General features: G+C 71.9%; 104 protein-coding genes, 4 pseudogenes and 1 riboswitch. Of the genes and pseudogenes, 47 read left to right on the top strand and 61 right to left on the bottom strand.

The features are described from left to right. The first annotated feature begins 914 nt into the window (after window positions 1–914). Together ACGFQ9_RS34190 and ACGFQ9_RS34185 are read left to right on the top strand one after the other, a co-directional pair. Complete coding sequence (locus tag ACGFQ9_RS34190; RefSeq protein ID WP_393579366.1) at window positions 915–1,415, top strand: hypothetical protein; 501 nt, start codon at window positions 915–917, stop codon at window positions 1,413–1,415. A 9-nt stretch (window positions 1,416–1,424) separates the two neighbouring features. Continuing rightward, window positions 1,425–1,781, top strand: coding sequence for a hypothetical protein (locus ACGFQ9_RS34185; RefSeq protein ID WP_393579364.1), 357 nt, complete (start codon window positions 1,425–1,427; stop codon window positions 1,779–1,781). Window positions 1,782–2,003: 222 nt separating this feature from the next. Here ACGFQ9_RS34185 and ACGFQ9_RS34180 read toward each other — a convergent pair whose 3' ends face one another. The 5 genes and pseudogenes from ACGFQ9_RS34180 to ACGFQ9_RS34160 all read right to left on the bottom strand — a co-directional run bounded on the left by ACGFQ9_RS34180 (window position 2,004) and on the right by ACGFQ9_RS34160 (window position 7,217). Continuing rightward, on the bottom strand, window positions 2,004–4,226 hold the full coding sequence (locus tag ACGFQ9_RS34180; protein WP_393579363.1) for a helix-turn-helix domain-containing protein: 2,223 nt from the start codon (window positions 4,224–4,226) through the stop codon (window positions 2,004–2,006). Window positions 4,227–4,337: 111 nt separating this feature from the next. Beyond that, a pseudogene (locus ACGFQ9_RS34175) lies at window positions 4,338–4,647 on the bottom strand (DUF6879 family protein). After that, window positions 4,604–4,834: a hypothetical protein gene (locus tag ACGFQ9_RS34170; protein WP_393579409.1), complete on the bottom strand. Its 231-nt coding sequence runs from the start codon at window positions 4,832–4,834 to the stop codon at window positions 4,604–4,606. Before ACGFQ9_RS34170 ends, ACGFQ9_RS34175 begins: the two are co-directional and overlap by 44 nt. A 525-nt stretch (window positions 4,835–5,359) precedes the next feature. Then, window positions 5,360–5,908: a hypothetical protein gene (locus ACGFQ9_RS34165; RefSeq protein WP_393579362.1), complete on the bottom strand. Its 549-nt coding sequence runs from the start codon at window positions 5,906–5,908 to the stop codon at window positions 5,360–5,362. Window positions 5,909–6,296: 388 nt separating this feature from the next. Beyond that, entirely contained in the window at window positions 6,297–7,217 is a 921-nt protein-coding gene (locus ACGFQ9_RS34160) for an MBL fold metallo-hydrolase (RefSeq protein ID WP_393579361.1), read from the bottom strand. A gap of 141 nt (window positions 7,218–7,358) precedes the next feature. On the opposite strand from ACGFQ9_RS34160, the gene ACGFQ9_RS34155 reads away from it, so the two are divergent. From ACGFQ9_RS34155 to ACGFQ9_RS34145, 3 genes are read left to right on the top strand one after another with little or no spacing between them, the layout of a single operon-like run. Beyond that, window positions 7,359–7,574: a hypothetical protein gene (locus tag ACGFQ9_RS34155; protein ID WP_393579360.1), complete on the top strand. Its 216-nt coding sequence runs from the start codon at window positions 7,359–7,361 to the stop codon at window positions 7,572–7,574. Beyond that, window positions 7,561–8,970: an amidase gene (locus tag ACGFQ9_RS34150; RefSeq protein ID WP_393579359.1), complete on the top strand. Its 1,410-nt coding sequence runs from the start codon at window positions 7,561–7,563 to the stop codon at window positions 8,968–8,970. Before ACGFQ9_RS34155 ends, ACGFQ9_RS34150 begins: the two co-directional genes overlap by 14 nt. A 42-nt stretch (window positions 8,971–9,012) precedes the next feature. Then, window positions 9,013–9,555: a TetR/AcrR family transcriptional regulator gene (locus ACGFQ9_RS34145; protein ID WP_393579407.1), complete on the top strand. Its 543-nt coding sequence runs from the start codon at window positions 9,013–9,015 to the stop codon at window positions 9,553–9,555. Window positions 9,556–9,768: 213 nt separating this feature from the next. On the opposite strand, the gene ACGFQ9_RS34140 is transcribed toward ACGFQ9_RS34145, so the two are convergent. Further along, on the bottom strand, window positions 9,769–10,779 hold the full coding sequence (locus ACGFQ9_RS34140) for a polysaccharide deacetylase family protein (protein ID WP_393579358.1): 1,011 nt from the start codon (window positions 10,777–10,779) through the stop codon (window positions 9,769–9,771). Between the two features lie 199 nt (window positions 10,780–10,978). Between ACGFQ9_RS34140 and ACGFQ9_RS34135 the strand changes: the two genes are divergently transcribed. Continuing rightward, the gene (locus ACGFQ9_RS34135; protein WP_393579357.1) at window positions 10,979–12,607 is read left to right on the top strand and encodes a putative glycoside hydrolase; all 1,629 of its coding nucleotides are present in this window, start codon (window positions 10,979–10,981) and stop codon (window positions 12,605–12,607) included. Between the two features lie 642 nt (window positions 12,608–13,249). On the opposite strand, the gene ACGFQ9_RS34130 is transcribed toward ACGFQ9_RS34135, so the two are convergent. After that, window positions 13,250–14,128 (bottom strand): MerR family transcriptional regulator, encoded by an 879-nt coding sequence (locus tag ACGFQ9_RS34130; protein WP_393579356.1) that lies wholly within the window; start codon window positions 14,126–14,128, stop codon window positions 13,250–13,252. Between the two features lie 596 nt (window positions 14,129–14,724). After that, window positions 14,725–15,273, bottom strand: a complete 549-nt coding sequence (locus ACGFQ9_RS34125) for a helix-turn-helix domain-containing protein (protein ID WP_393579355.1) — start codon at window positions 15,271–15,273, stop codon at window positions 14,725–14,727. Window positions 15,274–15,385: 112 nt separating this feature from the next. Here ACGFQ9_RS34125 and ACGFQ9_RS34120 point away from each other — a divergent pair, with 112 nt between their 5' ends. The 5 genes from ACGFQ9_RS34120 (at window position 15,386) to ACGFQ9_RS34100 (ending at window position 18,732) form a co-directional block, all read left to right on the top strand. Then, on the top strand, window positions 15,386–15,877 hold the full coding sequence (locus ACGFQ9_RS34120) for a YbaK/EbsC family protein (protein ID WP_393579354.1): 492 nt from the start codon (window positions 15,386–15,388) through the stop codon (window positions 15,875–15,877). Continuing rightward, the gene (locus ACGFQ9_RS34115) at window positions 15,874–16,653 is read left to right on the top strand and encodes an SDR family NAD(P)-dependent oxidoreductase (RefSeq protein WP_393579353.1); all 780 of its coding nucleotides are present in this window, start codon (window positions 15,874–15,876) and stop codon (window positions 16,651–16,653) included. The genes ACGFQ9_RS34120 and ACGFQ9_RS34115 overlap by 4 nt, the downstream gene beginning before the upstream one ends. 497 nt (window positions 16,654–17,150) lie before the next feature. After that, window positions 17,151–17,381 (top strand): GNAT family N-acetyltransferase, encoded by a 231-nt coding sequence (locus ACGFQ9_RS34110; protein ID WP_393579352.1) that lies wholly within the window; start codon window positions 17,151–17,153, stop codon window positions 17,379–17,381. A 169-nt stretch (window positions 17,382–17,550) separates the two neighbouring features. After that, on the top strand, window positions 17,551–18,234 hold the full coding sequence (locus tag ACGFQ9_RS34105; protein ID WP_393579350.1) for a maleylpyruvate isomerase N-terminal domain-containing protein: 684 nt from the start codon (window positions 17,551–17,553) through the stop codon (window positions 18,232–18,234). Window positions 18,235–18,327: 93 nt separating this feature from the next. Beyond that, complete coding sequence (locus tag ACGFQ9_RS34100; RefSeq protein WP_393579349.1) at window positions 18,328–18,732, top strand: type II toxin-antitoxin system PemK/MazF family toxin; 405 nt, start codon at window positions 18,328–18,330, stop codon at window positions 18,730–18,732. 712 nt (window positions 18,733–19,444) lie between these two features. Here ACGFQ9_RS34100 and ACGFQ9_RS34095 read toward each other — a convergent pair. Continuing rightward, window positions 19,445–20,017, bottom strand: coding sequence for a hypothetical protein (locus ACGFQ9_RS34095; protein WP_393579347.1), 573 nt, complete (start codon window positions 20,015–20,017; stop codon window positions 19,445–19,447). A gap of 468 nt (window positions 20,018–20,485) precedes the next feature. Between ACGFQ9_RS34095 and ACGFQ9_RS34090 the strand changes: the two genes are divergently transcribed. Next, a complete protein-coding gene (locus tag ACGFQ9_RS34090) occupies window positions 20,486–20,968 on the top strand; it encodes a hypothetical protein (protein WP_393579346.1) in 483 nt (160 codons plus the stop codon). 997 nt (window positions 20,969–21,965) lie between these two features. Here ACGFQ9_RS34090 and ACGFQ9_RS34085 read toward each other — a convergent pair. After that, on the bottom strand, window positions 21,966–22,901 hold the full coding sequence (locus ACGFQ9_RS34085) for an AraC family transcriptional regulator (protein WP_393579344.1): 936 nt from the start codon (window positions 22,899–22,901) through the stop codon (window positions 21,966–21,968). A gap of 89 nt (window positions 22,902–22,990) precedes the next feature. On the opposite strand from ACGFQ9_RS34085, the gene ACGFQ9_RS34080 reads away from it, so the two are divergent. Next, window positions 22,991–23,923 carry an NADP-dependent oxidoreductase gene (locus ACGFQ9_RS34080; RefSeq protein WP_393579342.1) on the top strand — a complete coding sequence of 311 codons (933 nt, stop codon included), beginning with the start codon at window positions 22,991–22,993 and terminating at the stop codon, window positions 23,921–23,923. A 202-nt stretch (window positions 23,924–24,125) separates the two neighbouring features. Here ACGFQ9_RS34080 and ACGFQ9_RS34075 read toward each other — a convergent pair whose 3' ends face one another. The 3 genes and pseudogenes from ACGFQ9_RS34075 to ACGFQ9_RS34065 all read right to left on the bottom strand — a co-directional run bounded on the left by ACGFQ9_RS34075 (window position 24,126) and on the right by ACGFQ9_RS34065 (window position 27,253). Next, complete coding sequence (locus ACGFQ9_RS34075) at window positions 24,126–24,641, bottom strand: GNAT family N-acetyltransferase (protein WP_393579340.1); 516 nt, start codon at window positions 24,639–24,641, stop codon at window positions 24,126–24,128. A gap of 340 nt (window positions 24,642–24,981) precedes the next feature. Continuing rightward, a pseudogene (locus ACGFQ9_RS34070) lies at window positions 24,982–25,080 on the bottom strand (sigma factor-like helix-turn-helix DNA-binding protein); the annotation flags it as partial. Between the two features lie 85 nt (window positions 25,081–25,165). After that, window positions 25,166–27,253, bottom strand: coding sequence for a prolyl oligopeptidase family protein (locus ACGFQ9_RS34065; protein WP_393579339.1), 2,088 nt, complete (start codon window positions 27,251–27,253; stop codon window positions 25,166–25,168). 240 nt (window positions 27,254–27,493) lie between these two features. Between ACGFQ9_RS34065 and ACGFQ9_RS34060 the strand changes: the two genes are divergently transcribed. Beyond that, entirely contained in the window at window positions 27,494–27,793 is a 300-nt protein-coding gene (locus ACGFQ9_RS34060; RefSeq protein WP_393579337.1) for a hypothetical protein, read from the top strand. Between the two features lie 273 nt (window positions 27,794–28,066). Here ACGFQ9_RS34060 and ACGFQ9_RS34055 read toward each other — a convergent pair whose 3' ends face one another. From ACGFQ9_RS34055 to ACGFQ9_RS34045, 3 genes are all read right to left on the bottom strand, one after another. Further along, window positions 28,067–29,215: an NAD(P)/FAD-dependent oxidoreductase gene (locus tag ACGFQ9_RS34055; protein ID WP_393579336.1), complete on the bottom strand. Its 1,149-nt coding sequence runs from the start codon at window positions 29,213–29,215 to the stop codon at window positions 28,067–28,069. 598 nt (window positions 29,216–29,813) lie between these two features. Continuing rightward, a complete protein-coding gene (locus ACGFQ9_RS34050; RefSeq protein WP_393579334.1) occupies window positions 29,814–30,140 on the bottom strand; it encodes a putative quinol monooxygenase in 327 nt (108 codons plus the stop codon). Window positions 30,141–30,215: 75 nt separating this feature from the next. Further along, window positions 30,216–30,962 (bottom strand): IclR family transcriptional regulator, encoded by a 747-nt coding sequence (locus ACGFQ9_RS34045; RefSeq protein ID WP_393579332.1) that lies wholly within the window; start codon window positions 30,960–30,962, stop codon window positions 30,216–30,218. Between the two features lie 289 nt (window positions 30,963–31,251). Here ACGFQ9_RS34045 and ACGFQ9_RS34040 point away from each other — a divergent pair, with 289 nt between their 5' ends. After that, entirely contained in the window at window positions 31,252–31,551 is a 300-nt protein-coding gene (locus ACGFQ9_RS34040) for a winged helix-turn-helix domain-containing protein (RefSeq protein ID WP_393579330.1), read from the top strand. A 229-nt stretch (window positions 31,552–31,780) separates the two neighbouring features. Here the strand turns inward: ACGFQ9_RS34040 and infA are convergent, their stop codons facing one another. The 4 genes from infA to ACGFQ9_RS34020 form a co-directional block, all read right to left on the bottom strand. Then, on the bottom strand, window positions 31,781–32,005 hold the full coding sequence (gene infA, locus ACGFQ9_RS34035; RefSeq protein ID WP_393579328.1) for a translation initiation factor IF-1: 225 nt from the start codon (window positions 32,003–32,005) through the stop codon (window positions 31,781–31,783). 61 nt (window positions 32,006–32,066) lie between these two features. Further along, entirely contained in the window at window positions 32,067–32,336 is a 270-nt protein-coding gene (locus ACGFQ9_RS34030; protein ID WP_393579326.1) for a GNAT family N-acetyltransferase, read from the bottom strand. Window positions 32,337–32,861: 525 nt separating this feature from the next. Next, window positions 32,862–33,230, bottom strand: coding sequence for a hypothetical protein (locus ACGFQ9_RS34025; protein WP_393579324.1), 369 nt, complete (start codon window positions 33,228–33,230; stop codon window positions 32,862–32,864). Window positions 33,231–33,444: 214 nt separating this feature from the next. Further along, on the bottom strand, window positions 33,445–34,725 hold the full coding sequence (locus ACGFQ9_RS34020; RefSeq protein WP_393579323.1) for a competence protein CoiA family protein: 1,281 nt from the start codon (window positions 34,723–34,725) through the stop codon (window positions 33,445–33,447). 461 nt (window positions 34,726–35,186) lie between these two features. On the opposite strand from ACGFQ9_RS34020, the gene ACGFQ9_RS34015 reads away from it, so the two are divergent. Further along, on the top strand, window positions 35,187–35,912 hold the full coding sequence (locus ACGFQ9_RS34015) for a dienelactone hydrolase family protein (RefSeq protein ID WP_393579321.1): 726 nt from the start codon (window positions 35,187–35,189) through the stop codon (window positions 35,910–35,912). A gap of 263 nt (window positions 35,913–36,175) precedes the next feature. On the opposite strand, the gene ACGFQ9_RS34010 is transcribed toward ACGFQ9_RS34015, so the two are convergent. Further along, a complete protein-coding gene (locus tag ACGFQ9_RS34010) occupies window positions 36,176–36,655 on the bottom strand; it encodes an NUDIX domain-containing protein (RefSeq protein WP_393579319.1) in 480 nt (159 codons plus the stop codon). A 497-nt stretch (window positions 36,656–37,152) separates the two neighbouring features. On the opposite strand from ACGFQ9_RS34010, the gene ACGFQ9_RS34005 reads away from it, so the two are divergent. Continuing rightward, on the top strand, window positions 37,153–39,348 hold the full coding sequence (locus ACGFQ9_RS34005) for a HEAT repeat domain-containing protein (protein WP_393579317.1): 2,196 nt from the start codon (window positions 37,153–37,155) through the stop codon (window positions 39,346–39,348). Between the two features lie 47 nt (window positions 39,349–39,395). On the opposite strand, the gene ACGFQ9_RS34000 is transcribed toward ACGFQ9_RS34005, so the two are convergent. From ACGFQ9_RS34000 to ACGFQ9_RS33990, 3 genes are all read right to left on the bottom strand, one after another. Then, entirely contained in the window at window positions 39,396–40,616 is a 1,221-nt protein-coding gene (locus tag ACGFQ9_RS34000; RefSeq protein WP_393579315.1) for an MFS transporter, read from the bottom strand. Window positions 40,617–40,621: 5 nt separating this feature from the next. Further along, window positions 40,622–41,983, bottom strand: coding sequence for an NAD(P)-binding domain-containing protein (locus ACGFQ9_RS33995; protein WP_393579313.1), 1,362 nt, complete (start codon window positions 41,981–41,983; stop codon window positions 40,622–40,624). A 69-nt stretch (window positions 41,984–42,052) separates the two neighbouring features. After that, on the bottom strand, window positions 42,053–42,262 hold the full coding sequence (locus tag ACGFQ9_RS33990) for a hypothetical protein (protein ID WP_393579311.1): 210 nt from the start codon (window positions 42,260–42,262) through the stop codon (window positions 42,053–42,055). A gap of 211 nt (window positions 42,263–42,473) precedes the next feature. Between ACGFQ9_RS33990 and ACGFQ9_RS33985 the strand changes: the two genes are divergently transcribed. From ACGFQ9_RS33985 to ACGFQ9_RS33975, 3 genes are all read left to right on the top strand, one after another. Further along, window positions 42,474–42,842 (top strand): ArsR/SmtB family transcription factor, encoded by a 369-nt coding sequence (locus tag ACGFQ9_RS33985; protein ID WP_393579309.1) that lies wholly within the window; start codon window positions 42,474–42,476, stop codon window positions 42,840–42,842. 81 nt (window positions 42,843–42,923) lie between these two features. Next, the gene (locus tag ACGFQ9_RS33980) at window positions 42,924–43,235 is read left to right on the top strand and encodes an ArsR/SmtB family transcription factor (protein ID WP_393579307.1); all 312 of its coding nucleotides are present in this window, start codon (window positions 42,924–42,926) and stop codon (window positions 43,233–43,235) included. Then, entirely contained in the window at window positions 43,225–43,725 is a 501-nt protein-coding gene (locus tag ACGFQ9_RS33975) for a GNAT family N-acetyltransferase (RefSeq protein WP_393579305.1), read from the top strand. The genes ACGFQ9_RS33980 and ACGFQ9_RS33975 overlap by 11 nt, the downstream gene beginning before the upstream one ends. Here the strand turns inward: ACGFQ9_RS33975 and ACGFQ9_RS33970 are convergent. The 4 genes from ACGFQ9_RS33970 to ACGFQ9_RS33955 are packed head-to-tail and all read right to left on the bottom strand — an operon-like array spanning window position 43,718 to window position 46,493. Next, a complete protein-coding gene (locus ACGFQ9_RS33970) occupies window positions 43,718–44,260 on the bottom strand; it encodes a DinB family protein (RefSeq protein WP_393579303.1) in 543 nt (180 codons plus the stop codon). The genes ACGFQ9_RS33975 and ACGFQ9_RS33970 overlap by 8 nt on opposite strands. 41 nt (window positions 44,261–44,301) lie before the next feature. Next, window positions 44,302–45,342: an ArsO family NAD(P)H-dependent flavin-containing monooxygenase gene (locus ACGFQ9_RS33965; protein WP_393579301.1), complete on the bottom strand. Its 1,041-nt coding sequence runs from the start codon at window positions 45,340–45,342 to the stop codon at window positions 44,302–44,304. Beyond that, window positions 45,339–46,124, bottom strand: coding sequence for an aquaporin (locus ACGFQ9_RS33960; protein ID WP_393579299.1), 786 nt, complete (start codon window positions 46,122–46,124; stop codon window positions 45,339–45,341). The genes ACGFQ9_RS33965 and ACGFQ9_RS33960 overlap by 4 nt, the downstream gene beginning before the upstream one ends. Window positions 46,125–46,178: 54 nt before the next feature. Beyond that, window positions 46,179–46,493: an ArsR/SmtB family transcription factor gene (locus tag ACGFQ9_RS33955; protein WP_393579297.1), complete on the bottom strand. Its 315-nt coding sequence runs from the start codon at window positions 46,491–46,493 to the stop codon at window positions 46,179–46,181. A 286-nt stretch (window positions 46,494–46,779) separates the two neighbouring features. Between ACGFQ9_RS33955 and ACGFQ9_RS33950 the strand changes: the two genes are divergently transcribed. After that, window positions 46,780–47,199: an arsenate reductase ArsC gene (locus tag ACGFQ9_RS33950; protein ID WP_393579296.1), complete on the top strand. Its 420-nt coding sequence runs from the start codon at window positions 46,780–46,782 to the stop codon at window positions 47,197–47,199. A gap of 106 nt (window positions 47,200–47,305) precedes the next feature. Here ACGFQ9_RS33950 and ACGFQ9_RS33945 read toward each other — a convergent pair whose 3' ends face one another. Beyond that, window positions 47,306–47,476, bottom strand: a complete 171-nt coding sequence (locus tag ACGFQ9_RS33945; protein WP_393579294.1) for a hypothetical protein — start codon at window positions 47,474–47,476, stop codon at window positions 47,306–47,308. A gap of 295 nt (window positions 47,477–47,771) precedes the next feature. On the opposite strand from ACGFQ9_RS33945, the gene ACGFQ9_RS33940 reads away from it, so the two are divergent. Continuing rightward, window positions 47,772–49,934: a hypothetical protein gene (locus ACGFQ9_RS33940; RefSeq protein WP_393579293.1), complete on the top strand. Its 2,163-nt coding sequence runs from the start codon at window positions 47,772–47,774 to the stop codon at window positions 49,932–49,934. Between the two features lie 100 nt (window positions 49,935–50,034). Here the strand turns inward: ACGFQ9_RS33940 and ACGFQ9_RS33935 are convergent, their stop codons facing one another. Next, window positions 50,035–50,850 (bottom strand): hypothetical protein, encoded by an 816-nt coding sequence (locus ACGFQ9_RS33935; protein WP_393579291.1) that lies wholly within the window; start codon window positions 50,848–50,850, stop codon window positions 50,035–50,037. Next, window positions 50,847–53,204, bottom strand: coding sequence for an AAA family ATPase (locus ACGFQ9_RS33930; RefSeq protein WP_393579289.1), 2,358 nt, complete (start codon window positions 53,202–53,204; stop codon window positions 50,847–50,849). Before ACGFQ9_RS33930 ends, ACGFQ9_RS33935 begins: the two co-directional genes overlap by 4 nt. A 750-nt stretch (window positions 53,205–53,954) precedes the next feature. On the opposite strand from ACGFQ9_RS33930, the gene ACGFQ9_RS33925 reads away from it, so the two are divergent. Further along, window positions 53,955–54,650 carry a hypothetical protein gene (locus ACGFQ9_RS33925; RefSeq protein WP_393579288.1) on the top strand — a complete coding sequence of 232 codons (696 nt, stop codon included), beginning with the start codon at window positions 53,955–53,957 and terminating at the stop codon, window positions 54,648–54,650. Between the two features lie 135 nt (window positions 54,651–54,785). Here ACGFQ9_RS33925 and ACGFQ9_RS33920 read toward each other — a convergent pair whose 3' ends face one another. Then, window positions 54,786–55,670: an NAD(P)-dependent oxidoreductase gene (locus ACGFQ9_RS33920; protein ID WP_393579287.1), complete on the bottom strand. Its 885-nt coding sequence runs from the start codon at window positions 55,668–55,670 to the stop codon at window positions 54,786–54,788. A gap of 123 nt (window positions 55,671–55,793) precedes the next feature. On the opposite strand from ACGFQ9_RS33920, the gene ACGFQ9_RS33915 reads away from it, so the two are divergent. Continuing rightward, window positions 55,794–56,174: a winged helix-turn-helix transcriptional regulator gene (locus ACGFQ9_RS33915; RefSeq protein WP_393579285.1), complete on the top strand. Its 381-nt coding sequence runs from the start codon at window positions 55,794–55,796 to the stop codon at window positions 56,172–56,174. A 372-nt stretch (window positions 56,175–56,546) separates the two neighbouring features. Here ACGFQ9_RS33915 and ACGFQ9_RS33910 read toward each other — a convergent pair whose 3' ends face one another. The 4 genes from ACGFQ9_RS33910 to ACGFQ9_RS33895 all read right to left on the bottom strand — a co-directional run bounded on the left by ACGFQ9_RS33910 (window position 56,547) and on the right by ACGFQ9_RS33895 (window position 60,512). Beyond that, the gene (locus tag ACGFQ9_RS33910) at window positions 56,547–57,482 is read right to left on the bottom strand and encodes a glycosyltransferase family 2 protein (RefSeq protein ID WP_393579283.1); all 936 of its coding nucleotides are present in this window, start codon (window positions 57,480–57,482) and stop codon (window positions 56,547–56,549) included. Next, window positions 57,479–58,219, bottom strand: coding sequence for a hypothetical protein (locus ACGFQ9_RS33905; RefSeq protein ID WP_393579282.1), 741 nt, complete (start codon window positions 58,217–58,219; stop codon window positions 57,479–57,481). The genes ACGFQ9_RS33910 and ACGFQ9_RS33905 overlap by 4 nt, the downstream gene beginning before the upstream one ends. Beyond that, window positions 58,216–58,815, bottom strand: a complete 600-nt coding sequence (locus tag ACGFQ9_RS33900; protein WP_393579280.1) for a 2OG-Fe(II) oxygenase — start codon at window positions 58,813–58,815, stop codon at window positions 58,216–58,218. Before ACGFQ9_RS33900 ends, ACGFQ9_RS33905 begins: the two co-directional genes overlap by 4 nt. A gap of 347 nt (window positions 58,816–59,162) precedes the next feature. Further along, window positions 59,163–60,512 carry a serine/threonine-protein kinase gene (locus ACGFQ9_RS33895; protein WP_393579406.1) on the bottom strand — a complete coding sequence of 450 codons (1,350 nt, stop codon included), beginning with the start codon at window positions 60,510–60,512 and terminating at the stop codon, window positions 59,163–59,165. A gap of 361 nt (window positions 60,513–60,873) precedes the next feature. Here ACGFQ9_RS33895 and ACGFQ9_RS33890 point away from each other — a divergent pair, with 361 nt between their 5' ends. Then, a complete protein-coding gene (locus ACGFQ9_RS33890) occupies window positions 60,874–62,889 on the top strand; it encodes an FHA domain-containing protein (RefSeq protein WP_393579278.1) in 2,016 nt (671 codons plus the stop codon). A gap of 59 nt (window positions 62,890–62,948) precedes the next feature. Here the strand turns inward: ACGFQ9_RS33890 and ACGFQ9_RS33885 are convergent, their stop codons facing one another. The 3 genes and pseudogenes from ACGFQ9_RS33885 to ACGFQ9_RS33875 all read right to left on the bottom strand — a co-directional run. After that, a complete protein-coding gene (locus ACGFQ9_RS33885; protein WP_393579277.1) occupies window positions 62,949–64,493 on the bottom strand; it encodes a fused MFS/spermidine synthase in 1,545 nt (514 codons plus the stop codon). Window positions 64,494–64,508: 15 nt separating this feature from the next. Further along, window positions 64,509–64,739, bottom strand: a complete 231-nt coding sequence (locus ACGFQ9_RS33880) for a hypothetical protein (protein ID WP_393579276.1) — start codon at window positions 64,737–64,739, stop codon at window positions 64,509–64,511. A gap of 60 nt (window positions 64,740–64,799) precedes the next feature. Continuing rightward, window positions 64,800–65,066 (bottom strand): annotated as a pseudogene (locus ACGFQ9_RS33875) (GNAT family N-acetyltransferase); the annotation flags it as partial. An 89-nt stretch (window positions 65,067–65,155) separates the two neighbouring features. Here ACGFQ9_RS33875 and ACGFQ9_RS33870 point away from each other — a divergent pair. Next, a complete protein-coding gene (locus ACGFQ9_RS33870; RefSeq protein ID WP_393579274.1) occupies window positions 65,156–66,043 on the top strand; it encodes a hypothetical protein in 888 nt (295 codons plus the stop codon). Between the two features lie 299 nt (window positions 66,044–66,342). Beyond that, window positions 66,343–66,801, top strand: a complete 459-nt coding sequence (locus tag ACGFQ9_RS33865; protein WP_393579272.1) for an SRPBCC family protein — start codon at window positions 66,343–66,345, stop codon at window positions 66,799–66,801. 166 nt (window positions 66,802–66,967) lie between these two features. Here the strand turns inward: ACGFQ9_RS33865 and fabG are convergent, their stop codons facing one another. Beyond that, window positions 66,968–67,765 carry a 3-oxoacyl-ACP reductase FabG gene (gene fabG, locus ACGFQ9_RS33860; protein WP_393579270.1) on the bottom strand — a complete coding sequence of 266 codons (798 nt, stop codon included), beginning with the start codon at window positions 67,763–67,765 and terminating at the stop codon, window positions 66,968–66,970. A gap of 456 nt (window positions 67,766–68,221) precedes the next feature. On the opposite strand from fabG, the gene ACGFQ9_RS33855 reads away from it, so the two are divergent. Beyond that, complete coding sequence (locus tag ACGFQ9_RS33855) at window positions 68,222–69,226, top strand: zinc-binding dehydrogenase (RefSeq protein ID WP_393579268.1); 1,005 nt, start codon at window positions 68,222–68,224, stop codon at window positions 69,224–69,226. 110 nt (window positions 69,227–69,336) lie between these two features. On the opposite strand, the gene ACGFQ9_RS33850 is transcribed toward ACGFQ9_RS33855, so the two are convergent. The 7 genes from ACGFQ9_RS33850 to ACGFQ9_RS33820 form a co-directional block, all read right to left on the bottom strand. Then, window positions 69,337–69,771, bottom strand: coding sequence for a PLAT/LH2 domain-containing protein (locus ACGFQ9_RS33850; RefSeq protein WP_393579266.1), 435 nt, complete (start codon window positions 69,769–69,771; stop codon window positions 69,337–69,339). A 528-nt stretch (window positions 69,772–70,299) separates the two neighbouring features. Continuing rightward, window positions 70,300–70,950, bottom strand: a complete 651-nt coding sequence (locus ACGFQ9_RS33845; protein WP_393579265.1) for an HAD family hydrolase — start codon at window positions 70,948–70,950, stop codon at window positions 70,300–70,302. A 167-nt stretch (window positions 70,951–71,117) separates the two neighbouring features. Further along, entirely contained in the window at window positions 71,118–72,158 is a 1,041-nt protein-coding gene (locus ACGFQ9_RS33840) for a hypothetical protein (RefSeq protein WP_393579263.1), read from the bottom strand. A 96-nt stretch (window positions 72,159–72,254) separates the two neighbouring features. Further along, window positions 72,255–72,716, bottom strand: coding sequence for a DoxX family protein (locus ACGFQ9_RS33835; RefSeq protein WP_393579261.1), 462 nt, complete (start codon window positions 72,714–72,716; stop codon window positions 72,255–72,257). An 81-nt stretch (window positions 72,717–72,797) separates the two neighbouring features. Next, entirely contained in the window at window positions 72,798–73,469 is a 672-nt protein-coding gene (locus ACGFQ9_RS33830) for a YdeI/OmpD-associated family protein (protein WP_393579260.1), read from the bottom strand. Between the two features lie 430 nt (window positions 73,470–73,899). Further along, window positions 73,900–74,175: a hypothetical protein gene (locus ACGFQ9_RS33825; RefSeq protein WP_393579259.1), complete on the bottom strand. Its 276-nt coding sequence runs from the start codon at window positions 74,173–74,175 to the stop codon at window positions 73,900–73,902. Between the two features lie 10 nt (window positions 74,176–74,185). Next, window positions 74,186–75,949 carry a S8 family peptidase gene (locus ACGFQ9_RS33820; RefSeq protein ID WP_393579257.1) on the bottom strand — a complete coding sequence of 588 codons (1,764 nt, stop codon included), beginning with the start codon at window positions 75,947–75,949 and terminating at the stop codon, window positions 74,186–74,188. Between the two features lie 451 nt (window positions 75,950–76,400). On the opposite strand from ACGFQ9_RS33820, the gene ACGFQ9_RS33815 reads away from it, so the two are divergent. The 4 genes from ACGFQ9_RS33815 (at window position 76,401) to ACGFQ9_RS33800 (ending at window position 79,683) form a co-directional block, all read left to right on the top strand. Continuing rightward, a complete protein-coding gene (locus ACGFQ9_RS33815; RefSeq protein WP_393579256.1) occupies window positions 76,401–76,769 on the top strand; it encodes a transglycosylase family protein in 369 nt (122 codons plus the stop codon). Window positions 76,770–77,152: 383 nt separating this feature from the next. Further along, the gene (locus tag ACGFQ9_RS33810) at window positions 77,153–78,529 is read left to right on the top strand and encodes a rhodanese-like domain-containing protein (protein ID WP_393579255.1); all 1,377 of its coding nucleotides are present in this window, start codon (window positions 77,153–77,155) and stop codon (window positions 78,527–78,529) included. Between the two features lie 42 nt (window positions 78,530–78,571). Then, a complete protein-coding gene (locus ACGFQ9_RS33805; RefSeq protein WP_393579254.1) occupies window positions 78,572–78,934 on the top strand; it encodes a rhodanese-like domain-containing protein in 363 nt (120 codons plus the stop codon). Then, window positions 78,931–79,683, top strand: coding sequence for a sulfite exporter TauE/SafE family protein (locus tag ACGFQ9_RS33800; protein ID WP_393579253.1), 753 nt, complete (start codon window positions 78,931–78,933; stop codon window positions 79,681–79,683). The genes ACGFQ9_RS33805 and ACGFQ9_RS33800 overlap by 4 nt, the downstream gene beginning before the upstream one ends. Window positions 79,684–79,740: 57 nt before the next feature. Here ACGFQ9_RS33800 and ACGFQ9_RS33795 read toward each other — a convergent pair whose 3' ends face one another. Then, window positions 79,741–80,022, bottom strand: coding sequence for a metal-sensitive transcriptional regulator (locus tag ACGFQ9_RS33795; RefSeq protein ID WP_018845516.1), 282 nt, complete (start codon window positions 80,020–80,022; stop codon window positions 79,741–79,743). Between the two features lie 80 nt (window positions 80,023–80,102). Here ACGFQ9_RS33795 and ACGFQ9_RS33790 point away from each other — a divergent pair, with 80 nt between their 5' ends. From ACGFQ9_RS33790 to ACGFQ9_RS33770, 5 genes are all read left to right on the top strand, one after another. Next, complete coding sequence (locus tag ACGFQ9_RS33790; RefSeq protein ID WP_393579252.1) at window positions 80,103–80,672, top strand: rhodanese-like domain-containing protein; 570 nt, start codon at window positions 80,103–80,105, stop codon at window positions 80,670–80,672. Between the two features lie 351 nt (window positions 80,673–81,023). Beyond that, entirely contained in the window at window positions 81,024–81,494 is a 471-nt protein-coding gene (locus tag ACGFQ9_RS33785; protein WP_393579250.1) for a hemerythrin domain-containing protein, read from the top strand. A gap of 378 nt (window positions 81,495–81,872) precedes the next feature. Next, complete coding sequence (locus tag ACGFQ9_RS33780) at window positions 81,873–83,291, top strand: DNRLRE domain-containing protein (protein ID WP_393579249.1); 1,419 nt, start codon at window positions 81,873–81,875, stop codon at window positions 83,289–83,291. 114 nt (window positions 83,292–83,405) lie between these two features. Further along, the gene (locus tag ACGFQ9_RS33775) at window positions 83,406–84,704 is read left to right on the top strand and encodes an MFS transporter (RefSeq protein ID WP_393579248.1); all 1,299 of its coding nucleotides are present in this window, start codon (window positions 83,406–83,408) and stop codon (window positions 84,702–84,704) included. Further along, complete coding sequence (locus ACGFQ9_RS33770; RefSeq protein ID WP_393579247.1) at window positions 84,701–85,714, top strand: TolB family protein; 1,014 nt, start codon at window positions 84,701–84,703, stop codon at window positions 85,712–85,714. Before ACGFQ9_RS33775 ends, ACGFQ9_RS33770 begins: the two co-directional genes overlap by 4 nt. A gap of 120 nt (window positions 85,715–85,834) precedes the next feature. On the opposite strand, the gene ACGFQ9_RS33765 is transcribed toward ACGFQ9_RS33770, so the two are convergent. Further along, complete coding sequence (locus ACGFQ9_RS33765; protein ID WP_393579245.1) at window positions 85,835–86,305, bottom strand: hypothetical protein; 471 nt, start codon at window positions 86,303–86,305, stop codon at window positions 85,835–85,837. Between the two features lie 576 nt (window positions 86,306–86,881). Here ACGFQ9_RS33765 and ACGFQ9_RS33760 point away from each other — a divergent pair. From ACGFQ9_RS33760 to ACGFQ9_RS33750, 3 genes are all read left to right on the top strand, one after another. Beyond that, entirely contained in the window at window positions 86,882–87,409 is a 528-nt protein-coding gene (locus ACGFQ9_RS33760; RefSeq protein ID WP_393579243.1) for a 2'-5' RNA ligase family protein, read from the top strand. A 218-nt stretch (window positions 87,410–87,627) separates the two neighbouring features. Next, window positions 87,628–87,885: a hypothetical protein gene (locus ACGFQ9_RS33755; protein ID WP_393579241.1), complete on the top strand. Its 258-nt coding sequence runs from the start codon at window positions 87,628–87,630 to the stop codon at window positions 87,883–87,885. 95 nt (window positions 87,886–87,980) lie between these two features. Continuing rightward, a complete protein-coding gene (locus ACGFQ9_RS33750; RefSeq protein WP_393579239.1) occupies window positions 87,981–89,642 on the top strand; it encodes a HEAT repeat domain-containing protein in 1,662 nt (553 codons plus the stop codon). Window positions 89,643–89,705: 63 nt separating this feature from the next. Here the strand turns inward: ACGFQ9_RS33750 and ACGFQ9_RS33745 are convergent, their stop codons facing one another. Together ACGFQ9_RS33745 and ACGFQ9_RS33740 are read right to left on the bottom strand one after the other, a co-directional pair. Beyond that, window positions 89,706–90,797 carry a PP2C family protein-serine/threonine phosphatase gene (locus tag ACGFQ9_RS33745; RefSeq protein ID WP_393579237.1) on the bottom strand — a complete coding sequence of 364 codons (1,092 nt, stop codon included), beginning with the start codon at window positions 90,795–90,797 and terminating at the stop codon, window positions 89,706–89,708. Between the two features lie 214 nt (window positions 90,798–91,011). Continuing rightward, on the bottom strand, window positions 91,012–91,905 hold the full coding sequence (locus ACGFQ9_RS33740) for an FG-GAP repeat domain-containing protein (protein ID WP_393579235.1): 894 nt from the start codon (window positions 91,903–91,905) through the stop codon (window positions 91,012–91,014). Between the two features lie 131 nt (window positions 91,906–92,036). Between ACGFQ9_RS33740 and ACGFQ9_RS33735 the strand changes: the two genes are divergently transcribed. After that, a complete protein-coding gene (locus tag ACGFQ9_RS33735; protein ID WP_393579234.1) occupies window positions 92,037–93,014 on the top strand; it encodes a DUF5937 family protein in 978 nt (325 codons plus the stop codon). A 243-nt stretch (window positions 93,015–93,257) separates the two neighbouring features. Here ACGFQ9_RS33735 and ACGFQ9_RS33730 read toward each other — a convergent pair whose 3' ends face one another. Continuing rightward, the gene (locus ACGFQ9_RS33730; protein ID WP_393579233.1) at window positions 93,258–94,403 is read right to left on the bottom strand and encodes a serine hydrolase domain-containing protein; all 1,146 of its coding nucleotides are present in this window, start codon (window positions 94,401–94,403) and stop codon (window positions 93,258–93,260) included. 131 nt (window positions 94,404–94,534) lie between these two features. Between ACGFQ9_RS33730 and ACGFQ9_RS33725 the strand changes: the two genes are divergently transcribed. From ACGFQ9_RS33725 to ACGFQ9_RS33715, 3 genes are all read left to right on the top strand, one after another. Beyond that, on the top strand, window positions 94,535–95,167 hold the full coding sequence (locus tag ACGFQ9_RS33725; RefSeq protein ID WP_393579231.1) for a TetR/AcrR family transcriptional regulator: 633 nt from the start codon (window positions 94,535–94,537) through the stop codon (window positions 95,165–95,167). 229 nt (window positions 95,168–95,396) lie between these two features. Then, entirely contained in the window at window positions 95,397–96,608 is a 1,212-nt protein-coding gene (locus ACGFQ9_RS33720; RefSeq protein ID WP_393579229.1) for a 4-hydroxybenzoate 3-monooxygenase, read from the top strand. A gap of 135 nt (window positions 96,609–96,743) precedes the next feature. Then, window positions 96,744–98,468, top strand: coding sequence for a methyltransferase (locus ACGFQ9_RS33715; protein ID WP_393579228.1), 1,725 nt, complete (start codon window positions 96,744–96,746; stop codon window positions 98,466–98,468). Between the two features lie 71 nt (window positions 98,469–98,539). On the opposite strand, the gene ACGFQ9_RS33710 is transcribed toward ACGFQ9_RS33715, so the two are convergent. Next, entirely contained in the window at window positions 98,540–100,144 is a 1,605-nt protein-coding gene (locus ACGFQ9_RS33710) for a flavin monoamine oxidase family protein (protein WP_393579227.1), read from the bottom strand. Between the two features lie 349 nt (window positions 100,145–100,493). After that, a complete protein-coding gene (locus ACGFQ9_RS33705; protein ID WP_393579226.1) occupies window positions 100,494–101,624 on the bottom strand; it encodes a hypothetical protein in 1,131 nt (376 codons plus the stop codon). A 177-nt stretch (window positions 101,625–101,801) separates the two neighbouring features. Here ACGFQ9_RS33705 and ACGFQ9_RS33700 point away from each other — a divergent pair. Together ACGFQ9_RS33700 and ACGFQ9_RS33695 are read left to right on the top strand one after the other, a co-directional pair. Next, a pseudogene (locus ACGFQ9_RS33700) lies at window positions 101,802–102,197 on the top strand (peroxidase family protein); the annotation flags it as partial. A 22-nt stretch (window positions 102,198–102,219) separates the two neighbouring features. Further along, window positions 102,220–103,482, top strand: a complete 1,263-nt coding sequence (locus ACGFQ9_RS33695; protein WP_393579225.1) for a peroxidase family protein — start codon at window positions 102,220–102,222, stop codon at window positions 103,480–103,482. A 61-nt stretch (window positions 103,483–103,543) separates the two neighbouring features. On the opposite strand, the gene ACGFQ9_RS33690 is transcribed toward ACGFQ9_RS33695, so the two are convergent. From ACGFQ9_RS33690 to ACGFQ9_RS33675, 4 genes are all read right to left on the bottom strand, one after another. Next, window positions 103,544–104,176, bottom strand: coding sequence for a CE1759 family FMN reductase (locus ACGFQ9_RS33690; RefSeq protein ID WP_393579223.1), 633 nt, complete (start codon window positions 104,174–104,176; stop codon window positions 103,544–103,546). Further along, window positions 104,173–105,273: an LLM class flavin-dependent oxidoreductase gene (locus tag ACGFQ9_RS33685; RefSeq protein ID WP_393579222.1), complete on the bottom strand. Its 1,101-nt coding sequence runs from the start codon at window positions 105,271–105,273 to the stop codon at window positions 104,173–104,175. Before ACGFQ9_RS33685 ends, ACGFQ9_RS33690 begins: the two co-directional genes overlap by 4 nt. An 81-nt stretch (window positions 105,274–105,354) precedes the next feature. Then, window positions 105,355–106,431 carry a polyprenyl synthetase family protein gene (locus ACGFQ9_RS33680; RefSeq protein WP_393579220.1) on the bottom strand — a complete coding sequence of 359 codons (1,077 nt, stop codon included), beginning with the start codon at window positions 106,429–106,431 and terminating at the stop codon, window positions 105,355–105,357. A 127-nt stretch (window positions 106,432–106,558) separates the two neighbouring features. Further along, window positions 106,559–107,164, bottom strand: coding sequence for a hypothetical protein (locus ACGFQ9_RS33675; RefSeq protein ID WP_393579218.1), 606 nt, complete (start codon window positions 107,162–107,164; stop codon window positions 106,559–106,561). 314 nt (window positions 107,165–107,478) lie between these two features. On the opposite strand from ACGFQ9_RS33675, the gene ACGFQ9_RS33670 reads away from it, so the two are divergent. Continuing rightward, window positions 107,479–108,789: a M20 family metallopeptidase gene (locus ACGFQ9_RS33670; protein WP_393579216.1), complete on the top strand. Its 1,311-nt coding sequence runs from the start codon at window positions 107,479–107,481 to the stop codon at window positions 108,787–108,789. Window positions 108,790–108,961: 172 nt separating this feature from the next. On the opposite strand, the gene ACGFQ9_RS33665 is transcribed toward ACGFQ9_RS33670, so the two are convergent. The 3 genes from ACGFQ9_RS33665 to ACGFQ9_RS33655 form a co-directional block, all read right to left on the bottom strand. Further along, window positions 108,962–109,447, bottom strand: coding sequence for a hypothetical protein (locus ACGFQ9_RS33665; RefSeq protein WP_393579215.1), 486 nt, complete (start codon window positions 109,445–109,447; stop codon window positions 108,962–108,964). After that, complete coding sequence (locus tag ACGFQ9_RS33660) at window positions 109,440–109,886, bottom strand: Ohr family peroxiredoxin (RefSeq protein ID WP_393579214.1); 447 nt, start codon at window positions 109,884–109,886, stop codon at window positions 109,440–109,442. Before ACGFQ9_RS33660 ends, ACGFQ9_RS33665 begins: the two co-directional genes overlap by 8 nt. 80 nt (window positions 109,887–109,966) lie before the next feature. Continuing rightward, window positions 109,967–110,028, bottom strand: a riboswitch (guanidine-III (ykkC-III) riboswitch). Between the two features lie 136 nt (window positions 110,029–110,164). Further along, window positions 110,165–110,848, bottom strand: coding sequence for a 2-phosphosulfolactate phosphatase (locus ACGFQ9_RS33655; RefSeq protein WP_393579212.1), 684 nt, complete (start codon window positions 110,846–110,848; stop codon window positions 110,165–110,167). Window positions 110,849–111,058: the final 210 nt, after the last annotated feature.

Raw genomic sequence — 111,058 nt, 5'->3', positions numbered from 1 at the left:
TCGGTGGTCCGGAAATGAACAACGGCGGCAGGCGGGAAGGCCCGCCACTGCGGTCGCGAGTGTCGCGGTGGTGGCGACCCCTGCCGAGGCGAGCAGCTGCTCGCGGGGAGGCCGCGTCTACACCTGCGAGCACGGCGCACGCCTACGACACCAGCGACCCCTGGACCTTCAGGGTGTTCTATTACGACGAGAGGGGGAGTACTGGGGCCCGCAACCGTGACCACAACGGCAACTGGTCTCCGTGGACCCGCTACGAACTCCCACTCAACGGCTGATCACTGAGCCCGGCTGCAAGGTCCCCATCGCCCCGGTCAGGACTCCTCCGGCTCATTCAACGGCCCTCGCGAGCAGCAATGTTCACGGGGGCCGTCGTCGTCGCACTCCCACCCGATGCCCCCGTCTCTCGTACATGGTTGGCGGGAGCCTCGCTGCAAAGTGCCGGTTCTGTGGCAGCGGCCCGGCAAGGCCAAACGCCACCCTGTGTCAGTACGGCAAGGCCAGGCACCATCTTCGTGTCAGCGAGCGCAACTCCCCTGAAGGCTCCGCCAGCGGGCGTCCGGGGGACCTCTGCCGCCGACGTCAGCCGTATGCCGTTTACCGCCCGTCGTCGCGGGGTGGTGGCAAGGGTGGACCTGCCGGGGCTTGGAATGCTGTGTCGTGGAGGGACTGGTGTGGGCCATGAGTGATGGGGTGGGAGCGAAGCTCCACCCCCTCGGGTCGCCGTCTTCCTGGGCGCCCCGGGGCAGCAGGCAGACCCCGCGAGTCTGGGCGGGACCGTAGTTTTGCAGGTGGAATTTCGTGTTCTGCGCAGGCCGCGTCGGGTTGGCTCGGGGCATCACGGACGCGGGGTGGGCCTGTCCCCTCCGGTCGCCCCGCGCCGTGAGTTCTTGAGCGCGTACCCGGACAGGAGTCCCATGCCCCACACCACCTCATCCGACACGGGCGGCGGATCCCGCCGGCGGCGGGTCTCGCGACTGCCGGCCCGCCTGATCGCGGTCTGTGCCGCGCTCGGCGCGGTCCTGCTCGCGCCCGGCCCCACGGGGACCGCGGAAGCGGCCGGGGCGGGCGACAGTGACGCGTACCGGAACGTCGGCGAGCCGAACCTTGCCGCCGACTGGATGAAGAACGTCTCGGGCGGGACCTGGTCGGCCGCCGTGTCCCTGCCCGGCAGCCACGACACCCTGTCCATCCACGGCGTCGTCTACCAGGAGGCCAATTTCGACGATGTCCTGGGAAAAGCACGCGGCTTCCTTGCAAGGCACCCTGGCGAGGCCGTCGTCATGCGGCTCAGGGCCGAATGCCCCGGCACGGGTGGAGACATCACGCAATGCGTGAACGACCCGAGCACTGTGGATCACGCGAAGATCGAAGAGGTATTCGGCCGCTACCTGAGCGCGTACCCCGGCCTCTTCTAAGCCCCTTCGGTGCAAAAGAACGCCCCGGCACTGGTTCCGCTCCTCTCGCAGGTCCGCGGCAAGATCGTGCTGGGCAGTTTCAAGGGTGTCGCGAACGCCTGCGGGACCAAGTCCTTCAACAGCCATCAGGAGGACCACTTGGCCGCCGCGACCGTCCCGGAGAAGTGGAAGTACGTCAAGGAGAACATCGACGCGGCCGTAGGCAGCGCCACCGGTGAGATGTTCGTGACGTACACGTACACGTTCGTGTCCAGGGGCCTGAACCGCAGCCCGGCCAAATACGCGGGGGGGGGCTACCGGTCGCTCCAGGACGGGATCACCATCGATGTCCCCGGTGTCAACCACCAGCCCGACGGCTTCTACTGAACGGACCTGTGCCTGTCCATGGATCCGGTTGCGGCCGACGCAGCCGGTGGCAAGGTCACCCAGGACACCTGCCTGAAGTGGCCCGCGCGCCCACGCACTGCGCCCCGGGGCGAGGACCGGTCCCCCCGCCGGTCCCCGCCCCGGGCGCGCCCCGTCTCCGCACACGGGGGCACATCCACGCCGTCAAGGCCGGTGCGACTCCGTGTTGCTCCGCTTCCGGTTCTACGTCCGCGTCATGAGCCGGGCGACCGCCGCGTCGTACCGTGCCTGGAGTTCCGCATCGGCCGATGCCCGCAGCAGCGCGCCGAGCGCGCGTACGGCGCCGTCGTCATAGCCGGAGGATTCCGCCTCCCGGGCCGCCAGGTCGAGTTGCCCGATGCCCCCGGCCTCGTCTCCGAGCCCCAGCAGCGCCTCTCCCCGCACCACGAGGAGCAGGATGCGCGGCACGTCGGCCGTGTCCGACCGGTCGTCGAAGGCCAGCGCCTCGGTCGCGGTGTCGAGCGCCTGGCGCCACTTCCCGGCGTCGGCCCAGTGGCGGGCGAGGTGCTGCGTGGCCAGTCTCTCGATGGTCCGGTCACCGGCCTTGCGCGCCAGCTCCACGGCGCGCTCGCATCCTTGCGCGGCCTTGTCCAGGCTGCCGAGCGCGGCTTGTGCGACGGCCAGGACGACCAAGGCGTTCGCCTCGGCCACGGCGTCGCCGGCCCGGGAGGCCAGCGTGGAGGCGGCCTCCAGGTGCGTGAGCGCCTCCGGGATGCGGCCTTCCTCGGTCAGCACCCAGCCGAGCACGTTCAGGACCCGTGACTCGCCGTACTGGTCGCCGCCGGCCCGTGCGGCCTCCAGCGCGGTCTCCAGGAGCGGGGCCCAGCCGTCCCGGACGCGCCACACGATCAGTGGCCACATGGTCAGGACGATCCGCCAGGTCCGCTCGTGCAGTCCGGCGGCGTGTGCCGCGGCCACCGCCTGTGTGAGGTCGTCCCGCTCGGCCGCGTACCAGGCCACGGCGGCGGACCGGTCGGCGAACTCCCGCACCGCGGCGGGCGGCACGTAGTCCGCCGGCAGCGGGAAGCAGTCCTCGTTGCCGGGCTCGGCCGCCGCCACGGCCGCGATGCCCGTGGCGATGTAGTGGTCGAGGACGCGCCCCAGTGCCTCGGGCCCGCCCTCCAGGCTGCGTGCGTAGAGCCGTACCAGATCGTGCATCGTCCACCGGCCGGGCGCCGTCTCCGTGACGAGGTGCGCGACGGCCAGCCGCTCCAGGGATGCCTCGGCGGCTGCCGGGTCCGTACCCGCCAGGGCCGCCGCCGCATGCCGGTCGACGTGCGTACCGGGGTGGCGGCCGAGATGAGCGAACTGACGGGAGACCTCCCGCGGCAGCTGTTGCAACGTCACGCGCAGCGCCGCCCGTACGCCGGTGTCCTCCACATCCAGCAGGCTCAGCCGGCGCGTCTCGTCGGACAGTTCAGCGGCCATCGCGCCCAGCGACCAGGCGGGCCGCCCCGCAAGCCGGGCGGCTGCCACGCGCAGCGCGAGGGGCAGCCCGTCACAGAGCTCGGCCAGCCGGAGTGCGGCCTCCGGCTCCGCGCGTACGCGTTCCGCGCCGAGCACCTCGGCGAGGAGCATCGTGGCGTCCTCCTGTCCGAGCACGTCCACGGCGACGGGCCGGGCGGTGTCGGTGACGATCAGCCCCGCCAGCCGGTGTCTGCTGGTGACGACGGTGACGCAGTGGCGACCACCGGGAAGGAGCGGCCTGACCTGCTCGGAGTCCCGGGCGTTGTCGAGCACCACGAGGAGCCGGCGGTGTGCAGCGAGCGACCGGAACAGCGCGGCCGCGCCGTTCGCCGACTCCGGTATCCGGCCGTGGGGCACACCGAGCGCCGGCAGGAACTCGCGCAGCACCTCGACGAGGGCGGGCTCGCCCGTGTCGCCGAATCCGCGGAGATCGGCGTAGAGCAGCCCGTCGGGAAAGGCGGCGCGTGCGTGGTGGGCCCAGTGCAGCACGAGAGCCGTCTTCCCGACCCCGGCGGGCCCGACGACCAGGCACACGGGCGCCTCGCCCGTGGCGGCCCGGGACAGCGCGACGAGCTCCGCCGCCCGTCCGTGAAAGCCGCGCGGCGCGCGCGGCAGCAGGTCGGACGCGCCGGTCGGCGGGGCGGTGTCCGGTACGACGGCAGGTGGCGGTACGTCCCTCACGGGGGCCCGGCGGGGACGGCCCAGGCTCGCCGTGCGCTCCAGCTCCCGGGCACCGGCCGCGTCCTGCCCCAGGGCCGCGGCCAACGCCTGCACCGTGCGGCGCTGGGGCCCTCGGGAGTGTCCGCGCTCCATGTACGACAGCGCCCGCACGCTGACCCCCGCAGCATGGGCCAGCTCCTCCTGGCTCAGCCCGGCCCGCTTCCGCAGGCCGCGCAGAAGAGCACCGAAGTCGCCGGTGGCCGGTGTACCGGTGTCCATGTCTGGAAGTCCCCTGGTCTGTGCGGCCCAGCGGAACGCCGTACCTTGCCCGCAGAAGTATGCCCGACGTGTTTTTGCGGGTGAAACGCGCGGCGCTTTATGGATGGTCGCTCACCTGGCGTGCGGGATGGCGCGCTCCCACACCTTCTCGAACGCGGTGCGGCACAGCGCGGCCGCGGCCGCGCCGGTGGTGCGCTCGCGGCCGTCCTTGGCGCAGTCGCACCTGCTCGCCGGCCTGGAGGTTGAGCGGGGTGACGGCGTGCTCGTAGCGGATGTGGTCGGTGACGAAGGCCGCGAAGTCGTCGGCTTCATCACCGACGGCGTAGCTGTCGCGCATCTCCAGATGGACGGCTGTGCGCTCGGTGGCTGCCAGAAGCTCAGCGAACGTCGCGTCGTGCAGCGCTTGCGCGTTCAGCGGCATCGCACGCCTCCCTCAGGATCGGCACCATCCGGGCCGGAATGCGGATCACCCGCTCGTGCACGGGGATCCCCGCCTTGTGGCCGGCCACCCACTCGGTTGAGCCGACCAGAGCCGCGAGGAGCTCGTCGGCCTCCTCGCCCTGCAGGACGAGGCCCGCAGACTCCTCCTCGACCCAGACGTCGGCGATCCCTCACGCCTTGAAGGGCGCTCCCGTGCGATCCATCGCCGCAGTCACGATGTCCACGAGCTCGGTGAAGGGCTTGCCGGGCCATCCACTGATCTCGACGGCGAGGGTGCACATCTATGTCGACGGTTTCGCGGCCCAGCCCGATGGCGTGGAGCAGTGTGCAGTGCATCCCGTCGACCGCACGGCCCGCAGTCCAGGCGCGGCGATCTCCTCGTACGCGGCGGCGAGGGCAGCGGCCTCGGCCGGGGTGGCGGATGTGCCAGTGCAGGTCGCGGCGGCCGGCTTGCCAGAAGGGCATCACCCGCTCGAAGAAGTTCTCCATGCGGCGCAGTCTTCCCCCAGGAGCCCTCGAACGGGGGTTGCTCGGGCAGATCTTGCCGGTACCTGCGCACTGACCGGGTCGCCCTCGGCTCACGCGGACAACGAGGAGGATCTCGGCTCAGCGGGAGGGCTCCCACCCTTCGGGGCCGACGCCTCGCCGCTCCACAGGCGTCTGACAGGGACCGCCGCCCGTCGTCCGGTTACTCACCAGTACCGAGGCTCGGGCTCCTCCCACTCGTCCTTCGGGCGCATCTCGCCGTACAGCCGGGTGACATGCAGACGGAGCACCACACTCTGCTGCTCCGCAGTCCACCGAAACAGCTCCTCCTGGTCTCCCTTGGAGAACCACAGGCCTTTCCAGATCTCCTGGCCGACCGCGTCGCCGGGCTCGCGGCACGGCTCCGATATCTCCATGTGCCCGTCGGCGGCCACCCAGAACCTGTTCTCGTGATCCCCCTTGACCATGCGCGCCCAGGGCTTTACCTGAAACCTCTTGACGAGTTCGCCGTCTTGATCAGCGAGCAGGCGCACGATCCGGTCCCGGGAGTCCCAGCCGTAGCTCCTCAGACGGCCCGACAGCGTGTGCCCGGAAAAACGGCCCATCTCATCAGGGTCGGCGTACGCGAACAGATGCCCCATACCGTCATAGAGGCCGAACCCCCTGCCGAAACCGAACCACTCACAGGCTTCCTCGCCGGTCAACAGCCGCGCCCCGTCCCGGAACCCGCCCTCGCCTCCATCGTTCAATCCCACACACTCCCCCCGTGCAGCTCCACCGACGTGCCCTCCGCACGTCCACGTCTCCCCTACCGTAAAGCGCCGCCGTACGTGGCTCGCGGCGGGGCGGGGGCTGACACCACAGCTCGCAAGGCCGCATCGCCAAACAGACAAGGCTTCGCTTGACCACGATGAGACGGACCTCCACGTCGGTCCGCGTCGGTGCCGCCGCAGCCAGCCGCGACGTCCAGCAGCCGGTCGCGCTCGATGTCCTCGCCGGAGCAGTCGAAGTCGCCAAGACGGGTAGACAGGCTTCGCGTTGCTCGCGGGCGAGGCGGTCGCGTCCGACGTCGCCGTGGGACTGGGAGCTGAAGCCGCGGACCACGAGCACGGGAGTTCGGGCCGGTTTGGGTCGCCTCGGCTGCTACTTCGGGTCGGCGGAGACGGGCGAGAGGCGGTAGGCGCCGTCGTGGAGGACGACGCGGCCGGCGGTGGGCGGGGCGAAGTGGGTGCCCAGGAGGAGGGTGTCCGTGTCGGCGAGTGAGGCCAGCAGCGTGCGGCGGGTGGCCTCAGAGCGTTCGGGGTCGATGTCCACGCAGGCGCCGATGGCCGGGTGGGCGAGTTGGACGGGGTGGTGGATGCAGTCACCGGTGATCAGGGCCGTCCGGCCGCGGCTGGTCAGCTCGACGGCGATGTGGCCCGGGGTGTGGCCGGGCGTGGGGAGCAGACGTAGGTTCGGGGCGATGCCGGCGCCTGCGGCCGGGACGTCGACGAGGTCGAGCAGTCCTGCTTCCTCCACCGGGATCACGGAGTCCTGGAACATCTGCTCGCGCGCCTCCTCCATGTCGTAGCCGGCCCAGAACTCGCGCTCGGTGCGGGAGGTGACGTAGCGGGCGTTGGGGAAGGTCGGCAGCCAGCTCCCGTCCACCTCACGTGTGTTCCAGCCGACGTGGTCCGCGTGCAGGTGGGTGAGGATCACCAGGTCCACGGACTCCGGGGGGAATCCGGCGGCGGTGAGGTGCAGCAGGTAGTCGGTGTCCAGGTCGTGCCAGGCGGGGTTCGCCCGCTTCTTGCCGTTGCCGATGCCGGTGTCCACCAGTACGCGCAGTCCGCCGGAGGTGAGGGCGAAGCTGTGGCTGTCCAGGTGCAGGACGCCGTCGTCGTCCGCGAAGTGGGGGCGCAGCCAGTCGTGTCCGGTGACGACCTCCGGCGTGGCGTCCGGCAGCAGCCAGGGGCCGGTGTCAGGCGGCAGGGGCGTCTCTTCGATGCGGTGGACGGTGACGTCTCCCACGTTCCAGGTGGGGATCGCTGTCGGGGGGTGGGTGGTGGCCGGGTCGGTGCGCATCACTGGTACCTCTCCTTCCGGGGCGCTAAAAGCAATTGGTTTGCGTTAAGTCACCCTAGGGTTCTAGGGTCGCCTAACGCAAACTCTTGGCTTTAGTGATGCTGAGGGGGCGTCATGGCTCCAGCCCGAGGAAGGACATCCATGTCGACCGCTGATCTCGCCCCGCCGGAAGCGGCGCGGTGGGCCGCCCGCGCCGGGCTCCCGCTGCACGCCGACCGCCACGCCGCGGTGGCCGCCGTCGCGCAGCACATCCACTCCGTCGTCGCAGTCCTGCGGGAGCTGGACCTCGGGGAGACTCCGCCTGCCCCGGCCTATCGCGCGGAAGCCGAACAGGAGCAGCACGATGCAGCCGTATGAACTCTCCCTGGCCGCGGCCGCAGAGGCGATCCGCTCCCGCCGGCTCTCCCCCGTCGAGTTGGCGGACTCCGTCCTGAGACGGATCGAAGGGGTGGAGCCGACCCTCCGGGCATACGCGACCCTCACCGCCGAGCGCGCCCGCGAGGCCGCGCGGGAAGCCGAGCGCGACATCGCGGCCGGCCGCTACCGCGGTCCGCTGCACGGCATCCCCATGGGCCTCAAGGACCTGATCGACGTCGCAGGCACGGCCACCTCGGCAAGCTCCCGGGTCCGGGGCGACCACCGCGCGCACGAGGACAGCACGGTCGCCGCCCGGCTGGCGGCGGCGGGCGCGGTCCTGCTCGGCAAGACGCACACCCACGAGTTCGCGTACGGCCTGACCACCCCGCAGACCCGCAACGCGTGGGACCCCGGCCGGGTCGCCGGCGGGTCGAGCGGCGGTTCTGCGGTCGCCGTGGCGTCGGGGGCCGCGACCTTCGCCCTGGGCACCGACACCGGCGGGTCGATCCGGGTGCCCGCCGCGCTCAACGGCGTCGTCGGCCTCAAGCCGACGTACGGTCTGGTCCCCCGACACGGCGTCACCTCCCTGTCCTGGTCACTGGACCACGTCGGTCCGATCACGCGCACCGTGCAGGACGCGGCCCTGGTACTGAACGCGCTGGCCGGACACGACCCGCGCGATCCCGCCTCCCTGACCTCACCCGGCCCGCCCGTCACCGACTACCGGCCGGCCGGGGGCACCCACCTCACAGGGCTGCGGATCGGAGTGCCGCGCACCTACTACTTCGACCAGGTCGACCCCGAGGTCGAAGCGGCCGTCCGCCGCGCCATCGACCAGCTCCAGGCCCTCGGCGCACGCCTCGTCGACGTCGAGATCCCCATGACCCGCTACGTCCAGGCCACCCAGTGGGGCCTGATGGTCCCCGAGGCCACCGCCTACCACGAGCACACCCTGCGCACGGTCCCCGAGCTCTACCGGGAGGACGTCCGCGTACTGCTGGAGGCCGGCGCGCTGACGCCCGCCGGGGACTACCTGCGCGCCCAGCGCGCCCGCACCCTCATGCGGCGGGAGTGGGCCCGCACGCTGCGGGAGGTCGACCTCATCGCCGCCCCCGCCGTCCCGGCGACCGCCGTGCACTCCGGCCAGGAGACCGTCACCTGGGCGGACGGCACGGTCGAGGCCGTCTCCGACGCCTATGTGCGCCTCTCCTCCCCCGCCAACATCACCGGCGTGCCCTCCCTGTCCGTGCCGGTCGGACACGACCGGGCGGGCCTGCCCGTCGGCATGCAGCTCCTGGGGCCGCCTTTCGGCGAGCAGGTGCTCTTCCGCGTCGGCCATGCCTACGAGCAGACCCGGCCCGCCCGCGAACTCGCGCCCGACCCTCGACCTCACTAGAAGCAATGATTTCGCGTTAGGGTGGAGGGCGTGAGCAGGCAGATGGTACGCCCCGGCGGGCGCAGCGCCCGGGTCCAGGCATCGGTGCACACCGCGGTACGCGAACTCACCGCGGAGATCGGCCGGGACTCCGTGACCGTGCCGCTGATCGCCCAGCGTGCGGGGGTGACCCCGTCGACGATCTACCGGCGCTGGGGGGACCTGCAGGAACTGCTGTCGGACGTGGCGGTCGAGCGGCTGAGGCCCGAGACCGAGCCCGAGGACCGCGGGGCCCTGCCGGCGGACCTGGCTGCCTGGGCCGACCAGTTCCTCGACGAGATGTCCTCACCCACCGGGCGCGCCTACATCCGCGACGCCCTGCTGGGCGACCCCGACGGCAGCAACGCCGGCCGGTGCTCCGCCTACGCTGCCGGGCAGATCGCCGTCATCCTCGCCCGCGCAACCGAACGCGGAGAGGAAGTACCCGACGTCGAGACGGTCATGGACCAGGTCGTCGCGCCCCTGATGTACAGGGTCCTGTTCCGCCCGCAGGGCCTCGACACCGCGTACGCGCGCCGGCTCGCGACAGCAGCGGCGCTGGGCTGACCCGCCCCGGGGCGTGCCCGAAGACGTCGGCCGGCCCCGCTGCGGGCGGGGCCGGGCCGACGGGCTCGCCGGCAGCGCCGTACCGGAGGCGGTCACCGCCGTGCGGAGCCACCGAACCCGAGCCTCGCCTCGCGGCCGCCGAAGCAGACCTCCCTGACCTCGCCCGCGAAAACCCGTGGCGGACGCGGCCACGTACCGGTCTGCCTTCACGGCTCAGTACGGCCGGGCCCGCTTCGCGAAAGTCGGCGACAGCTCGTTCTGCAAGGCGCTCGGGAAGGCGACGATGTTCGGATCCCCGTCCGAGACGTACCGGTTCTTCCCGGCGGCGAGCTTGTCGAGCCAGCGCGACGAACCGAATTCGGCGTCCTCGTCCTTGGGTCCCGCCGAGCGGATCCGAGGGATCGCTCCGGGCATGAACGCCTTCGCGAACGGCGAGACCGAGGGGTTGGCCCCCACGAGGTACACCCCGTCGTAGCGGTAGTCCGTTCCTCGCGTGGCGACCCCGGCCGGCTGAGGCATGGCGCCGAAGGGCAGGGCGAGAGAGGTGACCTGCGTCCCGGGCGCTGCCTTCTCGATCGCCTGCTGTCCGGCGGAGATCGCCCGCATGGCGCCCGCCTGATCCAGGGAGCGCAGGTTCTCGTGGCGGTCGGTGTGGTTGGCGACCTCGTGCCCGTGCCTCTTCAGCCAGGTCAGGGCCTTGGCGGAACCTGTCGCCGAGAATGCCTCCGCGTTGACGAAGAAGGTCGCCACCGGCTTGAACTCCGGGTATTTCTTCGCCGTCTCCGTCAAGATGGCAACGGCGGTGTCCGGCGCCGGGGTGCCGTCCGGGTCGAGGCGCACCTGACTGTTGGTCGAGTCGTCGAAGGTGAGGACCACCGGATGCATGCCGGCTGGGATGTCAATGCGGCCCGTCTGGAAGTCCCGGGCGGTCACCGGCACGTAGTTCTCCCGCGCGAGGCGCTCCAGTTCGGCCCGGAAATCGGCCGGGGTGCGGTCGTAGACGCCGGCCGGGTTCTCGGTGAGCTGGTGGTACATCAGCACCGGCACCTGGCCGAGTTCGTTGGCGCCGACCTGCGCCGGCGCTTCCGGGGCGACGGTTCTGACCGTCGCGGGTGAGGCGGCCGCACGGCCTTCCCCGGCGACCGGTGACGGCCCCGTGGAACAGCCGGAGGCGAGCAGGGCGGCGCCGGCCAGGGAGCCGAGCGGGATGAGCGGGTGGCGCATGAGAAGCCCCTCCAAGGCGGACGTGTCGCGCCATGCCTACCTCCGACGGGAGCCCGTATACCGCGCCGCCCCCTGCATGGCGTAGCCGCCACACGGGACCGAACGCGGCGTTCGTGTGAAATACGGCCAGAACGTGGCGACTGGGACACCGTGCGGCAATGAATGGAGGCAGCATCCGGCCCACGACACGAAGGACGTCATGATGGCCCCCAGAGGCATCTCGCACTCGGCCCCCTCCCTCCGTCTCCGCCGCCCGGCCCGTCGGGCCGCCCTGATAGCGACGACCGGGGCGCTCGCACTGGCCGGAGCGGGCGTCGGAGCCTGGACATTCCTCGCGCCTGGGCCGGTCATCCAGGGTCTGAGCGACGGCGCCGTCCTCGACGGGCGCAAGGCCGCACAGGTCAGCGCCTACCTCGCCATCGCGGAGGCCGGCGGCAGGGACAAACTGCGCGCCACCCTGGACGGCACGGCGGTCCCCGTCACGGCTGAGGGGGCTCGCCTGAACCTCGCCCTCCCACACCTCACCGAGGGCCGGCACACCTTGGTGGTGACGGGCGACAGCAGCCTCCCCTTCGCCTCGTACCGCAAGGTCGTGGGCTTCAGTGTGGACGCCACCGCTCCCGAGCTGAAGGTGGCCGACCCCGAAATCAAGAACGTCGCCGCCCCCGTGACCATCACCGGCAACGCCTCCACCGACGCCGAGGTGGCCGTCAACGGCAAGAAGGTCCCCGTCGACAAGGCCGGGACCTTCAAGATCACGGTACCCAAGGGCACACCCGCCGCGACGGTCACAGCAGTGGACCGCGCCGGGAACACCACCACAAGGGATGTGTCCACTCGGGGGCGTCGCCCCATGATCCGTGCCGCGCACATCACCGCCATCGGGTGGGGCGACAACACCCTGCGCGGCGACATCCTCGCCCTCGTTCGCAGCGGCAAGCTCAACGCCGTCGAGCTGGACGTCAAGGACGAGGACGGCGAAGTCGGGTACGCATCCGAGGTACCGCTGGCCCGCCGGATCGGCGCGGCCAAGGGCTATTACGACGCCCGCAAGGCGATCGCCGAGATCCACGCCGCCGGCGCCCAGGTCATCGGCCGCATCGTGGCCTTCCGCGACCCCAAGCTCGCCTCGGCCGCCTGGAACTCCGGCAAGCGCGACCAGATCGTCCTGACCCCGGCCGGACAGCCCTACGACGGCGGCCACTACGGAGCCCTCTCCTTCACCAACTTCGCCAACCCCACGGTCCGCAAGTACAACCGGGACCTCGCCGTCGAAGCGGCTCGGCTCGGCTTCGACGACATCCTCTACGACTACGTGCGCCGTCCGGACGGCCCGCTGTCGCACATGCGCTTCCCGGGCATCGGTACGGCCACGCCCGAACAGTCCATCACCTCGTTCGTCGCCGACACCCGGACCGCGCTGCGTCCGCACGCCAAGTACCTCGGCGTCTCGGTCTTCGGTATCGCCGCCACCCGGCCCACCGAGATCGCGCAGGACATCGGAGCCCTGGTCAAGGTCAGCGACTACATCGCACCGATGGTCTACCCGTCCCACTGGGGGCCGGGCGAGTACGGCGTCGCTCAGCCCGACACCGACCCGTATGCGATCGTGCAGCGTTCCCTCGCCGACTTCGCTCGCCTGGCGAAGGGCACCCAGACCGAAATCGTCCCGTGGCTCCAGGACTTCTCGATGGGCAGCACCTACGGGCCGGCCGAGGTGGCCGAACAGATCAAGGCCGCGGCGACCAACAAGATGAACTCCTTCATCCTGTGGAACGCCGGTGCCCGCTACCAGGGCACGGCGCTCCAACAGATCGCCACGCGCTGACAGGGCCTGGCTGTGCCTGTCCGAGTTGGCCGTCGGCCGTGTGGGAGGCGGAACCGCCCGGCCGCCTCCCAGAGGAGTTACCACGGCAGCCTCCGGCGCCGCCGGCACGGGCCGGCGGCAGTCCGCGAGGCGTATACCCGCCTGAGCAGGCGCGCTCAAAGACCTGGGCGATCTCGCTTCCCTTGCCGGCCGGCCCTCTGGGGCTGAAGGACCGCCCCTCACTCCCCGCACCCCACCGACCGACGAACTCCTCCAGGGCGCGGCGCTGCTGTTCCTCGCGGGCGATCTGCTGCGCGAGCACGCCACGGTCGATGAACGGGTCGACGGCGGTGAGGACCAGGCGCCGGCGCTCGGCCGGATCGTGCTGGACCCGCGCACCGTCCTGGCCCACCCGGACGACTGGATCACGGGTCCGGCCCGTGCTGTTGACGCCGTGGTCCATCTGGACGCCACAACCGCCGAGGTCGCCTGGCCGGCGTTCATCGGGCAGCTTCCGCCCGCGCTGCTTGCCCTCCACGCCGACGCGCCAGCCGACCGGCACTCCAAACCGCGTCAAATGATCACCGGTGACTTGGTCAGCGCCGCGGTGCTCGCCACCAGCGGCTGCTGGGAGATGAATCCCCTGTTCCACGGCAAGCCGCCCTATGACGGATACCGGGAGTGGCTGACCCCAAACCCGCTGACTGACAGGTTGAGGTCACCGTCAAGAAGCCGTGCCGTGAGTTCCATGCACCGCATCCGGGCCGCGGAGAAGCCATAGGGCATCTTGGATACCGCTTCGAACGCACTCATCTGGGCGTCCTCCTCGCCGCTCGCCTCGGCGTCGTAGATCTCGAAGAGCTTCTCCTCGGCCACGTCCAGTCCCGCCGCTTCAATGGCCTGAAGCAGGGCCTTGTGGTGGGCGCAGTGTTGCGCGGCGAGTTCCTCGACCTGCGGGTCGTGGGGGTCGACGGTGTCATCGAGGGCGGCGTCAGCCGCGTCAAGGCGGTCTGCCTCGGCGCGCAGGCCTTCATGGGTCGCCAGGGTGATGAACACGCTGGCCTGAATCGCGGCTCCCAGCGGCCCGAAGATCCGTTCTGTGACCAGCAGGGCGTCCAGGTCGGAGGGGCGCAGTGCGCCGGAAGGCAGGTGGCTGAGCCGGTCCGTGACCAACGGGGAGAGCAGGCCCAGTGGGCTGCCCACGCCCCGCAGGCGCTGGACTGCCGCGCGTTGACGCTTGATGTCGGCCTCCTGGGCAGCCAGGGTCTCCTCCAGCCGGCCCAGGACGTCCTCAACGTCCCGGGCTTCGTCGAAGGCGGCCCGCATGTCGTCCAGGCTGATGCCGGCCTCGGACATCTTGCGGATCCACAGCAGGCGGATCATGTCGTCGTAGCCGTAGCGGCGGCGTCCGTCTCCGCCTCGCCCGGGCTCCGGCAGCAGACCGATGTGGTGGTAGTGACGAATGGCGCGCGGGGTGGTTCCGGCGAAGGCGGCGGCATCGCCGATCTTGACCTCGCGGGGAGGTGTGGCGGAGGGGTACATCGCAGACAGGGCCTTTCGTGCTGTGGTGCCCTCAACGACAGCACATGCCGCTACGGCATGTGCAACTACACACGACCCGGACTCTGACGGGCCATCGGGCGGTCCCTCGCCATGGGCGTCCCGTTCCAGCACGGGCCCGGAATGGGTGGGGAGATCCGTCGAGCAGGTGCTGGTAGCCGCGACCGTCGCCGTGCAAGTCCAGGAACGGCACCGAGTCAGCCAGCGCCCCGCGGCAGGCCCGGTGACTGATCGTCGGCTTGCAGTAGCGGCCGTTGCAGTTCGCGCCCGACGTGCTGTCCTCCAGGCGGCCGGGACTGCTTGATCCGCAACCGCAGCTTCGCCTGTCGAAAATCGTCGGGTCGTCCTCGGCGCGGAACGCAGTGCCGGCCTGCCTCTCCTCGGCCTTGCGATGCACAGTGCCAGAGCCGCCAGCTGATCCGGCCTGATCCAGAAGACACGAACCGACAACCCGAGTCGGAAGTCCGCTGGATACGCGTTCGGTCCAGGCGGCCTCTTGTCCTGTTGGCAAAGAGGCATGCCAAGCTGGGCGGCCAAGGCGGCGGCCCGGAGATCTACCGGAAAGTCTCTGACTCGGGTCACTGGCGCGGGTGGCGGACCACCAGAAGGGCTTCGACATCCTCCTCCGCCGCCTCGTATACGTGCGGGACATCGGCCGGCCAGCTCGCGTGCGCGCCCGGACCCACAACCGGGCCGGGGGCGTGGGCCGGACCGACCCGAGCGTGGCCGGTGAGGACAATGATGTGCTCGGTGGTCCCGGGGGCGTGCGCAGCGGACTCCTGCGTGGAGCCGGCGCGGATGCGTATCCGGTAGGTCTCGGTGACCGCGGCCGGGTCCTCGAAGCGCTCAGTGAGGACCGCGTCCACGGCCTGGCCGGAGATCTCCTCCGGCAACGGGGCAGGGAGCTGCGGGGCGGCGGCGTGCAGCACGCTGCTCAGCGGCACGCCGAGCGCGGTGGTCAGCGCGTAAAGGGTTTCGAGGGTCGGATTGCGCCGCCCGCCTTCGAGTTCGGACAGGGTGCCTTTGCCGACCGCGGAGCGGCGGGCCAGCTCGGACAGCGACATCCGGCGTGCCTCCCGAAGGTCCCGGAGCCGTGATCCGACGCGGCCGGCCACGTGCGCGTCCATGCTTCCCCCTGTCCCTTGATCAGCCGTCCCGTACGGCCTATCGTTCCACAGACAGAACGTTCTGTATACGGAACGGCTGAGTGTGCGCCGTGCCCTGGAGCGGAGGAGACGTATGGAGTCCCGGAACAGCCCATCCCTGCCCGACCGGTGCGGTCCGGTGGCCGAAGCCCTCGCGGCCGCCGGGCTGCCGGACCGGATCCGCGTGCTCGGCGCTTCCGCGCGCACGGCCGCCGAGGCAGCGGCAGCCCTCGGGTGCGCGGTGGGAGCCATCGCCAACAGTCTGGTGTTCGTCTCCGGTGGGGAGCCCGTGCTCGTGATGACGAGCGGCGGGCACCGCGTCGACACCACTGCGCTCGCCACGCGTTGGGGACGCGCCGGACTCCGCCGAGCCACTCCGGAGGAGGTGCGCCGGGCCACCGGTCAGGCGATCGGGGGCGTCGCGCCCGTGGGCCACCCCAGGCAGCTGCCCACGGTGGTCGACGATGCCCTCACCGGCCATGAACACATCTGGGCAGCGGCCGGCACGCCGCACACGGTGTTCGTCACCACCGCGGCCGAACTCCTCCGGCTCACCGGTGGCCTCCTGCTGCCCGTCGGCCCGTGACGAGCCCGTTCGACGGCCGGGAAACGGATCTGACCGGACAGGTGGCAGTGATCACGGGCGGCTCGGCCGGGCTGGGCCAGGCCATCGCCGAGGGGCTCTCCGCAGCCGGCAGCGTGGTCGTGGTGGCCGGGCGGCGGGATGATGCCTGCCGACGCGCCGCGGCCCGGATCTCCGCCCGAACGGGCGGCTCCGCCCTGGGACTGGCCTGCGACGTGACCGATGAGGCCGGGGTGCGCCGCCTGGTCGGCACCGTACTCGCGGAGTACGGGCGCCTGGACGTGCTCGTGACCAGCGCCGGGATCCAGGCACGCGGGGAGCTGGAGGCGCTCGACGCGGCCACGTTGCGGCACTGTCTGGACGTGAACGTCGTCGGCACGTTCCTCTCCTGCCAGGCCGTCGTGCCGGTGATGCGGGAGGCCGGGTACGGCCGCATCGTCACCCTGGCCAGCGCACTCGGACTCGTCGGGGCTGCGGGCAGGGCCGGCTACGCGGCGAGCAAGGGTGCGGTGGTCCAGCTCACCCGCAGCCTCGGCGCCGAACTCGCGGGCACCGGCATCTGCGTGAACGCACTGGCTCCGGGGCCGTTCCGCACTCCCATGAACGAAGGCGCCGAGGATGATCCGCGGGTGCGGGAGTTCCTCGACCACCAGGTGCCCATGGGACGCTGGGCCCAGCCCGACGAACTCGTGGGCGCGGCGCTGCTCCTTGCCTCGCCGGGGGCCTCGTACCTGACGGGCGCCGTCCTGCCGGTGGACGGAGGGTGGACAGCCTGCTGATCACGGCCCGTTCCAGCCTGCGCGGGCCCGCCCGGTCGCCGGGGACAGAGGCCACGGGCTCCAGCCCCGAGGTTCTCGTTCGCCAGCGCGGGAGAGGCGGTCAGCCGGCGGCCGCGGCCGGCCCCTGGCCGACGGGCGGGACATCGCCGGCGATCTTTCTCCGGGCGGACGCAACCGGCACCCCGCCGGACCGCGTGTCGACTGGGGGAGAAATTCACAGACGTTGCCCGTCGTGGCCGTGCGGAAGCGAACCGCGCGGCCCGGGAGATCAGGAGCCGTTCCATGTCGGACAGGATCACGCTGCGCCCGGTCACCGCCGACGACCTTGACGTGTGGGAGCGGGAGTTCGACGGGCCGGAGGGCTGGGGCGTCCACCAGTGGTTCGGCCACCAGTCGACAGCCGGCCTGCGCCGCCGCTTCGCGGAGAACGGCCTGCTCGGTCCCGACGGCGGGCTGTTCTCCGTCGTCGAGGGCGACGTGACGGTCGGCCGGGTCAAGTGGTTTCCCGGCAGCGGCTCCTCGCGGACTACCTCTTCGAACACACCAGGGCCGACAGGATCCAGGCGTGGACGGACGTGGCCAACCTCGCCGAGCAGCGCGCACTGGAGAAGGCCGGCTTCGTCAGGGAAGGCGTCCTGCGCTCCGCTGTATGGCGCGGCGGACAGTGGAACGACTCGGTGATTTACTCCACGCTCCGCGGTGAGCGACCCGGCAACGCGGAGATCTGAGAGCCGAACGCGCCTGACGGGGCCGACGCCACCCCCAAGGACGGAAGCGCCCGCCCCGGGCGGAACGAGCGATGCGAGCTTACGGGCCGCCGTGAGAAAACATGTGCGTCGAGCCGCGATCGCATGACCGACAGGAGTCTGTCCGACGATGATCAGGAACATCACCAGCGTGAATCAAGACCGAGTGCTCGAAGCCTTCCGTCAGGAAGCCGGGGCCCTGACCGATGCCGTGTCAGGCCTTTCCCCAGCCGAGTGGAACCTCCCCACACGCTGCACCCCCTGGAGCGTGCTCGACCTGTTGGGGCACGTATGTGTCGTGATCGACTGGCTACCGGGCATGCTGGACGCACCGGCACCCGATGAGCCGGAGATCTCGGCGGCGGAGTACTACCGCCCGGACGAGCGCTTCTCACCCCGGACCAACGACAGCCGGATCGCACTGGCCCATGACCGTGCGGCCCGGTCGGCCGACGGCGCCGCCTTCGCCCGGGACTTCGCCGCCACCTGGCAGCGGGTCGACCAGCTGTGCCGAGTCCAGCAGGACGACCGGACCGTACGAACCCGTCATGGCGACGCCATGCTCCTGTCGGAGTTCCTCCTCACCCGCGTGGTGGAGGTCGCCGTCCACGGTCTCGACCTCGCCGACGCACTTGGACGCAAGCCCTGGCTGACCCCGGCAGCCGGCGACGTCGTCACGGAGCTGCTCCTCGGCACGGAACACGCCGTGGCCACCGACGAGCTGGGGTGGAGCCGGACGCGCTTCCTGCGCAAGGCCACCGGGCGGGAGCCGCTGAACGAAGTGGAGGCCGTAGAGGTCGAACAGCTCGGCATCCGCTGGCTCGCCCTGGGCTGACGCCGGCGCCCGCCAGTAACCCCGAGAAGCCGGGAATCACTCGGTATGCGATCGCCGGGTGTGCGTCAACCTGCCGTCTTGTATGGAGGAGTTTTGCGACGTGGTGAAGTCTGGTGGGTCAAGTTCGACAAGCGGCGGCCGGCCGTACTCCTGTCGGGAGACAGCGCGTCCGGGATCCGGGTGATGCAGGTCGTCCCCCCGGCGGGCGTCGACATCAGCGGTCTGGGCGTCGAAGTGGCCCTGGGTGCCATGGAGGGACTGCCCTTCGAAGGCGTGCTGCGGTTCGCGTTCCCGCGCCCGGGCTTCATCCCCTGCACGTGGCTGACCACCGTATCCGGGGACGACCTGATCGAGCCGGCAGGCGTCCTGCCCTCCGCGAAGCTCAGCGAGATCGAGGATGCCATCCAACTCGCCGAACAGGCGCAGGAGCGGACCCCGGAGACGACCGCGAAGCTCAGCGAGATAAGGAACACCCTCCGTCTCGGCGGCCTCGGGTAGGCAGAGCGGGAACGGACGCCCGCGATGGCGCCGTCGCGCCGCACTCCACTGCGACGGTCTCGTGCACCGCGATCTGAAGCCCGCCAACATCGCTCTGGCCTCCGACGGCCCCCGCGTCCTGGGCTTCGGGATCGCCAGGGCCTGGGAGGAGTCCCGGGTGACGGCCGACGGCGTGGTGGTCGGCACCGCGCGGGTGCCACTCGCCGGAGCAGGCGATGGGTTCTCCGCTGGGGCTGTCGGTGGTGGCTTGGTCGGCGCGGTCAAGGACGGCCTGGCCTCACCCTCAGCAGCCGCGGTATCGGACTGGACCCGCCGAACAACCTTGCGGTCATGCCCTGGCACGAGATCAAGGCTCTGGAGCTGACGCGCCACAGCGGGTGGACGGAGCTGACCGTCCACCTCGACGCGGTGCGGCAGACGCCCACGGGTTCCCGCCACCCGACCCGGTCCGCAGCGGCCGCGACGGTGTCACCTTGTCCGGGCCGTGGTGGCGACCGCACATCCGATGCCGTTGCGCGGGCAGCGGTACACGTCAAGGCCTCAGCACCGGTTCACACCGGGCATTCCGCCAAGGCACAGCGGCTGTTCCCTGCAGAGCGCGTCTACCCGTTGCCCCGGGCACTGGAAGGCCGTCCCTCTGCGGATGGTTGACAGCCGACTGGTGACAGGCCTCAGTGGACACCCGCACTGCGCGCGCTTTCGCCCTGCGGGCTCAGGAGAGGACGGGGGCCAGGGGGCTGCCGTTGGGGAGTAGGGAGTTGATGCCTTCGGCGGCGCAGGTGTCCAGGAAGTAGAGGTTCACGATCTGGCCGTTGTCCCTCGTCCAGAAGCGGTGGCCGTCCTGCTCGAGGTCGTCCAGCAGGTAGGTGACCACGAGTCCGTCCGCCCAGTCGTCGTGCACCTCGGCGGTCCAGCGCCGTCGGCGGCCGTTGACCGTGTAGGCGATCCATGCCCCTCCGGTGGCGAGGTCGACGTGGTCCTCCACGTCGGTGAAGGCATCCGGGCGGCCAGTGATGCGGCACAGCTCGCGGGCGATCCTGACGTACGCGCCGGGTCCGTGGACGCATTCGGTGTCGAAGTTCCACGCCCGGTCGCAGAACCAGCGTCCCCAGGGTTCGCGTTCCACTTCCGCGCCGAGGATGGAGAGCAGGAGTTCGTACGGCCTGCGCTCGAAGAGGTCCCTGGGGAGGGAGTACAACAGGTCGTCGATGTTTCTGTCGGGTGCGAGGGGTAGGCCGAGTTCCGCCAGCCGGGATATCTGGGTTTCGAGTTCAACGAGTTCCACGGCAGCAGATGCTAGGGGTCGCCGCTGACACCGGGCGCCTCTGGGTGCGGCCGGGGAGGGCGGCTTCCTTACGTGTCGCGGAGCCGGGGACGCCACTCGCGTTGATCTTGGAGGAGGGCTTGACCTACAGTGCTCCGCGGACATCATCGGGTGGGCTATCGGGGGACCGTTGTGCAAGCGCTGTCGACTCTTCGGACCGTAGGAACGGCCGTGGCCGCGGTGGTGTCCGTGACGCTGACCGGGTGCACGCCGGACGGTAGCGGGGGCCCCGCGGCGGGGATTCCGTCGCGGTCGGCGTCCTCTCTGGACGACACCACCCCGGCGCCGCACAGGTCGGCGCCGGGCACGGCGGGCACGGCGCCGGGCCCGGCATCCTCCCCGGGCGATGCTTCCGCCGGCGGTGCGGGGCGCAACGGCGGGGCCGGCACGGGGATCGGTGGGGCCAGTGAGAGTGGTGGGACCTCAGCCGTGCGGCAGAAGTTCATGCTGGACAACCTGCCCAGGGCGGGCATGGTGATGGCGGCCGGCGAGTACGTGGCACGCTTCACCACCTGCCGGACGTACAGCATCGATCCGAGCGACGAGCGGTACTACCCGATGGACGCCGAGTTCGACGCGGACTGGGGCGTGCAGTTCCGCGGGACCTGCGACGACGCCGCCGGGGACTGGATCCGGGTCTTCAAGACCAGCGACATGAAGAGGTTCCAGGAGGCCTACAGGGCCGACATCGCCCAGCGGATGAAGACCGACCCGAAGGCGGGCATCCGCGGCGGCTTCGCCGTCGGCCGGGACTTCGCCGTGATCGCTCCGAGCGAGCGGACCATCCGGGAACTGTCCGCGTCCCACCTGCTGATCCTCAACTGCAACCCGACCTACCGGCCGACCGGTGACACGCGCACGGCGCCCGCGCTGGTGGACGGCTGCGTCCTGACCGACCAGTTCGTCTCCTGACCCGGCCGACCGCCGGGCCCGCGCGCAGCAATCAAGCGCTCCTTTCAACGCGCGCTCGAACACGGTCCCCATGCGTGGGGGCTCGTTGTCGCGAGAGGTGAGTGACAGCGAACGCGCTTTGGTTGAAACCTCTGATTTGACGAGGACTTGCACGTCCAGCCGCAGCCCCCGTTGTGCACCGTCGTGCGACGTCATTGAGAGGGGCGGCCCGCCAGGGGCCACTCCATCACCGGCCCAACGACCGTTCCGTGCTCGACGGGGACGCCGCCGCAGGCATACTGCCCGCATACCCACGCCTCCCCCAGCGCCGGCCAACGGTTCCGTGCCCGGAGCCGTGAGCCGGCCACCGACGCCCCGAAACCTCCGGCCGTCAACTCCGAGAGTTCTTGAGTAGCTCTCAAGAATCGTCACGAGCTCCCGTTTTCGGAGGCGGACGTCGATGTGGCCGCCCGTACAGAGCCACCGGTCGCGGCCATCACCGGGGCGACGGTCACGGCGAGAGTGACGGCCTTGGCGATGGCGGCCAGGTCGTGGGGAGTTCTGCGGGATATGCGGATCCTTCGGCAGGCGATCTTGACGGGCCGTCCTTCACCCGTGGTGGACAGCTCCCCTGGCCGCCGCGCTGGGCTCACCCGTCGAGGTGGAAGCACCCGCGGCAGCCGGATCAGACAGCAACCGCGCAGCCTCACTGTCGAGTGGGGCTGCGAGTTGGTGCGATTCAGTCAGTGAGGCTGCGACCTTCGGAAGCCTTCTCCTTGGTGGCTGCCGGCTACCGCGAGCGCGGAGTAACGTGCCGGGAACCTTGGCCGGCCAACCGCTGTGATGCTGCGAGCCTCCGCAAGACCGACCGGGCGCCCTGGCCGCCGGTGTGCTGGTCCTGACATGGACCGACACAGAGAAGACTGCGGTCCTCATATAGCCACGTACCCGGGTGTCGGTGTACGCCTGAATGTGCCCAGCCGCGTACGACTGAACGTGCTCAGGTTGGCCGTCCGGATCAGGTGTTCCGCCGGTACGCGCCGGGTGCGGTCCCGTGTGTGCGCTTGAACGCGTGGGCGAGGGCGAACTCGGAGGTGTAGCCCACCTGGGCGGCGATGGATCTCAACGGTGCGTCCGTTGTCCGTAGCAGGCGCGCTGCCGTGGTCATCCGCCACCAGGTCAGGTAGCCGAGGGGCGGTTGGCCGACCAGCATGGCGAAGCGTCTGGCGAAACGTGCCCGCGACAGTCCGGCTTCCGCTGCGAGTTTCGCCACGGTCCACGGTGCTGCCGGGTCTCGGTGGATGGCGTGGAGGGCGCCGGTGACCGGCGGGTCGTTCAGGGCAGCGGCCCATCCGGTCGTGTCCCCTCGGGCAGGCTGCTCGTCGAACCAGATGCGCAGCATGTACAGCAGAAGCGTGTCCAGGAGGGCGGGGATGACTGCGTCCGTGCCCAGGCGCGGGGTTTCCAGCTCGGCGGCCAGGAGTTCAACGGCTGAGCGCAACGCGGGACGGCGGTCCGAGTGGGCCGACAGGTGGATCAGATCCGGGAGGGTCAGCAGCAGCGGGTGAGTGCGGGACGGGTCGAGCTGGTAGGCCCCGCACAGCACAACAGTAACCGGGCCGCGGTCTCCGCTCCGGTCGACAGTGGCCGAGGCGTAGGCGTCGTACAGCTCGTGGTCATCGAGGCCGCAGGCAGGCGTCGTCATCAGGCGTTCGGGGCTGTCGGCCAGGGTGTGCCCGCTGCCGTGGGGCAGGAACACCACGTCGCCCGCGAGCAGTCGGACAGGCTCCGCGTCCGGAGGCAGGAGCCAGCAGGAACCCTGCAGGATCACCTGGAAGCCCGCCGAACCGGGGACGGACGCGAACTCCTGTCCCCACGGGGCGTGCCACCGCACATGCGCCGACCGGGGCCGGCCAGTCCGCGTCACTGCAACCACGTCGCTGAGCACATCCATACGCCGAGGATACGGGCGCGAGACGCACGCGCATGAACTGGGCCGTCTGACGCATGGATCGTCTCCATGCACGGTCGTAGATTCGCGGCATGACGATGATGAAGACCGCGCGTATCCACGAGTACGGCGATACCTCCGTGATCCGCTACGAAGCCGTCGCCCGTCCACGACCCGCTTTCGGTGAAGTGCTGGTCCATGTCGCCGCGACTTCGTTCAATCCCAGCGAGGCCGCTCTGCGCGCCGGCATGTTGCAGGCATTCTTCCCCGTGGACCTGCCCTACGCGCTCGGCTGGGACGTCGCCGGCACCGTGGCCGAGGTCGGCACGGGGGCGGAGGGCTTCGCCGTCGGCGATCGGGTCATAGGGCGGCTCGACGGCGGGGGTGCGGCTGCCGAGTACGTCCGGGCGCCCGCCGCCGTACTGGTTGCGGCGCCGACGTCCATCCCTCTCGCGACCGCTGCGGCTCTTCCCGTGGCCGGCCTGACGGCCTGGCAGGCAGTGTTCGAGCATGGGCAGGTGGCCGCCGGCCAGCGGGTGCTGGTCAACGGTGCGGGTGGCGGCGTCGGAGGATTCGTGACGCGGCTCGCCAAGCACGCGGGGGCGGAGGTGATCGCCACGGCCAGTGCGCGGAGCACCGAGGCAGTCCTGAGGCAGGGGGCGGACCAAGTGATCGACTACACCGCCGGGCCGGTGGGCGCCGCACTCCACGATCCGGTGGACACACTGCTCAATCTGGTCCCGCTGAACCCGCCGGACGCCGCAGCTCTGGCGCCTCTCGTGCGACCCGGCGGGAGGATCATCTCGATCGCAACCCCGATCGAACCACCTGCCGACGCCGGAGTGAGCGCGATGCACATGGTCGCCCACAACGATGTTGCTCATCTTGCGGCGCTCGTGGAACTCGTCGACGCGGGCGCGCTCAGCATCGACATGAGCGAGTCACGTCCACTGGCCGACCTTGCCGACGTCCACCAGCTCAGCGAATCCGGCCGGATCCGCGGCAAGGTCATCATCATCCCTTGAGCCCCGGCGGCGATTTCGGGCGCCACGCCGGCCGGTCGCCGGGCACGTTCCCATGTACCTGGCTGAGCACTTTGACGAGTACGCCGACACCGGGGCGAGCGGGCCGGCTGGCTGCCTGGCTGGCTGGCTGGCTCAGTGCTGTGCCCAACACTCCTGGCGCCGAATTCAGGGAGCGGTCGTGAAGACTTGTGGATGTGCGCGATCAGCTGATCACCAGCTCCCATCTGATCTCTCCGTCGTGCCATCGATCGGTGGGGGCGAGTCCGGCTGCGGTGGCGACGGCGGCAGATGCCTTGTGGTCGGGGTGGATGTGAGCGATGACCGTGTGCACCGGGTGTTGTCGGAGCCAGGCAACGAGCCCTCGGGCCCCTTCGGTGGCGATGCCGCGCCGCTGCCAGGGGGTGCCCACCACCCAGGCGATCTCTGCGGTGGCGCCGCGGTCGTCGGCGGTGACCGTCGCCTGGAGCGTGCCGGTCAGACAAGCCGCGTCGCGGAGCTGGATCGCCCAGTTGCACCAGGACTCGGAGGGGACGGGCGAGCCGGCCGCCCAGCGTTGGTAGCGGGCGCGCAGGGCCTGGGGGGTCTCCGGGGCGCCGCCGGTGAAGATGTGCAGGTCGGGGTCGGACAGCACGGTGGCCATCTCGTCGGCGTGCTCGACCTGCAGGGGCAGCACGGCCAGCTGGTCGGTGTGGATGGCATCGGGCCTGAGCGTGATCACGCTGCCTCCTGGTCGGGACGTTCGACGAGTATGCCGCGTTCGAAGCGGGCTCCGGTCCCGACCGGCGACGAGGTGGAGCGCGGCGGCTGGCAGCCTCCCCCGTTTCCGTGGCACAACGAGCCGCAGGTACGGGTGAACCACGGTGCGGGCTCCGAGAGCGGGGGGCATCCGGTGACCTGGAGCCGTCCTCCTCGGCGGGCCTGCACCGTTGGTTGAGGTCGTCGGGAACGAACCTGCTTCGCGGACAACGAGGGTTGAACGTCAAGCTCAGCGAGCAGCCGGCGTACCCGAACTGCCGCCCACACCAGCGGCCGGGCTCCTGCCCTCCGTGCTCCGGGGCCTCGGCGCCGATCTGAGCCTGGGTCACCTCCTCTCCGAACCGCATGGCCATGATCCGCCGTGCCCTCTCGTCGAGTTGGGCGAGCAGCGGGCCCAGGGTGCCGAAGTCCACAGCGCTACCCGGTGCTTCGCCTGGGTGGCGGGGACGCGCTCACGCCGACCGTGTCCCGCCGGATAGTCGGCGATCAAGGCGTGATACCGAGCGCCCAGCAGCAGAAGCCCAGCTCGTCCACGTCCTGCTCGATCAGCGCGGTCGCCGTCGTACCGCCCGAGTGCCCCGAGTCGCGGAGCGGTAGCACCAGGTACGGGCCTCCCCCCGCGGCTTCGGCCTGAAGCCGGGCGGCCATCTTGAGCGGGTCGTGGGGAGGGGCGTTCCGGTCGTTGAGGGCCGATGCGAACATCATCACGGGGTAGCGGCGGTCGGCTCGTATGGTGTGGTAGGGCGAGTAGCCGGCGAGATACGGGCCCTCGACCGGGTCATCGGGGTCGCCGTACTCCACGGTCGCCGCGGCCAGGTGACCGAAGCGGGGGAACCGCAGCATGTCGAGCACGGGCACCCGGCTGTAAACGGCCCCGAACGCGTCCGGCGCCTGCATGGCGGCGACGGTGACCAGCAGGCCCCCGTTGCTGTTGCCTCGGGAGACAAGCCGGTCGGGCGTCGTCCAGCCGGTCGAGACGAGGTGGCGTGCGGCGGCGACGTAGTCGTCGAAAGCGTTCTGCCGCCGGGTCTTGACCGCGGCCTCGTGCCAGCCCCGGCCGTACTCACCACCGCCCCGGACGTTGGCGAAGGCCAGGACCCCGCCCAGCTTCAGCCATGCCGCGTTAACCGGTGCCCAGCGCGGTTCCATCGCGATGTTGAACCCGCCGTAGCCGCTGAGTCGGACGGGCCGCCGCCCGTCGCGCGGCAGGTCCTTGTCGTGGACGACGAACATCGAGACCGGTGTACCGTCCGGCGACTCGTACCAGACCTGTTCCGTGACGTACGCGGACGCGTCGAGTCCGGCGTCGGGCACGTGGTGCGGCGAGAGCCGGTCCGCCGCGTAGTCGTAGCGGTAGAGCGAGGGGGGCTGTACGTAGGAGGTGAAGCTCACCCATACGTCATCGCCGTCCCAGCGGCCGCTGATGCCGCTGACGACTCCTTCTCCCTCGTTGCGGTTCACCGAACCGAGGGCAGGGAGCTCCAGTTCGCGAAGGTGGGTGCCGTCCGCGGCGTGGATCCTCACCCGGTGCGAGGCCGCGTGCGCGTAGACGGCGTAGAGCCGACCGCCGACTCCGGCGACCGTCTGGAGCGTGTCCGGGCCTTCGGGTATGAGGGTCCGCCAGGCGGTCGGCTCGGCCAGCGGTGCGGTGCAGAGCCGGCCGCGCGGTGCGTCGAGGTCCGTGTGGACGAGCAGGGAATCGCCGATGACCTGGACGTGGTTGAGGGAACGCATGAGGCGGGCCACGGGTATGAGCTCGCGGTCGGCCAGACGCAGCAGGTGCACGGTGTTGGCGTGCACGTAGTCCCACTGGTTGATGACCGCGAAACGGCCGCATTCAGTGACCTTGACGGTGCACCAGTGCTCCTTCTCATGGTCGTGCCGTCCTCCGAAGATCCGGCGGGCCGGCCTGTGCGACCCCACCCGGTGCTCGTAGACGGCGTGCCAGAGGCCTTCCTCTTCCGGCGAGACCTCGCCGGGCTCGGGGCAGGCGGCGTAGAAGAAGCCGGAGGAGTCGGGGAGCCAGGCGGGCGCCGAGTGGCCCGAGCCGCGGGGCCGGTCGGGCAGTACCCGGCGCGAGGGGACGTCGAGGACGTGGATCACGGCGTCGTGCGTGCCGCCCACGGACTTTCCGAAGGCGACCAGCCGGCCGTCGGGCGAAGGCACCGCGAACACCAGGGCCTCGTCGTTCGCCCAGGCACCCGGGTCGAGCACTGTCTCGAGCGTTGCGGCCGCTCCTGTGCCGCGCCGGAGCATGAACGCGAGCTTTTCGGCGTCGGCTCCTGCCTGCCAGAAGAACTCCTGGTCGTCCGGTCCCGCGGGGACCGGCGCCGACGTTCGCGCGTACCGCGAGGCACGGGAAACCTCCGCGCGCAGCCGGTCCCGTCCCGGCACCTCGGCGAGCACAGCACGGGTGACGGCCTCCTGGGCGGCGAGCCACGTCTCGGTCTCCGCGTCGTCGAGGCGCTCCATCCAGGCATACGGATCCTGGAACCAGCGCCCGTGTACCGCATGGCAGCTGTCCTGGTCCTGCCGCGCCACCGCGGCCTCGATGGGCAGCTTCGGCTTCTTCACCGCACGATCCTCCTCGGCCCTGACGCGTACGACGGAACTGTACGAGCTGCCGACGTTCCCCTGCTGCACTGATCCTGCGGTCGATCGATGCGGTCGTAGCCGCGCCGCCCCTCGCGTGCCCAGGCAACCACCGGCGACAGCGACAGCGGACGGCGCCGGGTCAACGCCCGCATGCTCCCGCCGGACCGCCCGCAAGGACCCGCGTCCGGCGCAGCCCGGTTCCATGGTGACGCCGAGGCTGTGACCGCTGCGCTCGCCGGCGCCACCACGGCCGAGGCCGCCGGCAGCTACATCTCGTCCAACAGCGGCGGGGCGAATATCCGCAGCTGTGCCAGCACCACCTGCGGCTCGTACGGCTACCTCAGCAACGGTACCGGTGTGAGCATGCAGTGCCGGCTGGACAGCCAGTGGGTCTACCCGCCCAGCTCGAACTACGCGTCCAACCGGTGGCGGCTGCATGTGCGCGAGGGTGGCGGCGCAGGGCGAGATCGTCCACGCCGATCACCGGTGAGACCGGTACTTCGGCACTGGCAGGCGTGAATGCGCGGCTGGCTGCACCCCCAGCCGCTTCAGAGCGCGCGGCCGGTTACCGAGATCGAGGCCGAGGTCGAGGTCACGGGGAAGCGTCAAGCCCTCGGTCAACGGGCCCCCGACGCGCTTCGCGTCCAGGGTCGCGGGCGCCGGATCGGCGGCCTCCCACGCCCCCGACGCAGCAACGGGCGCGGCGGCAGCGGCGGCCGGGGCGGGGCCGGCGGGAACGGGGCCCCGTGGGGCAGGCGCGGCCCGCGGGCTTGGACCGACACCACCTCGGGATCACTGTGCCTGGTCAGCAGAAGCAGGCACCACGGCCCTCTTGGCCGGGCGCAGCGGCTTGGCCCACCGGTAGGTGCCGGGGCGCCGGCGCTCCGCGCGCAGGGATGCGAGCGTGTATCGGTTGATCCACTCGTTGATCCGGGCGGCCGGCCGACCGGTGATCACCAGGCGGTGCGCCGTGTCATCGGTGCGTACCGGCTGAATCACGCCGTCGTGGCGACCGAGGCTGATGGACTGCGCCAGGTATCGGAACCTGAGCGGCTTGGGCTCGCGTCCATGAGCGAGTGCGTCGATGGCCTCGGCAGCCTGCGCTCCGGTGGGCATCGCCGTCGCGCACGCCATGCGGAGTTCGCCCGCGCCAGGCACGGTGACGCGTGCTGCGTCACCCACGACGAACACGTCGGGGTGGGAGAGCGAGCGCATGGCTGTGTCCACCAGAGCCCGGCCTCGCTCGTCCACGCGGAGCCCGGCCTCGGCGGCCAGCGAGGGAACGGTGAACGCGGCAGCCCAGACGACCACGTCCCCGGCCAGCTCACCGTGATCGGTTGACAGTCCACCGCGGTGGACGGATTGGACCTGGGTGTGTGAGTGCAAGCGGACACCCAGACGTTCCAGGGAGTTGCGCACATGGGTCCGGCCGGCTGCTGAAAGCCCGTTCCCGGGCTCGCTGCCGGTGACCAGATGGACCTGCCAGGCGCCGGCCGACTCGGCGAGCTCTGCGGCCAGTTCGATACCGGTCGCTCCGCCGCCGACGACGGTGACAGTGCCGGATCCACGAGACAGTCGATCACTGAGCCCCTGAGCCTGTTCCAGTGTGTAGGCGTGCTCGCCGATGCCGGGAACGCGGGTGATGTCGGTGCTGCTGCCAAGGGCGTAGACAAGCCGGTCGTAGGTCAGTGTGGTTCCGCTGTCCAGAAGGACCGTATGGGCACCTGGATCGATCGACGTGGCCGTGGCCTTGACCGTGTTGATCTCCCTCCCGGCGACAAGCTCACGCAGGACGACGGGCGTGCCGGCGCGGCCGGCGGCTATTTCGTGCAACCGGATCCTCTCGGTGAAGCATTCCTTGGGGTCGACGAGGGTCACCTGGTGGCGGCTGCTGACGCGGAGGGCCGCGGTCACTCCGGCATACCCGGCGCCCACCACCACGACGTTCTGCTTCTGTCCCATGTCGATATTCCCGTTCCACTCTCACGAGGCTCCGTGTGCGCCCTTTCGGTATGAGGACCAGAGAGCGGGCCCGGATCGTGACAACGTTTCGCCGCCCTGCAGTGTGAAGTGGATCTCATGCCGGCTTCCGGCAAGTGACAGATCACATCCCGAGGGCTGGTGGTTCCGGGCGACCTGAGGGGCCGGCGGAGGCAGCTGATGCTGCACGCCAGGTCCACGTCAGGCGGCCTGTGGCTGGTGGGCAGGGCGGCGGCCTGGGCCGGGGCCGCGTGCCGGGGGGCTCGCCAACCAACGCCAACGCCTCCACCGCTTCGACACCGCGCGGCTCGAAGCACTCGCGGGGCTCGGGGTGGTGGTGGAGCGGGAGCGGGCGGCGGCCGGGGAGACCCGGGGCCAGGAGACGGCCGGTGCGCCGGGTGGGTGGTGAGGGAGGTGTGGGTGCCGTCGCTCTCCCCGATCGCCAGGCGGAGCGCTGCTGGTAGAGGCTGGTGCGGGTGTCGCTGCCCGCCGAGTGGTACCAGTACGGTGACGAGGAAGGGGCGAGACCCGCACGGGTCTTGCCCCTCCCAACGCTCTTTCAGGGGCGGGGGGACAGCTCGGCCATGGCGTTCCAGCCCTGGCCGGGCACCTCGACGTGGATGATCTCCGGGGTCTCGGCGATAGCCGCGGCCATGGTCTCCATGCCGGCGGCGAAGTGGGCGGAGGCCACGTGGACCCGGCCCGCCTCGGCGTCCGCGAAACCCTCCAGGAGGGTGTAGCTGTTCGGGTCGTCCACGCTGCGCGACCAGTCATAGAAGAGGTTGCCGGGCTCGTTGCGGGTGGCCCGGGTGAAGTCGTCCACGATCGTGAGCCAGTTGTCACTGTGCTCGGGGCGGACCTGGAACCTGACGGCGATGAAGATCATGCGGTCAGCGTGCCGTGCCTGGTGGCTGGGTGCACGTCGGCTGACGCCGGATTCCGGCCCTGCCGGAATCCGGCGTCAGCCGGCCGGCAGGAGGGCGGCCGCGGCCGCGGAGATTGCTGCGGCGAGCGCCGTGCGGCGGTTCCGGAACTCGGCGGTGGGCAGGGACAGCGACAGGGCGTGCACGGCACCGTCGTCGCGGGGCTGCGGCAGCGCTACGGCGAGACAGGTGTAGGCGGGGTCGGCCTCGCCGACGGAGACGGCGTAGCCCTGGGTGCGGACCCGGGTCAGTTCCGTTTCGAAGCGGTCGGCGCTGGTGATGGTGCGGTCGGTGAGGCGGGCCATGCCGTGGTCAGCCAGGTAGCGGCGGCGGGCCGGCCGAGGCAGCTCAGCCAGCAGCGCCTTGCCGTGGGCGGTGGCATGGGCGCGGGTTTCCCGGCCGGGGGTGAAGGGGTTTGCGATGTCGGTGACCGGGGCCGTGGTGTCCACGACCGTGATCAGGCCGCCGCGGTAGGCGGTGTAGTACGCCTCGGCGCCGGTGGCGCGGCGCAGCCGGGGAAGCACGTCGGCGATGCCGGGGGCGGGGCGCAGGTGGCGCTGGAACGAGCGCTGCAGGCCGGGGATCCGCGGCCCGAGCGCGTACCCCTGCGGGGTGCGGACGAGGTGGCCGCGGGAGGTGAGCGGGCCCAGCAGGTGGTACACCGTGGACAGCGAACAGCCGACCGCACGGGCCAGCGCCTTGGCGGTGACCGGGCCGGGGGCCTCGGCCACGGCGTCGAGGAGGTCGAGCGCACGGTCGACTGACTGCGGGCCGGTGAGCGGCATATCGGGGTACCCCCGGGGTGGAGAGCGGCGAACCTCCGAGGCTACCCGGCACGGGGCGGTGCGGAGTAACCCCCTTACACTCGCCTCTTCGGAGGGCAACGGACCGCGCCGGTGAGGGCACCTGGCCGTCTTTGCTCCGCGTACAGCCTGCCGCCTTCGGCCACATGATCTGCTCCTGGCGGGCCGCGACCTGGTCCTGGCGCCGTCGGTCTTCTGCAGTTCCACGCCGCACCTGTTCACCCGCCGTCAGGGCCAGGACGTTCTACTGATCTACCTCGCGCTCCACGACGTGGGCGCCGCAAGTGCCATCTGGGCGGCGCCCAAGCACGGCGACACCGCCGCGCCCCAGGCCCTGATCGCCCTCCTCGGCCGTACCAGGGCCACGATCCTGAGAGTGATCGCCGACCACGCCCTGTGCACCACAAGCGAACTCGCAACGTACGCGAAGACCTCCCTCGCAAGCGCGAGCGAGCACGCGAGCGTTCGCCGTCAGGCCGGCCTCACCACGCGCGGACGCGACCACAAGCACGCCCGGCACAGCGTCAGCCCGGTGGGGCTGACGCTCCTCAGCACCACCGCGGCGGCCTGAAGAACAGGCCGCCATTCCATCCAGACCTTTCGGATGGCCAAGGTCGGCGCCGCGTTGGACATCGGCCAGGGACGGTGACCGAGCCGACTCAACAGGCCGGCCCGGCAAGGAAAGGCAAGGCAAGGCAAGGCAAGGCAAGGCAAGGCAGTCTCGCTCTTCGCCGGCCACCTGGGTTGATCCTGGCCGAAGTGTGTGCCCGGGGTCGGTCCGGGCACACACTTCCCACCGCTCAGTTCCGGTACCGGTACAGGATCCGGCCGCGGGTCAGGTCATAGGTACTGACCTCCACGAGCACCCGGTCGAACGGGAGGATCCTGATGTAGTTCTTCCGGATTTTCCCACTGATGTGCGCGAGGACGTGATGCCCGTTCTGAAGCTCCACCTTGAAGGTGGCGTTGCGCAGGCATTCGAGGACAGTGCCCTCGACTTCCAGGCCCTTTGCCGTTCTTGCCAATGTCGCTCATTTCTCGATTCGGGGGGGGTGGGTGTGGATGGGGGGCTGGTCCGGTACGGCGTCAGTGACGTACCGGCTCGATGTTGCTGCCGGCCCGACGTGCGCCCACGCGTTCGAACATCGTGATCGCGGCGGTGTTGGATGCGTCCACATCGCCCCAGGCCGGGTCGGTCACGGCACGGTGCAGCTCGCCCAGCGCGTGGGTGAGCAGCGCCCGCCCGACGCCCTGCCGGTGCTGGTCGGCGCGGACCGCGAGCAGTCCGATAGGCGCTCGCCGGGGGACCGGCGCCACCCGGATCAGACCCGCGTAGGTGCCGTTCCGGAGCGCCACCGAACCGCGCGGTCCGGCGCATACAGCAGGCTTTCGTCCGCTTCTCCGCCGGCCGGGATCTTCACGCCTGTCGGCGGCGGCGCGTCGAGTCCGGTCTCCCGCGGGTCTGTGGGCAGGACGTACTCCCGCTCGCGGCGTCCGAGGGTGAAGCCGACCTGCTCCCCACGGGACTTCAGGTCGAGGTCCGCCTCGCCGACCAGAGTGCGGAGGGGCGGGCAGGTCCGCTGGAATCGCGGCGGCGAGGCGGCCGAACACGGGGCCCTGCCACACGTCGATGCTGGCGAAGCGCCGCCCGTCGGGCCGCTGCGAAACGTCGCCGTGGCCGACGCTCCGACCGCCGGTCACGGCCTGCCACCGGGTCTGGTCGACCCGGCTGATCGCTATTGCGTGCATGTCTGTCGCCTTTCAGGAGTGCCTGGTTGCAGAGGCGCTCCCGACGACACCTGAGTCAGTCGCACACCGTGAGGGAAGGGGGGAGCACCCACTTCGATACAGCTGTCATGGGTCTCACCTCCTGGCGTCCTGTCACGGTGCTCCGCACGTTAGCAACCCGAAGCTTCCCGTCCAATTGGTTATTCGCGCCATCGGGTTCGGCTCAGTGCGGCCGGTCCCATTGCGTCCCTTCGCGCGCGTACCGCCGCGGCCCGTCATGCGGTGTCGCGCCTCTGGCACGGCGGGGACGTCACCGCTGCCGCCGTCGCCTGCCGTGTCCTCGGCGTGCGCCGTGAGGTGCCGTACGGCCGGGACGCACAGGAGCGCGAGGGCGGCCGGGACGGCCACGATCGTCATCGCGTACAAGGTGCGGAGGGTGCGGAGGGTGTGGGACACCGGGCCGGCGCGTGCCAGGCCGAGCGGCATCAGGCCTGACGAGAGCAGGTGGTCGTAGGAGCTCACGCGGGACAGGGCCTTCCCGGGCACGTGTGTCTGCAGGGCGGTCTCCCACAGGACGAAGAACGGCCCCGCTGCGGCCCGCGCGCCTGGGGGAAACCGGAACGGTCACCGACGCGGGAACGGCCGCGCTGCAGCTGGTCCGGGTCGCGGCGGAAGCAGCCGGTCTGGCCCTCGACCCCGCCCTTCGCGTGGGAGCCCTCGAAGCCGGGTTTCCGCGTCAGCGTGGGGAATCCCATGCTTCCGGATCTGTGCCCACGACCTCGTCCGGGCCGATCCTGAAGAAGCGGCTGTGCTCGGTGACCGGGTTCAGGACCGCGACCTTCAGCAGCGTTCGCGCGCCCTCGCGCAGGCGGGCCAGCCAGGCCTGGTTGTGCACCACTATCGTCAGGTTCTGCGGCCAGAGGGCCAGCGCCCGTGGGTCCGGGCAGACCACCCCGGCCAGGCTGGTCCCGGTCCCCCACCGTGGCCGGGTGTAGACCAGCAGCCCGTCCCCGTGGGCCGGGCTCTGCTCGCCGTAGACGATCGCCTTGCCTGAGGCGGACCGCACCATCTGCGTGAACGTCGGCCACAGGACGGCGTCCATGCCCGCATGCCGGAAGAAGCCGGCCAGCCGCCGCAGCTCCGTCTGCCGCTCGGCTTCTGCGTGCCGCGCCCGCTCCGCCGCCCGGCGCCGGAACTCCGCCGCCACGGCAGCCCGCGCCGCAGCCTCCTGCCGGCGCTGCTCTGCTGCGGCTGCCCGCTCGGCGGCTTCGGCCTCCGCTTCCATCCGGGCACGGGCCAGCGCCAGCTCCGTGTACGCCGGGGCCGTCCACCGCACCGTGCCGTTCACGCTGGTGTACACGTGTGCCCGCCCGTCGAGGATCCACCGGATCGCATCGGCCAGTGTGGGCTGGACCCGCACCCACCCGGCCTTCGCCTTCAGGGTGCGCGGCGCCCAGCTGTAGCGCGCCATCCCGCGCCGCACCGTCCAGGGCTCGCCTCTCTTGCCCGGGAAGCGGACCTGCAGCGAAGGCACCGTCCGCTCCCACGGCCGGTCGTGCATCCCGAACCAGCAGACTGCCACTCCGTCATGTGCGTAGCGGTCCGTCCGCATCCGCGCATCCTCCGGCGTCATCGGCGACAGCTGCGCCTCCAGAGCCATGAACGGCCGCCCCCGCTCGTCGAAGACCATCACGTCGGCGCGCCAGTTCCGGGTCTCGCTGCTGACCTCGAGCTCCGCCCGCCACCCTGCCGCCCGGGCTGCCAGCGCCAGCTCCAGTTTCAGCAGGTGGTGCTCCAGCGACTCGTTCGCCAGCTCGCACTCGTCCGGCCGCATTTGGTGGTAGAAATGCCGATCGCGATGGACGGAGACCCGCGCGAAGACCCGGCCCCGGCACTCCGGGCACGACAGTTCCACGCCCTTGACGCGGTGCACCTCGGACCAGTCGCGGCCGCACCCGAGATCGTCCAGCGACGCATCCAGCCTGCCCCAGTCCGGGTGTAACGCGGTGTACCCCATCGGCCCCCCATTCCTCGCTGCCCCCCCCGGCCAGCGTTCCCCCGGCTCGAGGCCGGCACACCGGACGGGTAGGGGTCCGGCGATCCGCGATCGGGAGTACCAGGCCGGGCGGCGGGTCTCCCCACACCGTCGCGCCCCCGACAGGGACGCAGCCCGATGATCTTACGAACCAGCGGCACGTTCGGCGAGGCCTGCCTCGGCCGCTCACTTCTCGTCATGCCGGTTCTCATCCGGTGTGGACGTCGATGCGCGCACCGGGGGCCGACTCCGATGGCGGCTCAAGGACCATGGTCCGGGTTTCGTGGAGGGTCGCGGGGGCCCTCGTCACGTGAACGTCCCGACCACGGGCCGCCCGTGCCCTGACTGTGCGGCCGGGCGGGAGCACCGTCAGCCGGGCGGGACCGTCAGCCGGGGGTGAACACCGGCCCGAGCGGGCTCGCCCGTCACTAGAGTCCGGTGGCATGACAACGGTCACCACACGCACGGTCGCATACCCGGCCGACGGCCTGACGATGATCGGACACCTCGCGCTCCCCGCCGGTGCCGACCGCCGGCCCGCGGTCCTGATCGGGCCCGAGGGGCCGGGGCTCAGCGATGTCGAGCGCCGCCGAGCCGACGCGCTGGCCGAGCTCGGATACGTGGCGCTGGCGTTCGACCTCCACGGCGGGCGCCGGTTCACCGACCCCGAGGAGATGCTGGCCCGTTGCATGCCGCTGCTCGCCGCCCCCGACCGGATGCGGGGCATCGGCCACGCGGCACTCGACGTGTTGCGTGCCGAACCACGGACCGACCCCGACCGGATCGCGGCCGTCGGCTACGGCACCGGGGGCGCGGTCGCGCTGGAACTGGGACGCGACGGCGTCAACCTGCGTGCGATCGGGACGGTCAATGCACTGACCACCGGCCGGCCGGGCGAGGCGGCACGCATTCGCTGCCCGGTGTGGGCCGGGGTCGGGTCCGAGGATCCGATCATGCCGGCCGGGCAACGGGATGCGTTCGCCGCCGAGATGCAGGCCGCAGGCGTCGACTGGCGCCTCGTGGTCTACGGCGGGGCCCTGCACGCGTTCCACCACCCCCCGGTCGACCATCCCGTGCCTCCCGGCGTCGCCCACCACCCGCAACACGCACAGCGGGCCTGGCTCGACATCGTCGGCCTGCTCTCCGAGTGCCTGCCCGTCACGGAGTGATCCGGTCTCCTCGCAGGCCGGCGATCACGTCGATACGTTCCTGCACCTGCGCTACGGTCTCGCATCGCATCGGGGCGGCGGCCGTGTTCGTGCCGAGCACGGCCAGGTTCTCCAGCAGAGCAACATGGCCGAGGTCGCCCAGGCCGATCGCGCTGTAGGCGAAGAAGGTCAGCTCGATCCGGTAGGGGCGGTCCTTTCATTTCACCCAGAACCCAGTGCCCGTCCCACCAGCCCGGTGAGACAGGACACTCCTCTGCACCCGGTCAGGCCATGTCGCCCAGGTACAGCGTCTGCCACGTACCGGCAGCAGCCTGGGCAACGACGTGAGTGAGCTGGTCGCGCAGGTACAGGGGGATCATCCGCAGCCCGCCGACTTTGTCGAGCGGCACCCACTCGACCCCGGTGTGGGTCGGATCGGGGATGCTCCCGCCCAGCTTGAACGGCTCCGATACGACCTCGCACCAGAACAGCGCATCAACCCGGTGGTTACGGTCGTACGCGATCGGGCCGGCCTCGTGATTGGCGGGGATGTGTTCTCGCAGGAACAACAACTGTCCGGCACGAACGGTCACCCCGGTCTCCTCCAGCACCTCCCGCTCGACAGCGCGGTGCAGAGGCTCGCCCAGCTTCTGTCCGCCGCCGGGCGGCAGCCAGGTATCCGGCTCAGGCCAGTCCCCTTTGACAAGCAGAACGTGGCCGTCGCGGACGACCAGGCCAGTTGCGGCTGTACGAATGCGGCTCATACGGGCATCCCCTCCTGCAGGTAAACGGCGCGGCCGGCCAGCGCTGCGGCATAAGGCGCGGTGAGCGTCTGACGGTGCGCTGCGAGAAGAAGTCGTCGGGGCGGTGGAAGGCGTGCCGGTCGTGTTCCGGGCAGCCGCGCGGCTTTCACGGTCGCTGCGTGGCTGTGGGGTGGAACGGTTCGTGTGGACGCTGCTGTGCTGGAACAGATGCTGGACGAAGGCGTCGGCTGCGTCAGTAACACACTGGTACCCAGCCCGGGCTGGCCTCGGCACGTTAAATGTGCACCGCGCTCAACTGCATGGTGGCCGATCTGCTCCACGCCGAGCCAGCATCGGGAGTTCTGCCGGCGCTTGTGGACCTGCCACCCCGCCCTGCACCCCGCCGCCCGGCCTGGACGCCCCGGGCTGGACACCGGGAGCGTCGTAGAAGATCGCTGGCGAGCAACCCCACCAATGCACCGGCGGCAGTGTCAGTGCCTCATGTCACTGTGCACCCCATGATCAACAATCTTGAGGGTGTCGACCGCGTCGACTGGTCGTCCATGGGCCACGCCTACGGCCCGGCCGACGAAGTTCCGCTGTGGCTGAAGCAGATGGCCTCGTCCAACCCCGACGTTCGGGAGAGGGCCTTCAGCAGCTTCTACAGCGCGGCGCACCACCAGGGCGACGTCTACTCGTGCACGGCAGCGAGCCTGCCGTTCCTTCTCGCGCTCGCCGATGACGCCCAGACGCCCGACCGCGCGGCCGTCATCCGGCTCCTTCTCAGCATCGGCAGCGCGGCGCTGGACTGCGACCCCGACGACGTCTACTACAGTCCGTCCGGCCACGCGTCGACACCCCATGCCGATGTCGTGCCTCGGATGCGTGAGCGTGTCGAGGACTTCGTCCGATACGCGGCGGACCCGGACCCGCAGGTGCGCCAGGCTGCCCTCCCGGCCCTCGGGCTGTTCCTCGATGACGCCGACCAGGCGTTCGCCGTGCTGCGTGAGCGACTGGCGGCCGAGAGCGGCACGGTCGAGCGGCTACTGGTCGTCGAGGCCGCCGCGACACTGGCCCAGCGACGGCCGGCCGCGCTCGGCCCGCTGACGACCTGGCTTGCCGCCTTGGCGGCCGACGCCGCGCTGGACGCCGACATCCGGCTCGCCGCCCTCGTCCACCGGACCGCCTGCGCACCGGAGGTGATCGACGCCGGCCTCGTCCCGACGGCGACCGATCTGCTCCGACAGCTCACACCCGAGCCCGCACCTCGGAGCGAGGTCGAGGCCGGCGCCGGGCCGACCGACGGCGGGCAGTGCACCTGCGCAGACGTCCACGCCGTACCGGCACCGGACCAGGGTGTCCCGCCGCAACTCGCTGCGGTCTTCGCCGACCTCGACCGACACGGACGCATGCATGCCCCGACCACCGAGCTGCTGACCACCCTTCACCGGGTCCTGGACGCACGGACGTCCGAGCGTACGGCTCTGCTCACCGCCCAGCTCCGCAGCCTGGACCCGGCCACCCGGTACGACGGCATCGCCATGGCCAAGGACCTGATCGGCTCCTGGCGCGGCGACCACTCCGGCCTGGTCCAGCTGCTCGCAGACTGCCTGCTGCCCCAGGATCCTTACACCACCGCCGAAGCGGCCGAGACCCTCGGCCAACTCCCCGCCGCGCTCGCCGAACCCGCCCGCGAGGCCCTCGCCACCCTCGTCAACGCCCACCGTGCCGCCCACGGGCCGGCCGTGTGGGCCGCACCGCACCCCCTACTGCGCCGGGCCCACCAGGAAGCGGTCACGGCCCTGGCCCGCCTCGGCGACGAGCGTGCCCTGCCCGGGCTGTTGACGGCGCTGGACACCAACACCGATACCTGGCGCGCGGCGCAGGTCTGCGGTCACCTCCCCCAGGCCGCCGCAGAGCTGCTGCCCAGGCTGTCCCGGCGCCTGGCCGACGCGGACTTCTCCCAGGAGTGGTCCTGGTCGGACGCCTGCGCGCTGGTCGCCTCCCTTCACCGGCTCGGCGACCCGGCGGCCGTACCCGCACTCACCGCAGCCGTCACCGCCTCCGTCATGCAGGAACAGTGGCGCGGCGCAGCCGCGGCCCTCCACGCGCTGGCCCGCTTCGGCACCCGCGCCGCCTCCGCCCTGGAGACAGTCCGGCCGCTCGCCGACGCCGAGGACCTGGACCTGCGCCTCGCCGCCACAGAAGCACTGTGGGCCTTCGAACGCGACTCCGCGGATGCTGTCCCGCGGCTGACCGACCTGCTCGACACCCACAAGCAGCGGGACGCGGCCGACGCCCTCGGCCGGATCGGAGCACCGGCGGCCGCGGCCCTGCCCCACCTGCGGCAGATGCTCCAAGCCGAGTACGAGTGGACCCGAGCCCACGCCGCCACCGCGATCTACGACATCGGCGGCCCGGCCGAGGCAGCAGTTGTCCTGCCGGTGCTGCTGGAGGTCTGGGAGGAAAACGACTCGACCGCCAACCACGTACTGAAGTGCCTGCAGCGGATGGGCCCCGGCGCCGCGCCCGCCCTTCCCCGGATCCGCGCGGAACTCGCCCAGGCCCGCCGCAGCGGCGGCTCCTTCAGGAGCGTCGAGGACGACGAGGCACTGCAGCGCACCGCCCGGGCCGTCATCGACCATCCGGCCTGCGGCGAGCCTGCTCGGCCGGGCATGATCGGCCCCGGCTCGTTCGGCGCGAACCCGTCGTAGGGCGGCGGCGGGTTCGGCGTCTGCCGCAGCGGTCACTTCGGGCCGGGTCAGTCTGCCGGCGGCTTGAGCCGGGTCCCGATCGCCGTGAGGGCGGCCGCGGCCGAGAGCGCGGCCAGTACGGCGAACAGGGCCGGGTAGCCGCCGAGAGGGCCGGCGATGGCGGTGCCGGCGAAGGGTGAGAGAGCGGCTGCGGCGTGGGCGGGGGCACCGAGGAGGCCGGAGAGGCGGCCGTAGCGGGCGGTTCCCCAGCGGTCGGTGACGGCGGTGGCCTGGAGGAGGGTGAGGTTGCCCCGGACGATGCCGGCCAGCACGGACAGCGCGACGAGCAGTCCGGAGGGCCCTGGGATGAGGGCGAGGGCTGCGGTGGTGAGGCCGCCGAGTCCGACGAGGGTGACGGTGCGGGTGGCGACACCCGTGTGGCGGGCGAGTGCGGCGTAGAGGGTGCGGCCGAGGGTCTGGCCGGCGCCGCCGAGGCCGAGGGCCCATGCGGCTTCGGCGGTGGTGTAGCCGCGTTCCAGGAGGAGCGGGACGAGGGTGATGACGACGGCGTACATCGCGAACGCGGAGAGGGTGAAGGTCGCGGCGAGCATCCAGAACGCCCGGCTGCGCGCCACGGGGTCCGGTCCGGCGGCCGCGTGGCGGGGGCTGTCGGGGGCCGGTGGCCAGGGGGCTCTCAGGGCAAGGGCGTGGGTGGGGATGGTCAGGGCGGCGAGGATCGCGGCGAGAACGGCGTAGGCGGTGCGCCAGGAGTAGTGGGCGGCAAGGAGGGCGGTCAGGGGTGCGAAGACGGTGGAGGCAAGTCCGCCGGCGAGGGTGACGATGGTCAGGGCGCGGATGTGGTCGGGGGCCCACCAGCGGGTCAGTGCGGCGAAGGCGGGCGGGTAGAAGGTGGCGGCCATCGCCGCCCCGGCCGACAGCCAGCCGGCCACGAAGACCGCCGGGTTCGGGGCTGCGGCCACGATGAGGAGGCTGAGCGGGCCGAGGACGGAGCCGGCCGTCATGACGGCGCGGGGCCCGCGACGGTCCAGGACGCGGCCGACGAAGATTCCGAGGATGGCGGAAACCACGAGGGCGGCGGAGAACGCGGCTGTTGTCGCGCCTGCCGGCCAGCCGGTGTCGTGGGTGATGGTGGGGTTGAGGACGGGGAAGGCGTAGTAGAGGACGCCCCAGCTGGTGATCTGCGTGGCACACAGGGCGGGCAGCACGGCGCGTGGCCGCGACCGGACCCCCGTCCCTGTCGCGGCCACGCCGGCCTGGGTGTGTGGCATGCCGGTCAGCAGCCGCCCGACGTGGCGGGGGCTCCGATGGTGAGGGTGGCCGGCGCCGCGCAGCATCCGTCGCCGCTCTGCTCGGTGGCTTCGGGCTCGTCGAAGAGGCCCGCTCCGCCACAGACCCCGGTCTCGGGGAGGGTGAGTTCGACGCGCTCGGCGGCCTCGTGGTCGCCGGCGATGGCGGCGGCGATCGAGCGGACCTGCTCGTAGCCGGTCATCGCCAGGAAGGTCGGGGCGCGGCCGTAGGACTTCATGCCGACGAGGTAGACGTCCTTCTCCGGGTGGGAGAGCTCGTTCACGCCGTGGGGGTGGACGGTGCCGCAGGAATGCCGGTTCGGGTCGATCAGCGGCGCCAGCTCGACCGGAGCCTGCAGGCGCTCGTCCAGGCCCAGGCGCAGCTCGTCGAGGAAGGAGAGGTCGGGGCGAGAGCCGGTGAGGGCGATGACCTCGTCCACCGGGTTCAGGCGGCGGCCGTCCTCCCCGATGAGGATCACGCCGCCGTCGTCGGTGCGCTCGATGACGTCGGTGCGGAAGCTGGTGACCGCGTCGGCGTAACCGCCGTCGACCGCGGCCTTCGCCACCAGGCCGAGGGCGCCGCGGGCGGGGAGCTGGTCGGCCTCGCCGCCGCCGAAGGTCGAGCCTGAGATGCCCCGGCGCAGGATCCAGGTGGCGTGGGTGCCGGTGCCGTCCTTGGCCTTGGCAAGGTCGGCCAGGTAGGCGAGGGCGGTGAAGGCGGAGGCGCCGGAACCGATGACCGCGGTGCGCTTGCCCGCGTACCGGGCCCGGGTCTCGGGGTCGTTCAGGTCCGGGACGCGGTAGGTGATCCGGTCCCCGAGGGCCTTCTCGCCGAGCGCGGCGAGTCCGCTGCCGCCGGCGGGGCCGGGGGTGGACCAGGTGCCGGATGCGTCGATGACCGCCCGGGCGAAGACCCTCTGCTCGCGGCCGTCGGCGCTCTCGTAGTGGACGACGAACGGCTGGGCCTCGCGGTCGGCGTCGACGATGCGGTCGCGGCCGGTACGGGAGACGCCGGTCACGCGTGCGTCGTAGCGGACCTGCTCGCCGAGGATGTCGGCCAGGGGCTGGAGGTAGCGCTCGGCCCAGTCGCCGCCGGAGGGACAGGTGTCCTCGGCCGGCTTGACCCATCCGGTCGGAGCGAGGAGCTTCTCGGCGGCCGGGTCGACGACCTCGCCCCAGCGGGAGAACAGCCGCACGTGGGCCCACTCGCGCACCGCTGCTCCGGCGACCGGGCCGGCTTCCAGGACAAGCGGGGTGATGTCGCGGTCGACGAGGTGGGCTGCGGCCGCGAGTCCGGCGGGGCCGGCCCCGATGACGACGACGGGCAGCTCGGTGATGGTCTCGCTCATGACAGGTCTCCGGGTCTTCGTGCAGGCGGGCGGGTGGACGGGGGCGGGGGCGGGGGTGGGCTCGGGTGGTCAGCAGCAGCCGGCACCGGTGGTGACGGCTGCGTGCTTGGCCTCCGGGTCGCAGCAGGCTCCGGCGGCTTCCGCGTCCTCGTTGGTGCCGCAGCACGGGGAGGACCGGGCGAGCGCCGCCTCGGCGGCGGGCTGTGCGGGGGCGGGGCCGCAACAGGGGGCCGCCGTCTCTGCGTGGTCGGGGCTGGTGGGGGTGACCGGCTCGTTCATGACGACTCCTTGGTGTTTCGATGTTTGTCTATGGCTTGCACGATCAGCATGGCACCTGTATCGATAGACGTCAACATAGACATTCATCAATTCAGTCCGGGAGTCCGCCGGGCCCGGACGGCGCGCTGGATGCCGCCGGGCGCCCCCGGCGCGGCGGCGGCGCCCAAGCCCCGCACTACCGCGCTGATTCGACATGTGTCAACATAGACGCATGTCGAATGCGAAGGTTCTGCCGCTCCTGGAGCCCGACGTCGTCGCAGCCTGCCGCCCCCCGCTGAACGAGCGCCCGATGTCGGCCGAGGAGGCCGAGGTCGCGGCGAAGATGTTCAAGGCGCTCGGCGACCCCGTCCGCCTCCGGCTGTTCTCCGCCGTCGCCTCCCACGAAGGCGGCGAGGCATGCGTGTGCGACATCTCCGACGTCGGGGTGTCCCAGCCGACCGTCTCCCACCATCTGAAGAAACTGAAGGAGGCCGGACTGCTGTCCTCCGAGCGGCGGGGGACGTGGGTGTACTACCGAGTCGAGCCTTCCGTGCTCGCCGCCATGGGCGCGCTGCTGGCCGGCGCCGCCCGAGAGGCGTAGGGCCCCTCCCGGCCGGGCCGGGGGTGGCCAACGTCATCATTCATCGATTATCGTCGATGAACGATGAAGGAGGCTCTTCTCGTGCTCAGCGATGATGACGCCCGCATGTACGCGGGCTGGTTCAAGGCCCTGGCCGACCCCACCCGCGTGCGCCTGCTGCACCTGCTGGCCGGCGAGGGCCGGGCGATGAGCGTGGGCGAGGTCGTGGAGCGGACCGAGGTCGGCCAGTCGACGGTCTCCCACCACCTCAAGATCCTGGCCGAGGTGCGGTTCGTCCTGGCCGAGAGGCAGGGCACTTCCACCCTCTACACGGTCAACCGCACCTGCCAGAGCGTCTTCCCCCGCGCCATGCGCGCGATCCTCTGCGGGGAGGCGCCCGCCGATGGCTGCTGAGATCCGCATCGCAGCGATGACAGCCGCGCACGCCAAGCAGGTACTGGCGATCTACCAGGCCGGAATCGAGGAGGGCAACGCCACCTTCGAGACCCGGGCACCGACCTGGGACGTCTTCAGTGCCGGGAAGCTGTCCGCGCACCGGTTCGCCGCCGCCGACAACGACGGGCGGGTGCTGGGCTGGGTCGCCGCGAGCGCGGTCTCCGACCGGTGCGCGTACGCGGGCGTGGTCGAGCACTCCGTCTACGTCCACCCCGAGGCACGCGGCCGCGGCGTCGCCCGCGCCCTGCTGGACGCCCTGATCGCCTCGACCGAGGCCGCCGGGATCTGGACCATCCAGTCCGGCATCTTCCCCGAGAACACCGCCAGCCTCGCCCTCCACGCCCGGGCCGGCTTCCGCGTCATCGGCACCCGCGAGCGCATCGGCCGCCACCACGGCGCATGGCGCGACGTGGTCCTGCTGGAGCGCCGGAGCCCGCAGATCAGCTGACCTCGCCGTCCAGGGTGAGCTGGCGGCGGTGGAAGTCGAAGTGCCGGGTCGGATAGCCGTAGATGTCGGCGAGCGTCATGAAGTCCTGGAAGAACGGGTCCCAGCGGACGGGGAAGTGCATGCCGCGAGCCAGGCCGGAATCCGATTCCGCCACGAGCCGGCGGTGCAGGGAGCCGATGACCCGGTCGAACGTGGCACTGGTGAGGCGCGGCCCGAAGACCTTCACCGCACCGCACGGGCCGACATAGTTGACCCAGTCGAACGGCCTTGTCGCGGCGTTCAGCGCCCTGGCGAAGACCTCGCCGGCGCTGCGGGGCAGCCGCGTGAAGACCCGGACGAGGACCAGCAGCACCCGCACGACCAGGAAGCCGAAGAACATGTGCCACAGCAGCTGCTCGTTCGTCCACCGGGTACCGCGGGTGGGGCGGGCGAGGTCGGCTTCCGTGGCGTTGTCAAGCAGGTCGTGGAAGGTCCGCCGTGCACGCTCGTAGTCCGCGAACACGGCCTGCCGGTCCATCGCCGTCTCGTTCATCATCCGCGCCCGTCCACCGCGATGATTCCCGTCCCCGGGCGGATTCAGGCGCCGAGGAACTCCGCGATCTCCCGGGCGGCTCCGCGTGCCGTACGGCCGACCCCGATGAGGGTGGCGGACGCGGGCCCGGTCCAGTCGCCGTAGCCCAGGAGATGGACGCGTGGGTCGGCGACGGCGCGGGTGCCCTCGGTGGGGATGCGGCCGCCCTCGGTACGAAGGCCCAGCGGGGACAGGTACGAGAGGGCGGGGCGGAAGCCCGTGCACCAGATGATCGCGTCGCAGGGCCAGATGCTGCCGTCGGCCCAGCGGGCTCCCTCGACCGTCAGGCTGTCGAACATCCGGTGGTCCGGGATGAGTCCGGCGTCGCGGGCGGCGCGTACGGGCGGGACGGCGACGATGTCGCCGAGGTCGGAGATGCGGGGTCCGCCGGACTGGACGCGCCGGGTGGCGAGTTCGAAGAGGGCGCTGCCGTCGATCTCGTCCGGGAGGTAGCGGGCCGGGCGCCGGGTGACCCAGCGGACGGTGGCGTGCGGCGCGAGGTCGGCGGCAACCTGGGCGCCGGAGTTGCCGCCGCCTACGACGATGACGCGCTGTTCCGCGTAGTCCCAGGGGCTGCGGTAGTCGACCGTGTGGTGCCGGCGGCCCAGGAAGTGCTCACGGCCGGGGACGGCGGGCAGGAAGGGGCGCCACCAGGTGCCGGTCGCGCTGATCACGACGCGGGCCGTGTAGGTGCCGGAGTCGGTTTCGACGCGCAGGACAGGGTGCTGGTCGCGGACGGCCTCGACGCGGACGCCCCGCTGGACGGGGAGTTCGTACCGCTTCTCGTAGTAGGCGAGGTACTCCAGTACGTGGGAGACGTCCGGGAACGTCTTGCCCTCCTGCGCCGGCATGAGCCGGCCGGGCAGGGAGGAGTAGGCGGCCGGGGAGAACAGGTGCAGCGAGTCCCAGGCGTGCTGCCAGGCCCCGCCCGGGGTGGCCTGGGCGTCGAGGATGGTGAAGTCGACGCCCGCCCGGCGCAGGTGGTAGCCGGCTGCGAGCCCTGCCTGGCCGCCGCCGACCACCACCACATCCGCGTGCCGCGTCATGCGGCGGGCTGCCCGCTGTCGGTCTTGCCGCGCATGAAGATGACCGCCACCAGGGCCAGGCCCACCGCGGCACCGATCAGCTGCATGCCGATGAAGGCGGGCACGGAGGCTGGGGCGATGCCCGCGAACGTGTCGGTGAAGGCGCGGCCGATGGTGACGGCCGGGTTCGCGAACGACGTGGACGAGGTGAACCAGTAAGCGGCGCCGATGTACGAGGCCACTGCGATCGGGGCGAAGCGGAGCCGGTCGGTGCGGGCCAGGCCGAAGATCAGCAGGATCAGGCCCGCCGTGGCGACCACCTCGCCGAGGAGGAGGTTCCCGGCCGAGCGGTCGTGAGCGGACCACTTCACCAGGGGCTCGCCGAACATCGCGTCCGCCAGGATCGCGCCCGCGATCGCGCCGACGATCTGCGAGGGCACGTAGACAGCCAGCTCGCGGGCGTTCACCCCGGCACCACCGCGACGGGCGGTCCACCACTCGGCCAGCGTGACCGCCGGATTGAAGTGGGCGCCGGAGACCGGGCCGAGGAGAGCGATCAGAACACCGAGGCCGAAGACCGTGGCGGTGGAGTTCGCCAGCAGCTGCAGCGCGACGTCGCCGGTCAGCTCGGTGGCCTGGATGCCCGAGCCGACCACAACCGCGACCAGGGCGGCGGTGCCGACCAGCTCGGCGGCCGCGCGGGCGACCAGCGGGGTACGGGGCGGGGTGGCGCCGGGCGCGGGCTGCGGCGACGTGCCGACGGGGGCTATGGCGTCGCTCGCAGCGGGCTCGGTGGCGGTCACGGCAGGGGTCTCCTCGGACAGGTGAGACATCGGCGGCCGGGGGCCGCCAGGGGCTTATGGGCAGGACCGTTTGAGGTTCGCTTCGGCGGTGGCACGCGCGGTCCGGGCGAGGTCGGTGAACTGACCGGCGATGCCTTCGATGACTTCCGGGCGCAGGCGGTAGTAGATGTACCGCCCGCAGGGCTCCGTCTCGACGACCCCGGCCTCTCTGAGCACCTTCAGGTGATTGGAGAGGTTCGTCTGCTTCGCGCCCGTCTCCTCCACGAGGTGGGTGGTGCAGAGCGTTTCGCGGGCAAGGAGGGTCACGATCTGGAGCCTGAGCGGGTCGGCCAGGACCCGGATCAGATCAGTGTCGACTGACGTCATCATGTACTGATACTGTCACATCATCTTGGGCTGACACCAGCCTGAGCTGACCTTATTGGCTCCTTGAACAGGAACGCCATGTCCACGCCTTCCTCGCCCCTTCTGCCGGACGAACGCCGCGCCGCGGGGGCAGCCCGGCTCGCCCGTGCCCGACCCGGACGGCGCGCCGATCGCCTTCGTGCGCGGCATCCGCGACGCGATCGACGGCCGCATCACCGAACTCCTCGCCGAGCTCGGCACCTGAACCACCCCGCATCCCCCGCAGTTGCCTGATCCCCAGGGAAGAACGATGTCCTCCACGCCTGCCGCGTCCGTCCTCTTCGTCTGCATCCACAACGCCGGCCGCTCCCAGATGGCAGCGGGCTTCCTGCGCCACCTCGCCGGGGACCGCGTCGAGGTCCGCTCCGCCGGCTCCGTGCCCGGCGAGCAGATCAACCCCTCCGCGGTGGCCGCGATGGCCGAGCTGGGCATCGACATCTCCGACCAGAAGCCCAAGGTCCTCACCCCCGAGGCCGCCCAGGCGTCCGACTACATCATCACCATGGGCTGTGGCGACGCCTGCCCCTACTTCCCCGGCAAGACCTACCTCGACTGGCAGCTCGAAGACCCCGCGGGCCAGGGAGTCGTGGCCGTCCGCCCCATCCGCGACGAGATCAAGGCCCTCGTCGAGGGCCTCATCGCCGAGATCGACGCCAAGGCCAATGGCTGAAACGACGTGACGGAGACCAGCACGGCGGACGACGTACGCAACGTCATCGTCATAGGCTCCGGCCCCGCCCCCGGACCCGCCCGGACCGGGTCGTCGCGGACAAGGGCTACTCGTCCCGGAAGATCCGCGCCCGCAGTACGCGCGGGTGCTGGTCACCCGGCTGGAGCCGTGACGGGTCTCCCTGCCGCTGGAACGCCTCCTCGCGCGGGGCTGACCGCGCCGTGCACGCGGCGGACGGGGTGGTTGGCGCCGGGTGGGCGGGGAAGGCACCGGGCATGGGCGAACGGAACGGGCGACGCGCCGGTGAGGGGCCCGGGGAGCGGGCAGGGGACAGTGGCCCCGCTCCGGCCGGCGTGTCCGCGGCGGCGGCCGCGGCGGCGGCCGCGGCGGGCGGAGCGGACGGGTCCGGGAGCGGAACAACCGGTGCCGGTACCGCAGGAACCGACACCGGAGGAACCACCCCGGACGCAACCGGCCCTGGCGGCAACGGCCCCGGAGGAACCGGCGACGCGGGGGCCGGCAACGGAGGAGCCGGTCCCGGACCGGTCGGCCCGGACACGTCCGGCGCCTCCGTGGCCGGTGCCGTGCTCGACCGGCTGCTCGGCCTGCTGGATCCCGCCCGGGGTGATGGCGCCTGGGCGGCGGCTCCCCCGTACCTGCGGCGGCACGCCGTCGAGCACGCCGCCGACGCCGGCCGGGCCGACGAACTCCTCACCGACGCCGGGTTCCTGGTGCACGCCGACCCGGTCACCCTGGTCCCCGCCCTCGACGGGTTCCGGTCCCGGGCGGCCGCCGAAGCGGTGGCCGTCTACCGGGCCGGCGTCGGCGTCCACCGGTACATGGAACCCGGGGCCCGGCGGGCCGTGCTCGCCCTCGACGCGTGCGGCTACCGGTTGCCAGCCCTGGCCGAAGCCTTCCGTGCCGGTCTCCCGCCGGATGCTCCGCGGCCCCGCTGGCGCACCGGCGGCCGGATGAACAGCGCGCTGCGCGACAGCACTTCGGGGGTGCCGCAGACCGTGACCGCGGTGGCCCCGGCGGTGGTGGCGGGACGGCCTGCGCTGGTGACCGGCGGCTGGAACGGGCGCGTGCGGGTCTGGGACCTGTTCAGCGGCCGGTTCACCGGGCGCCCGCTGTGGGGCCACTCCGAGGTCGTGTGGCGGACGGCCTCGGTCGGTTCCGTGGACGGCCACGCCCTGCTGGTCAGCGCCGAGTTCGACGGTACGGTCCAGGTGTGGGACGCCGACGACGACGGTGGCCGTCACGTCTGCCAGGTGCCGACCCGCTACGGCGTCCCGCAGGTGGCGTGCGCCCTGGTCGACGGCGCACCGGTCGTCCTCGTCGCCGAGCAGCATTCCACGACCGGTCCCCGCGTGTGGGACCTGACGGCCTCCGACTGGCGCGGGGGCGCCCTGCCCGGGCCGCCCGGCGGGGTGTCGGCGCTCGCCTGCTACGAGGCGGAGGGCGCCCCGATGGCGGTCGGCGCGGGCCGCGGCACCCTCGTCCGCTGGGACCTCCGGACCGGTGAACGGCACGGTGAGCCGTTGCCGTGCCTGCCCGGTGCGGCCGCCGTCGCCTGCACGTCCGTGGCCGGCCGCCCCTTCGCCGTGGTCGTCGGCGGGACGACCGTGCAGTGCTTCGACCTTTCCGGCCCGGGCCGATTGCTGCACACCGTGGAACGGGCCCACGACGACACCCTGTACGCCGTGGACTGCGTCGCCGTGGGGGATGTTCCGGTGGCGGTGACGGGGGGCTACGACACGACCGTACGGACGTGGAACGTGCTGGACGGCACGCCGTTCGGGGAGACGTGGCGGCTGCACACCGACACCGTCACCGACATCGCCTGCACCCGGGTCGCCGGCCGTCCGGTCGCGGCCACCGCCGACCGGCAGGGCCTGATGCGGGTGTGGGCGCTGGACGCGGAGCCGGTCGGCGCCCCGCTGGCCGGGCACCGGTACGGGGTCCGGCGGGTGTGGTCGTCACGGGTCGGGGGGCGGCCGGTGGTGGCGAGCGCCGGTTCGGACGGGAGAGAGCCGGTCCTGGTGTGGGACGCCCGCACGGGCGACCCGGTCGACGGGGCGCCGGAGGACACCGGGCCCGCGGACCCCGGCCCGGGTGGCTCCGGCCGCGGGGCGGACGGCCCGGCGGCCGTGGTCGGCGGGACGGAGGTGCGGCTGGTGACCGTGGCCGACGGCACGGTCGTGGTCCGCGACGCCGCGACCGGCCTCGACCTGGGCGTGCTCGCCGGCCACACCGGTCCGGTGCACGCCGTGGTGTGCACTACCGCGCCGGACGGCACCCCGCTGGCGGTCACCGGGAGCCAGGACCTCACCGTACGCGTGTGGGACCTGGCCCGGTTCCGCCAGCACGGTCCGGAACTCACCGGCCACACCCGGCCGGTGACCGCCCTGGCCTGCGCGGCGGGCGCCGGCCGCACGCTCGTGTTCAGCGCGGGGAGCGACGGCTCGCTGCGGACCTGGGACGCGGGGACGGGGTCCTGCCTGCACGACTGGCCGGTGCTGCGGGCCGTCGGTGGCCTGAGCACGGTGGAGCCGGGCGCGCCGGGCGAACCGGGTTCCCTGCTGATGGCGTTGGGCTCGGACGTGGCGGTGTTCGACCTCCCGTCCGTCGGTGACGACACCGACACCGGCGCGGACACCGGCGCGGACGCGGGCGCGGGCGCGGGCGCCGGTGCGGGCACCGGTCCGGACTCCGCCACGGACACCGGCCCGTGACACCGGCCCACGGCTCCGCCCGTGACGCCCTGCAGTGCCGCCCGCCCGTGACGCCGACCCGTGGCACTGGCCCGTGACGCCGGAAGCCAGGCGTCACGACTCAGGTCCCGTTCCACAGCAGCCGGGTGACGGTGCCGGCGGCGAGGTAGTTCGACGCACTGTGGAAGCCGATGCCCTGGTGGATGACGCATTCCAGGTCGGCCTCGACACCGGTGAACCGGGCCGAGACGCCCTTGGCGGGCAGCGCGACCAGGTCGCCCGGGTCGGCGACGTTCACCCAGCGCCCCGCCGCCGGGGGCCGGGCGCCCCTGCCCCCGGCCGGGGCGGGGGTGAGCCGGTCGAACACGGCCTTGCGCAGAGCGAGCGGCGAGCCGAGGGTCAGCCACAGCGGGACGGTCGCGGTGTCCTCCCGGTGGAGGGTCTCGTAGGCGATCACCGAACCGAGGGAGTGGGCGACCAGCACGTCGGGACGCTGCCGGTCCAGTGCCGTACGCAGCCGGTCCTGGACGCCGTCGCGGGCCGGGCCCGGCGTCAGGTAGGCGGTGGCCTCCTTCACCCAGTGCGTCATCACCCATTCCACCAGCGACTCCGGGCACGCCCAGGACTCGGCTACCTCGGCGAGCTGGTCGCGGAGGAACTCGGTCACCCTTCCCTGAGGGATGCGGACAGGTCCGGTGAGGTGCTCGGCGAGGATCTCCCCGAGCATCAGTGCCTCCTCCTCCGACAGGTCCGCCAGGAGGCCGTTGCCCTGCCGGCCGGGCGGGCGCAGCAGGTCGGCGTAGTAGACGACCTCGACCACGTCCCCGGCGGTGGCGCCGAGGGCGCGCGCCCAGATTTCCGACAGGTGCCGTGCCGCTTCCTCGGGCGACTCGCCGGGGCGGTGGTTGCCGATGCCGTGGATGCCGACAATCCTCATGCGTTCCTCCTCGAACCGTTCTGACGGAAGCCTGGGGGTGCGGGCCGGTGCCGGAGGTGGTCGGCGAGGCCCTGGTGGAAGAGGCGGTAGAGGGTCGATCCGTCGGTCTCGACACCGGTGCGCACGTAGAAGCGGCCCGCTTCCAGCAGCGGCCGGACGTCAGCCGGGTCGATCCCGGGTCCCTCCGGGGGCGCGAACTCCGGGGCGACGGCGCTCACTGCCTCCAGGGGGAAGCCCTCGCCCTTGGCGAAGGCGAGCGCCGTGAGCACCGCCCGCAGCCGGTCCCCGTCGGGGCGCGACCCGAGGTCGAGTGCGAGGACCTCCGGCAGGGTGCGGGGCACCCGCGCGCCCAGGCGGGCGGCGGCCTCCTCACCGGGCGGCGGTTCGACGGACTCCAGGGCCCGGCCGTAGACGCGTGCGACCAGGAAGGGACCCCACTCCCGGTGGGTACGCGGGTCGCCGGCGAGCGCGGCGGCCGCGGACCGGGCCAGGGCGGTGCGTACCGGACGGCGTTCGGGCGCGCGGTAGCCGGGCAGTTCGGCGAGCACGTGGACCAGGTGCTGTTCGAGGTCGGCGAGGAGTTCGCCGGCGGGTACGCCGTCGAGGTCGAGGAGGGCGTCCGGGGAGGCGGCGGCGCGGTCGAGGAGCGGGCCGAGGTGTCCGCCGCGGCGGGAGCCGATGAGCAGGCGGACCGCGGGCCGGCCGTCCGCGCGCAGCGTCTCGGCGAGCGGGAGCAGGAACTCCCCGACCAGGGCGGCCGGGTCGTCGGCCTCGTCGACGGCGTCGACGACGAGCGGCGGCGCGGCGGGCAGCTCCCGCACGGCCGTCAGCAGGTCGGGCACGGTCCACCGGCCCTCCCCCCGGTCCCGGGTTCCCGTCCGGCCGGGCGCGGCGGAACCCGCGGGAACAGCAGCCGGGACGGGCGGTGCCGGCAGCCGCCACTGGCGCGCGAGGGAGGCGAGGACGGCGTCGAGGTCCCGGCCCCGGGCGTGGACGGCGGCCAGCGCCGGATTGGGCGAGGGGGTGCCGTCCGGGTGCTGCGCGGCCAGGTGGCGGCGGATGTCGGGGGCGGCGGCGACGATCTCCTCGTGGCCGGCGCACACCAGGGCGCCCAGCAGCGCCGACTTCCCGGAGCCGGGCGCGCCGGTGACGAGGCGCAGGCCGCCGGACCCGGCGCCGTCGATCCACGGGGCGAGCGCGGACAACTGGCGGCGCCGGCCGACGAAGTGGTCGCCGACGCGGTCCGTGAAGTGTTCGGTGCCGGGTCCGGTGAAGTCGCGTAAGGGTGCGGTGACGGCGCCGAGCCGTTCCAGACGGAGGTCGCCCTCCCAGTTCGGGTTGGGGAAGAACGGGAGCTCCGGCAGTGGCTGGGAGGGGTCGACGCGGGTGACGTGGACACGCTGGCGCGGGCTGAGCCGGCCGAGGTGCCGCTGGACGGCGGTGGCCGCTCGGTCCCAGCGCACGTACCGCAGGGAGGGTGCGGTGTCGAGGCCGTCCTCGGCGACGCGTTCGAGGACTTCGGCGACCGCCGTGCTGAACGCGCCGTTGTAGGCCGGGTCTTCGGGTCCGGTGGCGGCGATCACCCATGCGTGCAGGTCCTGTTCGGGGACGTCGGCCAGCCGGGCGGTACGGGCGGCGCGCCCGGCCCGGCACAGGTCGACGACGAACAGCATGGGGTGCGGCTGGGCGTGGGCGTCCTCGACCCAGTGGCTCACGTCGGTGCCCGGGCCGGTGTCCCCGTCCGACGGGACCATCGCGATCCGCCCGGGGGTCGCGGCGCGCAGGGGCCGGTTGGTGTCCGCGGGGCCGGTGTCGCCGTGGGAGATGACGTGGACGACGCGGAACGCGCCGTCGGAGGCCGTGTTCCAGTGGTTCCGGACGGTGACGCGGTCGGGGTCCGCAGCGGTCAGTACCCGGTAGGACAGCGCCTCGTAGGCGGCTTGCAGACGGTCCAGCAGTTCCGGAACGAACGGCAGGTCGTCCCATCCGGTGGCGCCGGGCGCGGGTTCCTCGTCGGGCGCGACGGAGCGGCGGAACCGGCCGACGCCCATGAGGAGCACGGACGGAACCGGGTCTTCACCCGCGTCCGGGTGGACCGCCTCGCGGGGGTCCGGGCCGGCATCCGAACCCGCGTTCGTGCTGGTGCGCGCGTGCGTGCGCGGGCCCGCATCGGGACCCGCGCCCGCCTCCGCGCCCCGGCCCGCGTCTCCGCCGGCGCCCAGGGCCCCGCCCCCGTGTCCGCCCGTACCCTTGCCTGTGTCCGTGCCCGCCCGGACCTTCGTCGGCGCCGGCGGAGGCGTGCCCTCACCCGCCGTCGTCCGCCGTTCCCCGCCCGTGCCCGTGCCCGTACCCACGCCGCACCCCCGCCCGTCGACGGGCGACTCCGCGCCGCCCGTGAGCCCCCTTGGTCCCCCGGCCGGTTCCGCCGACCCAGCCCGGCGGCCACCCTATCGGCGGAGACCCGGCGCGTCCCGGCATTCCCGGTGGTGGGGCCGGTCGTTGGAGGGCTACGGGGTGCGCGGAGTCCGGCACCTGGGACGCAGGCGGTGCCCCGGACGGCGGCGGGTGCGGTGCCGGTCGTCGCGGTGCCGGTGCCGGCCAGGGAGACTCCGGCCACGGCGCCGGCGACGGGGAACCGCCACGGGCGCGACCGGCCCCGCGGAGGCGGGCGGCATCGCGGCGGAACCGGCGGTGATCCACCGGCAACGGATCGTGCGGGGGACGCTGCCCCTCAACGACCCCGTCGACATCGTCGGCCTCCAGCCGTCGGGTCTCCGTCGACGCCGGGGCGCGCCACGAGGGCCCACGGCGATCACCGCGATCTTCCCCGGCGGCAGGATCCGCCATCGTCTCAGCCAGAAGCATCGGCGCAACCGGCTCGACGCCGACCAGCTCGACGCCCTCGGGGCCACGTACGCGTCCAGGCCGTCTCTACCCGATCCTGTTCCCCCGGCTACCGCTGGGATCTCGCGACACACGACACCGGACGACGCGGGCTTGACCGTCAGAGTCCGCGCGAGACGGCCTGGCCGGTGTGCTTCCATCGGGCGACAGCCCGACCGCCGAAACGATCGTGCCGAGGGCGGGACCGCTACCGTCCCGGGATGCGCATCGTCCCCACGGGCCGGTCCGGGCCCACCTCGAACCGCCGGTACGCCGGCGCCATGGCCGCCCTCGCGGCGGCCGGGGCGGCCCTGGTGGCCGCCGCGCCGCAGCCGGTCCCGGACGTCTTCCCGACGGCGGGCGGCTGCCTGGTCTACCGCCCCACCGACGACGCCGACCTCGCCGGGCACTCCGACGCACTCGTGTGGGGCGAAGTGACCGGCGCGTACGCCTCGTTCACACTGCCCTACGCCGGAGACGCCGTACAGGTGGCGTACCGGGTCCGCACCGGACACGTGTTCCGGGGCACCGTGCCCGGCACCATGACCGTGTACGCGGCATACGAAGAGACGGACACGGCGTCGCGACTGCGGCCGGGCCGCCGATACGTCATCGCGATGTCGGGCGAGGAAGACGGCGACCGCTGGGTGACCTCGGGGCACGTTCCGGTGGAGACGGAGTCGCTGGACGCGGCCGACACCCGGCAGGGCGAGCACAACACCTCGTTCGGGCAGCCGAGTCCGGCGACCCAGGGCGAGCGGTGGACCCGTGCGGTCGCCTCCGTGGCCCGCCACCCCGCGGCGCTGTTCGATGGGCACGCGTCGACCGCCGGGCAGGTCACTCCCTTCGGGCGGCTGCCCGACCCCGCGCTCCGGGCGGTCCAGGCAGCAGGCCCGGACAGGCGGGTTCAGCCCTGACCGTGTCCTCGACGGGCGGCTACCGCCACGGCTTATGTCAGCTTCGCGTCGGGGCGGTCGGACGCGTACCGGAGCAGGGCGCCTCGTGCTCGGCCTGGGATCGGCACCCCAACAGGAGGGCGGTGCGGCGCACGCTCAGCCCGGCTGCTTGATGCTTTCGATGATGCGGGCGAAACCCTCCTCGCCGTGGCCGGCGTCGATCTGGTGTTGGATGAGGCGCTGGACCATGGCAGGCACATCCGTGCTGATGCCCTGGTCGGAACTTGCGGCCAGGAGGTCGCCGAGGCTGGAGAACACGAGGCTCTGCTGTCCTTCCACTGTGTAGTCCCCGCCGTCGATGACCGCTGCGAAGCCTTCGAAAGCGCCGGTCATGGCGGTCAGCCACGGGGCGGCCATGGCGGCGAACTGGCGCGCCGTCACTCCGGCGGGGGCGACCATGGCGGCTCCGTGCATGAATCCGGCGAACATGACGTACATGCCCGCCAGCAGGGCGAGGTCGTACAGGGGCGCCAGCCCGGCGTCCTCGCCGAAGTACGTGCTGGTGCCCCACACGTCGAGCAGCGGCTTGTACTGGTCGAAGGCGTCGGCCGATCCGCTGTAGAGGATCGAGGAGCCGGGGTGGCCGATCATGGGCGGTACAGCCATGATGCCGCCGTCCAGATACGCGATCCCGGCGTCGGCGGCCCAGGCAGCCAACTCCCGGGACTCAGCCGGGGTCGTCGTGGTGACGTTGATCAAGACCCGCCCGGCCAGCTCACCGGCGAGCGGGTCGAGCACCTCGCGGACCGAGCCGTGGTCCAGCAGGCACGCGATCACCACCCCACCAGCCCCCACCGCTTCGCCGGCCGTCCCGGCTGCCCGCGCGCCCTGCGCTACGAGGCCGTCCGCCTTCCCCGGGGAGCGGTTCCAGACCGTGGTCTCGTACCCGGCCTTCACCAGGGCGCTGGAGAGGGCACTGCCCATCGCTCCCAGCCCGAGCACACTCACCTGGACGCTGCCGCCGATGTTGTCGGTCGTCATTTCCTGGGGCTCCTGTCGAGTCGTTGTCGTTCGCCTCGATTCTTTTCGCTGCCAGTAGGGTTGACCAGTACGGACTAAATAGTCAGGTACTCACCCGCGGGTAAGTACGGCCAGGAGGAGCGCATGGCGACATCGGGACGGCGCGGCCCCTACTTCTGCGGCATCGACGCGGCCATGGACGTGGTCGCCGGCAAGTGGAAGCCGCTGATCCTGTGGGAGCTGCATCACCACGGCACCCGCCGGTTCGCCGAGTTGCGGCGCGGCCTGCCCGGCGTCAGCGAGAAGATGCTGATCCAGCACCTGCGGGAGATGGAGGAGGACGGGCTCGTACACCGCGAGGTGTACCGGCAGGTGCCTCCGAAGGTGGAGTACTCCCTGACGGAGCCCGGCGTCTCGCTCAACGCCGCCCTGGCCTCCTTGGGAGAGTGGGGCACCGAACGCATGCACCGCATCGGAGCCGCGAGGGTCTCCGTCGACGCCGGGGCGCCGGGTCAGGTCCCATAGGCGTCCGGGACGCTCGGGCTGGGCTACCGACCTCCATGCCCAGGGTCGAGCGCGCGGCCCGTCGGCTCCTCCCGCACGGCTCCTGGCGGACGACACAACAGCGGGATCCCATCCTGCGGGGCGGTGAGCACGATGCCGGGCTGGGCGCCGCCCTTGCCCGGCGCGCCCCGGGTGCCGGCCGCTCCCGGCGCTCCCCCGATCGGCTGCGTGCCGGACCGGTTCGCCTTCCTGCGGGCCGAGAGCGTCATCGCCCTCTGCCTGATCGCCGTGGTCATCACCCGCATCCGCACCGGCATCCGCACCGCCCTCCGCGCGGACGACACCCACCACTCCCGAGCGTGTGGCAGACGGTGTGGGTCATCATGCCGTCGCTCACGTCCGCCAGTCGCCGAACCTCGCGAAGTACGCCTCCATGGAGCGCACGCTGGTCGCCTCGACCGCGGCCCGCCGCGCCTCCCAGTCGCCGGCGAACGCCTCGACCAGCACTTCGGCGGCCCTCGGCGTACCGATCACCTTGCGCAGGCACTCCTCGCGGCGCGGACCGTCGAAGTGGACGAGCGCGACCCGTGCCATGTTGTACGCGCGGCTCGTGCAGGTCAGGCGGTACGGCGGATACGGGCGGAACCGGTGTGCCAGCCGTGCCCCCGGGACGGCCAGCACGTCGACCCCGGCGCGCCACGCCCGGAGGCCGAAGTCCACGTCCTCCAGGCCGAGTTCGCGGAAGGCGCCGAAGCCGCCCAACCGGTCGAAGGTCTCCCGGTGCACCGCGAGGCAGCCGCCCGGCGCGAGGGGCACGGGGTAGACGGCGGTGCCTTCGGGCTCGGGAGGCAGCCAGCGCACCCGCAGGTGGGCGTCGATCAGCCGCGCCCCGCAGCCCGCCGCCGTGCCACCGGCGTCGCGCACGGCGGGCGCGAGAACGGCGTCGGGCCTGGCGTCCAGCGCTGCCCGCAGGCGTGCCAGGCAGTTCCGCTCCAGCCGGCAGTGGGCGTCCAGGAACACCAGGTGCGTACCGCGGGCGAGGCGGGCGCCCTCGTTGCGGGCCGCCGCGACCCCGCTCCGCCGGATGCGGCGCACCACGACCCCGCGGGCCCGCCACTCCGCCCGCTCCAGCACGGCGCAGCTGCCGTCGGTGCCACCGTCGTCGACGACGATCGTCTCGTCGGCGGCGACGGAACCGGCGAACACGGACTCAAGGGTCGCGTGCAGCTCGGCCCCCTCGTTCAGCGTCGAGACGACCAGCGAGACCGGCGGCGCCCCGGGCTGCCTGCCGCGCCGCACGGGAGCGGCCGTGGACGGCGTACGGCTCATGTCGCCGGCGGCCCGGGAGTGCCCGGCGGTACGCCCCCGGGAGGCAGGGTGGCGACCAGGTCGATCAGGCCGGGCAGGAGGGCCGCGTGCCGGAGCGAGTCCTGGAGATAGGCCGTGATTCCGGCGGTGAGCGCGAAGTGGTAGGAACCCAGACGGTCGAGCTCCGCGCCGTCCAGGCTGAGGTCCAGCAGGTCGCCGACACGTAGTCGGGACAGGCCCAGCGCGTCCATGACCTTCTGTGGCGGGGCGGAGAACTCCAGGTAGTCGGCGAAGTCGGTGGAAGATCGGAAGTCCGCCTCGGCGAAACCGGCTTGCTCCAGGGCGCGCTCGAGTGCCCGGTCGCCCTGGCGCACGAGATAGCCGGCCGACGGCACGTCTGCCTCGTGCAGGTGCTCGAGCAGTTGCTTGGTCATGGCCCCGACGAGACCGATGTTGGTGGCGTTCCGCCGGTCGGTCAGGACCGGCGTGAGGTGGGCCCGGCCTTCGGTTCCGATCATGGCCATGCCCACCGCTTCGATCGTCTGCGACCCGATGCCCTTGGGCGGCCACGGCCGCTCCGTCGCGGCCAGCGCCAGGAGGAGGCCCTGCCCGGACAGCAGTGGCTCCAGCACCTCGGTGAAGAGCTGCGGGTAGCCGTTGTGGCGGCAGAACGTCGCGAGCGCGGACCGCGTCTCCAGGTCGGTGGCACCGGACACGCGCATCCGGACGGACTCGTTGGCCGGGGAGTGGCAGGTCATCGAGGGCCTCCGAACGCGGGGGAGCTTGCACTGGACATCCATCCGGCGACCGCGTACCGCGTGCCGTCCAGCACGGTCGCCACCTCGTGCATCAGTGAGGACCGGAACAACAGCAGCATTCCCGGCTGCGGCACGACGACGACCCGCCGGTCACGCAACCGGGGATCGGTTTCGTAGACGGTGAGCGCGCCGCCGTCGAAGGTCGGCAGGGACCCGTTGGCGCGGCGGCCGTTGAGGTAGAGCAGCAGCGACCAGCGGTGGGCGGCCAGCCTCGGTGGATCGTCCTTGTGGTTGGCGACGTCGCGATGTGCACGGAAGTAGCTGCCCTTCTCGTACGACATGAAGTACGGGCCGTACAGGAAGTCCGCGTCCGAGTCGAACTCCGCGCGGTGGTCGTCGAAGTAGGACGCCATGCGTTCACCGATGCGCCGCTTGTGTTCTTCGGGGAAGTGGTGGTCGAAGCAGTGGCGCAGTCCCGTGTCCAGGATCGATTCGCCGGCTCGGACGACCTGGGCCGGCTCGCGGGGTGACTCGTCCATGGCCCGGATGACGTCGGCGCACTCGGCGGCCGACAGGAAGTCTTCGGCCGACGCCACGTTCTGCGTCCTGAACTGGGGTCGCATGTGCTGACGCCTCCCGGTCTGGTACATCGCGTGGGATGGGTCCAGACTCCTGCAGTCGAGCCTGGCTCACCGGGACCGGCACGCCGGACTAGCTCGCGTGGCGGAACACCGGGCGACGGACGCCATGGGTCGGTGCCGGCACCGGCACGGTCGCCTTCCGGATCCGGCCCGACGACCCGAAGAAGCACCTCATGACGGGCCGGCAGCGCTGGTGGCCACCCGCGGGGCGGAGCTTCAGGAGGAGCACGTCGAGTGCGCCGCACAGTCCCGGCCGCCGACCCGTTCTCCCCGTCGCGCCCGCCCGGCGTCCCGGCCGGGAGTCAGCCGGTGCACGTGATGGAGAAGGGGACTGGGTTGGAGGTGGTGCGGATGGGGCTCTGGAGTTCCACGGCCATCCCGGTGGTGAGGGTGCCGGTCTTCGCCCAGGTCGTCAGGCGCACGGTGTCGTGCCCGGTGGGGTTCGCCTCGTCGCCGATCGACAGGGTGCGCCAGTGCGGGTCCACCACCGAGCCGTCACCGGACACCCAGCGGTAGGAGATCAGGGTCGGCTCGGGCGCGGTGAAGGTCGCGGTGAACGCGGGCGCCCGCCCCTCGGGGGGCGGGCAGGTGCCGGTGTAGGTCGTGTTCGCGCCTGCCACCGACACCCGTACGCCCGGTCCGGGGGCGGTGTCCTCGTCGTTGCCGGTGACGGCGTAGACCGTCGCGGCGGCGATCAGGACGCAGGCGGCCGCCCCGACTGCGACGAGGGGCACCTTATGGCGCTTGCGGGGTCCGGCGGCGGGCGCGGCGGCGGGCGTTGCGGGCGCGGTCGATGTGTCGGGTGCGGCGGGTGTGAGCGGGGCTGTGGCCGCCGGCGCCGCCGCGGTGGCGGGTTCCTCAGGCGGCGGCAGGACGCGGGCGGCCGTCGTGGTGGCGTCCGGTTCGTGGGCGATGTCCCGCAGGGCCGCGGCGACTTCGGCGGCGGGGGTTCGCCCGGCGGGTTCCTTGCGGAGCAGCCCGGCGATGACCGGGGCGAGCGGGCCGGCCCGGGTCGGCGTCGGCGGTTCCTCGTCCACCACGGCCCGCAGGGTGCTCAGCGCGGTGTTCTGGCGGAACGGCGAGATCCCTTCCACGGCCGTGTACAGCATCACGCCGAGGGACCACAGGTCCGACTCGGGGCCCGAGGCCCGGCCCAGAGCCCGCTCCGGCGGCAGGTACTCGGGGGAACCGACCACCTCACCGGTCATGGTCAGGGCGGTGCTTCCCTCGACCATCGCGATACCGAAGTCGCCGAGTACCACCCGCCCGTCCTCGGCGAGCAGCACGTTCGCCGGCTTCACGTCCCGGTGCTCCACGCCGACGGCGTGGGCGGAGCGCAGCGCGCTCAGCACCTCGGCGCCGATGTGCGCGGCGTGCCGCGGGGTGAGCGGGCCCTCGGCCCGCAGCAGATCGGCCAGCGACCGCCCGCTCACCAGCTCCATCACGATCCAGGGCCGGTCGTCCTCCATGACCACGTCGTGGACCGTGACCACGTTGCGGTCGGGTATCCGGGCCGCCGCCCACGCCTCGCGCTCCAGCCTTCCGTACATCCGCGCGATGGCGTCGGCCCGCAGGCCGGCCGGGGCCCGTACCTCCTTGACCGCGACCTCCCTGTGGAGGGTCTCGTCGCGCGCCCGCCAGACGGTGCCCATGCCGCCTTCGCCGAGCCGGGACAGCAGCCGGTAGCGGCCCGCGATCAACCGCTCCCCGCCCGTGGCACCGGAAGCGGCCGCTGTGGCGTTGATGGTGGCGGCCGCGTCCGTGTCCGTGTCCGGTGCGATGGCCGCGCCGGTGGCCGCGAGCGCGGTCTCCGTCACGGTCTCGGATTCCTCGTTGTGCATGGGGGCGGTTCTCCCTCTGATTCGTCGGCCGACGCGTACATCACGTGCGGCCCGCGCGCCCGGTTCAACGGTGAGCGAGACGTTCCGGGAAATGGTTGAACCGAACACGTTCGCGACAACGTGTGCCTCTCGTACGGGCAGTTCCAGCCGCGTCGTCATCAAGGAGTGTCGAGTGTCGTCGGTCATCGTGGGCCGCACCGGGCCTTTCACCGGGCAGAGCGTGGTTCTGGGCGATGAGCCCCTCAGCTTTGGGCGCAAGAGCGACAACGGCGTCGTGATCGTCAGCCCCAGCGCCTCCCGGCTGCACGCCGAGATCCTCGCGGAGGACGCCGGGTTCGTCCTCTACGACCGGGACAGCCGCAACGGCACGTTCGTCAACGAGCAGCGCGTCACCCGGCACGTGCTCCGCCCGAACGACTGCATTCGGATCGGCGATGAAACCTTCCTCTACGAGGGGCAGGAGGCCATGGAGACGGTCATGGACCTCTCGCTCCTGGACGTCCCCCGGGCGGGCACCGCGGACACCGCGGACCCCGGCACGCTGCGGGTCACGGTCACCGGCGGTGGCCCGGTGGGCCTGGCCTTCGCGCTGGCCCTGGACGAGATGCTGCCCGGCCGGACCGCCATCACCGTCTACGACGGGCGCTGGACGAGGAAGGGCGCCTCGGTCGTCTGGAAGGACGAATCCCAGGGCAACTTCCGCCGCCAGCAGGTGGTGACCGTGCAGAGCAGGCAGTACCTGGCCCTGTCCGAAGAGGTGCTCGGCGCGCTGTTCGACGACGCCGGCGCGTATTCCGAGATGTGGCCGGTCGGCCCGGACTCGGTCGGCGGCCGCCCGCCGCGCAACATCCGGATCGCCCACATCGAGGACCGGCTGCTCGACCTGGCGAACCGGCGGCCGGCGATCCGGCTCGTCCCCCGGCGTTTCGACGTGGAGGAACAGCAGAACCGGCTCATCCGGGAACACGTCCTGGTCGTGAGCGAGGGCGGCCGCTCCCGTACCCGCGAGCACTACGCCGACCGCTTCGGTGCCGCAGACGCCTCGATCTACTCCCTCGACGGCGAGCACCTCCAGGACATCGTCCTGGGTCTGCGGGTCAAGTCGAGGCTGCCGGACCCGATGAGCGTGCTGCTCACCGTCTCTCAGAACCGGTTCCTGCTCAACTCGCTGCGCGGCGAGGGATTCCTGAACATGCGGCTCACCCGGGAGGAGGCCAAGAACGTCATCGGTATCGACCCGGTCCGCCAGGTCTTCGAGGAGTGCATCGCCTCTCGCCCCTGTCTGATGAGCCGCCAGGAGGAGGACTACGAGTTCCGCTGCCCCACGCACGGCACCCTCTTCCTGCCGGCGTTGCTGCGCGGTTCGCCCCTGTGGAAGGAGATCCGTCAGGGCCTCAGCCTGTTCGGGGTGGCGGAGGAGGATCTGTCCGCGATCACCTCGTTCCGGCTGGACATGGTCCAGCGCCCGCGGTTCACCGCGCAGCTGCACCGGCCGACCGCGACCAGCCCCGGCACCTACGGCTTCCTGCTGGGCGACGCGGCCAACGCCATCCACTTCTGGCCGGGCCGCGGCCTCAACAGCGGGCTCGCATCCGCGACTTCGCTGGCCCGCTCACTCAGCCGGGCCTGGCAGGGCAGGCCCCTGCGGGACGCCGATTTCATCCGGCACGAGGCGGCGATGTCGATGCTCCAGTACCGGCACAAGAGCCGGGCGTGGAACGCCATGGTGACCACCGATGAGCAGGGCGTCACCCGCGCCATCAAGGACGTCATCGCACGTAGTGGGGAGGCAGCACGCAGTGGTGCCTCAGCCCGTGCGGGCGTGGGTGCGGGCGTGGGTGCGGGTGCGGCTGGCGGTGCTGGCGCCGGTGCCGGTGCCGCGGACGGGAGCGACCTGGAAGCGTTGCTGGACCGGATGGCCGGGATCCGCGAGCGCCTGGGCTCACGGCTGCCCGGGCTGCCCACGGACGCGGAGCTCCGCTCTCACCTGGCCTCGATCGCCCCCGCCACCCTCCGCACCCTGCTGGAGAGCGGCGCCTGGGACACGCTGGTCGTCGGCGGTGAGGAAGTCGACATCGACCTCTTCTACCAGTCGGACTCCCCGGTCTTCGTCCCGCGCCCTCCCGACCCGCGGGCCCTCGCCCAGCTGCCCAGCGCCGACAACGCTGTGGGGCAGTACACCCAGTAGCCCGGCGATCGTTTCGAGCTGCGGGCGCCGGGAGCGGGCGCACGCAAGAGAAGATCCTGTCAGTGGCTGGTCTTTGGACCGTAGGGCTGGAGGAGTTGGTCGACGGGGGCGTAGTCGTCGGTGAGTGGTTGGGCGTCGCCGATCCAGGTGGCGAGGTCGCCGGCGGCGACGATCTTCCAGCCGGTGTGCCGGGCGTCCAGCGCTCGCTGGGTTGCGCTCAGGTCGACCGGTCGGTCAGAGGCGAGGACCACCATGTTGCCGCCTCTGGGGGTGGCGGTTCGGCCGAGGCGGTTGTCGTCGGGTTGGCCGATGAGGGCTACGTGCTCGAAGGTCTCGCCGAGGGTGGCCGCCACGGCACGCGCGAAGGCCAGCTCGCCGTGGTCGATGAGGTTGGCGACGTACAGACCGTCGTCGTCGAGCACCCGCCGTACGTCGGTCATGGCTTCCACCGTGGTGAGGTGCCACGGCACGCTCACGCCCCCGAAGGCGTCGCCGACGACGAGGTCGCGGCTGTCGGCGTCCAGTCGCCGCAGGCCGATCCTGCCGTCCTCGGTGCGTACGGAGAGGCCGGCTGCCGAACCCGGGTGGAGTCGCTCGCGGTTGATGCGCGCGATGCCGCTGTCGATTTCGGACACCAGGCTGCGCGTACCGGGCCGTGTGGCCTCAAGGTAGTGGGGAAGGGTGAGCCCTCCGCCTCCCAGGTGGTGGGCGGCGAGCGGCCGGCCTTCGGGAAAGGTGGCGTCGATCACCGAGGCGATGGCGCGCACGTAGGTGAACTTGAGGAAGGCCGGGTCGTCGGAGTCGACGTAGGAGTGCCGCACGCCGTCCAGGAGAAGTGTCCGGCCGCTGCGCCGGTCGGGGTCTGCGACAACCCGGGCGCAGTGGTACCTGGTCTCCGTGTCACAGCCACCGGGCGCGACCGTGGTGCCGAGGCCGCCGGCGACGACCGCGAGGAGCAGCGCAGGGGTGCCGTTCCACCCGCGCGTGCGCCACTCGACCAGCGCCGAACCGGCCACCAGCAGTGTTCCGAGGCCGATCAGGATGCCACTGACCGGCCACCGCGAGAGGAGGACGAAACCGGTGAGGACGGTGCCGACGATGGCGCCGACGGTTCCGACGCCGGACAGCCGGCCGACGACCGTTCCGGTCTCGGCCAGCGTGGTGAGCCGCAACTTGGTCACGATCGGGGTCACGGCGGACAGCAGCGCGCCCGGCACGAGGATGGTCAGTGAGGTGATCAGCAGGAGTGTCGAGGGGGCCCATTCCGCTGTGGTGCGCAGGACGGAAGGAGTGAGCGCCACAACCGCTCCCGACACCCCGAGCGAGGGGCCCAGGAGCCGGCGGGGACTGACCCGGTCGGCGATGCGCCCGCCCAGCCAAGAGCCGAGTGCGATCGCGGTGAGGGCGATGCCGATGACCATGGTGCTGGTCTCGAGGGTGAGGCCGAGGTAGGGAGCCAGCAGACGCAGGGAGACCATCTCGACCACCAGGACGGCGGCAGAGGAACCGAACACCAGCACGGCGGCGGTGCGGGGGCCCAGAACGCGGTTGCGGTGTGCGTTCCCGGCCATGGGTGAGGATGACGAACTGGTCACGGGCGGCATCCTTGCATGCGACCGTCACAGAATGGCGTCGGGAGATGTCACCCGGTCACTTCCGGTGGGCAGCAACGGTGCCGGTCCGCCACCTGTGGGGGCTTCGATCCCGTCGTGGGTGAGGAGCCAGGCTTCGACCGCGCGGCGGTCGAACTGCGGGTGCACGTGCGTACCGGCCACCGGGCGGGGGAAGTCGGGGTGCCGGCGACGCCAGTTCACCACCGCGGCCCGGCCCACCGCCGCGATGCGCGCCACCTCCGCCGACAACACCCGCGGCGCGAACCAAGAGCGCCACTACTCGAACAGGTGTCGGTTACGTTCGGCGTGCAGGACCCGGAATGGTCTGGTGTGGTGGGGTCGACGGGGTCGGTGAGGCGGAGCCTGTTGTGCGTGGCCCCGACGGCCTCGTAGGCACAGGCCAGGTGGTGCTCGCGGGTGGGCCAGTCGGTGGCGGCGAGGGCCTTGGTGAGGAGCGGTGAGGAGAGCTGCCTGGCCCGTGCGGGCGAAGGCGCTGCCGAGCCATTTGCTGTAGGGCGGGTAGCGGCGTTCCATGAGCAGGGAAAGCCGCATCAGATCCCGTACCGGTCCCACCGGCAGGCCGAAGTCAACTGCAGGGTCTGCTGAGTCACGGGTCCACGGCGGCTGCGACGCGGCAACCGGGAGGATCCAGCGTGCCGAAGCACAGCAACACAGGGGAGCCCGGTGTCGCGCCCACGGCACGGCGGAGCGCGGGGACCATGTTCGCCGCGCTCTACGGCACGCTGGTTCCGCACGCCTGGCGCGCGCCCGAGTCGGAGCTCGACGCATATGCGCTCTTCCATCACCGGTCGATCGCCATGGGCTGGCTCGACGACACGTCGGCGGGCGGGGGTTCCGAGGACGGCATGGTCCGGGCTCCGGGGCTGTGGGGGATGAACGACGCGGGGTGGAGCCACCCGCTCGCCGCTGCCGGGGCGGGGCTGATCTCGTGGTTCCAGGTTGAGGCCGGCGTGATCGCGGACGACCGGCCCCTGCCGGTACAGCCGTTCCTGCGGTGCGCCGAGGCCGCCACCGCCAGAGCCGGCACTGCGTACCTCTCCGCGGTCCAGCTCCTCCTGCCGGTGCAGGGGCTCGGCTTCGCGACGCGCCCGCCGTACGCGCCGGTGCCGGCTGTGCGGACGAAGGAATGGTTCGCCGAGTGTGCCCCGGAAGCGGCGACCGCGGTGGAGATCGACATCAACAGCGGCCAGGACCGTGCGGTTCCCGCCGTCGCACAGCAGCTCGCCGACGGCGTCGCCCGTTGGGCCCAGGACGTGTTCGGCTACCGGTCGCACGAGGTCGTGGGTCAGGAGGTCGTCGGCCACGAAGTCGTCGGCAAGGGCGCCGGCGGCCAGGGTGCCGTCATCCCTCCGCCGTTCGACGACCGCTTCTGGAACGGCCCGCCCCTGCACGGCGTGGTCCTGCGCGGTGAGCTCGCGGAGTGGACGGTGGACGCCATCGGATGGCTCGGCGAGGTGATCGCCGACATCAGCGCCGGCCTCGGCGTCCGGTCGCCGCTCCTGCTCACGGTCAGGCGGTGATGCCTCCGTCGTGGTCGACACCCCCTGGCGCAGCGGATCACCGCCGGGAAGGTCGGGTATGGCCTTCCACCGGTGGCGAAGATCATCGACTACGGAGGGTTTGTGGAGCGGCTCCGGCACCAACCGGGGCGTCCGGTGGGAGCTGCTCGACGCGCTACAGCGCGAGTGGGTACGAGGAGTCGAGTCGGGCAATCGGTTCGGTCGTGCGTGCCGGTGGCTCCGGAGGCCGCGGTCCCGCGTACTGTCTGTTGTCGCCGTGCACACATGGTGAGGTTCCGGGCAACTGGTCGGGAGTGGGCGTGTCAGGACAGTTCGAAGCGGCGACGGACATCGGCCGACCGATCGACAGGGTGTTCGCCTATCTCGCCGACGGCCGCAACGATCCGGAGTTCAGCCCCCGGGTGCTCCGGATCGAGCGCGTTCCCGATGCCCCGACCGCCCTGGGGACGATCTTCCGGAGCACTGTGAAGGATGCCGGGATGAAGACCAGCCGGGAATTCCGCATCACCGCCTTCGAACCTCCGGTGCGGATCCGGTGGACCGAGGAGTCGAAGAACGCCGTGGCGGTGCGCGAAGGCGGCTACGACCTGGAGGCGTTGCCCGGCGGCGGGACCCGGGTCCGGATCTTCAACGTCCTCGAGGGGCACGGGCTCGGGAAACTGCTCGTCGGCCTTGCTGTCGCCGCCGCCCGGAAGGACGCCGGCGCCTTCGGGTCCCGGATCAAGGCGGCGACGGAGGCGGCCGTCGAGCCGGGCTGACACCGCCGGGACCTCGCCGCGAGTTCGAGCTGCGCGCGCCTGCCCGACATCACCGGCCACCGATCACACGGTCTGAGTGCGGGGGCCTGGACCTCCTGGAGCTGCGAACCGGTAGCCGGGCCCACCCGCCCCGAGCCAGGGATCGGTGCATGGGGCGGTGGCCCGGTCAGTGGATGGCGGGGGCGGGGGTGAAGGCGTCGAGGGACTCCGGGAGGGTTTGGCCGCCGTCGACGGTGAGCGTCTGGCCGGTGATGAACGCGGCCTCGTCCGAGGCGAGGAAGAGCACCGCGTGCGCGATGTCCGCGGTCTCCCCGAGCCTGCCCAGCGGGATCGAGGCCGCCATCCGGCGCAGGTAGGGCTCACCCAGTGCCGCCAGGCCTTCGGTGCGGATGTTGCCGGGCAGCACGGCGTTGACCGTGACGGCGTACGGGGCCAGCTCCAGAGCGGCACCGCGAAGGAATCCCAGCTGCCCGGCCTTGCTCGCCCCGTAGTGGGACCATCCCGCGTAACCCGTGGTGGGGCCGGTGATCGACGAGGTGAGTACGATACGACCCCGGCCCGCCCGCCGCATGGAGGGCATGCAGGACCCAACAGCCAGGATCGTCCCGCGCAGGTTGACGGCCAGGACCTCGTCGACATCGGCCGCCGTCATCTGGCTCAGTGGCTTCTCGGGGAAGATGCCCGCGTTCGCGCAGAGCACGTCGAGCTGCCCGTGGCGGTCTTCGGCCTCGGCCGCCATGTCCTCGATCGCCTGCGGGTCCCTCAGGTCCACCCCCATCCCGGAGACGCGGCCCCCGGTGGACTCGGCGACCTCGCGCGCCACCTCGGTGGCGACCGACGCGGTACGGCCCGTCAACAGGACAGCCGCGCCGCGCCGCGCGAACAGCTCCGCGATCCCCCTCCCGATGCCCCGCGTCCCGCCCGTCACGATCACGGACCGGTCCTGCCAGTGGGTCATCGTCATGTGCCGTACCTCGCCGTGCCGTCGGTCCGCATCCCGACATCGGATCGGTCGGGGCGGTGACCACCGTAGTGAGACATCCGATGCGTGGGGCGTATTCCACCCCGAACGGACGAACGTTTGGCCTGCATGGCGTGGGTTCGGCACGGGAGGGGCGCGGGTCGACAGGCCCTCCACGACCGGCGCATGAGCCGGTGGCCGCTCCCGGCGACGGCTTCCGAGCGAGATGCTGAACTCGCCTACTGAAGCACTCGGTCACACCGGTGGCGCAGCCGCGGCGGACCCGTCGATCGCCGGTCGCCGGCTGTCCTGGCACCGTCCCGGAGCAACGGTCCTCGTGCCGTCCCGGCCGGACCGGCGCCGCCGGGGGTTGACCTCAAGCGGACTTGAGGGCGTTGGATCGTACGCGCACAACTCGCCCAAGCCCACAACCGCCCCGCGCAAGCACCAGGAGCCCCCATGCACGCGGTCCGCCTGCACGCCTTCGGCCCCGCCGAGAACCTCGTCCACGAGAAGGCCGAGGACCCCGTGCCGGGGCCCGGCCAGGTCCGCATCGCCGTCGCCGCAGCCGGCGTGCACCTCCTCGACACCGCGCTGCGCGAGGGCCACCGGGGCCCCCTCCCGGCCCTCCCCGAACTGCCCACCATCCCTGGCCGCGAGGTGGCCGGCACCGTTGAGTCGGTCGGCGAGGGCACCGACCCCGGCTGGCTCGGCAAGCGGGTCGTCGCCCACCTGGGCACTGCCCCCGGCGGGTACGCCGAGTTCACCGTGACCGAAGCGGCGCGGCTGCACGAGATCCCGGCCGGCCTCGACGCCGCCGCGGCCGTCGCCATGATCGGTACCGGCCGGACCACGATGGGCATACTGCAGTTCGTCGTCCTCGGCCCGGAGTCGGTGGTGCTCGTCCCGGCCGCTGCCGGCGGCATCGGCACTCTGCTGGTCCAGTACGCCCGCAACGCCGGCGCCACCGTCGTCGGCCTGGCCGGCGGCCCGGTGAAGGCGGCCGCGGTGGCGGCGAACGGCGCCGACCTCTCGGTGGACTACAACCTCCCCGACTGGCCCGAACGGGTCCGCGCATTCCTCGGCGAGCGCCGGGCCACCGTGGTCTTCGACTCGGTCGGCGGCGATCCCGGCCGCTCCGCCGTGGACCTCCTCGGCCCGGGCGGACAGCACCTCGTGTTCGGCTGGTCCAGCGGTGGCATGCACGAAGGAGGCCCGCTGACGTTCACCGAGGAGGAGCTCGCGGCGCGCGGGATAACCTCCGAGGCCGTGCTCGGCCCGGCGATGCTCGGCAGGGCCGGCGGCGACAACCCCGTGCGGGTACTGGAGACCCGCGCCCTGGCCGAGGCGGCCGCGAGCCGCCTCGTACCGGCCGTCCATCGCTTCCCCCTCTCCGAGGCGGCCGCGGCACACCGCGCGCTGGAGCGCCGGGGCACGATGGGCAAGGTGGTCCTGGAGCCCTAGGGTGCCCTGCCGTCGGCCCGTCGGTGGCGGCACTCTGCTCGCCGGGCGTCCTGCGACGCGGAATTCCGGTCCCGTTCTCCCGGGCCCGCGGCCCGTTTGCACAACACGCCTCAACGCCGGCTCGTGGAGAGCGTCCCGTCCGGGGTGTAGGCGGTGAACACGGGCGAGCCGTCCGCGGGCGGACTCTCGCCACCGGTAATCCACAGGCGGGACGCGGGCTCTGCGGGGCGCCACACCGACTCGTAGCGGTCGGGCCCTGCGACGCGGACGTCGGCCTCCACGGCCCAGGCATCGTGCCCGCCTTTCCACAACTGCAGCGAAGCCGGGCGGCCGAAGTCCGGCGGAGCAGCGATGAGGTACGTGTCCTTGCCGCCCTCCTCGAAGTCGTCGTGGCCGCTCGTGTCCAGAACCGTCCACGCCGAGGTCCGGCCCGATACGTCGCTGATCCGTGCCTGCACGTCGCTGTCGGTTCCGGCCCCGACGGCGTCCGCCGTCGCCACGGTGACCTCGTAGGCGATGCGGCCCGTCCTGCGTGGCGCGGGCATGCTCGGCTCCGATGACGCGGGGGCCGCTGACGGCGCGGTTGACGGCGCGGTTGACGGCGCGGTGGCTGCGGTGTGCTCGGCAGGCTCGGCGGCTACGGCGCCGACCACGAGGCCACCCGCCGCGCAGGCAGCCAGGGCGGCAGCACCCCAAACGGCGCGGGGCACGTGCCGCTGCCGGCTCCTGGCGCGCCGGCCTCGCACCTCAGTCCGTACGTGTGAAACGGGTGGTGGCGGTGCGTGGTCGACCCGTGGGAGAGGCCGGGTGTCCGCGATGCCCGCAACCGGTTCGGGCCACTGCCCCGTTCCTACCGGCTGCGGAGCCGCCCGCGGCAGGAACTCGGTCGCCTCCGGATCCCACGGCTGCTGATCAGCGGGCCCACGGCCGTCCCACGTCACCGTCCTGCCTCCCCGTTCTCTCGCTCTGCCTGCCGCCGGGCACCCTAGAGCACACCCACTCGTCGATGATCTTGATGCCCAACAAGTGGACACCTCACGGCCCTCAGCCCTCGTCGAAGCCGCGGACTCGCGTCATCGCCCGGCGAGCAGGTCCGGCAGCCGTCGCATGTCGTCGAAGACGACGGTGTCCGGGCCTTCGAGCCGTGCGGCGGGCGTCGGGCCTCCGGCGTAGCCGAAGGCCCGCATCCCCGCCGCCCGCGCCGCCGCGACGCCGGGTCCGCTGTCCTCGACCACCGCGCACGCCGCCGGGTCGACGCCCATCCGCCGGGCGGCGTACAGGAAGAGGTCGGGCGCGGGTTTGCCGCGGGGTACCTCGCTCGCGCTGTAGATCCGGCCCTCGAAGAAGTCGTAGAGGCCGGTGCGGCCCAGGGTGTGACGCATCTTCTCGTGGGAGCCGCTGGAGGCGACGCAGGTCGGCAGGGTGAGGGCGGCGAGTGCCTCCGGCAGTCCGTCCACCGGGTCGAGGCCGAGATCGACGGCGTCCCGGTGGCGCCGGAGCAGTCGGCTCCACCAGAGCGCGGCGGTCTCCTCGCCGAGCCGCTCGGCGATCTGACCGACGATCGACTCCTCGGCACGCCCGATGAAACGTTCGACCACCTCGTCGGCGGTGAGCGGCCAGCCCAGCTCGGCTCCGAGGGCGATCTGGAGGCGTACGGCGAGGCGTTCGGTGTCGACCAGGACGCCGTCGCAGTCGAAGATGACAAGTTCTATCGGCTTCATCATTCTCGCAGGCTAAGTGTCCGGGTGCGAGGGGATCACGGGGGCACCCCTTGTCCGTGCCGGAGCCGGGCGCCGAGCCGGGGCGGATCCCTGTCGGTGATCGGGCAGGGCTGTGATGACGTGAAGAGCCTCGTGCCGGGAGCTCAGACTTCCGAGCGGCCTCGTACCGTTCAGTCCTCCCAGTCCTCGTCGTCGCCGCCGCGCATGGTGCGCCATGCCTGCAGGTCCTTCAATGCCTTCCGCGCCAACTCGGCGTACTGCACCGGGCACTCCCACAGCTCACGGGCCGCGAGTTCGGCGGGTACCGGGGTGTCGGGGTGGTCGTCCGGCGCGCACAGGTGGACCACAGCGCGGTACCGGGACTGCACGGTGGAATCGGCGGTGGACCAGGGGTGGCGCTCGTGCTCGCAGCAGACGTCCAGGTCGATGGTGGTGAGCGCGGCGGCCAGATCGCGAGCGTAGGAGGGCGGCAGACCCCCGTACGACTGGGCGATGCCCATCCACAGGCACAGGAACAGGCCGATCCGCTCCTCCTCCCGCACCTGCCCGGTCAGCCAGCGGCGGGCGGACCACAGGGCGACCGGGCCGGTGTTGTCCTCCCAGGTGCGGCGGATCGCCTCCTGCATGGCGACGATGTCGGTGCCGCCGTCGTCCCGGACGAACCGGGCGTCCAGATGGGAGACGTCGATGCCCCCGAAGAGCTCCTGATGCGCCTCGCGCAAGCCGCCCAGGGCCTCGTCGACCAGCTCCGTGAGGAACCCTTCACAGTCGAACGCCGCCAGCTCCTGCTCGTCGAGCCCGTAGTCCTCGGCGAATACGGCCCGTCCGTCCTCGGTCAGCATGCTCACCCCGGCCTCGACCGCGTACTCGGAGTCCAGGTCAGCGGGGTGCGCGTCGGCCGGGCAGGCGCAGGAAGCCTGGTCCAACTGCGCACAAAACCCCTCCAGGGCCTGTGTGTACGACGCGAAAAGGGACTTGCTGAAGACGCGTGCGGAGACGTACCAGCAGGTGGCATGCAGGAGGATCGTGTACCCGGTCCGCTCCCGGCGGCTCTCCGCGGTGGTATCGCGGCCGATCGCCTCCGTCGCGTCGGCGGCGAGGACGGCGAGGGTCAACTCGGGATCTGTATAGGGGTAGTCGCTCACGATCCCGGACAGGTCGGAGATCAGTTCGCGGTGGTCGGCAGGCAGCGAGGACGTCACTTCAGTCACATCCGTAACCGACGATCGACCAGGTCGACCGGTTCCACCGGCATCGAGGCCAGGGCCTTGCGGGCACGGACCAGGCCGCCGCGGGGTCGGTTCAGGTCAGGGGTTCCCTCCAAGGTGCTCCAACCTTGTCGTTTCGTTGGATGGACGCGGGGTTCGGGCTGTCGGCGCGGCAGGAGCCCGCAGGAGATCTCTCCAGTCGGCAGGCCAACTGGCCAGCGCAAGGACGCCCATGATGAGCAGGTGGGTCGGCGCGGCCCAGCTCTCCACCGCCGGGTCGTGGTTCACGATGTGGGTGGTGACCGCGCCGGTGAGCACGAACATCAGCGTCGTGGCACCCAGGAAGCGTGTTCGCTTGTCGGGGATCACCAGCAGGACGGCGGCTGCACCCTCCAGGGCACCGACCACGAAGCGCATCCAGGACGGATAGCCCCAGTCGGCGAACTTCGCGGAGTACGCCGAGCTGAAGATCGTGTCGCCCGGCCAGAACTTGGTCACGGCGCCCAGCGCGAACTCAAAGGCCAGGAACCAGTACAGACCGGTCATGAGTCGCTTCGACATACATGTCCCTTCAGGAGGAATGGGCAGGTGCAGGCCTTCGCACGGCAATTTCAGTGCGGCCGGAGGCCTTGGTTTCGGGCGTCAGCCCCGCAGGGTGGCGATGGCCTTCTCGATGCGCCGTCGGCGCGTCTCGGGCCGCTTCGCGTTCTCGATGGCGCGCACGTGCTCGTGCTTGCGGCTGTGGGTGAGGGTGTCGTACGCGGCCCGGGCGACCGGGTCGTCGTCCAGGGCCCGGGCGAAGTCCGGGGGCTCCACGACGACGCGCGACTCGGTGTCGAGCTCCAGCTCGACCTCGACCTCCTCGCCGATCTCGACACCCGCGGCCTGCCGGTTGGCCTTGCTGAGACCGAGCAGGTGACGGCCCCGCAGGATGGCGACCCGGCTCTTCCAGGAATGCCCGTTGACCGTGATCGTCACCGGCGGCCGCGCGCCCCCGCCGAGCGCTGCCACCAACTCGGGCGGAACCTCCAGGCCCCGCATGGGCTCGGGTGGCTCGACGTGCGCCCGAAACTTCATGGTCTTCCTCCTGTTGTTCTGCCGGCTCACCGCGGATCCGGCTCGCGTCCGTGCGGCAAGAGATCGCGGCCATTCGGTGTAGGGCTGGTCGGTTCCCTGGGTGCTGTAGGCCGTCCAGGCATAGCCGTCCGGGTCGGCGAAGGTGCCGCCTTCCGGGTCCGTGCCCACCTGGTCGGCCGCCTCGAGGGTGACGGACGCGAGGGACGTGCGGGCCGTGGTGGGAGTCGTGCTTGCCATGACCATCACGCTAGGGGCCGGGCGGCTGCCGGGGCTTCTCGATTCCTGACCGGTCCGGAGACGTAGATCCGCCGCCCGGCGACGCACGGCCGGGAACGGCTCACCGTGCGGGCCGGCGCCGACGGGTCCTACCGCGGCGTGCTCGACCTGGCCGAGGGCATCGACGGCGGCGTACTGGTCGAGCTCGACCCTCTAACGAACCGGCCATGACGGTCCCGGGGACCGATGCGGCCGCGTTGATCCTCCCGAGCTTGGCCGACTCACTGACGGCCGTCTCTGACCAGCGGAATCTCTTGGCCGGGCGAATCGAGGAACTGCCGGAGGACCACCCTCTGTCCAAAATGCCGATGGGGCGGCGGTGGGTTCGCAGATCGGGCTCGGGGCGGTCGTGCGGGTCGATGTGGTCGTGGTGCGGGCAGGGGCGGTGCGCTCATGTGGTCGGGTTGCGGGTCGCGGACAGGGCCAGGGAGAGGACCCACTGCTGCTCGGAAAGGGCTTCGACGTCCTCCCGGGAGAGGGTTCCCGTCATGACCGTGCGCTCGGGTGCGGCGGCACCGTCGACGCCTCGGCTCTGGAGGTGCGCGAGCTGAGCCGGTGAAGGCGGTTCGGTCAGCCTTACGAGCACCAGCATGTCCCGGGCCTGGGGAGCGCGGCCCTCGGCGTCGACGGCCATGGCGAGCAGGGTGTCGAGTTTCCGGTAGTCCACTGTTCGGTGCTCAGAGGTTGGTGGCGTTGATGAGGCCGTGGCCCCACTTGGGGTCGAAGCTGCCCGGGGCGGCGCCGGGGACGGCCGCGTTCTCCCGGAGGAGTTCCATCAGCTTCCGCGGGTCGCAGCCGCGATCACGCTCCAGGATCAGGGCGGCGAGCCCCGCGACGAAGGGGGAGGCCATGCTGGTGCCCTGGAGCGCCACGTGCTGATCGTCCGTGACGAAGGCCGGCTCCAGGTCGAGGGCGTCCCGGGAGAGCGCTGAGACGATCATGGCGCCCGGGGCGGTGATGTCGGGCTTCTGCGCCCCGTCCCGGCGCGGGCCCTCGCTGCTGAAGCTCGCGATGTCGCCGAGTTCCAACCAGGTCGCCTCCCGGTCGATGCCGTCGATGTCCGTCCACTCGGTACGGGTGGTGAAGGCGGCCACGGTGATCGCCGACGTGGCGGCGCCGGGCGACCCGACCTTGAAGGCGTCGTGCACGGCAGATCCGCTGAACTGCGGTTGCGGCCTGGCGTCGGCGCGGCCGAGCATCCAGACGTCGACCTTGCCGCTGGTGACGTTCGCGCCGCGGAGCAGCAGCCGCCACCTTCCGGGCCCGGCGTTGGCGGGACCGCCGATGATCTCCGGCTCGACCTGGACGAAGAAGTTGATGTCGCCGTTCGCCGGGTTGGGGCCCGGCGTGGTGATCTGGACCTTGCCCCCCGGGAGGTCGAAGACCTCGCTCGGCCGCTCCGTGTTCCGTACGGGCTGGAAGGGTGTCGTTGCGCCGGTCGGGGAGGCCATGGCGATCTCGAGCCGGTCACTGCCCGCGTACCAGCCGTTGAGCAGGAACACGTCCGGTTCGCCGCGGAAGACGCCGGGGTGGCAGGGGATCTGGCGGGTGGCACCCTGCGGGACGGTGATCCGGGCGTGGATGTCGTCGTCACCCTCGTTTCCGGCGGCGCAGACCACGATGCGGCCCGGGCCGCACTCCTCCTCGATCGACCGGGACATCGTGTCGGTGCCGTCGTGCGCGTCGAAGTGGCCGCCGAGGCTGAGGTTGACGACCGCCGGCATGTCCAAGTCGCGGGCGACGCGGAAGACGTACTGGATTCCGTCGACGATGTGGGCGTCGTCGAAATCCGTCTTCACGATCACCAGCCGCGCCTCGGGGGCGATACCCTCCGCACCGGCGGCGATGCCGGCGACGTGCGTTCCGTGGCCCTCGTCGTCGCGGGACAGGGTGGCCATGGCCATCCCGGCATTGGCGAACTCCGCTCCGTAGCGGCCCTCCGGTACTCCGGTGCCGCTGCGCACGGTCTGGTCCCAGATCCGTTCGATGCGCCCGGTGAAGGCCGGGTGCTGCGGGTCGATGCCGGTGTCGACGATGCCGATGATGACGCCCTTGCCGGTCAGTCCGGAGTTCGTCCGGAACTGGGACACGCCGGCCTTCTGCTGTGCGAGGTTCATGTACGGGCGCAGCCGGTTGGCGGGCACGATGCGCTTGATGCCGGGGTGCTCGCTGAGCCGTTCGAGCGCGTCGATGTCGACGATGGCGGTTCGGACCTTCTTGCCGCCCTCATTGAGAACGATGCCGTCGCCGAGACCGCCGTTGACGATGGCGTCCGGGTCGCATTCGAGGGTGACCACGACGCGCAGGGGCTTGGCTCGCTCCCGGACGGAGACGAGGCCGAGCATCCGGGCCTGCCTGAGCAGGGGCTCGCGCCTGCCGCCCTCATGCTGGTAACGCTCGTACGCCGCTGCCAACGGAGGCGCCAGCTTGGTGTAGTCCATCGCCGCTCGTCCTTCAGGCTCGTCGAGGTGGTGCTCCCAGCCTTGACCGCGGGCAAGTGCCGGTGCACGGCCGACATGCCCCCGCCGGCGGACGTCACTCGATTGGTTGCGCAGGCGGGAACGGGGCGGGCGAATGCCGGGCGGCGGCGGCCGGCGTCCGCCGCGCGAGCCAGTCCGGCGTGCCGGCCCACGAGACACCGCCGGCCGGGAGGCGCCAGGACATGCGACCGCAGGAACGGCTGTTGAGGAAGCCGCCGAGGCAGTGAATCGTCCGACCTCGCCGGCCGCGGACGCCCTGGAAGGGCGCCGTACGGCTGACATCACTCGTTCGCCCGCCGACAGGGGCGTGGTGCGGGCGCGGAAGCGTGCTGTCCTGCCTGCACGGCCCACGGCCGTGAGCGGGACCGGCCCGGCCTGCGGGAGCGGTCCGCCTGAGAGCTGAGGAGTGCTGATGTCTCGTTCCAAGGACGGCCTGCGAACCAGGAGCACCGCCGCCCTGCTGGGCCTGCTCTGCGCAGTGCTCATGAGCCAGGCCGCGCTGACCGGTCCGGCAGCGAACGCGGTCGGCCACCGGTCGAAACCCCGCGCCGACTGGGACGCGATCGCCCGGTGCGAGTCCGGGGGGAACTGGCGCGCCAACACCGGCAACGGGCACTACGGCGGCCTGCAGTTCACCCGGTCGAGCTGGAAGGCCGCCGGGGGCCACAGGTATGCCGCCCGAGCCGACCTGGCCACGAAGCGGCAGCAGATCGCCATCGCCAGAAGGCTGGCCGCGATGCAGGGCATGGGGGCCTGGTCCTGCGCCCGCGGCCGGCGGTAGCCCGGGGGCTCACCGGGGCCCGGACCACATCGGTGGTCCCTGACTGCCGGAGCGCTCGGCCGACCGCCGGGGGCGGCGTCCGTCCTGAGACGCGGCCGGACGGCGGAGGGCGGGCGGCGGACGGCGGGCCTCGCACGGACACACGGCGCGATCGTGGTGATCACCGCGGAGCCGGGGAGGGAGGCTCGGCCCGCCTCCCCGGACGGTGGTGTCCGGCCGCCCGCCGGTCGCGCGGAGCCAGGTGCCCGTGGTGTTCGAGGCCGGTCGAAGGTGCCGTCCTGACCAGGGGCGGTTTCCACTCCAGGAATACCCCCCCGGGTATAGCTGTTAGGGTGGGCGACAGATACCCCCCGGGGTACACCTTTGGAGAGGAGTCGTGAGTCGTGTTCTTCGTCGACACGCTGGAATTCGAGGGCCTGGGCAACCGCAGCTACCTGGCCGGCGGGCCCGCTGCCGCGGTGGCCATCGACCCGCCGCGCGACATCGACCAGGTCATGGCCGCAGCGGCCCGCCGCGGAGTGCGCATCGCTTTCGTGGCCGAGACCCATGTCCACAACGACTACGTGACCGGCGGCCTGGAGCTGGCCCGGGTCACCGGCGCCCGCTACCTGGTGCCGGCCGGGGCACACGTGTCGTTCGCCCGCACTCCCGTCGCCGACGGCGACACCGTGACGGTGGACGAGGGCCTGGTGCTGCGCGCCATCGCCACTCCCGGGCACACCCCGCACCACACCTCCTACGCCCTCACCGAGGACGGGCGCGACGTGGCGGCGTTCACCGGCGGGTCGCTGCTCATCGGCACCGTGGGCCGCCCGGACCTGGTCGAGCCCCGGCTGACCGAGCAGCTGGCCCGCGCCCAGCACGCCTCCGCCCACCGCCTGGCCGACGAGCTGGACGACGAGGTGCCGGTGCTGCCCACCCACGGGTTCGGCAGCTTCTGCTCCTCTTCCCAGGCCGAGGGGGACACGACCACCATCGGCAAGGAGCGCACGAGCAACGACGCACTGACCCTGGACGTGGACACCTTCGTCGCCCGGATGCTCACCGGGCTCGACGACGTGCCCGCCTACTACGCGCACATGGGCCCGGCCAACGCCGCGGGCCCCGCACCGGTCGACCTCACCCCGCCGAGGCGTGCGGACGCCGAGGAGATCGCTGCCCGGCTCGCCGCGGGTGAGTGGGTCGTGGACCTGCGCAGCCGCATGGCCTTCGCCGAGGGACACGTGGCCGGATCGTTCAACTTCGAGGGCGAGGGCAAGCTCGCCACCTACCTGGCCTGGCTGATCCCGTGGGGCAAGCCCGTCACCCTGCTCGCCGAAACACCCGGACAGGTCGCCGAGGCGCAGCGGGAGCTGGCACGGGTGGGTATCGACCGCCCGGAAGCCGTCGCCACGGGCGATCCGGCGGCCTGGGTCCGCGCGGGCGAGGAACTCGTCTCCTTCCCGCGTGCCCGCTTCGCCGACCTCGCCGGTGTGCTCGGACGCGGCGAGCAGGTGGTGGTGCTGGACGTACGCCGGAACTCCGAGCGTGCGGGCCGGTTCGTCGACGGCTCGGTACACATCCCGGTCCACGAGCTGCGCGGCCGCTTGGGAGAGATACCGCCCGGGACCGTGTGGGTGCACTGCGCCGGCGGCATGCGCGCGGCGATCGCAGCCTCCCTGCTCGATGCCGCCGGCCGCCACGTGGTCGCCGTCGACGACGGGTTCGACGCGGCCGTCGAGGCGGGACTGGCCCTCACACGCCCCGATGCCACCGACTGACACGCCCCCTTTCCGCGCCCTCCGCACGAAAGTGATCCAACGATGTTCTCGCCTTTCCGCCGCGGCCCCGGCCGCCTCACCCCCCGGCAGGCCCATCAGCAGACCGGCGACGGAACCGCCGTTCTGCTGGACGTCCGCGAAACACCGGAGTGGAACGCCGGGCACGCGCCCGGCGCGCTGCACCTGCCGCTTTCCCGCCTGATGGCCGGGGCACCGCTCCCGGCAGCCGCGCAGGGCAAGCCGGTGGTCACGATCTGCCGATCCGGTCACCGCTCCCGGCAGGCGGCCAAGCTGCTGGCCGGACGCGGCGTCCAGGCCACGGACGTCACCGACGGCATGACCGCCTGGGCACGTGCCGGCCTGCCGGTCACCGGTCAGGGAGGCGGCGGCGGTGTCATAGCGTGACTGCGCTGATACTGGCCCTGATCGCGGGGGCCGCGGTCGGACTCGCGCTCGGCGCGCTGGGCGGGGGCGGCACCGTCCTGGCGGTGCCCGCGCTGATCTACCTGCTCGGCTTCACGCCTGCCGCCGCCACCACCGCCGGCCTGGTCATCGTCACCGCCACCTCGCTCACCGCCCTGTATGCCCACGCCCGCGCCGGCAGCGTCCGCTGGAAGGCCGGCGCCCTCTTCGCCGCGGCCGGACTCCTGCCCGCCGCGGCAGCCGGAGCCGCCGCATCCCGCCTGCCCCAGTCCGTGCTGACCGCGGCGTTCGCGGCCATCGCCTTCCTTGCCGCTGTCAGGATGTTCTGCCCCGGCCGCGCCGCCACCGACCCGCCGGCCGGCGGAGCAGGGCCCGTCAGGGCAGTCGGCACCGGTGCCGGACTGGGCGCGCTGACCGGTCTGCTGGGCGTCGGTGGAGGCTTCCTCACCGTCCCGGCCCTGGTCACCCTGCAGGCGTTCGAGATGCAGGCTGCCGCCGGCACCAGCCTGCTGGTCATCTCGGCGAACTCGATCGTCTCGCTGGCCACACGCGGCGCCACCACTACGGGCATCGACTGGGCGGTGATCGGCCCCTTCGCCGGGGCGGCGATCCTCGGGGCGTGGGACGGCAAACGCCTGGCCGCCAAGGTCACCGGCATGCTGCTTCAGCGCGCCTTCGCCGTCGTGCTGCTGGCCGTGGCGGCCTTCATGCTCGTCGACGCCCTCAGCTGACGGGCCAGGCGGGCGGGTGCCACGAGACCAGGGCCAGGGCTCAGGCCGGAGAACAACTCAGGCCAGAGAAAGGAACAGCTTCTCCAGCCGGGCACGCATCTGCTCCCGGTCACCGGAAGCAGCCATGTCCGCATCGGTCAGGCAGTGCTGAAGGCCGGTCGCGATGATGGCAAAACCTGCCTTGTCCAGGGCCCGGGACGCCGCCGCGAGCTGCGTGACCACGTCCTCACAGTCCCGCCCCTCCTCGATCATCTTGATCACACCGGCGATCTGGCCCTGCGCCCGGCGCAGCCGGTTGACCACCGTCTTCAGTTCCTCAGCCGCCATCGCCAGTTCCACAACCCACACTCCTTCGAGATACCCCCACGGGTACCCTACCTCGAAGGGGGAACCCCAACCGAGCAAAGGAAGGTACCCCCGTGGCACCCACCACCACCGCCCTCACCGCCGACCAGGCCAACGCCCGCCTGCACGAGCTGACCGTCATCGACGTGCGTACCCCCGGCGAATACGCCTCCGGCCACCTGCCCGGCGCCCACAACATCCCCCTCGACCACCTCGATGCCGCCCTGCCCGCCCTGAAGACCGCTGCCGGCCGCAGCGACCTCCTCGTCGTGTGCGCCTCGGGCTCCCGCTCTGTGACCGCCTGTCGGCGCCTGGCCGACCACGGCATCATCGCCGCCACCCTGACAGGCGGCACCACCGCCTGGACGCAGCTCGGCCATGACACCCAGCGCACCGCCGACACCCGCACCCCTTGGGACATGGACCGCCAGGTCCGACTCGCCGCCGGATCCCTCGTCCTGACGGGCCTGATCGCCGGACATCGCTGGAACGCGGCCCGCCGGCTCTCCGCGGGTGTCGCCGGCGGCCTGGTCTTCTCCGCCCTCACCAACACCTGCGGTATGGCCAAGATCCTCGCCAAACTCCCTCACAACCAGCCCAGGGCCACCGACCTGGACGACACCCTCGCCGCCCTGACCGGCTGACAGCACCGGGCCCCACGGGGCATCGCTCACGGTGTCGCACCGACGGGTCGGTGCCACGCGCCGGCGCTCCGGAGCCGGCCCGGCGGCTGGCCCCCGGCGTCCTGCCGGTACCCGGTGCACGCCTCTGGACGTGCTGCCGGCGCCTCGCTCCGACCGGTGTTCCGGGCCCGCCCGGGCCCGGCTCCCGGCACGCGCCGGGGCTGGGGAAATCCCTGCGCGACAAAGCGTCGGCGGGGCCGCAGGCACGGTAGGGTCAGGCTGGCGTCGCGTGCCGGTGGCAGACCGTGTCAGGCATGGAGGCGCCCGATCGAAGGAGGCCGGCGTTGTACGCGTCGCACCCTTCGCTCTCGCGTGACTGAGCGCGAGACGACCAGGCTCATCGCCTGGAGCCGAGAAATGCGCCGGGTCCACCATCAACTGCGCGAGGCGCTGCGCGTGACCCGCGATTCCCTCGCCGAAGGCACCCCCGGTGACGCGGCCACCCGTGAACTGCTGCTGTACTGCCACGGGTTCTGCACGGCCCTGGACGCCCACCACCGGGGCGAGGACCGCACCCTGTTCCCGGCCGTCGCAGCCGCGCACCCGGAGCTCCGCCCGGTGCTCCGCTCACTCGAGCAGGATCACTCGATGATCTCCCACCTGCTCGGCGGCCTTCGCGCCGCGGTCGAGCGGGCCGCTCCGCCCGAGGAACTCGACCATCACCTGGAGGGCATCGCCGCAATCATGGAGAACCACTTCCGATACGAGGAGAAGCAACTGCTCACCGTGCTCAAGACCCTCGCTCTCTCCGCCGAACCCAGGGACGTGCTGGGCCCGCTGTGAGCGTCCTGGTGGCGTGCTCAGGCGTCGATTCGCAGATTCGTCGATTCCTCAATTCGTAGAGGTGGATGAGGCTCCGGGGGAAGAGGACGAAGCTGCCCTCCTCCCCGGGCAGACGCCCGCCCCGAGTGGGCGCGGACGACTTCGGGGAAGGCCGCAAGGCCGAACGCGGCACCGCCGCTACGGCGTTCCCGGCGGGCGGCCAGGCCGAGCAGGTGCGCACGTGTCAAGGGGCCGGTCGCAGCGTGGCCGACACCCGCCGGGCCGGCGCAGTCCGCGATTCACCCAAGGGACACCTGAGCAACCTCAAGGCATCACCGGGGCGCATCGTGGCGCCCTTACGTTCCGTGACGCCCTCGTCCCGCGAGCGAAAGGTTTCGCATGCCCAGTCGGAAGAGAACCACCGTGGCTCTCGTCGGCGCACTCTCCTCGGCCGCCCTGGCGGCCGCCGCCCTCACCGTTCTCGCCCCCGCCGCCTCGGCGGCGGGGACCACGTTCACCGCGACCGCCGACACCTACGTCGACGCCTCGCACGCGTCCACGAACTACGGCGCTTCGCAGCAGCTGGGCGTGGACAACAGCCCGGTCAAGCAGGCGCTGCTGAAGTTCGCCGTCTCCGGCCTCACCCAGCCGGTGACCAAGGCCACGCTCCGCGTCCACGTCGACGACGTGGCGGATGCGGAGAGCAGCAGCGGCGGCACGTTCCGCGCGATGTCGAACACCTCGTGGTCCGAGACGTCCGTCACGTACAACAACCGGCCCTCGATCGACGGTGCCACGCTCGGCACCCTCGGCGCGGTCGCCCGCAACACCTGGTACGAGGTGGACGTGACCCCGTACGTCACGGGCAACGGCACGTTCGGCATCGGAGTCACCTCGTCGAGCAGCAACGGCGCCGATTACGACTCCCGTGAGAGCGGCGCCACCGCACCGCAGTTGGTGATCGAGACCGGCACCGGCCCGACGCCCACCCCGACCCCGACCCCGACCCCGACGGGCACCACTCCGCCGTCCGGCGACCCGGTGCTCGTGGGCGCGGGCGACATCGCCACCTCGGGCTCCGGCGACACCGCGACGGCGAAGCTGCTCGACAGCATCCCGGGCACGGTCTTCACCACCGGCGACAACGCCTATCCGGACGGAACCGCCTCGGACTTCACCACGTACTACGAGCCGACGTGGGGCCGTCACAAGGCCCGTACGAAGCCGGCTCCGGGCAACCACGACTACCACACCTCCGGTGCCACGGGTTACTACAACTACTTCGGGTCCAACGCGGGCCCGTCGGGGCGTGGTTACTACTCCTACGACCTCGGCAACTGGCACGTGGTGGCGCTCAACTCCGAGACGGGCATGGCCGCGGGTTCCGCCCAGGAGCAGTGGCTGCGCGCCGACCTGGCCGCGAGCACCAAGCCGTGCACGGTGGCCTACTGGCACAAGCCGCGCTGGACGTCGAGCTCCAGCCACGCCGGTGACCCTTCGACCGGCCCGCTCGTCCAGGCGCTGTACGACTACAACGCCGAGGTCATCCTGACCGGCCACAACCACCAGTACGAGCGGTTCGCCCCGCAGGACCCGAGCGGCCGGCTGGACACCGCGCGCGGCCTGCGGCAGTTCGTGGCCGGCATGGGCGGCGCGGGCCTGTACGGCTTCGGCACGATCCAGCCGAACAGCGAGGCCCGCAACAACAACACCTTCGGCGTGCTCAAGCTGACGCTCCACGACAACAGCTACGACTGGGCGTTCGTCCCGGAGGCGGGCAAGACGTACAACGACAGCGGCACCGGCACCTGCCACTGATCCTCTCGCCCGGCCGCGGGCCGCCCGACCGCCGCCCGCGGCCGCACCCCCGTTCTCCATGCCCGTCCCCTGCCCCTCTCCCCCACCCCCATCCCATCCGGAGGTCACCGCACCGTGTATCTCTCCACCATCGGCAGGAAGGAGCTGCCGGCCGATGCCGCGGGTCCGGGCCGCCGCGGCCGGTGGACCCTGGTCGGGGGCAACGTCCTCGCGCTCGGCACCGTCAGCCTGATCACCGACATCTCCGCGGAGATGGTCACCGCGGTCCTGCCCCTGTACCTCGTCCTCGGTCTGCAGCTCAGCCCGGCCGCGTACGGAGTCCTCGACGGGCTCAACACCGGGGCCACGGCCCTGCTCCGCCTCGTCGGCGGCTACGTGGCCGACCGGGTCAGCCGGCGCAAGGCGGTCGCCGGAGCGGGCTACGGCCTGTCGGCGCTGGCCAAGCTCGGCCTGGTGGCGGTGGGCGGCTCGGCCTCGTCGATCGGTCTGGTGCTGGCCGCCGACCGGGCGGGCAAGGGACTGCGCACGGCCCCGCGCGACGCGCTCATCACCCTGTCCACGCCCGAGCACTCCCTCGGCCGGGCCTTCGGGGTGCACCGGGCCATGGACAGCATCGGCGCCTTCGCCGGTCCGCTCGTGGCCCTGGGCGTCCTGACGGCCGCCGCCCAGTCGTTCGACGCCGTCTTCGTCACCAGCTTCTGCATCGCGGCCCTGGGCGTGCTGGTGCTCGCCCTCTTCGTACGGGACCACCGCGAGGCCCGGCCACCGGCGGGCACCGTATCGCCGCGCGCGGTCGGCGGGCTGCTGAAGGCCCGGCCGGTCCGCCGTCTGGTGGCCGCCTCCTGCCTGCTGGGTCTGGCCACCATCGGCGACGGATTCGTGTACCTGCTGCTGCAGCGGCGCGAGTCGCTGTCCATCGGCTGGTTCCCGCTGCTCGCGGTCGGCACGAGCCTGTCCTACCTCCTCCTCGCGGCCCCGCTGGGCGCGCTCGCCGACCGGGTCGGGCGGCTGCCGGTGATGCTGGGCGGCTACGGCGTGCTGGCACTGGTCTACCTGCTGCTGCACGGCCCGCTGGACGGCCCTCTGCTCCTGGTCCTGGCCGTCGGCCTGAACGGCGTCTTCTACGCCGCCACGGAGGGCGTGCTGATGGCGCTCGCCGGACCGGTCCTGCCGGAACGGCTGCGGACCACCGGCATCGCGCTGATCCAGAGCGGCCAGGCCCTGGCCTACCTCGGTTCGTCCGTGCTCTTCGGGCTGGCGTGGCAGACCTGGGGGCCGGCCGCGGCCGCCCGGGGAGCGGCGGTGGCCGTGCTCGTCGCCGGGGTGGCGACGGCGTTCCTGCTCATGCCCCGGTCCCCGCACGGTCCCGCTTCCCCGCCGAACCCGGACGAAAGGACTCGTACCACCTCATGAACAGCACAGGCCGGCGCGCCCGGATACTCGTCACGGTGATCGCCGGCGTCCTGCTCGCGGCCCTGGCGACCGCCACCGTCCTCATCGCCCGCCGTAACGCGGACCCCGCCCCCGGCGGGGGCGCCGATCCGGTGGCCGCGGCCTCGCCGGGTGCCGGCCGACCGGGCGGTCCCGGACTCCGGGTGCTGAGCAACGGCCTGTTGTCCACGGTGTCCCTGGCCGACCCCGCGGGCCCGCGTACGGTCACCGAGCAGCACTGCGACCGCGCGTACACCGCGGGCGGCACCACGGCGTGCCTCACCCCGGCCGGAGCGCTGAGCGCTCCCCGGCTGCTGGTCCTGGACGAGGGCCTCCGGGTGAAGCGCAGCGTGTCCCTGGCCGGGCTCCCCAACCGGACCCGGGTCTCCCCCGACGGCCGGATGGCCGGCTGGACGCTCTTCGTGGGAGGGGACTCGTACGCCGGCGGGGGCTTCTCGACCCGCACGGGGATCCTCGACACGCGCACCGGGGAGGTCATCGGCTCCCTGGAGGAGTTCGCGGTGTTCCGCGACGGGAAGCGGTACCGCGCGGCGGACATCAACGTCTGGGGCGTCACCTTCGCCGCCGACTCCAACCGCTTCTACGCGACGGTCTCCAGCGGGGGCGTCCGCTCCCTGGCGGAGGGGGACGTGGCGGCCAGGACGCTGCGCACCCTGGCGGACAACGTGGAGTGCCCGTCGCTGTCCCCCGACGGCACCCGTATCGCCTTCAAGCAGGCCGTGGGCGCGGACCCCGGCAAGGGCTGGCGCCTGACGGTGTACGACCTCGCGACGGGGCGCCGTACGGAGTCGGCCGAGACGCGGTCGGTGGACGACCAGGCGGCCTGGCTGGACGACCGCACCCTCGCGTACGGCCTCCAGCGCGGCGACGGCACCAACGACGTGTGGACGGTCCCGGCCGACGGCGGCGGCGAGCCGCGCGTGCTCGTGCAGGGCGCGAACTCCCCGGCGGTGCTTCCGGCCGCGCGCTGAGCAGGGCGCGGGAGTGCGCACCCCGGCGGCGCGCGGGGGCCGTGGTCATGCGGTTCTCGAGGAGGCGTACCGGCGGGCGGGGGAACGGGGCGAACGCCCCGCCGCCGGCCTTCGCCGATGTCAGCGGTGACGGGGGTTGAGCAGTGCGGCGGCCGCGGCGATGAAGGCCGTGGAGGCTTCCCTGGCCGTACGCCTCAGGGCGTCCAGCTGGGGGCGGTCGGTGGCGTGGCGGAGGGCGTACGTGGCGTCGGCGGCCTGTTGGGCGGCGCCGGCCAGCTCGGGGACCAGGACCTGGAGGCGGACATGGGGGGCGGTGACCGCCGTCCGGGTGTCGTGGGACTTCGTCTGCGCCTCCATCCGGTGCTCGGTGCCGGCTTCGGCCAGGGCCAGGCGCTCCCGGTGGAAGAGCGCCGAGCGGTGCGCGTCCAGGGCCGCCGCGAACTCGGTGACGGCACTCAGCTGGTCCTGGCGGTGGGTATCGGCGCGCTGCTCGGCGCGCGCGGTGGCCGCCGCGCGGTGCTGAAGGATCCCTGCGGTCAGGGCGCCCGCCAGGGTGCCTGTCACGGCCACGATCGAAGGCCACATGGTCATGGGATGCGAGGTCCTCTCGGTATGCGGGTCCCCAACTGCCCTGTCCGCCGTGCCTGCTGCATACGGCGCGACCGCGCAGCGGCGGCGATCTTGAGGTCACCGACCGTACCGGGGCGGTCCCCGCGGCCGGCAGGACGTCCCGGGCTGACGGGGCGGCACGGCATCGGTGCCGTTGGCCCGGATCGCGTTCTGCGGCCGCGCGGAGGGTGTGGGCGGGGCGGCCGGTGATGCGCTCGTCGGGGTCGGTGACACGGTCTCCGGCCCGTGCCCTGCTCGCCGCCACCCGGGCCGAACCCGTCGAGCGCCCGGCCGGCAGGGAGGGCGTGGCGCGCGAGCGGCTGCGGGCCCGGCCGGCGACGTGGACCAGCCGGTGCATGTGCGTGTCGGTGCGGATGATGTCGGCCAGGACGAGCGCGCCGCCGGGGTCGGACTCCTACGGCTCACCCCGTGGCGGTCGCGGTAGCGGGAGGCGGCCACCGAGTTGTGCACCTCACGGTCGCAGCCTGTCACTCCCCCCCCCGGGGGAACTCAGTCCGGCCAGGTCCGGTCCCGTACCTGGCCTGCGATGATGACGGAGTGCCAGAACCAGGGACCACTGCCGTCGTCATCGCCTTGCCCGATGCCGCCCCGCTCCTCGATGCGGCGTGCCGTATCGACCCGGCTCTGGTGCGTCGTGGGGTGCCGGCGCACGTCTCGCTCCTCTACCCGTTCGTGCCGGCACACGCGCTGACGGGTGAGGACGAGGAGGGCGTGCGTTCCCTGGCGGCGAGTTTTCCGGCAGCCGATCTGCTCTTGGAGGAGGTCGTGACGGCGTCCGGGTTCGTCGCCGTCAGCGTTCCGGGACTTCAGCCGATCGCCGATGCCTTCCACGCCCAGTGGCCCGGAGTGCGCCCGTACGGGGGCCGCTTCGGGGCGCGGCCCGCCGCCCATGTCACGGTCGCTCTGGGTGCAGACGACCCGACGGCCGCCACACGTGTGCGCGCTGCGGTCGGCAGCCTGCTGCCGCTGCGCACCCGTGCGGCGGCGGTCCAGCTGGTGGTCCTGACGGAGGAAGGCTGGCGGCCGCGGTTCACCGCACCGCTCGGGGACCCGGACGAGCGGTGAACACCGCCCGCCGGCCTCACCGGGCCCGGCTGCCGGAACTGCGACCCGGGCTCGGGTGGCGGCTCGCGCGGCGGAGGCGGGGCGGTCTGGCACGACGGCGCCGGTGAGGTGAACTCGTCCCTCGGATGGCGGTGGGCGCGAGCGGCAGCAGTGGCAGTCCGACGGGGCGCGCCCAAGACTCGTCGCCGGAGGCGAACACGAGGGAAGGGCAGCAGCCAATGGCGCAGGCCGAGGAGGAAGGCGTCACCGCACGCCCGATCGGTACGGTGGATCAGCGTCGGAGCAGAGCCGGATACCTGCGGACTGCGATCAGGCGGACCAATCTGCTACCGGCATTCTTGGTGCTCACGGTCATGATGGTGGCCCTGTGGCTCATGGGTATGCCGTTTCTGCAGGCCCTGACGATTTCGACCGCAGTGAAGATCGCGGTGGCTCTGCTCGAACTCCGTCGGCTGCCCGACCCTCCCGGCAGCTGACCCACCCCCTGGGAATTGCCTCGCTGCGCCCTCCGCCGCAGTGGCAGGATGCCCCGAACGGGGGATGGAGACGCGGGAGCGGGAGCGGGGGGGACATGCTGGAGGGTCTGGAGGCGGTGGACTGGCGCGGGTTGGAGACGGTCGGGCCCGACCACCCGGCCGCCAACGTGCCGAAGGTGCTGCGCCGGATCGCCCGAGCGGGCGCCACCTCCGGGCGGGAGGCCGTGGATCGGGCATACGGCGACCTCCAGGACCTCCTCCTGGCCCCGGGACGGGTCACCGGTGCGGGCACGGCCGCGCTGCCGTTCCTGGTGGACCTCGCCCTCGACCCGGATACGGCCGCAAGACCCGACCTGGTCGGGGTGCTGGCCGGCCTGGCCCACAACGGTGAGACGGGTGAGCCCGGGGCAGTGGATTCCGGATGGAAGGCGGCCTGGCGGCGGCAGTGGCCCCGTTTGCGGATGCTGTTCGACGACCGGGATCCCGTGCTGCGGCGGGCCGCGCTGCAGCTGATCGCCGGCCGGACCGCTCCCCTGCTGGAGCGGTGGCGCGAGGAGTCCGACCTCTCGGTGCGAGTGCCCCTGTTGCTGGCACTGGGCCAGGCCGCGGCCGCCGAGGACCCGACGGGTTCGGCGGACGCGGAGGTGCGCGCGGTGCTGGAGGGCGTCCTCCACGGCGAGAACCCGGTGCTGCGGGTGGCGGCCGTGATCGCCGCAGCGCCTCTGGACCCGCAGGCGGCGCTCCGTTCCCACCCCATGCTGCTGGAGCTCCTCACCGATCCGGCACTCGCCCCGGAATTCGGGAAGGTCTGGTACACCCTGGACTGCGAGGACCCGTACGAGCGCAACGACGTCGCGGCCTGGGCCGTACATCTGCTGGAGCGCCACACGGCGGTGGCGACCTCGTTCGTGGCCGGGCTCGCCGAGGCCGGGATCCGGATCGGCGATGCGGAGCTGCGCCGGTGCGCGCTTGACCAGGCATGGCGGCTGCTGGTGGCCCGGCCGTCCGCGGCCGCGGCCGTGCTGCCGCTGGCGGCCGGGCTGCTGGCAGACCCGGACGACGACGTGCGCTACAAGGCGGCACATCTGCTGGCGGTGCTCGGCCATCGGGCGGCCCCGTACGCCGACCGGCTCGCCGCCCTCCTCGACGACCCCGGCGAATCGACGTTCTTCGACGGCACCGTCGGTGACCACGCGCGCTGGGCCCTGACCCGGATCGGGGACCCGCGCGCCCTGCCCGATCTCGTCGAGCGGCTCGTCGCGCCCTACCGCGACATGCAGGGCCGGGGCTACGGCCTCGGTGACCCGCGGCAGCCGGACGTCGCCGACGTGCTCCGGCCCCTGCGCGCACACGCCGCAGTGCTCCTGCCCGCAGTACGAGAAGCCCTGAGGGACGAAGTCGACCGCGCGGGCTGGCTGGTCCGGGACCTGCGAGAGGTGCTCCACGCGTGGGGGGAGAACCCTCTGCTCCCCGGCGAGCTCACGCCGTACCCACAGCCCTGGGAACCGCCACCGATGGAACTGGCACAAGCAGAGGCAACGGTCCTGGCATACACCGCCGACGGGCAGCTGCACGGGGCGTTCGCCGCCGCCCTGAGCGCACTCACCCGCCACGGACGCCTCGCCCCACCGGTCCGGGAAGCACTCGCGGCACACCGAACCACGGACCGCCGGCTGTCGGAGTACGGCGACTACCGGGCGATCCTCCAGGACGAGGACATCCGCAGGCGCGTCGACACGCTGCTCACCCTGCCGTAGCGCCCGCGTCCGAGCCGTCCGTGACACCACACGTAGAGGTGTGCCCTGCCGGCCCGAGCGGGCTCATGGCTCGCACAGGCGTACGGCGAGGGCTGCGATGTCGTCCTCGAGGCGTCCTCTGCTGTAGCGGAGGAGGTCCCGGTGCAGAGCCGTGAGCAGTTCGCGGGGCGGTGTCGGGGGCTGTCGGCGCATCCAGGCTGCCAGCGGGAAGAACTCGCCGTCGCGGGCGCGGGCCTCGGCGATCCCGTCGGTGTAGAGGAGCAGCAGGTCGCCGGGGACGAAGTCGAAGCTGTCGACATTGTAGTCATCGCCGATCAGCTCGGCGAGGCTGAGCAGGGGTGCGGGGGTGTCGGGCTCGAGGACTCGGAGTTGCCCGCGGTTCAGGAGCAGCGGCGGGGGGTGTCCGCAGTTGAGGATGTCGATGCGTCTGCCCTCGTGCGGGATCTCGGCGAGAAGGGCGGTGGCGAAGCGCTCCATCGGCCCGTCGGGGGGAAAGGCGGCGTTGTAGCGGGTACTGCTGGCGTCCAGCCTGCGGGCGACGTCGACCAAGTCGGTCTCGCCGTAGGCCGCCTCCCTGAAGGCGTTGACGATCGCCGCGGCCGCTCCCACCGCGGGCAGGCCCTTGCCCCGCACGTCACCGATGAGCAGCCTGACCCCGTAGGGCGTGTCGACCACCTCGTAGAAGTCCCCGCCGATGCTGGCCTCCGCCGCGGCGGCGAGGTACAGCGACTCGATCTCGACGTCCCGGAAGCGGCGTGGCATGGGGCTCAGCACCACCTGTTGCGCCGCGTCGGCGACGAGCCGTACCTGGAAGAGGGTGCGCTCCCGCTGGAGCCGGACGTGGCTTCCGTACGCGGCGGCCACGGTGACCGCGATGATCCCCGCGGCCGTCCACCACGTTCCCAGGTCGGGGAAGACGAGGCCGAGGCCGATCATCAGGAGGAGGCAGACCGTACCGAGCAGGACGGTGGGGAGGACCGGCCACATCGCGGCGGCCAGGGCCGGCGCCGCGGGCAGGAGGCGGCTGAAGGCCATCTCGGGCGGAGTGGCGTAGGCCAGGCTGGCGATCACGACGGTCAGAATGACGGGCGACAGCCGTACAAGCCTCCCCCGGCCGTAGCGCCGACGGAGCCGCGGCCGTCCGGACTCGATCACACCCCCCAGAATATCCACGCATTCTGGGCATAGCGCTCCGAGAGGCGCAGTCGGACCTGAAGCGAACACTCGTTCCCTTGGATGTCCGTACACACCCCTCCGGGGTCAGGTCTCGCACATCCGTGCTAATACCGGGTGGCGCTCGTACCGTCCCCCAGCGCCGGGGGAAAGGGCCGGCGCCGGGACCCCCGTCCCCGGCGCCGGCCTCAGCCGGTCAGGCGAGCAGGGTCGCGTCCGGGTTCCACCAGCCCGAGCCGACCGTGCGGACGCCGCCCCAGTTGCCGTTCAGGCCGTCCACGTTCGGGAAGGCGCTGATCTCCCCGTTGCCGTTGACCGAGATCAGCTCGGCCCGGCCGTCCCCGTCGAGGTCGGCGACACGGGTGCGGGACGGGTGGTCCCAGCCCGAACCGATCACCCGGGCGTTGCCCCAGCTGCCGTTCAGGCCGTCCAGGTTCGGGAAGGCGCTGATCTCCCCGTTGCCGTTGACCGAGATCAGCTCGGCCCGGCCGTTGCCGTCCAGGTCCGCGAGCCGGACCCGCGCCGGGTCGTTCCAGCCGCTGCCGACGACGCGCGGGGTGCCCCAGTTGTAGTGGAGGCCGTCGACGTTCGGGAACGCGGTGATCTCCCCGTTGGCGCCGAGGCTGAGCAGTTCGGCCCGGCCGTCGCCGTTCAGGTCGGCGAACTGGGTGCGCTCCGGGTTGTACCAGCCGTCGCCTATCACCCGGGGGGTGCCCCAGCCGGCGTTCATTCCGTCGGTGTTGGGGAAGGCGACGATCTGCCCGTTGGCGTTGACGGAGATCAGTTCCTTGCGGCCGTCGCCGTCCAGGTCCGCGAACCGGGTGCGGTACGGGTTCCAGCCGGTGCCGACCGTACGGCCCTCGCCCCAATGGAAGTTGATCCCGTCCACGTTCGGGAAGGCGGTCAGGGAACCGTCGGCGTTGACGGACACCAGTTCCGCGCGTCCGTCGCCGGACAGCGAGGATCGGGCGCTGCCGCCTTGCGGGGGCGTGATGTGCGCGGAGGCCGGTCCTGCGAGCAGGCCCAGACCGAGTCCGGTCACCGCGCCGAGGACCAGGGAGGTGCGCTTGAGGATGCCGCGGGTGCGCATGGTGGAAGTCTCCTCGGATGAGTCGGGGTGCCCGCCCGAACGCCGGGCGGTGACCCCAGGATCCGGCCGGGCTGCCGGCCCGCTCCACGATTTCGTCCAGGCTTAATCGGAGCCGCCGCTACCCTCGGCTGGTGATCGAGATAAGACTGAGCTCCGGGGACTTGGCACGGATCCGTTTCGCCCATTCCCCGCTGGAGGAGCTCGTCCACAGCGTCCCGGTGCTGGCCGGCGTTCGCCCGGAACTGCTGCACCGGCCCTGGCGGGCCATGGCCTTGCCCCGGGTCCGGGGCCTCGACCTGAGGCTGCTGCTGGCCCTGGCCCGCGGTCCCCGGTTCCTGCCGGACTTCCTCGCGCCGCCCCCGAGCCGGATCACCGGCCGGTTCGAGGAGGAACTGGAGGCGGTCGTTTCCGCCCCGCCGGAAGCGGTCCGCGACTCGTTGGAGGAGCTGCGGGGCGACGGCGGCCTCTCGCCGGAGCTGGCGGAGCTGTACGAGGCGCCGGAACACGTCCTGCCACGGCTGGCGGACACCATGCGGGCGTACTGGACCGCGGTCATCGAGCCGGTCTGGCCCCGGCTGCGCGCGCTGCACGAGGCCGACCTCGACCACCGCTCACGCCGGCTGACCACCGGGGGGCTGGCCCGGATGCTCGCCGACCTCCACCCCGAGGTGGACTACGTCGGCGACCGCCTCCTGATCGACAAGCCCGGTCACACCGGCTTACGCGGCCCCTCCGGCACCGGCCTGCTGCTGCTCCCGTCCGTGTTCGCCTGGCCGCGGCTGATCGTCCTGCACAACGAGCCGCACGCGCCGGCCCTGACCTACCCGCCCCGCGGCGTCGGCGAAGTCTGGGCCGACACCTCCGAGGCAGCCGGCTCCCCGCTCGGCGCCCTGCTCGGCCGCAGCCGCGCGGCGCTCCTGGCCCACCTCGACCTCCCCGCCTCCACCTCCCAGCTGGCGGCCTACCTCAACATGAGCTCGGCCGCCATCAGCCAGCACCTGGCGGTCCTCCGCCGCTCCGGCCTGATCAGCTCGCGCCGCTCGGGCCGCTGGATGCTCCACCAGCGCACCTCCTTGGCCTCGGAGCTGGTCGTGGCGGCGGCGGACTGAGGCGCAGGCGGGGCCGGCCGTCAGGCCGCGGCGTGCGTGCTCACCCGGTCGGGTCGGAGCCGAGTGAGCGGTAGGGCAGGGCCCGGACATGGTCGGGTGAGGCCACTACCCTCATGACCCGCCAGATCACCGAGGCCCCCCGAGCGGTTCTCACCCCTGCTCCGACCAGGCCCTCAAGCCCTCGGACCCCACCCCGCCACCCCACTACTTGTCATGGCGGCCTCACTGGCAGGCAGTCAGTCCCTACTGTCCGGCGGCCGATGGGATCCACCCAGGCCTTCCGCAGTAACCCTGCTGGAAGGCAGCCCAGAAGTCCTCGTCGATCCCGGTGTCGGCGAACGAGTTCCAGTTGGTGTGGGCGACGAGCTGATCGTGCCCGTCACGGCTGTTGAGGGCGAAGGTCAGGTACCCGGGTGCGCTGCCGCCGTGGCCGTACGCACGGCCGCAACTGGTGGCGTAGACGTAGACGCCCAGGCCGTAGGCGACAGCGGGCGGGGCGCTTCCGGTCGTGGGGACCGTGTCGGTGAGCATCCGGTGCAGCAGGCCCGGGGGGAGGAGGCGTCCTTGCAGCAGGGCCCGGTAGAAGCGTGCGATGTCGGCCGCGGTCGTCACGAGGGCGCCCGATGCACCGGCCTCGGATGGGCTGAACGCGGTGACGTCGAACCGGGTTGGGTCCGGCGCGTTCGGAAGCAGGAGCGAGACGTCCGCGTAGCCGTGTACATGGGCTCCGTCGATGGCGGTCTGTGCCAGCGGGTACGAGGTGTCGCGCAGTCCGAGGGGGGCGAAGACACGGCGTTCGAGGTTGGTGCGCAGGTCGCGGTCGGTGATCCGTTCGACGATCAGGTCGAGCAGCAGGTAGTTGGTGTTGGAGTACCGGAACCGGGTGCCGGGAGCCGGGAAGTACCGGGGTTGGGCCAGACCGATGCTGATCAGCTGGTCGCGGGGCCAGTACTGGTCGAGCCTGCGGAAGTGGGGAAGCAGCCCGTCGACGTAGTCGTACAGCCCGCTCGTGTGGTTGAGCAGCTGACGGATGGTGATGGGCGCACCGGACAGCGCGTTGTCGGTGCGGACCTGGTCGGGCAGCAGGCTCTGCACGGTGTCGTCGAGTCGCAAACGGTGCTCGGCGACGAGTTGCAGGACGACCGTTGCGGTGAAGGTCTTGGTGACGCTCCCGGTGCGGAACTTCAGGTCCGGTGCCATCGGCGTGCCGGCGGATCGGTCGGCCACGCCGGCCGCGCCGAAGCGGTCCTCCGAGCCATGCCGAGCGAGCAGGAAAGCGCCTGGGTTGGGGTTCGGGCCGGCTACCACCTGGTCGACCAGCGTCTGCAGAGCCGGGTCGCGGCGGCTGCCGGCCACCTGTCCGTCACTGGCCTGGCCCGCGGTGGCCATACCGGGTGGCAGCAGGAGAGCGAGAGCAAGTACCAGGCCTAACAAGCAGTTTGAGCGTCGTTGGATCACCGCAAGGACCCCCTCCGATAGCAATATAGGCATACGGTTATAGCACGCGATACTGTCCTCAGGTGCCGAGAGTTGCCGACCATGACGCCCGCCACGGGCAGATCACCGACGCCGTCCAACGCCTGATCGTGGAACACGGCCTCACGTCCGTGACCGTCGCACGGACCGCCGCAGAAGCGGGCATGTCCGTCGGCCTGGTGCAGCACTACTTCACGGCAAAGGACGAGATGCTCCTGGCCACGTTCACCCGCGTCAACGGGCGTTTCACCGCACGAGTAGACGAGCTGGTGAACCGAGGCGAGGCCGAGGGACGCACCATCGCCGAGATGCTGCGGCAGGCACTGACCGAGCTCATGCCGCTCGACGACGCCCGCCGCACCGAATTCATGGTCCGCCGCGCCTTTGCAGACCAGGCCGCGCACAACGCCCGCCTGGCCGCCGTCCAGAGAGAGACCCTCGTGGGTATCCGCTCACGCGTCGCCCAGGCCATCAGTAACGGCACGGTATGCGGCGAGGTCACTCAGGGGATCGACGCGGCTGACCTGGCCCTGCGAATCGTTGCGTTCACCGAAGGACTCGCCCTGCACACGCACATCGACCCCGACGGCACACCGAAACCGGCGGTCCTCGCCGCGCTGGACGACCAACTCGGCCGCGTATTCACCGGAACCTGCAGACACGCCCGGCTCGGTTAGAGGTCCGCAAGGCGGCACCCTGGGACGCAACGCCGGCATCAGACCCAGCGTACGTCCACATGCACCTCAACCGGCTCCATGTGGGCCGATGAGATTCTTTACGGCATCGAACAGGCAACTGAGTGGCTCCTGGTCCATGGAGTGACGGAAGAATCCTTTTCTCTTCGGGTGGGGCATTCGGGTGATCTTCGGTAAGTGCCACGGAATTCGATGCTTATGATCCACCGTTGTGACAGAGAGTCAGTACGCCCGGGTCGACCAGAACTCGGCTGATGTGATCATTCTCGGCGCCGGTCCGGCCGGGCTGGTATTGGGGAACGTCTTACTGCGCGCCGGCATCGACTGCGTGGTCCTGGAACGCGCCGGCCGTGAGTACGTCCAGAATCGGGCACGGGCCGGTTTTCTCGCTCCGAACACGGTGCGCGTCCTGGAGCGCAACGGCCTGGCCGAGGGGTTGCGTTCACGGGGGCTGGAGCACGGTGTCTGCGAGTTCCGGACCGGAGACGGCCGCTTCCGCCTCGACTACCGACAGCTGGGGCGGGGCGAGCCGCACACCGTCTACCCCCAGCACGAGCTGGTCACCGATCTGCTGGGGAGCTTCCTCGACGCAGGCGGGCGGATCCGTTTCGAAACGGAGGCGGTCGCGGTGTCCGAAGCGGACGGGCCGGCGCCTTCGGTCACGGTACGGGAGGGGGACGGACACCCCGGGCGGTGGCGGGCCCGTTACGTCGCCGCCTGCGACGGCCGCCACGGGGCGGGACGGCGGTCGCTCCCGCCCGGCTCGGTCCGGCGCCACCACCTCGACCACGGCGTGTCCTGGCTCGGCCTGCTCGCCGAGGCTCCGCCGAGCCTGGACGCCGTGGGCTACGCCCTCCACCCCCGCGGATTCGCCGGGCACATGGCCCGTTCCACCGAGATCACCCGCTACTACCTGCAGTGCGAACCCGGGACCCCGGCCGGCGCGTGGGGCGAGGAGCGGATCTGGGACGAGCTCGGCCTGCGCATGCGGGCGGCGGAGTACGGGCCCCTGCTCCGCGGCCCGATCGTCCAGCGTGCCGTCGTGCACCTCGAGTCCGACGTACTCGAACCGCTGCGGCACGGGTCGCTGTTCCTGGTGGGCGATGCCGCCGGCCTGCTCAGCCCGTCCGCCGCCAAGGGGGCGAACCTCGCGGTGCTGGAGGCCGAGATCCTGGCCCGCGCCCTGGTCAGTGACCTCGCGCAGGGCGATCCCGAGCCGCTCGCCCGCTACTCGGAGCGGTGCCTGGTGCACATCTGGCGTGCACAGGAATTCTCGCACTGGATGATCGGCCTCCTGCACGGCGGGCCGGCTGCCGGGGAATCCTCCTGCTTCCAGGAGGGGCTGCGGCGGTCCCGTATCGCCGCGCTGCGCGACTCCCGCGCCCAGCAGAACTGGTTCGCCGAGAACTACGTCGGCGTCTGACCGGTCGCTCTTCCTCTTCTCTTTTCGCCTTCTTCCGCGCTCTTCCGCGCTCTTCGGCGCTCTTCGGCGCTCTTCGGCGCTCTTATGCCACTCCTGTGAATTCGGACGGTGAATGCCTTCATGGAGTTTTTCGAGATGCCTGCGACCTCGACGGCCGACGACGTCGTCGACGACGACGACGCGGCCCGACTTCGCGCGACGGCCGGATTCGTCCGGGAACAAGACACCTCCGTCCTGCTTTCCCGCGTCCTGCCCGGCCTGGACGGGCCCGAGCTGCGGGCGCTGACCGACCAGTGCCGCTTCGCGCACGCCGCCGTGCTCGTCTTCCCGCCCGACGAGGAGACGCTGCGGGCGGAGCTGGCGGGGTGCGGGCTGGCCGGCGATGCGCCGGCCCAGCCCAGCGTCGTCGTCCGGCAGCGGCTTGCCGACCGCCACGGCTGTCCTGCCGCCGATCTTGACGTAAGGATTCTCCGACCCGTGGTCCGCGGACCCGCGGGAGAGCACCGGGCGGTGGAGGTGTTCGCGCTCACCGTGCCACCGGGTTCCGGACTGTCCTCGATCGCTGCCCGCGAACGCCGCCTGGAGCACGAGGCGCATCTGGCCTTCGACGTGCTGCGGCCCGACCCGCTGGTGCTGCGGGGCCTGTTGGCCACCTTCCTCCGGCACGACGCCGCCGCCGACGGCGGGGGCTACAACCCGCACGAGGACGGCACGGTGTTCTACTTCACCGCCCCCGCCGGCACCAAGACGGTGTACCGGCGGGTGGAGCTGTACGCGGGCGGCGACCACCGTGACGTGCTGAAGGAGCACCTCGGCCGGGAGGCCGTCGCACGGCGGCCGGTCGAGGCGGAGCCGGCGGAGGTGCTGCTGCGGCTGCTCACCGGCGCCTGGACCACCCAGGCGCTGGCGGCGTGTGCGCGGCTGCGGTTGCCCGAGGCGATGAACCGTCACACCGGCGTGGGCACGGCGGCGCTGGCGCAGGCCGTGGGGGCCCACCCGCAGAGCCTCGCGACCCTGCTGCGGTACCTCGCCATGCTGGGCGTGGTGTCCGAGGGGCCGGACGGGTTCCGCCTCACCGGCGTCGGGGCGCTCCTGGACGCGTCGGCGCCCGCCTCGATGCACCCCCTGGCGCTGATGTACGGCGGGCCGTTCTACCAGTCCTTCGCCCACCTGGACCACACCGTGCGCACCGGGCAGCCCGCCTTCGAGCACCTCTACGGCGAGAACCACTTCGACCACTTCGTCCGCCACCCCGACCTGGCTGCCCTGTTCGACCGGTCGATGGCTTCCAGCTCCGCCATCTTCGGTCCCCTGCCCGCGCATCCGGTGCTCACCGCGGCGGCCGCCGCCCCGGGCCGCCCGCGGACCGTCGTGGACATCGCCGGCGGTACGGGAGAGCTCCTCGCCCTCGTCCTGGACGCCCACCCGGCCCTGCGCGGCATCCTGCTCGAGCGTCCTCAGGTCCTCGCCGCGGCACGCGCCCGTCTGGCCGTCACCGACGCGGGCAGCCGCTGCCGCTACCAGGCCGGCGACTTCGCCGACGTGCCTCCGGGCGCCGATGTCTATGTGCTGTCCCGCGTCCTGCACGACTGGGACGACGAGCGGTGCCGGAGCATCCTGCGCCACTGCGCCGACGCCATGCCCTCGGACGCCGACCTGCTGATCGTCGAACGCCTGCTGCCGGAGGACGGCACCCCGTCCCTCGCCACCGCCTGGGACCTCCACATGATGTGCAACACCGGCGGCCGTGAGCGAACCGCCGCGCACTACGCCCGGCTCCTCACGGACTGCGGGCTCGGGCTCGTCGGCCACGAGCCGCTGCCCCTCGGCGCCCGGGTCCTGCATGCTCGCAGGTCCTGACCCGGCGGGCCGGTCTGCCGCGTCCCGGTCCGGGACCGCGTCCGGGGACCGGGACCGGGACCGGCTCGACGCTAGGCGCCGAGGTAGGCGGTCGGCGAGAGCCATGTCGGGCGGGGCAGGCCGAAGTGCTCTTCGAGCATCAGCTCGGCCTGTGTGAGGGCGCCGTAGACCCAGCCCTGTCCGGTCGACCAGGCCGATCCGCAGACGTACAGGTTGGCCTCGGGGAGGGGGTGGCGCATCCTCGGCATGACCTCCCAACTCTTCGCCCCGACCCGCCAGAAGTGGTAGGCCGCTCCGTACGGGTCCTGCACCCAGTCCTGGAAGCAGGCCGACGTCGGGTCGGGGATGCGGGCGTCGGGGCCGTGGAGTTCGCGCAGCTGCCGCTGCGCCTCCTCGACCAGCGCGCCCGGCGCCGCCGCGTCCATCGGCCGGGGCGGCCGGGTCGCCGCCACCGGGGCGAGGCGGTTCGGCTTCGGCATCAGCCCGTTCCAGAACTCCACGTCAGTGGCGTCGTTGTACGAGGCCAGCAGCAGGGCGTTGCGGTTGGCGGGGTCGGCCCCGGTCTGGTCCCCCTCGACGCCCCAGTAGTAGACCTGGCGCAGCGGCAGGTCGGTCACCGAGCGGCCGGCGCGCAGGCCGATGTCCTCCCACCACGGCCGGTCGTAGCCGAGGAAGAGTTTGGAGGCCGGCCTCGGGATGACCGAGCCGAGGTCGGACAGGAACCGGTCGCTGGTGAAGAGGAAGGTGTCCGGGTCCAGCAGTTCGATCGAGCGCTGGGGCATCGCCAGGATGACGTGGCGTGCCCGGACGGTGATCGGCCGGCCCTCCGGCCAGACGGAGACGGCGAGGGCCAGCACCTCCTCGCCGTCGACCGTCTCCCGGTCGATCCGGCGCACCTGGTGGTGGAGGTGGACGGTCCCGCCCTCCGACGCGAACCGCCGGACGAGTTCTTCGGGCATCGTCTGGTAGCCGTCCCGCAGGAGCAGGTACCGGGGCGGCGGGGAGCCGACGAAGTCCGCCACCGAGGCCTCCATCGCCTCGATGCCGTTGACGTTGGCCACGACCGCGCCGTAGCCGAACCCGTCGCCGAGGAACCTCCACCCCTCTTGCCCTACCGCATCGTGCAGCAGGTTCCAGAAGCCGATCTCGTACAAGGGCCGGCCGTCGGCCGAGGCCCGTGACTTGATCTTGTCCCACGCCTGGTGGTCCATGGTGGCGGCACCGGGGACGAAGCGCTCGATGAGCGACTGGAGCGCTTCGTCCGGTGACTTGCCCCGGATCGCGGCCGGCAGGTCGTAGGGCACGAGCCCGGGATCGGCGAACTGGGGCAGGGTGAAGCGGCGCTGCCGCAGATAGGCGAGGTTCTGCGGCTCGTCGACCGGGAACGGGAGCGACGCCAGGCCGAGGTGGTCCACGAGGTCGGCCACGACCGGGTGGGTGCTCAGGTAGCGCATGCCGCCCAGCTCGGCGTGCAGGTGTGGCATGCCGGGCGGCGTTACCGAGAACAGGCGGCCGCCGACGCGTTCGCTGCCCTCGAACAGGCTCACCACGAGGGAGCCGCCTCGCCGCCGCCGAAGCTGCTCCAGCATGCTGCTCTGTCCGGCTTCGCGGTCGAGCAGGCGCCATGCGGCGTACGCCCCGGAAACCCCGGCGCCGATGACCGCAACGTCGATCACGCCGTGCTCGCTTGGTGCGGGGCCGGCCTGAGCCGGTCGCACGTGGGCGAGCGGATGCGGACGCGCCGGTGTGACCGGCGTTCCCGGGGTTCGCGGGGTTCCCGGGGTTCCCTGCCTCCCCGGCACGCCCGTTGTGCCGTCGCCGACGGTGGCGGAGCCGGGCGTCGAGGTTTCCGCGGGCAGATCGCGCAGCGTTGGTTCGCCCATCTCCCACGGCCTCCCGGCTCGCATGTCCCCGATGGACCGCCTCCCGCGGCCACCAAACCCACTTACCGTACCAATACGGACATTTTCCGGGTTCTGGTCGGCGGCCCCGGGCGAGTCGCGGGGGTGCGCTGCCGGTGTCGGCCTACGCGGCGTCCTCGGTGAAGTCCTCTTCGAGGTCTGCGCCGGGGAAGCCGCTCTCGTCGAAGCCCTCGTCCTGCATCATGCCGGGGGCGAAGCCTCTCATGAGGTCGTCCGGGTACAGCTCGGCGGCTCCGGCCGGGGCCGTGGGGGTAGCTCCCTCGTTCATCTTGAGGACCAGACCGAACTTCTTGGGCTTCGCCTTCTCGGCCAGCTTGGCGAGGTCGACGTGCACCTCGGTCAGCTCACCGTTCTTCAGCGTGAAGTCGGCCGTGACCGTGGTGTCGGGAACTTCCTTGAGCTCCTTGTCCGTCGGCAGGTCCACACCGGGCGGCAGGTCCTTGACCAGGGGACGGATCTCCCCGACCAGCTCGGTGATCAGCGTGCGGAACGGGGCCGTGGCGGTGATGTGCTCGGTGCCGCCGTCGCCGCCGGCGGTCTTGAAGTCGACCTTGCGGGCGACGGCCTCCCACAGTGCCTCCAGGAGCTTCTTCTGGGTCTTGGCGTCCAGCGAAGGCTCCGGCGACGGCTTGATGCCGCCGGGCGCCCGGCCCATCTCCTGGCCGGCCTTCTCCATCTTCTTGGTGTCGTACTTGACCCACTCGCCGTCGAGCATCTTCTTGAGGCCCTTGGCCTCCGGGGGGAGCGCGTCGGTGGGGGGCACGGGGGCGTCCATGGCCTTGGTGAGGGTTTCGACGCCGAAGCGCATGTAGGTGTAGTCGCCGATGACCCGGTACTCGACGAGATCGCCTTCCGGGGCGCTGACCTTCATGGCCATGCCGACGAAGTCCTTGTCCTCGGACTCGTCGATCGGCTTCTTCGACTCCACCGTGACACTGACCTTGGCTCCGCTGATCAGCTCGGCAGCCGCGTCGGGGAGCTCCTCGCCGGGCTCGGAGGCCGACTCGGCATCCAGGTCCTTGAGGGTCTTGGCATCGACGTCCAAGTCCAGCTCGAAGGAGACCTTCTTCTCCTTGCCCAGCTTCTCGAAGGACCGGTCCAGCTTCTTCCCGGCGGACAGCTGCTCGACCGTGCCGCAGGCGGCCGAACTCATCAGCACGGCGCCGACGACTGCGGTGGCGGTGAGGGTCTTGCGTATGGCAGCGATGATGCTCTCCTCATGGGTCCCGATCACGGCCTGATCGGTTGTGATCGGTAAGGAGACTCACAGCTCCCCCACAGGGTTGCCCTGCTGTCGCGCATCCGTTCCACCGTCGTCGGCAGCCCCGGTCATGTCTTTCCGCCTTCGTGGGTTACCCGTACGACATAGTGGCTGAATTGGCATATTCCACACCTTCGCGGAGGATCCTCGATGGAAGGGTTCGATCCCACGAACGATGGCCGTACCGCGCTGTCGTCAGCCCCGGCCACGGCGGCCGGCGTCACGAGCGCTGCCGTCGGACCCGAGGGCGACGCGGCCGGGACCCACGGCGATGCGTCTCCGGCGCCCGGCCCGCCGGTGTACCGGTCCGTCAGCGGCTACGGCAACAACCTGAGCCACCCCGGGCGCGGGGCCGCCGGCTCCGTCTTCCTCCGGCGCACCCCCATCGGATACGCCGACGGTGTGAGCTCCCCGGCCGGCGCCGACCGCCCGAGCGCCCGGGTGGTCAGCAACATCGTCTGCCGGCAGGAGACCGACCGGCTCAACGCCCAGCGCCTGACGGACCTGACCTGGATGTGGGGACAGCTCCTCAACCACGAGTTCAACCTCGTCGGGGGGGGCGGACCCAGTGGAGACGATCGGCATCCCGGTCCCCGCCGACGACACCGCGTTCCCGCCGGGCAGTCAGATCCCGCTCACCCGCTCGGCGTACGACCCGTCCACGGGCACCGGCCGGCGCAACCCGAGGCAGCAGATCAGCAGCCTGAGCGCGTACGTCGACGGCAGCCCGGTGTACGGCGCGGACGAGGGCCGGGCCGCGGCACTGCGCGCCATCCGGAACACGGGGCCGGTAGCCGTCCACAGCAGTGAGCTGAGGACCGGCACCGGGGTCGACGGGCCGGTCATGCCGCTGAACACGGCCGGGCTGTTCAACCAGACGGTCGGGCCGGCAGCCGGCTTCTTCCTGGCCGGCGACGAGCGGGCCAACACCGGGTACGGCCTGATGAGCATCCACACGCTGTTCGTCCGGGAGCACAACCGGCTGGCCGCGCTGATCGCCGCCGAGCGCCCGACGGCCGGCGCCGAGCAGGTCCACCAGCACGCCCGGAAGTGGGTGGGTGCGCTGATCGGGTCGATCACCTTCCAGGAGTTCGTCCCCGCGATCCTGGGCCCGAAGGCGATCGGCCCGTACGCCGGTTACGACCCGCGCGTGGACCCGACCATGAGCGCCGAGTTCGCCACCTTCGGTTTCCGGTTCGGCCACTCGATGCTCTCGCCGGTCCTGCTGGTCGTCGGCAACGACGGCCAGGTCCTGCAGGCCGTGCCGCACGAGCAGGCACTGCTCAACATCGGGATCGTCAACCGGCACGGCATCGGCCCGGTACTCAAGGGCTTCGCGTCACAGATCATGCAGGAGATCGACGTCTCGGTGATCGAGGCGATGCGCAGCATCCGGTTCCCCGGCGCGCCGCCGCTGGACCTGGTGGCGGTGGACATCCAGCGCGCCCGCGACCACGGCATCCCGGACTACAACCAGTGCCGCACGGCGTACGGGCTGCCGCCGGTCCGCACGTTCGCCGAGCTGACACCGGATCCGGCGGTGCAGGCGAAGCTGACCGCCGCGTACGGCGATGTCCGCCTCCTCGATCCGCTGATCGGCGGGCTGGCCGAACCGCACGTCCCGGGTACGGCGTTCGGCCCGCTCTTCACCGCGGTGATCACTGAGCAGCTGACCCGTACCCGGGCCGGCGACCGCCTCTGGTTCGAGAACGACCCGGCCTTCACCGCCGCCGAGGTCGCGGCGATCAAACGCACGAAGATGTCGGACGTGATCAAGCGGAACACGCAGATCACGAACATCCAGGACGACGTCTTCCACCTGCCGCTGTGATGCGTTGGCCGCGGTGCCGGGTCCGGATCGTAGGCTTCGCGGGTCTCCGCGTCCGGAGAAGCTACTCGGCTCGCAGCGCGGCCAGCCGTTGTTCGAAGGGGATCGGCTGGAAGCCTTCCGTCGGATGCGCTGAGGTGATCGCCCCTGTCAGAGAACGGGGCGCGGTCGTCGGCGTGGGACGGATGGCGGGGGCCATGAAGTGCGCCAGTTCCGCGCCGGCCCGGGCGATGCGCTGCGCCAGCCCTTCCTCGCCCCAGTCCTCCGAGGCCGCGTAGACCGCGGTCGGAAGGACGAGTGCGCGCAGGTGGGTGAAGAGGGGGCGCAGGGCGTGTTCGGTGACCAGGGAGTGCCGGGCGGTGCCGCCGGTCGCGCCGAGGAGCACCGGCTTGCCGGTGAGGGCGTCCTTGTCGATGAGGTCGAAGAAGGACTTGAACAGGCCGCTGTAGGACGCCGCGAACACCGGTGTCACGGCGATCAGGCCGTCCGCGGCCGCCACCGCGTCGAGGGCTGCCGCCAGCCGGGCGGGTGGGAAACCGGTGACGAAGTGCTGGGCGATCTCCGTCGCCAGGTCCCTCAGCTCGATCACTTCGGGTTCGGCGTCCAGGTGGCCGAGCGTCGCGGCCGTGAGGCGGTCGGCGAGCAGCCTCGTCGAGGAGGGCGTGCTCAGGCCGGCGGATACGACGACGAGCTTCATCGCGGTGTCTCCTCGGTCCGGGGCTGCCGGGCCTCGGCCACGCGGGCCGCGTGGGTGGGGGCGTCCGGGACGCCGGCCGGGCGCAGGTTCGCGAACTCCTTGCGGAGGACCGGTACGACTTCCTCGCCGAGCAGGTCGAGCTGTTCCAGGACGGTCTTCAGGGGCAGGCCGGCGTGGTCCATCAGGAACAGCTGGCGCTGGTAGTCGCCGGCGTAGTCCCGGAAGGACAGGGTCCGCTCGATGACCTGCTGCGGCGAGCCGACGGTGAGGGGGGTCTGGGTGGTGAACTCCTCCAGAGAGGGGCCGTGGCCGTACACGGGGGCGTTGTCGAAGTACGGGCGGAACTCGCGCACCGCGTCCTGGGAGTTCTTGCGCATGAACACCTGGCCGCCGAGCCCGACGATGGCCTGCTCGGGGGTGCCGTGCCCGTAGTGGGCGTAGCGCTGCCGGTACAGGTTCACCATCTGCCTGGTGTGGGAGGCCGGCCAGAAGATGTTGTTGTGGAAGAAGCCGTCGCCGTAGTACGCGGCCTGTTCGGCGATCTCCGGTGAGCGGATGGAGCCGTGCCAGACGAAGGGCGCGACGCCGTCCAGCGGGCGGGGGGTGGAGGTGAAGGACTGCAGTGGCGTGCGGAACTTGCCCTTCCAGGTGACGACGTCCTCGTCCCACAGACGGCGCAGCAGTGCGTAGTTCTCGATCGCGAGGTCGATGCCGTCCCGGATGTCCTTGCCGAACCAGGGGTAGACCGGGCCGGTGTTGCCGCGGCCCATCATCAGGTCGACACGGCCGTCCGCGACGTGCTGGAGCATCGCGAAGTCCTCGGCGATCTTCACCGGGTCGTTCGTGGTGATCAGTGTCGTGGAGGTGGAGAGGATCAGGTTCTCGGTGCGCGCGGCGATGTAGCCGAGCATCGTCGTCGGGGAGGAGGGGACGAACGGAGGGTTGTGGTGCTCGCCGGTGGCGAAGACGTCGAGGCCGACCTCCTCGGCCTTCTGCGCGATGGCGAGCATCGCCTTGATGCGCTCGTGCTCACCGGGTACGCGTCCGGTCGTCGGATCGGCCGTGACGTCACCGACGGTGAAGATCCCGAACTGCATGGTTCCCCTTCCCAGGATTGTTGATTGTTCAACCATACCTGGGAACGGGGCCGGCGCTCGAGGTATTCCCCCGCCGATCGCTCACAGGACCTGCTGCGCGGCCCACAGGGGGAGCCGGCGGAAGAACTCGACGGCTTCGTCCCGCCACCTCGGGCGCCAGCCCGCCGCGACCGCGGCCGCCGCTGCCGCGGTGCGCCGGATGTCCTCGCGCAGCTGTTCGTCGACACCGTGGCGTCGGGCGATCTCCTGGATCCGCCCGATCGCCTCCGGGGTGCAGCCGGAACCGGCGAGAGCGGACTCCACCAGCTCGCGTTCCCCGCCGGTCGCCGCTTCCAGCACCGCGCACACCGCGTAGCTGCGGCGGCCCTCGCGCACGTCGGATCCGGCCGCCTTGCCGGTCGCGGCCTCGTCCGCGAACAGGTCCAGGTAGTCGTCGCGCATCTGCCCGCTCACTCCGACCAGGCGGGCGTAGCGGGCGAGCTCGCCGCGGTGGGCGGCCGGGTCCTCGCCCGCGGCGAGCAGGCCCAGCTCCAGCGGTGCCAGCACGGAGTAGCGGGCGCTCTTGTAGTCGGACACGAGGTCCAGCGCCTCGCGGTCGGGGGCCGGGCCGAAGTCGCGTTCCAGGTCCAGGACCTGTCCGACGACCGTGTCCGCCCCGGCCGTCACCTGTACGGCCGCCATGGCCTGGCGGAGCCCGACGGGCACGGGCGCGTTCAGCAGCACCTGCACGGACAGGAACGCGGCCAGGTCCCCGGCCAGAATAGACAGCCCCAGTGCCGTCTGCGGACGGTCGGGGAACCGGTCGCGGTAGGCGTGATACACGGAGGGCCCGCCCCGGCGCAGCGGGGAGTCGTCGATGATGTCGTCGTGGATGAGCCCGTGCGTCTGGAGCAGCTCGATGCTGAGCGCGGCCTCGTCCAGCCCGGCGACGGCCTCGGGGGTCACCAGTCGCGCCGCCTCGTGCAGCAGCGCGACCCGGAGCCGTTTGCCCCCGCGCAGCGACATGTCGCGCACCAGGTCCAGGGCCTCGGGCACGAACGTGCTGCGGGGCAGCCGCTGCCGCGCGACCGTGTCGAAGTAGTCGGCGAACAGCGTGTCGAAACGCTCTCGGTAGCCGGCCAGCCGTTCGTGGACACCGGCCATGGCGTCAGCAGTCATCAGTCTCCCCCGTGGAACGCGGATCGGCGGAACGGAACGGCGGATCGCCCGCGCCGCGAGCCCCCATTCAACATCACCGGGGCCAGGGGTTCACGGAGCGTGGCAGACGCTTCCCCTGATCCACGGGTCAGGGCCGCAGGCCCGCCTGCCTGAGCGCGATCCGTGACAGAGCGGAGACGACGTCCCGGTCGCCGCGGCGCCAGGCGTCGGCGAGGCCGCCCGGCGGGACGGAGATCGCGGAGAGGTCGCCCGGCGGTCCGGTGAGGGCGCGCAGAGCGAGCAGGTCGGCACCCCCGGCGGTGTCGCGAAGCCGTCGGACGGCGGCACTGCGGCGGATCCAGCGCAGGCGCAGGGGGAGCCACAGCAGGAGGACGAAGGCCACGGGGAAGACGATCAGGGCGAGTGCGGTCAGCGTGGCCACCTGGCTGACGGTGTCCTGCAGCGACTGCCCGGCGTCGGCGAGTCCGGTGCCCGCGTCGGCCGCGGACTGGAACGGCTGCTTCAGGAGGTCACCGACGAACGGCACCTCCGAGGCCGTTTCACCGGCGTTGTCGAGGGCGGTGGCAAGGCTGTGGCCGGAGCTCTCCACCTTGCGTCCCGGTTCGGCCAGCAGCATGATCGCGCTGTGGGCGGCCAGGGCGAACCACACCGCCGCGGCGATCACTACCGCGGCGACGAGGTCCGCGAGGAGCTGGCGGGTGCGCCGTGCTGGGGTCTGGGCGTAGAGAAGCATCGGCTGCTCCTGCTTCCGGTCAAGACATCGGTGAGGGCCTGACCGGCCGGGGGTACGGCGGTACCCGTGGCACGGCTCGGCCTGTCGCCCGACCGTACGTCGGAGGCGGCCCTTCCACGGGGATTCGGGGCATGGCGGTGCGGGGAGCCGCGAGGTGGTCGCGCTCCATGTGCGTGCCCGCGCGCCCGCCTCCGGACCGGGGCGGGCGGACCTCCTCGCTCCGGTTGCCTGATGATCACGAATGGCCGATGCTGACCATCTCCCGTCGCCGTACACACGATTGACGGACCGTCACCATCAGGGGGAACACACGCATGACCGGAAACCACGGGTCCATTCCCGGCCGCCGCGTCGTCCTCGGCGCCGCGGTCGGCGCCGCCGCCGCACTCGCCTCGGCCGGCACCGCCCACGCGAGCGGGCGTGGCGGCGGCCGGGCGCGCATCGACCAGGCCGCCGTGGACCGGGCCGCCGCCCGTCTCGACGCCGACCTGATCGCCGTCCGCCGCGACCTGTACGGCAAGCCGGAGACCGCCGGCCACGAGGCGCACGTCGCGCGCGTCGTCGCGGCCCGGCTGCGGGCGGCCGGGCTGCAGGTGACCGAGGGCGTCGCCGGCCACGGTGTCGTCGCGGTGCTGCGCGGTGCCCTGCCCGGCCGTACCGTCGCCTACCGGGCCGACGTGGACGCCGTTCCCGCCGTGGGGGTGCAGAGCAGCGAACTCCCTCCGGGTCCGGTCCACGCGTGCGGCCACGACCTGCACGCGACCATCGGCATCGGCGTCGCCGAGGTCCTCGCGGGTCTGCGGCACCGCCTGGCCGGTACCGTCGTGTTCCTCTTCCAGCCCGCCGAGGAGACCCTCGAGGGCGCCGCCGCGATGATCGCGGCCGGGGTCCTCACCAAGCACCGGCCGCGCGAGATCCACGCCCTGCACTGCGGCCCGTTCCCCGTCGGCACCCTCGCCGTCACCCCGGGTGTCGGCCTGCCCGGCCAGGACAACGCCACCGTCACCTTCGGCGGCCCCGACCCGGCCGCCACGGCCGCCGCCTTCAGCGCCGCCTACAACGCCTTCGGCACCGTCCCGTTCCCGAAGGACGCCGCCGAGCTGGAACAGCTGGTGGCCCAGGTCCGCACCCCGGACGGCCCGCTCGCCGAGTTCCTCGTGACCAGGGCGTTCAAGGCCCTTCCCGCGGGTGAGGGCCGGCTCGCCCTGCGCGCCACCTACCGGTGCTGGCCCGAGGCCCGGTGGCCCGAGGTCCGCGAGCGGATCCGCGGCCTCGCCCGCTCCTTCCCCGACACCACGGTGGCCTTCGAGCGTGAGCAGCCCTTCCCCGCCCTGGTCTGCCCGGAGGACGACGGGCACGCCCTCGCCCGGCACCTGCGCCGGCGGCTGGGGCCGCGCGCCGTGACCACCCTGTACGCCGCGTTCCCGTTCAACGGCGAGGACTTCAGCCTCTTCCTGAAGGAGATCCCCGGCACCTACACCTTCCTCGGCGTGCGCACCCCGGGAGCCCCGATCGACTCCGCCTTCCCGCACTACCCGGCTTTCGCCCCCGACGAGCGTGCCATCGGCGTGGGCGTGCGCGCGATGGCCGGCTGGCTCGCCGAGCGCGCAGCGCACCGGGACTGACCCGGCCCCGCCGGTCCCGCCCGCGTCCCGACGCCCCCGTCACCATCTGGGTCGGGGCGCCGTCGCCGGTCGGGCGGGCCGGCGCCCCGCCGGAGGAGGCCGTGCGCGGGATCGGTGCTCCGGGTCCGTGCTCCGGGTGCGCAGCCCCGGTTCGGCCGGGCCCTCGGCAGGGTCACAGCTGCCAGTACGTGCCCGTGCGGGAATCCACGTGCACCAGGTGCCGGCACACGCGCACCACGTGGTAGCCCGTGGCGGACCAGGACCCGGAGTCACGGTCACGGTCGCAGTCGTCGTCGCCGTCGCCGTCCTCGTCGAGGGGCAGCGGGGTCCAGACTTCCAGGAAGGTGCTGCCGTCGGTGTTGGTGCCCCACTCGACGAGGTTCGGGCCCTCCCGGCGGAAGGTGCCCGCGTCCTCGCCGGGCTCCCCCGTCAGGTGGTGGAAGTGCACCTGACGGCCGTCGAAGGACGTGACGCCGGCGAATCCCCGGCTGTCGGCGAAGTACGGCCCGGCCTGCAGCCACACCACCTCGCCGTCCTCCACCAGTGGTCCGCCGTCCCGGCTGATCCCGCGCCGCAGCCACGCGCCCCGCTCGGGTACCGGGATGCCGGGTCCGCCCGGTGCCGGAGGCCGCCCGGGCATGCGTACCGGCTCAGGCATCGGCCGTGCTGTCGTCCACGGCGAGCAGGGACAGTTCGATGTTCCCGCGCACGGCCTGCGAGTAGGGGCAGACGGCGTCGGCCCGGTGGAGCAGCGGCTCCAGGTCCGCGGCCTTCCAGCCCGGGAGGGAGACGGTGAGGCCGACCGCGAGGCCATAGCCCGCGGGCGTGTCCGTGGTGCCGAGCCGCACGTCACAGGCGACGCGCGCGGTGGAGGCGTCCGCCCCGAATTCGGCGGCGACTTCGGCCAGTGCGGAGGTGAAGCAGGCGGCGAATCCGGCGGCGAACAGCTGCTCGGGGTTGGTGGTGCCGGGCACGTTCTTGCGCGGCGGGGCCAGACGGACGTCCAGCCGCCCGTCGTCCGTGCGAACCGTGCCGGTGCGGCCCCCGTCGGCGTGAGCGGTCGTCCGGTAGAGGGTGCGGGTGAGCGGTACGGTCATGTCATCGGCCCATCTGTGCGACGAGGAAACGCCGCCCGGGTCCGGACGGCGCTACGGCGCCTTCCGGTGGGACGGCGCCTGGCGCGTCGTCGTGCATGACCGGGTACGGCGCGTCTCGTCCGGGGCCCGGGACCGGGCCGCCGGACAATCTAGCAACGGGGACGGCCGGCCCGGGAGCGCGCCCGCGGGTGACCCTCCTCACCCACGGCCGGCGGCTAGGCTGTGTCTTTCGGATCAGGCCGGACGCCGCGGGCCCGGCATGATCCGAAAGACACAGCCTAGGGCGAAGGCACCGGGTGCGGGCGCAGGACCATCAGTGGCCCTTCCGAGGTCGCCACCATGGCGAAGGGAAACCGGTCGACCTCGAGGCAGAGCTCGACGTCATCGGGATGGACTCCTTGGCGCACCCCCTCCGCGAGCTCGGCGGCGGCGCGCGACCCGGCAGCGCGGCGAAGGAACTCGGCAGCGTCCGTCCCGGCCTCGGTGGCCCTCCGGGCGATGTACTGGGCACACGCCAGATCCTCGTCGGCCTGCCCGTCCTCGCCGGTGACCACGAACGTGACGCTGTCACTCCGGCGCGCCCGCAGGAGCCGGGCCGTGGCCTCCGCCACCACGAAGCCGGCGCAGAGCACCAGCGACGCCTCCTTCACCGCGAGGGCGCCGACCGTCCCCGCCGTGGTCTTCTGCACGACCGTGCGTCCGCCGAGGTCCATGGACCGCAGCATTCCCGGCGAGTTGACGGTGTCGAACCCGGGCGCGGACGGACCGTCCTTGATCGCCACCCAATCCGGGTGGCGGGCCTTGAGGGCCAGGGCTTCGTCCAGCGACTCGGCAAGAACGATCTTCTCCGCTCCCCGGGCGAAGGCCCAGGCGGCCACGGTGAAAGCGCGCATGACGTCGACGACGACCGCCACGGACGGGGCTTCGGTCAGATCGGAGATGCCGAGGAAACGAGCGTCCATCCGGTCATGATCACGCATGCCGGGTCCGGGACTTCCGGAGAGTGAGGCGCATCACATCGGCATCCGCCCGCACGCGCAGACGCCCGGCCGGGAGGTTCCGGCCGGGCGTCTGCGTGTGTCTGCTGTGTGTGCCGGCGGCTTAGTACCAGTGGTTGTTCTGCCAGAAGTTCCAGGCGTCGACCGGGGAGCCGTAGCGGGAGTTCATGTAGT

It is taken from the genome of Streptomyces sp. NPDC048603, from assembly GCF_043199475.1.
Classification (GTDB): domain Bacteria; phylum Actinomycetota; class Actinomycetes; order Streptomycetales; family Streptomycetaceae; genus Streptomyces.
This window is presented reverse-complemented; position numbering and strand designations above follow the sequence as displayed.

Excerpts from the sequence above, each read along its gene's own strand:
- ACGFQ9_RS34085 (WP_393579344.1), bottom strand. The coding sequence starts at position 22,901 with ATGGATGTGCTCAGCGACGTGGTTGCAGTGACGCGGACTGGCCGGCCC.
- ACGFQ9_RS33755 (WP_393579241.1), top strand. The coding sequence starts at position 87,628 with ATGGCGCAGGCCGAGGAGGAAGGCGTCACCGCACGCCCGATCGGTACG.
- ACGFQ9_RS33690 (WP_393579223.1), bottom strand. The coding sequence starts at position 104,176 with ATGAAGCTCGTCGTCGTATCCGCCGGCCTGAGCACGCCCTCCTCGACG.
- ACGFQ9_RS34000 (WP_393579315.1), bottom strand. The coding sequence starts at position 40,616 with ATGCCACACACCCAGGCCGGCGTGGCCGCGACAGGGACGGGGGTCCGG.
- ACGFQ9_RS33985 (WP_393579309.1), top strand. The coding sequence starts at position 42,474 with ATGTCGAATGCGAAGGTTCTGCCGCTCCTGGAGCCCGACGTCGTCGCA.
- ACGFQ9_RS33995 (WP_393579313.1), bottom strand. The coding sequence starts at position 41,983 with ATGAGCGAGACCATCACCGAGCTGCCCGTCGTCGTCATCGGGGCCGGC.
- ACGFQ9_RS34020 (WP_393579323.1), bottom strand. The coding sequence starts at position 34,725 with ATGGGGTACACCGCGTTACACCCGGACTGGGGCAGGCTGGATGCGTCG.
- ACGFQ9_RS33955 (WP_393579297.1), bottom strand. The coding sequence starts at position 46,493 with ATGATGACGTCAGTCGACACTGATCTGATCCGGGTCCTGGCCGACCCG.
- ACGFQ9_RS33750 (WP_393579239.1), top strand. The coding sequence starts at position 87,981 with ATGCTGGAGGGTCTGGAGGCGGTGGACTGGCGCGGGTTGGAGACGGTC.
- ACGFQ9_RS33730 (WP_393579233.1), bottom strand. The coding sequence starts at position 94,403 with ATGGCCACCGCGGGCCAGGCCAGTGACGGACAGGTGGCCGGCAGCCGC.
- ACGFQ9_RS34140 (WP_393579358.1), bottom strand. The coding sequence starts at position 10,779 with ATGCGCCACCCGCTCATCCCGCTCGGCTCCCTGGCCGGCGCCGCCCTG.
- ACGFQ9_RS33920 (WP_393579287.1), bottom strand. The coding sequence starts at position 55,670 with ATGACGACCGACAACATCGGCGGCAGCGTCCAGGTGAGTGTGCTCGGG.
- ACGFQ9_RS33740 (WP_393579235.1), bottom strand. The coding sequence starts at position 91,905 with ATGCGCACCCGCGGCATCCTCAAGCGCACCTCCCTGGTCCTCGGCGCG.
- ACGFQ9_RS33830 (WP_393579260.1), bottom strand. The coding sequence starts at position 73,469 with ATGGCAAGCACGACTCCCACCACGGCCCGCACGTCCCTCGCGTCCGTC.
- ACGFQ9_RS33770 (WP_393579247.1), top strand. The coding sequence starts at position 84,701 with ATGAACAGCACAGGCCGGCGCGCCCGGATACTCGTCACGGTGATCGCC.
- ACGFQ9_RS34125 (WP_393579355.1), bottom strand. The coding sequence starts at position 15,273 with ATGGACGCGCACGTGGCCGGCCGCGTCGGATCACGGCTCCGGGACCTT.
- ACGFQ9_RS33935 (WP_393579291.1), bottom strand. The coding sequence starts at position 50,850 with ATGAGGATTGTCGGCATCCACGGCATCGGCAACCACCGCCCCGGCGAG.
- ACGFQ9_RS33925 (WP_393579288.1), top strand. The coding sequence starts at position 53,955 with ATGCGCATCGTCCCCACGGGCCGGTCCGGGCCCACCTCGAACCGCCGG.
- ACGFQ9_RS34155 (WP_393579360.1), top strand. The coding sequence starts at position 7,359 with ATGTCGACCGCTGATCTCGCCCCGCCGGAAGCGGCGCGGTGGGCCGCC.
- ACGFQ9_RS33680 (WP_393579220.1), bottom strand. The coding sequence starts at position 106,431 with ATGACTGCTGACGCCATGGCCGGTGTCCACGAACGGCTGGCCGGCTAC.
- ACGFQ9_RS34180 (WP_393579363.1), bottom strand. The coding sequence starts at position 4,226 with ATGGACACCGGTACACCGGCCACCGGCGACTTCGGTGCTCTTCTGCGC.
- ACGFQ9_RS33990 (WP_393579311.1), bottom strand. The coding sequence starts at position 42,262 with ATGAACGAGCCGGTCACCCCCACCAGCCCCGACCACGCAGAGACGGCG.
- ACGFQ9_RS33780 (WP_393579249.1), top strand. The coding sequence starts at position 81,873 with ATGCCCAGTCGGAAGAGAACCACCGTGGCTCTCGTCGGCGCACTCTCC.
- ACGFQ9_RS34015 (WP_393579321.1), top strand. The coding sequence starts at position 35,187 with ATGACAACGGTCACCACACGCACGGTCGCATACCCGGCCGACGGCCTG.
- ACGFQ9_RS34010 (WP_393579319.1), bottom strand. The coding sequence starts at position 36,655 with ATGAGCCGCATTCGTACAGCCGCAACTGGCCTGGTCGTCCGCGACGGC.
- ACGFQ9_RS34050 (WP_393579334.1), bottom strand. The coding sequence starts at position 30,140 with ATGATCTTCATCGCCGTCAGGTTCCAGGTCCGCCCCGAGCACAGTGAC.
- ACGFQ9_RS34120 (WP_393579354.1), top strand. The coding sequence starts at position 15,386 with ATGGAGTCCCGGAACAGCCCATCCCTGCCCGACCGGTGCGGTCCGGTG.
- ACGFQ9_RS33975 (WP_393579305.1), top strand. The coding sequence starts at position 43,225 with ATGGCTGCTGAGATCCGCATCGCAGCGATGACAGCCGCGCACGCCAAG.
- ACGFQ9_RS33855 (WP_393579268.1), top strand. The coding sequence starts at position 68,222 with ATGCACGCGGTCCGCCTGCACGCCTTCGGCCCCGCCGAGAACCTCGTC.
- ACGFQ9_RS33885 (WP_393579277.1), bottom strand. The coding sequence starts at position 64,493 with ATGCCGCCCGTGACCAGTTCGTCATCCTCACCCATGGCCGGGAACGCA.
- ACGFQ9_RS33905 (WP_393579282.1), bottom strand. The coding sequence starts at position 58,219 with ATGACCTGCCACTCCCCGGCCAACGAGTCCGTCCGGATGCGCGTGTCC.
- ACGFQ9_RS33655 (WP_393579212.1), bottom strand. The coding sequence starts at position 110,848 with ATGGACGCTCGTTTCCTCGGCATCTCCGATCTGACCGAAGCCCCGTCC.
- ACGFQ9_RS33765 (WP_393579245.1), bottom strand. The coding sequence starts at position 86,305 with ATGACCATGTGGCCTTCGATCGTGGCCGTGACAGGCACCCTGGCGGGC.
- ACGFQ9_RS33895 (WP_393579406.1), bottom strand. The coding sequence starts at position 60,512 with ATGGGCACCGTCTGGCGGGCGCGCGACGAGACCCTCCACAGGGAGGTC.
- ACGFQ9_RS33675 (WP_393579218.1), bottom strand. The coding sequence starts at position 107,164 with ATGCTTCTCTACGCCCAGACCCCAGCACGGCGCACCCGCCAGCTCCTC.
- ACGFQ9_RS34145 (WP_393579407.1), top strand. The coding sequence starts at position 9,013 with ATGGTACGCCCCGGCGGGCGCAGCGCCCGGGTCCAGGCATCGGTGCAC.
- ACGFQ9_RS33835 (WP_393579261.1), bottom strand. The coding sequence starts at position 72,716 with ATGTCGAAGCGACTCATGACCGGTCTGTACTGGTTCCTGGCCTTTGAG.
- ACGFQ9_RS34005 (WP_393579317.1), top strand. The coding sequence starts at position 37,153 with ATGATCAACAATCTTGAGGGTGTCGACCGCGTCGACTGGTCGTCCATG.
- ACGFQ9_RS34190 (WP_393579366.1), top strand. The coding sequence starts at position 915 with ATGCCCCACACCACCTCATCCGACACGGGCGGCGGATCCCGCCGGCGG.
- ACGFQ9_RS33715 (WP_393579228.1), top strand. The coding sequence starts at position 96,744 with ATGCCTGCGACCTCGACGGCCGACGACGTCGTCGACGACGACGACGCG.
- ACGFQ9_RS34045 (WP_393579332.1), bottom strand. The coding sequence starts at position 30,962 with ATGCCGCTCACCGGCCCGCAGTCAGTCGACCGTGCGCTCGACCTCCTC.
- ACGFQ9_RS33965 (WP_393579301.1), bottom strand. The coding sequence starts at position 45,342 with ATGACGCGGCACGCGGATGTGGTGGTGGTCGGCGGCGGCCAGGCAGGG.
- ACGFQ9_RS33805 (WP_393579254.1), top strand. The coding sequence starts at position 78,572 with ATGTTCTCGCCTTTCCGCCGCGGCCCCGGCCGCCTCACCCCCCGGCAG.
- ACGFQ9_RS33845 (WP_393579265.1), bottom strand. The coding sequence starts at position 70,950 with ATGATGAAGCCGATAGAACTTGTCATCTTCGACTGCGACGGCGTCCTG.
- ACGFQ9_RS33665 (WP_393579215.1), bottom strand. The coding sequence starts at position 109,447 with ATGCCTGAGCCGGTACGCATGCCCGGGCGGCCTCCGGCACCGGGCGGA.
- ACGFQ9_RS34135 (WP_393579357.1), top strand. The coding sequence starts at position 10,979 with ATGATGGCCCCCAGAGGCATCTCGCACTCGGCCCCCTCCCTCCGTCTC.
- ACGFQ9_RS34080 (WP_393579342.1), top strand. The coding sequence starts at position 22,991 with ATGACGATGATGAAGACCGCGCGTATCCACGAGTACGGCGATACCTCC.
- ACGFQ9_RS34160 (WP_393579361.1), bottom strand. The coding sequence starts at position 7,217 with ATGCGCACCGACCCGGCCACCACCCACCCCCCGACAGCGATCCCCACC.
- ACGFQ9_RS33945 (WP_393579294.1), bottom strand. The coding sequence starts at position 47,476 with ATGCCCGGTGCCTTCCCCGCCCACCCGGCGCCAACCACCCCGTCCGCC.
- ACGFQ9_RS33915 (WP_393579285.1), top strand. The coding sequence starts at position 55,794 with ATGGCGACATCGGGACGGCGCGGCCCCTACTTCTGCGGCATCGACGCG.
- ACGFQ9_RS34130 (WP_393579356.1), bottom strand. The coding sequence starts at position 14,128 with ATGTACCCCTCCGCCACACCTCCCCGCGAGGTCAAGATCGGCGATGCC.
- ACGFQ9_RS33660 (WP_393579214.1), bottom strand. The coding sequence starts at position 109,886 with ATGACCGTACCGCTCACCCGCACCCTCTACCGGACGACCGCTCACGCC.
- ACGFQ9_RS34150 (WP_393579359.1), top strand. The coding sequence starts at position 7,561 with ATGCAGCCGTATGAACTCTCCCTGGCCGCGGCCGCAGAGGCGATCCGC.
- ACGFQ9_RS33820 (WP_393579257.1), bottom strand. The coding sequence starts at position 75,949 with ATGGACTACACCAAGCTGGCGCCTCCGTTGGCAGCGGCGTACGAGCGT.
- ACGFQ9_RS33910 (WP_393579283.1), bottom strand. The coding sequence starts at position 57,482 with ATGAGCCGTACGCCGTCCACGGCCGCTCCCGTGCGGCGCGGCAGGCAG.
- ACGFQ9_RS33815 (WP_393579256.1), top strand. The coding sequence starts at position 76,401 with ATGTCTCGTTCCAAGGACGGCCTGCGAACCAGGAGCACCGCCGCCCTG.
- ACGFQ9_RS33950 (WP_393579296.1), top strand. The coding sequence starts at position 46,780 with ATGTCCTCCACGCCTGCCGCGTCCGTCCTCTTCGTCTGCATCCACAAC.
- ACGFQ9_RS33850 (WP_393579266.1), bottom strand. The coding sequence starts at position 69,771 with ATGCCCGCGCCACGCAGGACGGGCCGCATCGCCTACGAGGTCACCGTG.
- ACGFQ9_RS33685 (WP_393579222.1), bottom strand. The coding sequence starts at position 105,273 with ATGCAGTTCGGGATCTTCACCGTCGGTGACGTCACGGCCGATCCGACG.
- ACGFQ9_RS33670 (WP_393579216.1), top strand. The coding sequence starts at position 107,479 with ATGACCGGAAACCACGGGTCCATTCCCGGCCGCCGCGTCGTCCTCGGC.
- fabG (WP_393579270.1), bottom strand. The coding sequence starts at position 67,765 with ATGACGATGACCCACTGGCAGGACCGGTCCGTGATCGTGACGGGCGGG.
- ACGFQ9_RS33970 (WP_393579303.1), bottom strand. The coding sequence starts at position 44,260 with ATGATGAACGAGACGGCGATGGACCGGCAGGCCGTGTTCGCGGACTAC.